The sequence below is a fragment of the Pseudomonas boreofloridensis genome (assembly GCF_030580795.1).
Classification (GTDB): domain Bacteria; phylum Pseudomonadota; class Gammaproteobacteria; order Pseudomonadales; family Pseudomonadaceae; genus Aquipseudomonas; species Aquipseudomonas boreofloridensis.
This window is the reverse complement of the sequence record NZ_JAUQOQ010000004.1, coordinates 167967-283074: the sequence shown is the minus strand read 5'-3', so window position 1 is coordinate 283074 and position 115108 is coordinate 167967. Positions and strand designations below refer to the sequence as shown.

The window sequence follows — 115108 nt, the reverse complement described above, 5'->3', positions numbered from 1 at the left end:
GCTCGAACGTGGTGTGCAGGCGATGGCTGGAGCGCTGGTTGGTCGGGTGCTTTTCGGCGCCCAGGCAAATGCGCGCCATGGCTTGCACGGCTTCGATCGGGTAGGCACCGGCGGCGCTCTCGGCCGACAGCATCACCGCATCGGTGTTGTCCAGCACGGCGTTAGCCACGTCGGACACTTCGGCACGGGTCGGCATCGGGTTCTGGATCATCGACTCCATCATCTGGGTCGCGACGATCACCGCTTTGTTGTTGCGGCGGGCGTGCTGGATGATCTTCTTCTGGATACCGATCAGCTCGGCGTCGCCGATTTCCACGCCCAGGTCGCCACGGGCGACCATCACCGCGTCGGAGGCGGCGATCAGGCCGTCGAGGGTTTCGTCGTTGGCCACGGCTTCGGCGCGTTCGATCTTGGCCACCAGCCAAGCGCTGCCGCCGGATTCATCACGCAGCTTGCGGGCGTATTCCATGTCCTTGGCATCGCGCGGGAAGGACACGGCCAGGTAGTCCAGGTCCATTTCGGCGGCCAGCTTGATGTCGGCCTTGTCTTTCTCGGTCAGCGCCGGAGCGGTCAGGCCGCCACCTTTGCGGTTGATGCCTTTGTGGTCGGACAGCGGACCGCCGACGATCACCACGCAATGCAGGGCATCGGCAGTGGCGGTTTCGACGCGCATGACCACACGGCCGTCGTCGAGCAGCAGCTCGTCACCCACGCCGCAGTCCTTGACCAGGTCAGGGTAGTCGATGCCGACGATGTCCTGGTTGCCTTCGGTGAGCGGGTGAGCGGTGGAGAAGGTGAAGGTGTCACCGATCTTCAGTTCGATGCGCTTGTTGCTGAACTTGGCGATACGGATCTTCGGGCCTTGCAGGTCACCGAGCAGCGCGACATGGCGGCCATTCTTGGCGGCGATGTCACGGATCAGCCGGGCGCGGGCCTTGTGCTCGTCCGGAGTGCCATGGGAAAAGTTCAGACGTGCCACGTCCAGGCCAGCGAGGATCAGTTGTTCGATCACTTCGGGCGAGTTGCTGGCGGGGCCCAGGGTGGCGACGATTTTGGTACGGCGGATGGTCATGCACAGACTCCTATAGTGAAGCGCAGCGAAAGGCTACTCCTGAATTTGGCTGTAGTCACTCAGGAGGCGGGGGTAAAAGCTGCAAGCTACAAGTGGCAAGCTACAAGAAAAAGCGCGGGTGGCGGCGGGGGCTGGTTTTGTTTGCAGCTTGCAGCTTGTCGCTTGCGGCTGAAGAATCCTTGGACGCGGCCGATAGGCTGTGCAGCAAAGGAGATTCCCATGCGAGCCCTGATCGTTTTAGTCATGGCGGCCAGTGTCGTTGGCTGCACCCGTTGGTCCATGGACCACCATCTGAACAATGCCTACCGGGCCTATGACCGCGGCGACTGCCAACGTGTGATGCTGGAGCTGTCGCAGGTCGACCGCACCAGCCGGGCGCGGCCGTTCATTCACCCCGAAGTGGCGATGCTGCGTGGGCAGTGTCTGGAGCGGCAGAAACTCTACGTCGATGCGGCGCAGACCTATCAGTTCCTGATCCAGCGCTACCCGCAGAACGAGTACGCCTATCGCGCCCAGGCGCGTCTGCAGACGTTGCAGCAGCTTGGCCATCTGCGTGGCGAAGCGGCTGTCACACAGGCAGCACCCGCCGCGCCCTGGCGCTGATTGCCTCGACCGATGATTTCAACGTGCCTGCGCCGCAGGCTGAGCTAGGCTCTACAGTACCTTCAACGCGCCGACGGTACCTGCTCATTTGGCAAAGGTACGGAGAATCATGTTCACCGAACGACAGATCGATCGACACCAACTGCCCTACGTGCTCAGAGTGTTCAACCGGTTCACCGATCAGGAGATCGGTTTTCTGGGTAACGCCTCCGAGCATGGCGTCATGGTGATCAGCCAACTGCCCATCATGGTCGGCCCGGATTTCGAGTTGCAACTGCGCGTGCCGCTTGCAGGGGGCGGTCACCAGTTCATCAACCTGACCGCCAGTTGCCTGTGGAGCCGCGAGGATCAGACCCCCGGCTATTACGATGCAGGCTTCATGCTGTTGCAGGCGCCGCGCGAGTACGACGAGTTCGTGCGCTCGTTGCGCGAGTTCTTCAGCTTCAGGCCGCTCAACGAGTCGGCGTGAGGTTGTTCGTCCGGTAGACTCGTCCGCGAACTTTGTACAGGACGACACCGTGAGCTCCAGCATCTTCTGGCACGATTACGAAACCACCGGCATCAACCCGCGCTGCGATCGACCGCTGCAGGTCGCCGGCGTGCGCACCGACTTCGACCTGAACGAGATCGAGGAACCGGTCAACCTGTATTGCCGTCCCTCCGACGACATCCTGCCGCATCCGGCGGCCTGCCTGGTCACGGGCATCACCCCGCGACAGTTGGCCGACAAAGGCCTGTGCGAAGCGGATTTCATGACCCGCGTGCACGCCCAGTTGGCGCGCCCGGGCACCTGTGGTGCCGGTTACAACACCTTGCGCTTCGACGACGAAGTGACGCGTTACAGCCTGTACCGCAATTTCTTCGATCCTTATGCGCGCGAGTGGCAGGGCGGCAACAGCCGCTGGGACCTGATCGACGTGCTGCGCACCGCGTATGCCTTGCGCCCGGAGGGCATCGTCTGGCCACAGCAGGACGGCCGCACCAGCTTGCGCCTGGAGTTGCTCAGCCAGGCCAATGGCATCGAACATGGTCAGGCCCATGAGGCGCTGTCCGATGTGCGGGCTACCATCGCCTTGGCGCGAAGAGTGCGTGAACGACAGCCCAGGCTTTACGACTGGCTGTTCCAGTTGCGTAGCAAGCATAAGGTGATGGAGCAGATTCAACTGCTGCAACCCTTGGTGCATATTTCGGGTCGCTTCTCCAGCGAGCGCAGTTATTTGGGCGTGGTATTACCGTTGGCCTGGCATCCGCGCAACCGTAATGCCCTGATAGTGTGCGACCTGCACATGGAAACCCTGCCTTTGATAGGGGAAAGTGCCGAAGCATTGCGTCGCCGTTTGTACCGGCGTCGCGACGAAATGGCTGACGGAGAACTACCCGTTCCGCTGAAGTTGGTGCACATTAATAAATGCCCAGTGGTGGCACCTTTGAGTGTGTTACGCCCGGTCGATCAACAACGATTAGGCCTGAATATGTCGCACGTGAACGAGCGCGCCGAACGATTGATTCAGCAGCAGGGGGCGTGGCAAGACAAGCTTGTGGAGATCTACGGCGCCGAGGAATTTGCCCCGAGCGAAGATCCCGAACAACAACTGTATGAGGGATTTATTGGCGACCGTGATCGACGCCTGTGCGAGCAAGTTCGACTCAGTGAGCCGCGACACTTGGCCGACGGGCAGTGGATGTTCGACGATCAGCGCCTGCCTGAATTGCTGTTCCGTTATCGGGCGCGCAACTTCAACGAGACACTGAATGCGCAGGAGCAGCAGCGCTGGCAACATTTCTGTCAGCAACGCCTGATGGATCCCGGATTGGGTGCACCCAACACGTTGAAGGCTTTCGAGCAGGCGGCAGGTGCGCACATGGAGGGAGCTGGCGAGGGTGGACGCGCGGTGCTCGAGGCGTGGCTGGTGCATGCGCGGCAATTGCGTTCGGACTACAGCCTGACCGAGTGATAGACAATAAAAAACGCCAGCAATGCGCTGGCGTTTTTTGTACGGGATCAGCAACTGCAGGATCAGTCCAGCAACGTGGACCAACCTTCGACCACATCACCGCCCCATTTGGCTTTCCACTCTTTCAGGGTCTTGTGGTTGCCACCTTTGGTTTCGATGACTTCGCCATTGTGCGGGTTCTTGTACTGCTTGACCTTGCGTGCACGCTTGGTGCCGGTGGTCTTGACCGCGCCGCGTGGGGCTTTGCTCAGTTTGGACTCTGGGTCGAGCAGGGCAATGACGTCACGCAGCGACTTGGAGTATTCGCCCATCAGCGTGCGCAGTTTGCCTTCGAATTCCAGCTCTTTTTTCAGCTTGTCATCTTGCGACAGGTTGGCCAGACGAGCTTGAAGTTCCTTGATGGCTTCTTCAGTGGCGCGGTATTCGTTGATCAGGGACATGGAGTGTTCCTTGGTAAATGTACAGGGAGACAGTGCGCCAATAATAGACAGGCGATACTCGCAAGTAAACAAGTAATAATCAGTGGGCATGTTGAAATGTGTTGAAGCAACAATTAACACGGCGAAGATTAAGAAAATTTAACCGGGTAATGCTGCGCCTTTTTCTATGCGCAGGGTCGCGCGTCGACACTGCATCAAGCGCTACCCCAGCGGCGACCGCCCCGTCGATGACTACTGCGTTTTTCTCGGCAGGTGGCTAGAATATGCGCCTTTGCGAAGTATTCGGAGTTTTCATTGATGCGCACCTATCGCCTGACGATTGCCTGCCCCGACCGTGTCGGCATCGTGGCAAAGGTCAGTAACTTCCTGGCCCTGTACAACGGCTGGATCACCGAAGCCAGCCACCATTCCGACGAGCAGAGCGGCTGGTTCTTCATGCGCCATGAAATCCGCGCCGAATCCTTGCCGTTCGGCCTGGAAGCCTTCCGCGAAGCCTTCGCGCCGATTGCCGACGAATTCTCCATGGCGTGGCACATCACCGATTCGGCGCAGAAGAAGCGCGTGGTGCTGATGGCCAGCCGCGAGTCCCACTGCCTGGCCGATCTGCTGCACCGCTGGCACACCGATGAGCTGGACTGCGACATTCCCTGCGTGATTTCCAACCACGACGACCTGCGCAGCATGGTCGAGTGGCATGGCATTCCATTCCATCACGTGCCGGTCGATCCGAAGGACAAGGCGCCGGCCTTCGCCGAAGTGTCGCGTCTGGTCGCCGAGTACGGTGCCGACGTGGTGGTGCTGGCGCGCTACATGCAGATCCTGCCGCCGCAACTCTGCCAGGACTACGCGCAGCGGGTCATCAACATCCACCACAGCTTCCTGCCATCGTTCGTCGGCGCCAAGCCTTATCATCAGGCGGCCCTGCGCGGGGTCAAGCTGATCGGCGCCACGTGCCACTACGTGACCGAAGAGCTGGACGCCGGTCCCATCATCGAGCAGGACGTGGTGCGGGTGAATCATGCCGACAGCATCGAGGACATGGTTCGCTTCGGCCGTGACGTGGAGAAAATGGTGCTGGCCCGTGGCCTGCGCTACCACCTGGAAGACCGCGTGCTGGTCCATGGCAACAAGACCGTGGTGTTCGACTGACTTAGACAAAAGGGGCGTCGATGGCCGATCCGCGTGACAAAGCCGCTGCCCAGCCCCCGCCAACCCTTGGCGAAGGCTGTCTGGCCCGCTATGACCCCGATGCGCTGAGCGATGAGCTCGGCACGGCGTTCGAGGGCGCCGCCCAGCTCTGGGCGCAGCTCAACCGGCCTGACGACGCCAGCGCTCCAGCAGGGGACGCGCCAGCAAGCAGACGAACACCGGTCCCCCGGCCAGCAGGTAGAAGTAGTAGGTGATGGCGCGCCAGATCAGGATCGCCGCCGCCGCCGTCGAGCTGCCTACCAGCGGTGACAGCAGGGTGGCCGAGGTCAGCTCGGCGGCCCCCGCACCGCCTGGCAGCAGGCTGAATTGACCGGCGCTGAGCGAGAGCATCTGCACCAGAAAGCTTGGAATCCACGCCAGGTCCACACCCAGCCCCTTGAGCACCAGATACAGCACGCTGTAGCGCAGGCTCCAGTGCACGCAGGTGAGCGCGAAGACCAGCGCCAGGACGCGCTTGGGCAAGCGCCAGGTGTCGATCAGCGCGTGGACGAAATGCAACAGCTTGCGCGCCCAGCGCCGCCGCCGCACTGCCGAGACGCCCAGACGCCGCAGCAGACGTCCGTTCCCGCGCATCATCGCGCGCCGATAGCGCGACAGCAGCACGATCACCGCCAACGCCACGCACAGCAACGCCGCACTGCCCAGCAACATGCCTTCCTGGCTACGCCCAAGGCTGTGGAACAGGGCATAGCCGGCGATGGCCAGCATGGCGCAGAAGAAGAACAGCAGGTCGTTCAACTGGTCCATTGCGAACACCGCGCCACTGCGCGCCGCACCGATGCGCTCGCGCGCCAGTAGGGTCATCAAGGTCAGCGGGCCACCGCTGCCGCCGGGGGTGGTGCAGATGGCAAATTCCGTGGCCATCACCACGCCCAGGCTGCGCAGTCGGCCCAGTTGCGCGCCTTGCTGGCCGAGCAGTAGGCGCAGGCGCGCCGCGTTGATGATCCAGCACAGCACGATCATGCCCAGCAAGGTCATCATCAGTCCAGGATCGAATCGCTGCAGACGCGGCAACAGCTCGCCGCCGCCAAGCCAGGCGGGCACCAGCACAGCCACCAGCAACGCCAGGCCTAGCCAGAGCAGGCTGTTCATGCAGACAACCTGCGCTCCAGCCAGGCGGACTTGGTCAAGGGTTGGCGCCCTTGCTCGACCAGCTCGCGCACGGTGCGCAGCCAGTAGTCGCGCGAACTGGCGTGGCGCATGTCCACTGGGTGCAGGCCCAGGCGCAGTGTCTCGGCCTTGTGCCAACGCCGCACCTGCCAGTCGCAAAGCACTCGCGACAGACCCCGGCGCCAGGCACTGCGCGCACTCCAGACCAGGCCCGGTGCTTCGATCGCGGTGAAGTCCGGCAGGCTGTACAGATGCTGCGGGGTACTGGTGTAGCGCAGGGGCAACTGGCGCAGGGCCTGGCGCGTGCCTTCGCTCATCAGCCAGGCCGGGGCGACGAAGCCGGACACCGGCCAGCCCAAGGCCGTGAACAACTCCAGGCCTGCCTCCAGGCGCTGCATCGCCTCTTGCTGCTCCAGCGCATAGAACTCACCTTCATGGGTGTAGATCCTGCGCATAAAGAATTCGCCTGGCCCGCGCGGTGCGGGGCCGTCATCGGCGTGGTAGAAACCGTGCAGCGCCAGCTCGTCACCGCGTGCCAGGCGACGGTCGAGCAAGCGACAGAAGGTCGGTGAGCGGTGCAGGGCATTGCGGTGATGGAAGTCCGGCACCACCAACCAGGTCATGGGCACCTCGCCCAGGGCGTCGATGGCCTCGACGAAGGGCTGGTAGTCCGGCCAGGTTTCCGGGGCGACGTCGTGCAGTACCAGCATGAGGCTGCGCGCAGAGGTGTGGGCGTCACGCATGGGCACGCACCTGGGGTTGGTGACCGAGCACCGCCTGGTAGTGCTGCAACAGGCCATCGACCACGCAGTCCCAGGCATAGTGCTGCTCCACATGGCGCCGGGCCTGCGCGCCCAGGGCGCGCACGTCCCCCTCGAAGATTTCACGCACGGCATCGGCCATGGCGCGGGCATCGTTTGGGCGGCACAGGCGGCCGCACTGGTCGTTGACGATCTCGCCGAACGCACCTGCGCGCACCGCGACCACGGGTATGGCGCTGGCCATGGCCTCGAGAATCACCAGGCCGAAGGTTTCCTGATCGCCGGCATGCACCAGCACGTCGGCGCTGGCGAGCAGGCGCGCGACTTCATCGGCCGGGCAGAAGTGGTCGATCACACTGACATTCTCTGGCACGCTGGCCGGCATGCCCGAGCCCACCAGTAACAGATGATAGGGGCTGCCGAGTTGGCGCATGCACTCGAGCAGCACCGGCAGGTTTTTTTCCCGCGAACCGCGACCCGCGAACACCAGCAAGCGCGTGGTATCGGGCAAGCCCAGTTCGGCGCGAACCTGATCGTCGCGTTTGCTCGGATGGAACATCTGCAGATCGACACCCAGTGGCTGCACATGCACTTCGCGTACGCCAAGACGGCGCAGCTTGTCGGCCATCACCTGACTGGGCGCCAACACCCGATCAAAGTTGCCATACAGCTTGCTGACATAGGCCTCGACGTTGGGGGTGAACCAGTTGCCCATGCGGTTGCTGACCAACAGGGGCAGGTCGGAATGGTAGAAGCCGATCACCGGCACATCCAACTGCCGCCGCGCCTCCAGCGCCGCCCAGGCGGTGAGGTAGGGATCGCCGACTTCGATCAGGTCTGGCTGCAAGCGCCGCAGCACATTGCACCAGGGCGCCAGGCGCACGGGGAAACGGTAGCCCTTGCCGAACGGCAGCGGCGGCGCCGGCACGTGATAGATGCCGTCGGCATGGCGGGCGTGGGCCCCGGGAATGAGGAGGCTGTGACGCACGCCGGCCATGGCATCGAGACGGTGGTGTTTGGCATCAAGATAGGTCCGTACGCCGCCGCTGGCGGGGGCATAGAACATGGTGATGTCAGCGATGTGCACGATCAGCATCCCTCCGGGATCGTCTTCGGGTCTGTCATCCGGCGGTAACAGGCCGGGGGTGACGCGCCTAACGATTGACCTTGGCTGGGACGGGTTCGTTCGATCGGGGTGGGGCACGCTGCGCTGCCTGCGACGGGTGTCGCAGACAGCGCGGCGAGTGGCGGATCAGATGCGGAAGCTGCCGACCAGCTGCTTGAGGCGGACGGTTTGCTGCTCAAGGTCGGAGCAGGCACGCAAGGTCGCCTGCAGGTTTTCCACGCCTTCCTGATTGAGCATGTTGATTTCGCTGATATCCATGTTGATCGACTCCACCACGGAAGTTTGTTCCTCGGTGGCGGTGGCGACCGACTGGTTCATGCCGTCGATCTCGCCGATGCGCTGGGTCACGCTGCCCAGGCGCTCACCGGCCTGGTTGGCGATCTGCATGCTGTCCTGGCTGTGGCGCTGGCTCTGGTCCATGGTCTCCACTGAAGTGCGGGCGCCGACTTGCAGCTCTTCGATCATCGACTGCACCTGCTGCGCCGATTCCTGGGTGCGGTGGGCGAGGTTGCGCACTTCGTCGGCGACCACGGCGAACCCTCGTCCCGCTTCGCCCGCGCGTGCCGCTTCGATCGCGGCGTTCAGTGCCAGCAGGTTGGTCTGCTGGGAGATGCTGGTGATGACTTCGAGGATCTGACCGATGTTCACGGTCTTGTCGTTGAGGGTTTCGATGTTGGCGCTGGAACTGACGATCAGGTCCGACAGGCGATTCATCGCCTGGATGTTGCGCTCCACCACCTGCTGACCTTCTTCGGCCAGCAGCCGCGCCGAGCTGGCATGCTGCGAGGCCTGGGCGGCGTTGCCGGCGATTTCCTGGGCCGCGGCGCCCAGTTCATTGATGGCGGCGGCCACGCTGTTGGTGCGGTTGGCCTGCTCGTCGCTGTTGTGCATCGACGAGTTGGAGGCGCTGATCACCCGCATGGCCACCTCGTTGACCTGCTCTGTGGCCGACGACACTTCGCGGATCGAGCCATGCACGCGTTCGACGAAGCGGTTGAAGGCACTGCCCAGCACGCCGAATTCGTCGTGATTATGGATCGTCAGGCGTTTGGTCAGATCGCCTTCACCCTCGGCGATGTCTTCCATGGCGCGGGTCATGGTCATCAGCGGCTGCATGAGGATGCGGATCAGCAGGCCGAGCAGGGCGATGATGATCACCACCGCCACCACGGTGGCGATCACCGCAGAAGTGCGGAAGGTGCTGAGCATGCTGAAGGCTTTGTCTTTATCCACCGACAGGCCGATGTACCAGTTGGCCGACGGCAGACCCTGGATCGGGGTGAAGGTAATGAGGCGCTGGTGGCCGTCGACCTCGACTTGTGTGAGTTTGCCGGTCAGTTTCGGGGTGTTTTGCGGGAACGCTTCGGTCAGCGGCTTCATCACCAGGGCGTTGTCAGGGTGCACCAGGATCTTGCCCTGGTCGTTGACCAGGAAGGCATAGCCCAGGCCGCCGAAGTTCAGCGAGTTGATGATCTGCACCAGACCATCGAGCGCCAGGTCGCCGCCGACCACGCCGACGCTGGTGGAGACTTTGTCGATCACGCCGATCACCATCTTGCCGGTGGTGGCGTCGATGTAGGGTTCGGTGAGGATCGGGCCGCCGGCATTCATGCCGTCCTTGTACCAGCCGCGCACGCGCGGGTCGTAACCGTCCGGCATCTTGCTGTCGGGGCGCACGCTGAAGCCGCCGTCGACCTTGCCCAGGTAGACCGTGAGGAAGCTGGAGATCAGGGCTTTTTGACCCATCAGGGTTTCCGCGTCGCTGGGGCTCTGGGCAATGTTCTGCGCCAGGTTCTCCACCAAGCGGATACGCCCTTCGAACAAACTGCGGATGTTGGTCGAGGTGGACTGACCCATTTCCGCCAGGTAGTTCTCCAGGTCTTCGCGAATGGCATTACGCTGGAGGTAATCGTTGTACAGAGTGAACAGCGCGAAGGCGAGTATCACGATAAGGGACGCCGCCAAGAGAATCTTGTGGCTGAAACGAAGGCTTTTGTTCATGACGTAATCCGGTCCGCTAAGGTTTATCGGGTCGCTCGCACAACGCACAGCAGCAGAAAGAACAGCGCAACAATTTTGCGGGCCTGGTGGGTTGCTTCCTGCAGTTGGGCCATTAACGCCTCTGGCTATCGGCCGCGTTGGGGCAAAGCTTGAGAAGAGGAAGAAAGAAGATGTCAGATTCTTCGCAAATCGTTGTAGGTGCCGGTCTTGACGGCCTGCCCGTTGGCCAGGCCATGCGTCTGGCCAACCGTCACGGCCTGGTCGCCGGGGCCACCGGCACGGGCAAGACGGTCACGCTGCAGCGCCTGGCCGAGGTGTTCAGCGATGCCGGGGTGGCGGTCTTCGCCGCCGACATCAAAGGTGATCTGTGTGGGCTGGGCGCTGCCGGTGCGCCTGCGGGCAAGGTGGCCGAGCGTATCGCCGACATGCCATGGCTGCAGCACCAACCGCGGGCTTATCCGGTGACGCTGTGGGACATCGCCGGGCAAAGCGGTCATCCACTGCGCACTACCTTGAGCGAAATGGGGCCGTTGCTGCTAGGTAACCTGCTGGAGCTCACCGACAGCCAGCAAGCGGCGCTGTATGCCGCGTTCAAGGTCGCCGATCGAGAAGGCTTGCTGCTGCTCGACCTCAAGGACCTCAAGGCGCTGCTCGCGCACCTGAGGGACAACCCGCAACTGCTTGGCGATGACCGGGCGTTGATGACCACAGGCTCCACCCAGGCGTTGTTGCGGCGCCTGGCAACCCTGGAGCAGCAGGGCGCCGAGGCCTTGTTCGGCGAACCGGCTCTGCAGTTGGAGGACCTATTGCGGGTCGATGCCGACGGTCGCGGGCGCATTCACCTGCTCGACGCCAGTCGCCTGGTGCACGAAGCGCCCAAGGTCTATGCGACGTTTCTTCTCTGGTTGCTGGCGGAACTGTTCGAGCAACTGCCAGAGCGCGGCGACGCGGACAAGCCGGTGCTGGCGCTGTTCTTCGACGAAGCGCACCTGCTGTTCAACGGCACGCCCAAGGCCTTGCAGGACCGGCTTGAGCAAGTGGTGCGGCTGATCCGCTCGAAAGGCGTCGGGGTGTACTTCGTTACCCAGTCACCGAGCGATCTGCCGGATGCGGTGCTCGCCCAGCTGGGCTTGCGTATCCAGCACGGGCTGCGGGCCTTCACCGTCCGCGAGCAGAAGGCGCTGCGCGCCGTGGCCGAGGGTTTTCGCCCGAACCCGGCGTTCGACACCTTGGCGGTGTTGACCGAGTTGGGCATTGGCGAGGCCTTGGTGGGCACGCTGCAGGACAAGGGCACGCCCGAGGTGGTGCAGCGTGTGCGGGTGGCCCCGCCGCAATCGCGCATCGGGCCGCTGACGGCGGCCGAACGCAGCGCGCTGATCGCCGCTTCGCCCTTGGCCGGGCGCTATGACCAGCCGATCGATCGCGAGTCGGCCTATGAACGGCTCACCCAGCGCAAGGGTGAGCCGGTCGAGCCGGCACCACAGCCCCAGGCCGAGCAGGAGAGCTTCGCCGACAAGGCCGGGGAGTTTCTGCAGGGCGCAGCGGGGCAGGCGATCAAATCGGCGGTACGCCAAGCCGCCAACCAGTTGGGTCGGCAGTTGGTGCGGGGGTTGATGGGGTCGTTGCTGGGCGGCAAGAAGCGTTGAGCAGACGATAGGAACGGTCGAGCGCCGTTCCTATCGCAATACGCTTCAGCCGATGGCCTTGGACGCCAGCCAGAACAGGCCGGCGGCCAGTCCCATGGAGGCGGGCAGGGTGAGCACCCAGGCCATCAGGATGGTCTTCACCGTGCTGCTCTGCAGGCCGCTCTTGTTGGCGACCATGGTGCCGGCGACACCCGAGGACAACACATGGGTGGTCGACACCGGCAGGCTGAACACGTTGGCCATGCCGATGGCGCAGGCCGCCGTGATCTGCGCCGACATGCCCTGGGCATAGGTCATGCCTTGCTTGCCGATCTTCTCGCCGACGGTGAGCACCACGCGGCGCCAGCCGACCATGGTGCCCAGGCCCAATGCCAGCGCCACCGCGACGATCACCCAGAACGGCGCGTACTCGGTGGTGGCGGTGAGGTCCTTGCGCAGCTTGTCCAGATCGGACTTCTCGCGGCTGTCCAGGCCCGGCAGCTTGCCGACCTTCTTCGCGGTGTCGTCCAGGCATAGCAGGTAACGGCGCACCTCGACCCGGCGCTCGGCGCTCAGGTCGCGGTAGTCGGTCACGCCTTGCAGCGAAGTCTGCAGCGCCGCGATGGTCGGCTCGGTCTGCTGCGGGTTGCAACTGAATTGCTCCGGCAGATCGGTCGACTTGGCCTTGCCCAACGCCAGGAACTCACCGAGGGTGGCGGCATTGCGCTGGTAGAACTGACTCATGTGCAGGGTCGCGTCGCGGGTGCGTTCGATCTGGTAGGTGGTGCTGTTGAGGTCGAGGACGAACTTGGCCGGCACGATGCCGATCAGTACCAGCATGATCAGGCCGATGCCTTTCTGGCCATCATTCGAGCCGTGCACGAAGCTCACGCCCATGGCCGAGATCACCAGCACCAGGCGATTCCAGAAAGGCGGGTGCTTCTTGTCGTCGAGCTTGCGGCGCTGGTCCGGGGTCTTGTGCATCTTCGACAGCGGGCGCCACCACTTCAGGCCGATCAGCACCAGGGCGGCGATGGCGAAGCCAGCTATCGGCGAAACCACCAGCGACAGGCCGATGTCGATCGCCTTCTGCCAATTGACGCCGTCGCCCAGCGCGATGTCGTTGAGCAGCGCGTTGGCCAGGCCCACACCGAGGATCGAGCCGATCAGGGTATGGGAACTGGAAGCCGGGATACCGAAGTACCAGGTGCCCAGGTTCCAGGTGATGGCGGCTGCGAGCAACGAGAACACCATCGCCAGTCCGTGCCCGGTATTGACGTTGATCAGCAGTTCGACCGGCAGCAGGTGGACGATGGCATAGGCCACCCCGACACCGCCGAGCAAAACGCCGAGGAAGTTGAAGACACCCGAGAAGAACACGGCCAGGTGCGGCGGCATGGCTTTGGTGTAGATGACGGTGGCCACCGCGTTGGCGGTGTCATGAAAGCCATTGATGAACTCGAAGGCAAGCACGAAGGTAAGGGCGAGCACCAGGCTCACGGCTACCCAGGCATCCAGTCCGCTGAATAAATCGATCATGAAGGTTGTCTGGCGGTCGTAGGGGGGGCGGATTATGCCAGAAAACCATGGCAATCGATGCACCCCTGACGCGTTGGCGGAACGATTTCACCCTCGAATCCAGAAAAGCGTTGATGCGTATCAATCCCTGGCGACTGCGCTAAAAAGCGCAAAATCCAGCGAATCGGAGGGTAACGCTCAAGCACCGGAGGGTATCTATCGTTTAAAACGGCCGTATGAAATTTATGTGCTTGTAGTTCTGAGCCATTTGAATTGCCTCACCGGACGTCAGTTTCCGTAAAAAACAGACGTCCGGTGAGCGCAGGATCAACGCTCCGGTTCAACTGGACGCAGTTCCTTTTCCATCTTTTCCAGTTCTTCGGAAAATGCCTGGTCCAGCAAGCTGGCACGTTTGCGCCAAGGTTTGCGTTCCGGTTCCGGTTGGGCAGCATAGGTGGTGACTTCGCCACCATAAACATCCTTGTAACGTTCTGCCTGGCGCTCGAGTTCGGCGCGCAGTTCATCTTTCGTCACAGTATCGACCTGAATTAAGTTGAAATAGCCCGGGGCGAGCGCTGCGGCTGCGAAAGGCTTTGGGTTCCATGTTCAACACCGGGCAGGGCCGGCGCCGCGGAGTATAACCAGTGCTCCACGCCCGCACACGCAGTTCCTGGTGAACTTGCCGGAGGCTGTGAAGTACGTCGAACTAACGCATCGGCCAAGGCACACGTGTGTTGGAAAGTTTGAGGAGGACGTCTTGGAAAAGTTCGAGCGCTGAGTCGCGCAAATAAAAACGGCCTCGCCGTGGGGCAAGGCCGCTGCCTCGAGTCTTCAACGGTGGGTACCTGACCAGTCTCTCCAAAGAAGCCACAAGGGCACTGGAAAGGTATAAGCAAACGTGTCGGCGGTCAATTGCGATTATCGGCCGTTTGTTCGATAATCGCACAAAGCGCCGTTTTTTTGAGGTCTGCCGATGAACGATGAAACCCCGTCTTTTCCGCCCAGCGATCCACTGCGGCCAGTGGCTCCCGCGCTGGCTCCGCCCATCGTGGCGTCCCCGGCGAAACGTATCCAGGCATTCACGGGCGATCCCGACTTCATGACCTCGCTGGCGCGCGGCCTGGCGGTCATCCAGGCGTTTCAGGAGCGCAAGCGCCACCTGACCATCGCGCAGATCAGCCACCGCACAGAAATTCCCCGCGCCGCCGTGCGCCGTTGCCTGCATACCCTGATGAAACTGGGCTACGCCACCTCCGACGGGCGCACGTATTCGCTGCTGCCCAAGGTGCTGACACTTGGCCATGCCTATTTGTCCTCCACGCCCCTGGCCGTTTCTGCCCAACCCTATCTGGACCGCATCAGCGAGCAGCTTCACGAAGCGGCGAACATGGCCACGCTGGAAGGCGACGATATTCTCTATATCGCCCGCTCGGCGACCGTGGAGCGTCTGATATCGGTCGACCTCTCGGTCGGTGGTCGTCTACCGGCCTACTGCACCTCGATGGGTCGTATCCTCCTCGCCGCGTTGGACGACACCAGCCTTCGCGAGTACTTCGAGCGCGCCGACCTCAAGGCCCGTACCACCCGTACGCTGAACGACCCGGAGTCGCTGTTCGCCTGCATCCAGCAGGTCCGCGCCCAAGGCTGGTGCGTGGTCGATCAGGAACTGGAGCAGGGCCTGCGTTCGATCGCCGTGCCCATCTACGACGCGTCCGGGCAGGTGCTGGCGGCGCTGAACGTCAGCACCCATGTCGGCCGGGTTACTCGTAATGAGCTGGAGCAGCGCTTTCTGCCGATCCTGCTGGCGGCCAGTCGCGACCTCTGCCATCAGTTGTTCGGTTGAATGACCAACGCAGCAGTTCCTGTTCGATAAACGCACAATGTCGCTGTGCAGCGATTGCGCCCCCGTCTGGCGCTGATTACTGTTTCTCGCAACGGTCGGCAGCGCCGACCGCACAATAACAACACGAGAGACCTCCATGACCATTGTCCCCTCGCTGCCTGGCGCAGTTGCCCGCCGACCCAGTTGATCGCAACGCCCGTACCCGGTCCCACCAGCCCTGTGCCTTGCCTGGCGCAGCGGTGTACTTGCGCCCCTCTTCTGGATAACCACTATGAACACACCGCAATCCGCCGTCGGCCAGTGCCTCGACGTCCAGTCCTTCATCAATGCCCAGCCGCTGTCGCGTTATCAATGGCGGGTGGTGATCCTGTGTTTCCTCATCGTCTTCCTCGACGGACTGGATACCGCCGCCATGGGCTTCATCGCCCCGGCGTTGTCCCAGGAGTGGGGTATCGACCGGGCCAGTCTGGGTCCGGTGATGAGCGCGGCACTGATCGGTATGGTCTTCGGTGCGCTGGGCTCGGGGCCGCTGGCTGATCGTTTCGGCCGCAAGGGCGTGCTGGTAGGCGCTGTCTTGGTCTTTGGCGGCTTCAGCTTGGCCTCGGCCTACGCCACCAACGTCGACCAGTTGCTGGTGCTGCGCTTTCTCACCGGCTTGGGCCTGGGCGCCGGCATGCCCAATGCCACCACGCTGTTGTCCGAGTACACCCCTGAGCGCCTGAAGTCGTTGCTGGTCACCAGCATGTTCTGCGGCTTCAACCTGGGCATGGCTGGCGGTGGCTTCGTCTCTGCCAAGCTGATCCCGGCCTACGGCTGGCACAGCCTGCTGGTGCTCGGCGGCGTGCTGCCGCTGTTGCTTGCCGTGGTATTGCTGGTGTGGCTGCCGGAGTCGGCGCGCTTTCTGGTGGTGCGCAATCGCGGGACCGACAAGGTGCGCCGCACCCTGGCGCCGATTGCCCCGGCCGTGGTGGCCCAGGCGGCGAGCTTCAGAGTACCGGAGCAAAGGGCCGTGGCCACGCGCAACGTCTTCGCGGTGATTTTCTCCGGCACCTATGGGCTGGGCACGGTGCTGCTGTGGCTGACCTACTTCATGGGCCTGGTGATCGTCTACCTGCTGACCAGTTGGCTGCCGACGCTGATGCGCGACAGCGGCGCGAGCATGGAGCAGGCCGCGTTCATCGGCGCGTTGTTCCAGTTCGGCGGTGTGCTCAGCGCGGTCGCCGTGGGCTGGGCGATGGACCGCTTCAATCCGCACAAGGTGATCGGCTTGTTCTACCTGCTGGCCGGGATCTTCGCCTACGCCGTCGGCCAGAGCCTGGGCAACATCACCCTGCTGGCCGTGCTGGTGCTGGTCGCGGGCATGTGCGTGAACGGAGCACAGTCGGCCATGCCGTCGCTGGCGGCGCGCTTCTATCCGACCCAGGGGCGCGCCACGGGTGTGTCGTGGATGCTGGGTATCGGTCGCTTCGGTGCGATTCTCGGGGCCTGGAGCGGCGCGACCTTGCTGGGGCTGGGCTGGACCTTCGAGCAGGTGCTCACCGCCTTGCTGGTGCCTGCTGCGTTGGCGGCCGTGGGCGTGATCGTGAAAGGACTGGTGAGTCACGCCGACGCGACGTGATCGAGGGCGCCGGCCGAGGGTGAGCGCGCCTTCTCACCCTCGATACGGGCCTGCATCGATAGCACGGACTCACCATTCAAACCGTTCGATAACCGCCCAAAAGGTCGATTATCGGATTGTAGCGCTCCACCAGCCTCCTTACTCTGAACCCATCGCAGCCCCGCTGCACCCGTACTCGACTCAGCCTGACCAGGAGTCTGCAATGGCAGCAATCCTCTCGCTTCACGACGCCGTGAAGCAGTTCGTCAACGACGGCGACTGTGTTGCCCTCGAAGGTTTCACTCACCTGATTCCCACCGCCGCCGGCCACGAGATCATTCGCCAGGGCAAGCGTGACCTGACCCTGGTGCGCATGACCCCAGACCTGATCTACGACCAACTGATCGGCGCTGGCTGCGCCCGCAAGTTGATCTTCTCCTGGGGCGGTAACCCCGGTGTCGGCTCGCTGCACCGCCTGCGCGACGCGGTCGAGAAGCAATGGCCGCACGCCTTGGAAATCGAGGAACACAGCCACGCCGACCTGGCCAATGCCTACGTCGCCGGGGCCTCCGGCCTGCCGTTCGCGGTGCTGCGCGCCTACGCCGGCTCCGACCTGCCGAAGGTCAACCCGCTGATCCAGTCGGTCACCTGCCCGTTCACCGGCGAAGTACTGGCGGCCGTGCCCTCGGTGCGCCCGGACGTCACTGTGATCCATGCGCAAAAGGCCGACCGCAAGGGCAACGTCTTGCTGTGGGGCATCCTCGGCGTGCAGAAGGAAGCCGCGCTGGCGGCCAAGCGCTGCATCGTCACCGTCGAGGAGATTGTCGACGACCTGCAGGCACCGATGAACGCCTGCGTGCTGCCGACCTGGGCCCTGAGCGCAGTGTGCCTGGTGCCGGGCGGTGCGCATCCCTCCTACGCCCACGGCTACTACGAGCGTGACAATCGCTTCTACCAGGCCTGGGATCCGATCGCGCGCGACCGCGAAGCCTTCACCGCCTGGATCGACACCTACATCCGCGGCACCGCCGATTTCACCGAATTCAAGCGCACGCTGGAGGCCGCACAATGAGCTACTCGACCTCGGAAATGATGACCGTGGCTGCCGCCCGACGACTGCGCAACGGCGCGGTCTGCTTCGTCGGCATCGGCCTGCCGTCCAAGGCCGCCAACCTCGCACGGTTGACCTCTTCGCCCGACGTCGTGCTGATCTACGAGTCCGGCCCCATCGGCGCCAAGCCCAGCGTGTTGCCGCTGTCGATCGGCGACGGTGAGTTGGCCGAGACCGCCGACACGGTGGTGCCGACCGGCGAGATCTTCCGTTACTGGCTGCAGGGCGGACGCATCGACGTCGGCTTCCTCGGCGCCGCGCAGGTCGACCGCTTCGGCAACATCAACACCACCGTGGTCGGCGACTACCATGCGCCCAAGACCCGCCTGCCGGGCGCGGGCGGCGCGCCGGAGATCGCCGGTTCCGCCAAGCAGGTCCTGATCATCCTCAAGCAGTCCAAGCGCGCCTTCGTCGACAAGCTCGACTTCATGACGTCGGTCGGCCATGGCGAAGGCGGCGACTCGCGCAAGCGCCTGGGCCTGCCGGGCGAGGGCCCGGTGGGGATCATTACCGACCTGTGCATCATGGAGCCGGAAGCCGGCAGCCATGAGTTCGTGGTGACCTCGATTCATCCAGGCGTGACGCGCGAGCAGATCGTCGCCGCCACTGGCTGGGCCATCCGTTTTGCCGACAGCGTGCAGACCACGCAAGCGCCGAGTGATCACGAACTGACCGCGCTGCGCGACCTGGAAGCGCGCACCGCCGCCGCCCATGGCCAAACCGCAGGAGAAGCCTGATGCGTGAGGTATTCATCTGCGACGCCATCCGCACGCCCATCGGCCGCTTCGGCGGCGCCCTGGCCAGCGTTCGCGCCGACGACCTGGCGGCCGTCCCGCTCAAGGCGCTGATCGAGCGCAATCCACAGGTGCAGTGGGCGCAGGTCGACGAAGTGTTCCTCGGCTGTGCCAATCAGGCCGGCGAAGACAACCGCAACGTCGCACGCATGGCGCTGCTGCTGGCCGGGCTGCCGGAGAACGTTCCCGGGGTCACCCTCAACCGCCTGTGTGCCTCGGGCATGGACGCGGTGGGCACGGCGTTCCGTGCCATCGCCAGTGGTGAGATGGAGCTGGCCATTGCCGGTGGCGTGGAGTCGATGTCGCGCGCGCCGTTCGTCATGGGCAAGGCCGAAAGCGGCTATTCGCGTGCCATGAAGCTGGAAGACACGACCATCGGCTGGCGTTTCGTCAATCCTTTGATGAAAAGCCAGTACGGCGTCGATGCCATGCCCGAGACTGCCGATAACGTGGCCGACGACTATCAGGTGTCGCGCGCCGACCAGGATGCCTTCGCCTTGCGCAGCCAGCAGAAAGCGGTCGCCGCCCAAGCCGCCGGCTTCTTCGCTGAGGAGATCGTGCCAGTGCGCATCGCCCACAAGAAGGGTGAGACCTGGGTCGAGCAGGATGAGCACGTGCGTCCTGACACCACCCTGGAAGCGCTGGCCCGGCTCAAACCGGTCAACGGGCCCGACAAGACCGTCACGGCCGGCAATGCCTCGGGGGTCAACGATGGTGCAGCGGCATTGATTCTGGCCTCCGCCGAGGCGGTGAAAAAACATGGCCTCACCCCGCGCGCCCGGGTACTGGGCATGGCCAGTGCGGGTGTCGCGCCCCGTGTGATGGGCATCGGCCCGGTGCCGGCGGTGCGCAAGCTGTGCGAGCGCCTGGGCATCGCCGTGGCCGACTTCGATGTCATCGAGCTCAACGAAGCGTTCGCCAGCCAAGGACTGGCGGTGCTGCGCGAGCTTGGTGTGGCCGACGATGCGCCGCAGGTCAATCCCAACGGCGGCGCCATCGCCCTGGGTCATCCGCTGGGCATGAGCGGCGCGCGTCTGGTGCTGACGGCGCTGCATCAATTGGAGAAGAGCGACGGGCGCAAGGGCCTGGCGACCATGTGCGTAGGCGTGGGGCAAGGCCTGGCGTTGGCGATCGAGCGGGTCTGATGCGCGTCGGCCTCATCGCGGATTCAACCGTGATGGGGCCGGTCAATACGACGCATGGCCACTGGTCAGACCCGAGGCGGAACGAGACTGTTACCGGGTATGTCTAGACTTCACGGTATCCCTCCAGGAGCAAGCAACCCATGACCTCAGTTCATTACACGGGCGAAGAGCGCAAAAGCCGCATCTTCGCTATCGTCGGTGCCTCCTCGGGCAATCTGGTGGAATGGTTCGACTTCTACGTCTACGCCTTCTGCGCCATCTATTTCGCCCCCGCCTTCTTCCCCTCGGACGATCCCACCGTTCAACTGCTCAACACCGCCGGCGTGTTCGCGGCGGGCTTTCTGATGCGACCGATCGGCGGCTGGATCTTCGGTCGCCTGGCCGACCGTCACGGACGCAAGCATTCGTTGATGATCTCGGTGCTGATGATGTGCGCCGGTTCCCTGCTGATCGCCTGTTTGCCGACCTACGCCAGCATCGGCGCCTGGGCCCCGGCGCTGCTGCTGTTCGCCCGCTTGGTGCAGGGCCTGTCGGTGGGCGGCGAGTACGGCACCACCGCGACCTACATGAGCGAGGTGGCGCTGCGCGGCCAACGCGGCTTCTTCGCCTCGTTCCAGTACGTCACCCTGATCGGCGGCCAATTGCTGGCGGTGCTGGTGGTGGTGATCCTGCAGCAACTGCTCAGCGATGAAGAGCTGCGCGCCTGGGGCTGGCGCATTCCGTTCGTGGTCGGCGCCGTCGCTGCGCTGATTTCGCTGATGCTGCGCCGTTCGCTCAAGGAAACCAGCAGCGCCGAGACCCGTCAGGACAAGGACGCCGGCAGCATCGCCGGGCTGTTCCGCAACCATACCGCCGCGTTCATCACGGTGCTGGGCTACACCGCGGGTGGCTCGCTGATCTTCTACACCTTCACCACCTACATGCAGAAGTACCTGGTCAACACGGCCGGCATGAACGCCAAGAGCGCGAGCTTCGTGATGACCGGCGCGCTGTTTCTGTTCATGATCCTGCAGCCACTGTTCGGCATGCTCTCCGACCGCATCGGTCGACGTAACTCGATGCTGTGGTTCGGTGCGTTGGGTACGCTGTTCACCGTGCCGCTGCTGATGGCGCTCAAAACCGTAAGCAGTCCGTTCATGGCGTTCGTGCTAGTGACCTTGGCACTGTGCATCGTCAGTTTCTACACCTCCATCAGCGGCCTGGTGAAGGCCGAGATGTTCCCGCCGCAGGTGCGTGCCCTTGGCGTCGGCCTGGCCTACGCGGTGGCCAATGCGGTGTTCGGCGGTTCCGCCGAGTACGTGGCCTTGGGTTTGAAGAGCCTGGGCATGGAGAACACCTTCTACTGGTACGTGACGGCAATGATGGCCATCGCCTTCCTGTTCAGCCTGCGCCTGCCCAAGCAGGCGGCGTACCTGCACCACGATCACTGAGGCGTTTCGATGAGTCAGGCGGATAACCAGCTGTTCGATCTTTACTTCACCACCCCGGCGATGCGCGCGATTTTCTCCGACCGTGGCCGGCTACAGGGCATGCTCGATTTCGAGGCGGCCCTGGCCCGCGCCGAGGCGAGTGTCGGGCTGGTACCGCACACGGCGGTGCCGGCCATCGAAGCCGCGTGCAAGGCCGAGCGCTACGATGTCCAGGCCCTGGCCCAGGCCATCGCGGTGGCTGGCAATTCGGCCATTCCGTTGGTCAAGGCGCTGGGCAAAGTGGTCGCCAGCGGTGTGCCCGAGGCCGAGCGTTACGTCCACTTAGGCGCCACCAGCCAGGACGCCATGGACACTGGCCTGGTGCTGCAATTGCGTGACGCGCTGGACCTGATCGAAGTCGAGCTGGCTGGGTTGGCCGAGGCCCTGGCCCGGCAGGCCCTGCAGCATGCCGATACGCCGCTGGTGGGGCGCACCTGGCTGCAGCATGCAACGCCTGTGACCCTGGGCATGAAACTGGCCGGTGTCCTGGGTGCGCTGACGCGTCACCGCCAGCGCCTGCGCGAACTGCGCCCGCGCCTGACTTGCCTGCAGTTTGGTGGCGCCTCCGGCAGCCTGGCCGCGCTGGGCAGCAAGGCGCTGCCGGTGGCCGAAGCGCTGGCCGCGCAACTTCGCCTGAATTTGCCCGAACAGCCTTGGCACACCCAGCGCGATCGGCTGGTGGAGTTCGCCTCGGTGCTGGGCCTGATCGCCGGCAGCCTGGGTAAGTTCGGCCGCGACGTCAGCCTGCTGATGCAGACCGAGGCCGGTGAACTGTTCGAGCCTTCGGCGCCCGGCAAAGGCGGCTCCTCGACCATGCCGCACAAGCGCAATCCAGTAGGCGCGGCGGTGTTGATCGGCGCCGCGACCCGCGTGCCCGGCCTGCTCTCGACGCTGTTCGCCGCCATGCCCCAGGAGCACGAGCGTAGCCTTGGCTTGTGGCATGCCGAGTGGGAAACCCTGCCGGAGATCTGCTGCCTGGTGTCTGGCGCGCTGCAGCAGGCACGGCTGATCGCCGAGGGCATGGAGGTGGACGCCGAGCGCATGGGCCGCAACCTGGAACTGACCCAAGGTCTGGTGCTGGCCGAGGCGGTGAGCATCGTGCTGGCGCAACGCCTGGGGCGCGATACCGCCCACCATCTGCTGGAACAGTGCTGCCAGCGCGCCGTGGCCGAGGGGCGCCCCCTGCGCGCCGTGCTCGGCGATGAGCGCCAGGTGACCGAGCAGCTCAGCGACGAAGAACTCGACCGTTTGCTCGATCCCGCCCACTACCTCGGTCAGGCCCGCGTCTGGGTGGCGCGCGCGGTGGCTGAACATCAACGTTTGACTGTCTGAAGGAGACCGCTGTGGCGCATTTGCAACTGCCCGATGGCGTACTGAACTACCGACTCGACGGCCCCGAGCATGCCCCGGTGCTGGTGTTGTCCAACTCGCTGGGCACCGACCTGCACATGTGGGACACCCAGATGCCGTTGTGGACCCCGCATTTTCGCGTGCTGCGCTACGACACCCGCGGCCACGGCGACTCGCAGGTCACCGAAGGCCCGTACAGCATCGAACAACTGGGCCATGATGTGCTGGCCTTGCTCGATGGCCTGAACATCCAGCGCGCGCACTTCTGCGGCCTGTCGATGGGCGGGTTGATCGGCCAGTGGCTGGGCATTCACGCCGGTGAGCGCCTGCTGCGCCTGGTGGTGTGCAATACGGCGGCGAAGATCGGCTCGCCGGACACCTGGAACCCGCGCATCGAAACGGTGCTACGAGACGGCGCGGTCGCCATGCGTGGCCTGCGCGATGCCTCCATTGAGCGGTGGTTCACGCCGGCGTGGTCGGCGGCCCATGCCGAGCAGGTTTCACGCATCACCGAGATGCTGGCCAGCACCTCGCCGCAAGGGTATGCGGCCAATTGCGCGGCCGTGCGCGATGCCGATTTCCGTGACCAGTTGGGCGCCATCAAGGTGCCGCTGCTGGTGATTTCCGGCGAAGCCGATGCGGTCACGCCACCGTCGGGCGGGCAATTCATCCAGGCGCATGTCGCGGGCGCGCAATACGCTGGCTTCCAGGCCGCGCACCTGTCCAACGTCGAGGTCGGCGAGCCGTTCAGCCGGCGCGTGCTCGACTTTCTGCTGGCCCGCTGAGGAGCGCCCGATGGACGAAAAACAACGCTACGACGCCGGCATGCACGTGCGCCGCGCGGTGCTGGGCGACGCCCACGTGGACCGCAGTCTGGAAAAGCTCAACGACTTCAACGGCGAGTTCCAGGAAATGATCACCCGGCACGCCTGGGGCGACATTTGGACCCGCCCAGGGCTGCCGCGCCACACCCGCAGCCTGATCACCATCGCCATGCTCATCGGCATGAACCGCAATGACGAACTCAAGCTGCACCTGCGCGCGGCCGCCAACAACGGCGTGACCCGTGAGGAAATCAAGGAAGTGCTGATGCAGAGCGCGATCTACTGCGGCATTCCGGCGGCCAATGCCACGTTCCACCTGGCCGAGTCGGTGTGGGACGAGCTGGGCGTCGAATCGCGCGAGTAGGGCGCAACGTCGGCCTTGCGTGCTTGCCAGCCGACGCCATTGAACGGTTACGCCGCTGCGGGTTTGCGGCGTATCGCCACCGGCCCGGCATTGGCCTCCACGGCGCGTTTCAGGTCGGGGCACATCCCGAGCATGAAGGCCAATTCCGCCACCACGAACAGCGGCCCGATGATCAGGCCGCTCAGGTCGTCGACGAAGGCTGGCTTGCGTCCTTCGTAGGCGTGGCCGATGAACTGGATCATCCAGCCCACCACGAACAGGCCCAGGCCAATGCTCAGCCACAGGCCGGTCTGCTGTTGCGCCAGCCATTGCCCTGCCCACAGGCACAGCCCCAGCAACGCGCCCATGAGCAGCCCCCAGCGCAGGTCCAGGCGCAAGTAGAACCACACCGACGCCGCCGCGACCAGCAATGCCGGAGACAACCAGAGGCCCGCCACGCTCCAGCCGGGCCTGGACAACAGGATGCTGACCGCGAGCACGATCAGCGGAATGCCGACGAAGTGGGTGGTGATGTTGCGCGGGTCACGGTGGTAGGCCGCGTACTGACTCAGGTGTTCGACGAGGGTCTTCATGGTTGTGCCTCCATCAGGGCAGGGTCCCTTGTCACCTTTCGGACAAGTGAGTGCTGCCCATCAGAATAGCCTGCTTGCGACTCGCTGTAGCGATTTCACGCCTGTCAGAGCAGGCTCAACGGATAGTTGAGGATCAGACGGTTCTCGTCGAACGAGTTGGTGTTGAAGTCACGGCGCATGCTGGAGTTACGCCAGCGCAGCGAGAGGTCCTTGAAAGTGCCGGACTGGATGACGTAGGCCAGCTCGGTTTCCCGCGCCCATTCCTTGCCATCGGTGACCGTGCCGGTCTGTACGTTGTCGCCTTTGATGTAGCGGTTCATCAGGGTCAGCCCAGGGATCCCGACGGTGGCGAAGTTGAAGTCGTGACGGACCTGCCAGGAGCGCTCCTTGGCATTGTCGAAGCTGGCGTTGTAACTGTCGTTGGCCAGGGTGCCCCCGCTGGTGCCGTTGACCCGCATCCACTCGGTGTCGCCGCTTACCTTCTGCAGGCCGACATAGAACGTGTGGCCCTGGTAGCGCGCCGAGAGCATCGCCGACGCCGTGCGGTTGTCCAGACTGCCGGCGCGAGCGGCGCCGTCGTCCTTGCCGATGAAGTAGCCCAGGTTGGCGCCCAGGGTCCAGTCGCCCAGGGGTTGGCTGTGGATCAGGTTGAGGTACTGCTGCTGGTAGATGTCCTTGAGCTGGGCATGCCACAGCCCGACCTGGGTGCGCTTGTCGTTGAAGCTGTACTCGCCGCCGGCGAAGTTGAAGCGGTCGGAGGTGAAGCCTGGGCGGCTGAACAGCGCCATATCCTCCATGCTGGCATCATTGCGCGGGCTGTTGCCGCGGAACTGGCCGCCGTAGAGGGTCAGGCCGGCGATCTCCTTGGAGGTGATCTGACCGCCGCGGAACGTCTGCGGCAGCGAGCGGCCGTCGTCCGAACGCAGGATCGGCAATACCGGCATCCACTCACCGACTTTGAGTTCGGTTTGCGAAACCCGCGCCTTCAGCGCCACGCCCAGGCGACCGAAGTCATCCGCCGGGCGGCCATCGTCGTGCACGGGCAGCAACTGCGTACCGGCCGTGCCCTTGCCGCCATCGAGTTTGAGCGAGTACAGCCCCAGCACATCGACACCGAAGCCGACGGTTCCTTGGGTGAAGCCCGAGCGGGCATCGAGGATGAAGCTTTGCGTCCATTCCTCGGCCTTGCCCTGAGCTCTGGCCGGATCGACGAAATTGCGGTTGATGTAGAAGTTGCGCAGGTTGAGAGTGGCCTTGGCATCCTCTGCGAAACCGCCGTCGTCAGCGAAGGCGGGCAGGGTGCAGGACAGGGCCAGAAGGCCCGGCAGCAACGGGCGTGCAGGTTGCAGAATGCTCATCTGTCTTGGATCTCTTGTTTTTATTGGGCGAGCCGAGGCCCTACGGGAGTGCCCATAGGTCGACGCTTTTCTTGAGAACTTGTGCAACGTTGCGTAGCCGATGGTGCGTGATGGGCTTGGCGCCAGGCAATTCGTGTCGAGCGGAATGGGGCGGTAATCGAACGTATTGTTGCGCTCCAGCGCGTCAGGGCGTCGACGCGCAGACAGCGCTGCGGCGAACCGCTGTCACAGGCGGCAGGCGGTCGCTGACAACCGGGCAACAAAAAGCCCACCGCAAGGGTGGGCTCTGTGTCGAAGGCTGATCACTCAGCCCTTGGGCGCCTGCATCGAAGCCTGTTGATTGGCCTGACCGGTGCGCTCGTACCAGCCACCGCCCAAGGCCTTGTACAGGTTGACCTCGCTGGTCAACTGCGACAGACGATCGCTGATCAGCGACTGCTGGGCACTGAACAGGTTGCGCTGGGCGTCGAGGAAGGTCAGGTTGCTGTCGATACCGATGCGGTAGCGGCGCTCGGCCAAGCGGTAGTAGTCCTGGTTGGCGGCCACCAGATCGCGCTGGGCCTGCAACTGTTCCTCGAAGGTCTTGCGTGCCGCCAGGCCATCGGAGACTTCCTGGAAGGCCGTCTGAATGGTCTTTTCGTACTTGGCGACGTTGATGTCCTTCTGGATCTTCGAGTAGTCCAGGCTGGCGCGCAGGCTGCCGGCGTTGAAGATTGGCAGGTTGATTTGCGGCTGGAACAGCCAGGTGCCCGAGCCGCCCTTGAACAGGCCGCCCATGTCCGGACTCAGGGTGCCAGCATTGGCGGTCAGGCTGATGCTCGGGAAGAACGCCGCGCGCGCCGCGCCGATGTTGGCGTTGGCGGCCTTGAGCTGGTGCTCGGCTTCCTGGATGTCAGGACGGCGTTGCAACAGGTCCGACGGCAGGCCTGCCGGCACTTGGGCGAGCTGGTCGGCATCGAGCTTGAGTGGAGCCGGCAGATCGCTCGGCACGCCGGTACCCAGCAGCACGGTCAGGCTGTTGAGGTCCTGCGCCACCAGGCGTTGGTACTGCGACAGCTTGACCCGTGCGCCTTCGACGGCGGTGCGCGCCTGGCTCAGGTCGAGCGCTGACGCCACCCCCACCTCGTTGCTGCGACGGGTCAGGTTGAAGCTTTCTTCGTAGTTCTTCAGCGTGTCCTGGGTCAGCACCAGCAGCGCCTTATCGGCCTGCCAGGTGTAGTAGGCATTGGCCACGCTGGCCACCAGGCTGATTTGCGTGGAGCGCCGTGCCTGTTCGCTGGACAGGTAGATTTCCAGGGCCTGCTCGCTGAGGCTGCGTACGCGGCCGAACAGGTCCAGCTCGTAAGCGCTGACCCCGAGGGTCGCCGAGTACTGGCTGTTGATGTTCGAGCTGCCAGTCTGCGACATGTCCGCTGGCACCCGCTGGCGACTGCCGCTGCCGGTGGCCGACACCGCCGGGAACAGGTCGGCGCGCTGGATGCGGTACTGCGCACGGTAGGCGTCGATGTTCAACGCCGCCACGCGCAGGTCGCGGTTGTTGACCAGCGCGGTCTGGATCAGCTTCTGCAGCGCCGGGTCGTTGAAGAACTGGCGCCAGCCCTGCTCGGCGGCGGCCACGTCGGCCGACTCGGTCGGCGAGTAGGCCGGGCCTTGCGGCCATTGCGCGGGCACCGGAGCGTCCGGGGTCTTGTAATCGGGAATCAGCGAGCAGCCGCCGAGAATGAACGCGGTGACTGTCAGGGACAGCAAAGACTTGGTCATTGCCCAGCCTCATTACGTGGAGTTTCAGGGGTGAAGTCGTGTTCCGGCTCTTTGCTGCCGAACAGCGACGACACTGCGACGAAGAATAGCGGTACCCAGAAGATCGCCAGCACGGTTGCGCTGATCATGCCGCCGATCACGCCGGTACCGATGGCATGCTGGCTGCCCGAGCCTGCGCCGCTGGCGATGGTCAACGGTACCACGCCGAGGATGAACGCCAGCGAGGTCATGATGATCGGGCGCAGACGCATGCGGCACGCCTCGATTGCCGCGTCGTACAGGCTCTTGCCCTGTTCGTGCAGCTCCTTGGCGAACTCGACGATCAGGATGGCGTTCTTCGCCGCCAGGCCGATCGTGGTCAGCAGGCCGACCAGGAAGTAGACGTCGTTGGAGAGGCCGCGCAAGCTGGTGGCGATCAGCGCACCGATGATGCCCAGGGGCACGACCAGGACCACGGCGATCGGAATCGACCAGCTTTCGTACAGCGCTGCCAGGCAGAGGAACACGAACAGCAGCGACAGGGCGAACAGCGCGGGCATCTGCGAGCCAGAGAGTTTTTCCTCGTAGGACATGCCGGTCCAGGAGAAGCCCACACCGCTTGGCAGCTCGCCAATGATGCGTTCGACCTCGGCCATCGCCTCACCGGTGCTGTAGCCGGGCGCCGGTGCACCGAGCACCTCGACCGCTTCCACGCCGTTGTAGCGCGAGAGTTTCGGCGAGCCGTAGGTCCATTCACCCTTGGCGAAGGAGGAGAACGGCACCATTTCGCCCTTGCCGTTGCGCACGTACCACTTCTGCAGGTCTTCCGGGCTCATGCGGGCATTGGCTTCACCCTGGATGTACACCTTCTTGACCCGACCGCGATCGATGAAGTCGTTGACGTAGCTGCCGCCGAGGGCGATCGACAGGGTGTTGTTGATGTCGGCGATGGTCACGCCCAAAGCGCTGGCGCGTTCGTCGTCGACGATCAGTTGGTACTGCGGTTCATCGTTCAGGCCATTCGGGCGTACCCCGGCCAGGATCTTGCTCTGCGAGGCCTTGGCGAGGAACTGGTTGCGCGCTTCCATGAGTTTCTCGTGGCCGACACCAGCACGGTCCTGAAGGAAGACGTCGAAGCCGGTTGCGTTACCCAGCTCCAGTACCGCAGGCGGGGCGAAGGCGAATACCATCGCATCGCGGAAGCCGAAGAAGTGCTGCTGCGCACGGGTCGACAGGTTGAAGACGCTGTTCTCCGACGAGCGCTCGCCCCAGGGCTTGAGCATGATGAAGGCCATGCCCGAGCTCTGGCCGCGGCCGGCGAAGTTGAAGCCGGTCACGGTGAACACCGACGACACGGTGTCGGCTTCGTCCTTGAGCAGGTACTCGCGCATCTGGTCGACCACCGCCTGGGTGCGCTCGGCACTGGAGCCGGCCGGCGTCTGCACCTGGGCGAACAGCACGCCCTGGTCTTCTTCGGGCAGGAATGCGGTGGGGATGCGCATGAACAGCCAGATCATGCCCACCACGATCAATACGTAGGCCAGTAGGAACGGGATCTTGTTGCGCAGGATGCCGCCGACGCTGCGTTCATAGCCTTGTACGCTGCGATCGAAGTTGCGGTTGAACCAACCGAAGAATCCACCCTTGGCGGTATGGTGCTCGCCTTTTTTCAGCGGCTTGAGCATGGTTGCGCACAGCGCCGGGGTGAAGACCAGTGCCACCAGCACCGACAGGCCCATGGCCGAGACGATGGTGATGGAGAACTGCCGGTAGATCACCCCGGTGGAACCGCCGAAGAAGGCCATGGGCAGCAGTACCGCCGACAGCACCAGGGCGATACCCACCAGGGCACCCTGGATCTGCTCCATCGAGCGTTTGGTCGCCTCCTTGGGCGGCAACCCTTCCTCGGACATCACCCGCTCGACGTTTTCCACCACGACGATGGCGTCGTCCACCAGCAAGCCGATGGCCAGCACCATGGCGAACATGGTCAGGGTGTTGATGCTGAAACCTGCGGCGGCAAGGATGCCGAAGGTGCCCAGCAGGACCACCGGTACGGTCATCGTGGTGATGATGGTGGCGCGGAAGTTCTGCAGGAACAGGTACATCACCAGGAACACCAGCACCACCGCTTCGATCAGGGTGTGGATCACGCCGCTGATCGATTCGGTGACCACCGGGGTGGTGTCATACGGGAACACCGCCTTGACCCCTGGCGGGAAGAAAGGCTCCAGGTCCTGCACGGTCTTGCGCAGCGCCTTGGCGGTATCCAGGGCATTTGCGCCAGTAGCCAGCTTGACTGCCAGTCCGGAGGCCGGCTTGCCGTTGAACTGGGCGCTGACGGCATAGTTTTCGCCGCCCAGGCCAACCTTGGCCACGTCACCCAGGCGCACCTGCGAACCGTCGTTGTTGACCTTCAGCAGGATCTTCTCGAACTGCTCGGCGGTCTGCAGGCGGGTCTTGCCGATGATGGTCGCGTTGAGCTGGGTGCCAGGCATGGCAGGCAGGCCGCCCAGTTGCCCTGAGGACACCTGGACGTTCTGCGCGGTCACGGCCGTGCGCACGTCCACCGGGGTCAACTGGTATTTGTTGAGCTTGGCCGGGTCGAGCCAGATACGCATGGCGTACTGTGCACCGAACACCTGGAAGTCACCGACACCGGCGGTACGCGAGATCGGGTCCTGCATGTTGGAAACGATGTAGTTGGCAAGGTCGTCCTTGGTCATGCTGCCGTCTTCGGACACCAGGCCGATCACCAGCAGGAAGTTCTTCACCGCCTTGGTGACGCGGATACCTTGCTGTTGTACTTCCTGTGGCAGCAGGGGCGTGGCCAGGTTCAGCTTGTTCTGCACCTGGACCTGCGCCGTGTCGGCGTTGGTGCCTTGCTCGAACGTCGCGGTGATGGTCATGCTGCCGTCGGAGTTGCTCTCCGAGGACACGTAACGCAGGTTGTCGATACCGTTGAGCTGCTGCTCGATGACCTGCACCACGGTGTCCTGCACGGTCTGCGCGGAGGCGCCCGGGTAGGTCACGGCGATGGCGATGGCCGGCGGCGCGATGCTGGGATACTGGTTGATCGGCAGCTTGAGGATTGCCAGGGCCCCGACCAGCATGATCACCAAGGCGATCACCCAGGCGAAGATCGGGCGATCGATAAAGAACTTCGACATGGTTTACTCCGCTTTGGCGTCTGCTTTCGCCGAGTTGGGCTGGTCAGGGCTGCCCGGCTTCTTGACGTTGGTGGCCTCGCTGACCTTGACCTCGGCACCTGGACGCACGTACTGCAGACCTTCGGTGATCAGGCGGTCACCCGCCTTCAGGCCGTCCTCGACCAACCACTCGTTGCCCAAGGTGCGGGTCGCTTTGAGCTGGCGCAGTTCGACCTTGTTGTCCTGGTTCACCACCAACGCGGTGGCCGCGCCCTTGAGGTCGCGGGTCACCCCTTGCTGGGGCGCCAGGATCGCATTGGCGTTGACCCCAGCCTGCAGGCGCGCATGCACGAACATGCCTGGCAGCAGCGTGTGGTCCGGGTTGGGGAAGACGGCGCGCAGGGTCACGGAACCGGTGGACTCGTCGACCGAGACCTCGGAAAACTCCAGGCGACCTTCGCGCGCGAACGTGCTGCCATCTTCGAGAATCAGCTGGACCTTGGCGGCGTTCTCGCCGGCTTTCTGCAACTGCCCGCTCTCCAGGTCGCGGCGCAGCTTGAGCAGTTCGGCGGTGGACTGGGTAACGTCGACGTAGATCGGGTCGAGTTGCTGGATAGTGGCCAGGGCGTTGCTCTGGCCATTGCTCACCAGCGCGCCTTCAGTGACCGCCGAGCGACCGATGCGGCCGCTGATCGGCGCCAGTACCTTGGTGTAGCGCAGGTCGATCTGCGCGCTCTTGAGCGTGGCCTCGGCCTGCAGACGCTTGGCGTTGGCGTCGTCGTACTCCTGCTTGGACACCGCCTGTTCATCGATCAACTGCTTGTAGCGCCCGGCCAGCGAGCGCGTGGCCTGCAGGTTGGCCTGGGCATTGCCCAGGTTGGCTTCGTACACCGCAGGGTCGATCTGGTAGAGCTGCTGCCCTTCCTTGACGTCGCTGCCTTCCTTGAATAGGCGCTTGAGAATGATGCCGTTGACCTGTGGCCGAACTTCGGCCACGCGGTAGGCGCTGGTACGCCCCGGCAGTTCCGATGTCAGGGTAAAGGCTTGGGGCTGCAAGGTGACGACGCCGACCTGAGGCGTCTGCGCGGCAGGCGGGGCCTCTTCTTTCTTGCAGCCACTGAGCAGGGTGGCCAAGGCGACGGCGGATACCAGGGCGGTAACGGCTGGCTTGAAGTGCATGAGGATCCTCGGGTCGCAGGAGCAGGGGGAGCTCAAGAATAGTGGAAGAGTATTGTCAGAAAAAACGCTATTCGGTGGATAAGTAGCTTACTAACGAATATACTTACATTCATGGTTGTTTGTAAATAGCGCGGTGGTGGTATCAGGCTACTACCGCAATACGTAATCAATGCATTCGGGACCCGCCCTGCAGAGGCGCGCCCGGTACAACCCGCGCGCCCATCGCGTGGGGTTCTGATGAGGTTGAGCTGCCATGGTTCGTCGTACCAAAGAGGAAGCACAGGAGACTCGCGCGCAGATCATCGACGCGGCCGAGCGCGCCTTCTACAAGCGTGGCGTCGCTCGTACCACTCTGGCCGATATCGCCGAGATCGCCGGCGTGACCCGCGGTGCGATCTACTGGCACTTCAGCAACAAAGCCGACCTGGTGCAGGCGCTGCTCGACAGCCTGCACGAAACCCATGACCACCTGGCACGCGCTGGCGAGAGCGAGGACGAACCCGACCCGCTCGGCTGCATGCGCAAACTGCTGGTGCAAGTGTTCAGCGAGCTGGTGCTCGACGCCCGGACCCGGCGCATCAATGAGATCTTGCATCACAAGTGCGAGTTCACCGATGAAATGTGTGAAATCCGCCAGCAACGGCAGCAGGCTGTCGCCGAATGCCACGATGGCATCAGCAGAACCTTGGCCAATGCCGCTCGGCGCGGCCAGTTACCCGTCGATCTGGATACCGAGCGGGCGGCCATCGCCATGTTTGCCTACATCGACGGTCTGATCGGGCGCTGGCTGCTACTGCCGGACAGCTTCGAGCTGTTGCGCGATGCGGACAAATGGGTCGATGCAGGGCTGGATATGCTGCGCTTGAGCCCCGCGCTGCGCAAATAAGACTTTGTGAAGGTTTGTGAAGAAGTCTTTCCCCGCAGGATTAACGGGAGATTATCGATCCTGATGCGCTCTCAGTCATGACCGCGCAGCTGTCGATCCGGCAATACCAGCGCCGCGACCAGCCCCAGCACCGCGACCCCTGCACTGGCCAGCAGCAGATAGCTGAATGTCTGCGTCAGGTGCGCCTGATTCGACGCATCGGCCACGCTACCTTGGAGGCTGCCGAGCAAAGGATTACCGACGCTGTGCAATCCGCCGACCTGCAACAGCGCCAGCAACAGGCTGGACATGCAGGCTACGCCCATTGCACCGCCTAACGAGCGGAACAGATTGGTGGTGCTGGTGGCCACGCCGATGTCCTTGATGTCCACCGCGCTCTGCGTGCCCACCAGCGAAGTGGGAAACTGCAATCCGCAGGCGATGCCGGTCAGCAGCATGAACGTTCCGCTCAGCCAGACTGACTGCGGCGCGGTCAGGGCCATGCCGACGATCGCCAGCGGCATCAGTACCGCGCCAGCCAGAATCTGCGGTTTATAGCGCCCGGTGAGGCTGGTCAGGCGGCCGCCGGTGAACGCCCCCATCGGCAGTCCCATGGCCAGAGGCAATAGATGCAGTGCTGCGCCGTCGGCCCCGGCCCCAGTGATGCTCTGCAAGCGCAGCGGCATGAGCATGGTTAAAGAAATCGACTGGAAGCTGGCGAAGAAAATCACGCACCAGCACAACACCGCCACCCGATTGCCGAACAGTTTCAAGGGCAACAGCGGCTCAGGGCAGCGCCGTTCATGGGCGATGAACAGTGACACGCCCAGCGCTGCGCAGCCGAACAGGGCCAGCACCGCCGGTGCGGTCCAGGCTGCGCCCTGGCCGACCAGGGTGATGCCCAGCAGCAGGCTGCCCAGCCCGACGGTCAGCAACAGCGCGCCGAGGTAGTCGACCTGCGCCTGCCGCCGTCTGACCGGCATTCCCTGCAACGCGCGGCGGATCACCCACCAGGCGCACACGCCCAGCGGCAGGTTGATCCAGAACACCCAGCGCCACGACAGATACGCGGTGAGCCAGCCGCCCAGCACCGGGCCAGCCACGCTGGCCAGCGCATACATGCTGCTGAAGTAGCCTTGATAGCGCCCGCGTTCACGTGGCGGCACGAAGTCGCCAATGATCGCCTGGCTCACCGAGACCATGCCGCCTGCGCCGATGCCTTGCAGCACGCGCGCCAGCACCAGTTGCTCCATGTTCTGCGCCAGGGCACAGCCGATCGAGGCCAGGGTGAACACGGCGGTACCGGTGAGGATCATCCGGCGCCGACCATACAGGTCGCCGAGCTTGCCGTAGATGGGCACCGCCACGGTCATGGCCACCATGTAGCCGGAAATCACCCAGGCCAGCAGGCCCACGTCGTTGAACTGCGCGGAAATGGCGGGCAGGGAGACAGCGACGATGGTCTGGTCCAGGGCACCGAGAAGAATCGCCAGCATCAGCGCGCTGAGCACGCTGCGCAAGACGGCGGGGGGCAGGGCGGCGGTCACGGTTCACACCTTCTGGTCGGGTGATGAAGAAAAGCGCGTCGCCAGCCTTCATGAAAAGTGCGGGGCCGTGGCGAGCGTGTCGCAAAGTGTAACCTGAGTTAGGTAGCTTCCTATGTACTACCTGCATCGCCTATGCGCGATCGGCATACCTGCTTTCACCCGGAGTATCAGGGCAGCGTGATATCGTGGGTGATCAAAGCAGCCGAAATACACTGGATTGCACCCATTTGGTGCACATTGCTCCAGGTTTCCGCATCGCCGTATTCCCACGCCGTCTATTCCACTCTCTGCATGGTGCCTGTGATCATTGCCACACCCGGCAACGTGTTTCCCGGCAGGAGTCGGTAGTCAGCCAGTTCGAATTCCATCTTCATGCGGAGTGACCATGCCCAAAGCGTCCCACCAAGATCTGCGTTTTGCCTTTCGCGAACTCCTCGCCTCAGGTTCGTGCTATCACACAGCGTCCGTGTTCGATCCCATGTCTGCGCGCATCGCCGCCGACCTGGGCTTCGAGGTCGGCATCCTCGGTGGTTCCGTCGCCTCGTTGCAGGTACTGGCCGCGCCTGACTTCGCCCTCATCACCCTCAGCGAATTCGTCGAGCAGGCCACCCGCATCGGCCGCGTCGCTCAACTGCCAGTACTGGCCGACGCCGACCACGGCTACGGCAATGCGTTGAATGTGATGCGCACGGTCACTGAACTGGAGCGTGCCGGTGTCGCTGCGCTGACCATCGAGGACACCCTGCTGCCGGCCCAATTCGGTCGCAAGTCCACCGACCTGATTTCCGTGGAAGAGGGCGTTGGCAAGATTCGTGCGGCGCTCGAAGCGCGGGTCGACACCTCGCTGTCGATCATCGCCCGTACCAATGCCGGGGTACTGAGCACCGAAGAAATCATCTTCCGCACCCAGAGCTACCAGAAGGCGGGTGCCGATGGCATCTGCATGGTTGGCGTGAAGGATTTCGAGCAACTGGAGCAGATCAGCCAGCACCTGAGCGTGCCGCTGATGCTGGTCAGCTACGGCAACCCCAATCTGCGCGACGACGAGCGCCTGGCGCGCCTGGGCGTGCGCATCGTGGTGGACGGTCACGCGGCGTACTTCGCTGCCATCAAGGCGACCTACGACTGCCTGCGCCTGCAGCGCGGTCAGCAGAACAAGTCCGAGAACCTCAGCGCCACCGAGCTTTCGCACACCTATACGCAGCCCGAGGATTACATCCGCTGGGCCAAGGAGTACATGAGCGTCGAGGAGTGAGCGGCAACTGCCGCGTTACCTGAGAGCGCTCAAGGTCGCGGTGTGCGGTATGCAGTGTGCGTGGCTGCAACTGGCTGCGCTAGCGGGCTGGCTGCGCAGCCGTTCGACGCGCCAACAGGCCGAGGCGTAAAGCCCGGCCACGGCCACCAGGGCCAGGACGATGACGCAGCGTCTGGATTTGATGCCCATCTTGTCGACCTCCTGCAATGCTTACAGGGATACCTGCAAGCATAGGTCAGATGAGCACTGCCACTCCTGCTGAATGATCCTGTATTCAGCTCAGTCGCAGTCCCATTCCGAGTCGTCGCCGAAGCGTTGCGCAAGGAAGTCCAGCATGCTGCGCAAGGTCGCCGGCATGTGCTTGCGCGAGGTGTACACCGCATGCAGGTTCAGCTCACGTGGACGCGCCTGGGGCAGCACGTTGACCAGTTCGCCGCTGCGTAAGGCCGAGGCGGCCTGATAGGTCGGCAGCATGGCGATGCCCGCACCCGCCTGCGCCGCCCGCTGCAAGGTCAGTGCCTCGTTGGCGCTGATGTTGCCTTGCACGGGCACCGCCACCGACTCCCCGTTCACCTCGAAATGCCACACACCATGGCCGAAGTAGGCATGGGTCAGGCAATTGTGCGCAGCCAGATCCTCGACCTGCTGGGGTACGCCGTGGGCGCTGAGATAGGCGGGGCTGGCGCAGACCACCGAGCGGCAGACGGTCAGGCGTCGTGCGATCAGGTTGGGGTCCAGGTCATTGCTGGTGCGGATGGCCAGGTCGATGCGCTCTTCGATCAGATTGACCGTACGGTCGAGCATCTGCAGTTCCACCTTCACCCCGGGATAGCGCTGCACATAGTCGGCGACTGCGTCGGCCAGTTGCGCGTAGCCGAACGAGGTACTGACGCTGATGCGCAGCTCGCCACGGGGGGCTTCGTCGGGCTGACGCACGGCGCTTTGCAGATCCCCCGCCAACTCCAGCATTTGCCGACAGCGCGGCAGGGTATCCTGGCCCGCCGCCGTCAGGCTCAGCTTGCGCGTGGTGCGTTGCATCAGGCGGGCGCCGACCCAGGTCTCCAGTTCGGCCAGGTAGCGCGAGACGACCGGCCTGGACAGTTGCAAATACTCCGCAGCCGCCGATTGGCTGCCGAGATCGACGACATTGACGAACACCCGCATGGCGGTAAGACGGTCCATGATTCGCTCGATTTCAGAAACAAACTATGTCCAAGCATCGCATTTTTTGTAACGAATTGGGCAACTAAGCTGTGCGCAATCCTTCTCAGTCACAGGATCTTCGCATGTCCGTTCTTTCCTCCCTCCGCGCCCTGCTGTTGGCCTGCGCCGCCTTGACTGGGTACGCCCAGGCCGGACCAGCCCTGCAACTGGACGTCTACAACCCCGGCCACGATGGACTGTTTCCGGTCAGCTCGGTGATCGTCAGCGGTGCACACGACGCGGTGCTGATCGACGCCCAATTCGGCAAGTCGCAGGCCGAGCAGGTGGTGCAGCGACTGCGCGCCAGCGGTAAGCGCCTGACCACCATCTACATCAGCCATGGCGATCCGGACTACTACTTCGGTCTCGACACCCTGACGCGCGCCTTCCCCAAGGCCAAGGTGGTAGCCTCCGCCGCTACCGTTGCGCACATCCGCCAGACCCGAGAAGCCAAGCTCGCTTACTGGGGTCCGCAGATGGGCAACGACAAGCCTGCGAAACTGATCGTGCCGCACGTGCTGCAAGGCGATCGCCTGGAACTGGAAGGTCAGACCTTGCAAGTGATGGGCCTGGATGGGCCGCAGCCGGACCGTAGCTTCGTGTGGATTCCTTCGATCAAAGCGGTGGTCGGCGGTGTGGTGGTGTCCGAGGGCATCCATGTGTGGATGGCCGACACCCAGTCAGCCCAATCCCACACCGACTGGCTGGCGACCTTGGCGCGCATCGAGCACCTGACGCCCCGTACGGTGATCCCTGGCCATTACCTGGGACAGGGCAGTCGCTCGCTGGAGGCCGTGCGCTTCACGGCCGATTACATCCGCGCCTTCGACAGCGAAACCGCCAAGGCTGCCGATGCGGCGGCGCTGATCGCAGCCATGAAGCAGCGCTATCCGAACCTGGCCGATGAAAGCTCGCTCGAGCTCAGCGCCAAGGTCGCGAAAGGTGAAATGAAGTGGTAACCCCTTACAACCTTGATGGAGTGTTTCCCATGAGCAAGATCGCAATCATCGGTGCCACCGGCCGCGCCGGCAGCCAGTTGCTGGAAGAGGCCGTGCGCCGGGGCCATCAGGTGGTCGCCATCGCCCGCGACCCGTCATCGCTGCAAGGACGTCCAGGCGTCACGGTCAAGGCGCTGGACGCCAAAGACGGTGACGCACTGCAAGCGGCCGTCAGCGGCGTCGATGCGGTGTTGAGTGCCGCGCATTTCTCCACCCTCGAACCCCAGGCAATCATCGGCCCGGTCAAGCGCGCCGGGGTCAAGCGCCTGCTGGTGGTCGGCGGTGCCGGTAGTTTGCTGCTGCCGTCCGGGCAACGGGTGATCGACAGCCCTGACTTTCCGGACGCCTACAAGGCCGAAGCGAGTGCCGGGGTACGCTTTCTCGACGCACTGCGCCAAGCGTCGGAGCTGGACTGGACCTTCCTCTCGCCCTCGGCCGAATTCGTCGAAGGCGAGCGCAGCGGGCGCTACACCTTGGGCCTGGACCATCTGCTGATCGGCGCCGACGGCAGGAGCTGGATCACCTTCGCCGACTATGCCATCGCCCTGATCGACGAACTGGAGAAGCCGGCCCATTCGCGTCAGCGTTTCACCGTCGGTTACTGATTCGCCGCTAGCTGGCACCCGAGCGCAAGCGCGCCATGTCGCGGATCGGCGGTGCGCCGTAGAGCCGGCTGTACTCGCGGCTGAACTGCGAAGGGCTTTCATAGCCCACTCGGTAACCTGCCACCGCGGCCTCCAGGCCATCGTTGATCATCAGCCGCCGCGCCTCCTGCAGGCGCAGTTGCTTTTGATACTGCAGCGGGCTCATGGAGGTCACGGCCTTGAACCGATGATGCAAGGTCGAGGTACTCAGGTTCACTTCCCGGGCCAACTCCTCGATGCGCAGCGGTAAGTGAAAATGCTGGTTGAGCCAGGTGATCGCCTGGCTCACCCGGTGCGTCTGGCTGTTGGCCAGGGCGATTTCGTACAGCCGATGCCCCTGCGGGCCGCGCAGCAGACGATAAAGGATCTCGCGGCGAAACAACGGAGCAAGCATCGGGATATCACGCGGGGTGTCGAGCAGGCGCACCAAGCGCAGCAGAGCATCGAGCAGCGACGGGTCGGTGCGCTCCACGTACAGCCCGAGCCCGGACTGCACGTTGGGCACCAGCATCGGGCCGCTTTCGGCGATCAACTGGCTGATCTCGGCGGCGTCCAGGTCAATGCGCAGGCCCAGCACCGGCTGTTGCGGGCTGGCGTCCAGGCGCACCCGACTGATCGGCATGGCCACCGACACCACCATGTAGTGCAGGGGGTCGTAGGCATACTGCTGATCCCCCAGGAACAGGCTCTTGCTGCCCTGGGCCATCACGCACAGCGCGGGCAGCGCCAGTCCGGGCTTGGAGCGGATGTTGTCGGTGTAGCGTGACAGGTACAACTGCTCGATGGCCGAGGGCGGTCCATGAGGATCGCCGGCGTGCCGCAGGATCAGGTCAGCGAGTTCCTGACGCTGGCGCTCCAGGGTCGGATCGAGGGCGGCGAGGGCTGTGGTCATGGTCGAATTCCTTCAGGGACGGGGCCAGCATAGGTTTGGGCAACGCCAAGCGCTAGCCGGATACTGCCGGTCGATTGCCTGATCCTGCACGCTGACAGGATCAGGCAATCGACCGGCAGTTTTGGCCTAACGCCCCGCATCGGGCGGATCCTAATCTTGGCAGCCTGGCTTTCCCGTCTCGCCGGCTTTCAAGGAGATCGATCATGACCCTGCAGCAACCGGTCACCCACTTGGCTTTCATCCGTGCCAGCCGCGGCCGCTCGGCAGAACTCGGCATGCGCCTGCGCGATCTGCTCGAGCCTTCGCAGCGCAGCCCCGGCTGCCTGGCCTTCAGCGTGCAGCGCTCGCAGGCCGATGCCGACCTCTGGCTGCTCACCGGCAGTTGGCAGGACCAGCAGGCCATGAGTCGCTACTTCGCCTCGCCCACACTCACGCTGTTCGGCGACCTGGTGCAGGAGCGGGTGGTGGCAAGCATGGACTTGCATACCTTCGACTGACCACATCGGTCTTGCGCTTGCAGTAGAATCGCGCCCTTCGATCGACTGCTGGAGGGCAGTAATGGCACGCAGAGAATTCCCAGGTTTCGAAGCCGTTTCGGCGATGGTTCCAGCCGAGGGCGGTGGCTATCACCCGGCAATCGCGGTGAAAGCCCTGAACGGCGGCGGTGCACCGCGTTTTCACAAGATCCTCGAGGGTCAGGTACTGGCTTCGGCAGTGGCGACCGATGCGGCCGCCAGCGCTGAACTGGAGCGCCTGCAGGGCGTCGATGACGCGGGTGAACTGATCTGGTGATCAGGCCTGTGGGCGACGCATCTGGAACAGCTTGCCCAGTTCGAAGTAGTCCGCCGGGCCGCCGCCACGCAGGATAGGCTCGGCGGCAGCGGTGTCATAGAGACCGTCCTTGAGCAGGTGCTCGGCGATGTGCACGGCGACCACTTCGCCCAGGATCAACCAGCTGGGCACCAGCGCTTGGTCGGCGCGCTTGAGCTGCACGATCTGCGTGACCTTGCACTCGAAGTTCACCGGGCTTTCGCCCACACGCGGCACGCTCACCACCTTCGAGGCGGCGGGTGTCAGGCCGCTCAGGTCAAACTCATCGACGTCGGCCGCGACCGCTGCACAGCTCTGGTTCATCTGCTCGGCCAAAGGACGGGTGGCCAGGTTCCAGACGAACTCGCCCGTCTGTTCGATGTTGTTCAGGCTGTCTTTGCGACCGACGCTGCAGAAGCCGATGATCGGTGGGATGTAGTTGAAGGCGTTGAAGAAACTGTAAGGCGCCAGGTTCAGGTGGCCGTCGCGATCATGGGAGGAGATCCAGCCGATGGGGCGGGGACCGACGATGGCGTTGAAGGGGTCATGGGGCAGGCCGTGGCCTAGGGCGGGTTCGTAGTAGTACATCGGTACAGGGCCGCGGCCCTTCCTCTGGGATGAACGAAGCGCCTAGTGTGCCAAGCCTTGGCTGGGGTGGGAATGGTCTGAAACGCAGGCCGGAATCGCGAGTGCGACCCCGGCCCCGAGCACTGTCACTCAGTCAGTGGTGATGCGCGAGTGCTGCTTGGTGTCCTTCATGGTCGCGTAGACCAGCAGCGAGCACGCGATGCAGCCGGTGACGTACCAGTAGAAGCCGGTCTCCATGCCGATGCTCTTGAACCACAGCGCCACGTACTCGGCCGTGCCGCCGAAGATCGACACGGTCAGTGCATACGGCAGGCCCACGCCCAGGGCGCGAATCTCGGTGGGGAACAGCTCGGCCTTGACCACCGCGTTGATCGAGGTATAGCCGCTGACGATGATCAGTGCCGCCATGATCAGGAAGAACGCGCCCCACCAGCTCTGGATGGTGTGCAGGGTGCTGAGGATCGGCACGGTGAACAGCGTACCGAGCACGCCGAAGGCGATCAGGATCGGACGTCGACCGATCTTGTCGGACAACCCGCCGATGATCGGTTGCAGGCACATGAACAGGAACAGCGTCGCGGCCGAGATGGTGGTCGAGTCGCTGATGCTCATGCCCACCGTGTTGACCAGGTACTTCTGCATGTAGGTGGTGTAGGTGTAGAAGGCCAGGGTGCCGCCCATGGTCAGGCCGACCACGGTCAGCAGTTCCTTGGGATGGCGCATCAGGGTGCGCATCAGGCTTTCCTTGGATTTCTCCTTCTTGGTGAACGACGCGGTCTCTTCCATGCCGCGGCGCAGGTACAGCGCCACCACTGCACACAGCGCGCCGATCACGAACGGTACGCGCCAGCCCCAGGCGTACAGCTGCTCGGTGGTCAGGGTGTTCTGCAGGATGATCAGCACCGCCAGGGCGATCAACTGGCCGGAAATCAAGGTCACGTACTGGAAGCTGGAGAAGAAGCCGCGACGCTCCTTGCTGGCCATCTCGCTGAGGTAGGTGGCGGAAGTGCCGTATTCGCCGCCGACCGACAACCCCTGCATCAGGCGCGCGATGACCAGCAGCACGGGCGCTGCGACGCCGATGGTTTCATAGCCCGGAGTCAAGGCGATGACCAGCGAGCCGGCGCACATCAGCAGGACCGAGGCCATCAGCGCCGCCTTGCGGCCCTTGCGGTCGGCGTACAGGCCCATCAGCCAACCGCCGATCGGACGCATGAGGAAGCCCACGGCGAAGATGGCGGCGGTATTGAGCAATTGTGCGGTGGTGTCGCCAGCCGGGAAGAAGGCCTTGGCGAAGTACAGCGAGAAGGCGGCGTAGACGTACCAGTCGTACCATTCGACCATGTTGCCGATCGATCCGCTGAAGATCGATTTCAGTCGACTGGCGGTGGTCTTTTCGGCAGCGGGCGCAGTGGCCGCCCCAGTGGGCAGGGTGGTGGCGTTATCCATCAGGGGATACCTTTTTCGTTGTTTTTGTGAGACGCGCAGGGTCGCGCTTGAAAAAGGGATTGCAGAAGCTGTGCCAAATGGGAGCACGCTGCGCCGTTTCAGGGCGCTAAGCCTCGTGGCTGAGGCCTTGGCAGGATTTCCCGCTGCACCTCTACATGGCACGTATGGCCCGTCATGAGCGGATTTCCGCTTATCTAAGCGCGGTCGTGGGCAATAATCCGCTCATTGAGGATCGAGAAAATCCTCACGGGTCAGGCCATGACGCTGCATTTTCTCGTTGAGCGTGCGTCGCGGTAGCTGCAATGCCTCCATCACCGCCTTGATTTCCCCCCCATGCTGACGCAGCGCCGCGCGCAGGCACTGTGCCTCGAAGGCCTCCATTTGCTCGCTGAGCGAGTGCGCGCCCGGCGCAGGTTCGACCGGTGTCGAGTCCAGACCCAGGGCATGGCGTTCGGCGGCATTGGCCAGTTCCCGCACGTTGCCCGGCCACTCGCGTGCCAGCAACTGCGCCAGCATCGCGCCAGACAGCGGCGGGGCACTGCGGCCCAGACGCTCGGCGGCGGTGCGCACGAAGTGCTCGAACAGCAGGGGGATGTCCTCGCGCCGTTCGCGCAAGGGCGCCAGCCGCAGCTCGGCGACGTTCAGGCGATAGGCCAGGTCTTCGCGAAAGCGCCCGGCGCGGGCCTCTTCGAGCAGATCGGGTTTGGTCGCGGCGATGATCCGCAGGTCGACGCGGATGCTCTGATTGCCACCCAGGCGTTCCAGTGTGTGCTCCTGAATCACCCGCAGCAGCTTGGCCTGCTGGGCCAGCGGCATGCTTTCGATTTCATCGAGAAACAGCGTGCCGCCATTGGCATATTCCAGCTTGCCGATGCGCTTGCCCTGGGCGCCGGTGAACGCACCGCTCTCGTGGCCGAACAGTTCGGCTTCGAACAGCGCTTCGGGGATGGCGGCGCAGTTCAGTGCCACGAAGGGTTTTTCTGACCGTGGACCGAAGTCATGCAGGCAGCGCGCCACGCGTTCCTTGCCGCTGCCGGTGTCGCCGCGAATCAGCACGTTGACCGGCAGTGCGGCCAACTCCAGCACCTGGCGGCGCAACTGCTGCAAGCCTTGCGACATACCGAGCAAGGTGCCTTGCAGGCGTTCCTTCAAATCGGCCTGGTGGTGCAATGCGCGGTTGGCCAGCACCAATTGGCGTTTCTCCAGCGCCCGGCGCAAGCTGCCCAGCAGGTGCTGCGGTGTGAAGGGCTTTTCCAGGAAGTCGTAGGCGCCGTTGCGCATGGCGTCCACCGCCATGGGCACGTCGCCGTGGCCGGTGAGCAGGATCACCGGCAGTTCGGCGTCCAGTGCGTGCAAGCGTTCGAGCAACTGCAGGCCATCCATGCCCGGCATGCGCACATCGCTGATGACCACCCCGGGAAAGTGAGGGGGCAGTTGCGCCAGGCACTCTTCGGCTCGGGCGAACAGTTGCACGCTGAAGCCAGACAAGCTCAGCCACTGCTCGACCGCCGTGCGGATGCTCGCTTCGTCGTCGACGACGATCACTGAATTCAACATGCAGGCTCCAGGTCGCGGGGCAGGGTCAGGGTGAAGCGGGCGCCGCCAGGCAGATTGTCGACCTGCAACTGACCGCCCGCCTCATGGACGATGCCATAGGAAATCGCCAGGCCCAAGCCCAGGCCTTCGCCCACGGGCTTGGTGGTGAAGAACGGGTCGAAAACCTTGGCCAGATCGGCCTGGGCGATGCCGCCGCCGGAGTCGAGCACGCTCAGGCGCCACTGCCCGTCGCCGGCTTCGATGCGAATTTCCAGGCGCTTGTAAGGCTTGTCGAGCATGGCGTCGAGGGCGTTGCGCAGCAGGTTGATCAACACCTGCTCCAGACGGATTGCATCGCCGCGCACCCAGGCCGGGCGCGCCAGATACAGCGCCACCTCGACCTGCTCGCTGCGTAGACGCGTGTCCATGAGTTCCAGCGCCTGGTCGACCACACCGGCCAGGTCCAGCCGTTCGCGCAGCCCGCCGGGGCTGTTGCGGGCGAAGGTCTTCAGATGGCCGGTGAGCGCGGCCATGCGTGTGAGCATGTGTTCCAGCGGCTCCAGTGCCTGGCGCGCCTGTTCGATGCGACCGTGGTCGAGCAGCAGGCGCAGGGTCTCCAGTTGCATGCGCTGGGTGGTCAGGGGCTGGTTGATTTCATGGGCCAGGGCCGCCGACATCTGCCCCAGCGCGGCCAGTTTGGCCGACTGCACCAGACCTTCCTGGGCGGTGCGCAGCTCGCGGGTGCGGGCTTCCACCAGACGCGTCAGCTCCTCGCGGCTGCGTTGGCGCAGGCGGGCGATGCGCAGGCGCTGGCTGACGAACAGCACGGCAAAGGCCAGGCTCAACCACACCGCCGCGCCGAGCAAGGCGGCATTGCGGGCGTCCTCGCTCACCTGGGGTTTGCGCAGCAGGTGCAGGGTCCAGCCCTCGGTGGTCAGCGGCAGGCTTTCCCAGAGGTAGTCGGCGCTGCCCTCCGGCCCCTTCACCCGGCGCAGCGTGCTGCGCTCGTCGAAGCGGCTGAGCAACTGATGCTGCAGCGGTATCAGCGGTTGCTTGTCGTATTGGCGGGTCTGCGCCAGTTCGGCGCGGTCGTCGTCGCTCAACGGCAGCAGCTCACGATAGCGCCAGCCATTCTGGTTGGCGATGAAGGTGATCCCGCGCGCGTCGCTGACCAGCAGCACGTCGTCGTTGCCTTGCCGCCATTCGCGTTCCAGTTCGGGAAACTCGAGCTTGACCACCATCGCGCCGAGGAAGCGCCCCTGTTCGTCGGTCACGGCGTTGGAGAGGAAGTAGCCGGGCACGCCACTGGTCACACCAACGGCATAGAAGCTGCCGCGCCCCTGCACGCGGGTCTGCTTGAAGTAGGGGCGAAAGCCGTAGTTGGAGCCGACGTAGGTGGTCGGCAGGCGCCAGTTGCTGGCGGCCACCGCCAGTCCGGTATGGTCCAGCAGCTCCAGGGTGGAGGAATTGGCCGCGCCGTTGATGCGTTCGAGCTTGTGGTTGAGCACGCGCTGCAGGGGTTCGCCGACCGGGCCGCGCAGCGCGTCGATCAACTGTGGGTCGAGCGCCAGCACCGCGGGCAGGGCGCGGTAGCGTTCGATCAGCGTGTGCAGGCCATTGGCGTAGAGCGTCAATTGTTCGCTGGCCCGCCGTGCATCGGCCTGCATCGCCTGGCGCTTGGCGTGCTGCATGGCCCAACTGGCGCTCAGGGCGGTGCCGATCAGGATCAGCAGGACGATCAGGCCCAGACGTAGGGCGCGCAGGGGTGAGGGCATGGGTGGATCCTGGGGAGGCTGTTGGCCGTGTCTAACCTAGGCCGCTCCTGCAGATCCCTCGCAGGAGCGGTACCTGCGCGCTACAGCAGCTCGAAGCTCTGCTGCTGCACCGCTTGCGAGTCCAGGCCGACCTGGACGTTGAACTGTCCCGGCTCGGCGACATGCTGCAACTGGTCGTTGTAGAACTTCAGGTCGTCCTCGCTGATGGCGAAGGTCAGGGTGCGCGCTTCGCCAGCCTTGAGCAGCACCTTCTGGAAGTGCTTCAACTCCTTGACTGGGCGGCTCATGGACGCGCTGACGTCCTGGACATAGAGCTGCACCACGGTCTCGCCGTCGAACGTGCCGGTGTTCTTCACCGTCACCTCCGCCTGCAGGGTGTCGCCGTGCTTGAGGGCCGTCTTGGACAGGGCCAGGTCCGACAGCTCGAACTGGCTGTAGCTCAAACCGTAGCCGAACGGATACAGCGGCCCATTAGGCTCCTCGAAATACTGCGAGGTGTAGTTGCCGGGTTTGCCTGGGGTGTAGGGGCGACCGATGCTCAGGTGGTTGTAGTACATCGGGATCTGCCCGACCGAGCGCGGGAAGGTGATCGCCAGCTTGCCCGACGGGTTGTAGTCGCCGAACAGCACATCGGCGATCGCATTGCCGCCCTCGGTGCCGCTGAACCAGGTCTCCAGGATGGCGTCGGCCTGCTCGCGCTCCCAGGCGATGGACAGCGGACGGCCGTTCATCAGCACCAGCACCAGCGGCTTGCCGGTGGCTTTCAGGGCCTTGATCAGCTCGCGCTGCACGGCCGGGATTTCCAGGGTGGTGCGGCTTGAGGACTCGTGGGACATGCCACGCGACTCGCCGACCACGGCCACCACGACATCGGACTGACGCGCGGCCTTGACCGCTTCGTCGATCAGCACGGCGGCCGGACGCGGGTCGTCGACGATTTCCGGGGCGGCGAAGTTGAGGAAGTTCAGGTAGTCGACGATGGCCTTGTCGCCGCTGATGTTCGAACCGCGGGCATACACCAGCTTGGCCTTGCCCTCGGTGGCACGGCGCAGGCCTTCGCGCACGGTCACCGAGTGTTCGGGCCGGCCGTCGGCGGCCCAACTGCCCATCATGTCGATGGGGGCGTCGGCCAGCGGGCCGACCAGGGCGATGGTACCGGCCTTCTTCAGCGGCAGGGTCTGATCGCGGTTCTCCAGCAGCACCAGGCTGCGTCGAGCCACGTCGCGGGCGGCCTCGCGGTGCAGACGGTCTTCGCCGTAGTAGTCCTTGAGGTCGGTGTCGGGTTTGCCGATGCGCACGTAGGGATCCTTGAACAGACCCATGTCGTACTTGGCGCCGAGCACCTCGCGCACGGCCTGGTCGAGCTCGGCCTGGGTGACTTCGCCGGACTTCAACAGACCCGGCAATTCCTGGCCGTAGAGCGTGTCGTTCATGCTCATGTCGATGCCGGCCTTGATCGCCAGCTTGGCCGCCTCTCGGCCGTCACGGGCCACGCCGTGGCGGATCAATTCCTGGATCGCGCCATGGTCGCTGATGGTCACGCCCTTGAAGCCCCATTGCTTGCGCAGCAGGTCGTTCATCAGCCAAGTGTCGGCAGTGGCCGGCACGCCGTTGATCGAGTTCAGCGCCACCATCACCCCGCCTGCACCGGCGTCGAGGCTGGCGCGGTACGGCGGCAGGTAGTCGTTGTACATTTTCGGCAGGCTCATATCGACCGTATTGTAGTCGCGCCCGCCTTCCACGGCGCCATACAGGGCGAAGTGCTTGACGATGGCCATGATGCTGTCCGGCTCGGCCGGGCTCTTGCCCTGCAGGGCGCGGACCAGGGTCTGACCGATCTTCGAGGTCAGGTAGGTGTCTTCACCGAAGCCTTCGCTGGTGCGGCCCCAGCGCGGATCGCGGGCAATGTCGACCATCGGCGCGAAGGTCATGTCCAGGGCGTCGGCCGACGCTTCGATGGCCGAGGTGCGGCCGACCTTGGCGATGGCGTCCATGTCCCAGGTCGCGGCCAGGCCCAGGCTGATCGGGAAGATCGTGCGTTCGCCGTGAAGGGTGTCGTAGGCGAAGAACATCGGGATCTTCAGCCGGCTGCGCAGCGCCGCGTCCTGCATCGGGCGGTTTTCCGGGGCGGTGCGCGAGTTGAAGGTGCCGCCAATGCGCCCGGCGGCGATTTCCTCGCGGATTTTCTCGCGCGGCATTTCCGGACTGATGCTGATCAGGCGCAACTGGCCGATTTTTTCTTCGACGCTCATCTGGCCGATCAGGTGGTCGATGAAGGCCGCCTTGTCTTCCAGGGGCGGTGCGGAGGGGGCGGCCAGGGCCACGTGACTGACCAGGCCCATGGCCAGGCCCAGCAACGGCAATTTCATCATCAATTCCATCATCCATCGATTCGCTCGCCGCTGTGGCTTCGCGGCGACTGTTGTTGTGGTGCGCTGGCCGTACTGCGCCCTGCGGCTGCGGCGGATTATGCCCTATAAGCGCGTGCCGATGAGATACACTGCCGGCGTCCCGTCGCCGGGACCACGACAATAAGAACGAGCGAGTACTTCCGGGCATGATCCCCATCGACGAATATCAACGCCGCCAGGTGGCCGAAGCCATCGCCCGCGCCGAACAGCGCACCGATGCCGAACTGGTGGCCGTACTGGCCCGTCGCGCCGACGACTATCCTTACCTGCCCCTGCTGTGGGCCGCGCTGTTGGCCGTATTGCTGCCGGCGCTGGTGCAGTGGTTGCTTGGCTGGCCGGGCCTGCGCGGCTTGCTGGTGACCCAAGTGCTGCTGTTCGTCGCCTTCTGCCTGTTGCTGCGCACGCCCTGGCTGGCCGCCCGCCTGGCACCGCGCCTGCTGCGCCGCCGCCGCGCCGCCGCTTTCGCCCAGCAGCAGTTTCACGAGCAGCACCTGCAGCGCACCGCCGGCACCAGTGGCGTGCTGATCTTCGTCTGCGAGGCCGAGCGCTTCGTCACCATCCTCACCGATCAAGGCACCGCCCGACACCTCGACGATGCCGCCCGTGCGGCACTGGTGGCGCGGTTGAGCGAGCGGGTGAACCAAGGCAGCACCCTGCAAGGTTTCGTCGAGTGCATCGATGCCTGTGGCGAACTGCTGGGGCGCACGCTGCCTTCGATCGGGCGGCGTAATCAACTGACCAATCAACTGGTGGTCCTGGACTGAGCCTCGGGCGCCGGCCGGTAAACCCTGTAGAATGCCGGCCATCACGCATTTTCGAGGCTGCTCCTTTCATGTCTTCCGCCACACCTGCGCCGGACGCCCGCGACCAATTTCTCAGCCTGCTGAGCGACGCCCTGCACCGCCAGCACCTGCTCAAACTGGTGCTGGCGCGCCCCGTCGGGGCCGACGGCAGCCTGCAGCGCATCATTGCCAAACCGGTGCAGCTCAAGGGCCAGGCCTGCCTGTCGCTGGTGTATCGCCACCAGACCCGCGACATCACCCGCAATCTGCCCCTGGACGCGGCGCTGACGCTGGTGGCCGAGCTGCTGCCCGAGCAGTTTCGCAATGCTCACCTGTTCACCGCCGAGGGCGAAGTGCAACTGGGCTTCAGCAAGAAAGGCAAGGCGCTGCTGCAGCGCCACGCTGCCCAGGCGCCGAGCCAGCAGGCCAGCAGCGGCCACGACCGGGAGAAGAAACGTTACCTGCAGCTGTCGCGGCCGTTCCTGCGCGACCTGGGCGTGACCGACGGGCAAGGCGCGCTGATTCCGTCGATGTCGCGCAAGTGGAAGCAGATCAACAAGTTCATCGAAGTCTTCGACCATGCCCTGGCCAGTGCGCCGCTGACCCAGACGCAACCGCTGCGGGTGGCCGACTTCGGGTCGGGCAAGGGCTACCTGACCTTCGCCATGCACGACTACCTGTGCGACACCCTGGGCCGCGAAGCGCAGGTGACCGGCGTGGAACTGCGTGCGGACATGGTCGAACTGTGCAACGCCGCCGCGGCGCGTCTGCAGCATCCGGGCCTGGTATTCCAGTGCGGCGACGTGCGCAGCGTGGTGCCCGAGGCCATCGAGGTGATGATCGCCCTGCACGCCTGCGACATCGCCACTGACTACGCGATCCACACCGGCATCCGCTGCGGCGCGTCGATCATCATGTGCTCACCGTGCTGCCACAAGCAGATCCGCCCGCAGTTGCACAGCCCGGGTTTGCTGCAACCGATGCTGCAGTACGGCCTGCACCTGGGCCAGCAAGCCGAGATGCTCACCGATAGCCTGCGTGCGCTGTACCTGGAGGCCTGCGGCTACGAGACCAAGGTGTTCGAGTTCATCTCCCTGGAGCACACCAACAAGAACAAGATGATCCTGGCGGTCAAGCGCCGCCAGGCCGGCGATAACGCAACGCTGCTGGGGAAGATCGCCCAGCTCAAGGCGTTCTACGGCGTGCAGGAGCACTGCCTGGAAACCCTGCTGCGTGCCGACGGCCTGATCCCCGGCTGAGCGTATCGTCACTCAGAAGAACCGCGTCACGCTGACCTTGGCATTGCGCCCCTGCATCAGCGCATTCTCCCCTGACAGCTCAGGCCGGGCCGACTCGTTGAAAAGGTTGTCCACCGTGAGGTTCACCTCGGTGCCCTTGAGGTAGGCCTGCTGCGGTTTCCAGTTGGCGAACAGGCCGTGGATCTGATAGCGACCGTTGGCGTACTGGTCGTAGTAGCGGTCGCCCAGCACACTGCCGGGGCCGCTGTAGTAGCGGTCGCTGGGCAGGCGGTCGGTCTTGCGCACGAACTGCGCGGTCCAGCCGATCCGCGCGTCCCAGGCCGGAATTTTCACGCCCAGGGTGGTGATCCACTTGGGCGCAGGGATGTCCTTGGCCCACACGTCCGGTCCCCAGGGGTTGGTGTAGGCGCCCTGGTGCCGACCCGTGATCCAGGAAAACGACGCCGAGCCGAACAGGTAGGTGGAGTCGTAGAAACTCTCGATCTCGAAGCCCTTGATCACCACATCGCCGATGTTGCGGTAGTTGGACATCAGGCCGCCGCCGCAGGTGTTGGCGATGGAGCCGCCCGTGAGCAACTGCTGTGGGCAGCCGATGCCGGTGGCTTTGAAGATTTCGTCCTCGATATGGTTGCGAAACAGGGTGGTGCGCACCTGGGCGCTGTCGTTGGCCGACAGCAGGTTGTCGAAGTCGAACACGCTGCCCACGCGCAATGCGGTGATGCGTTCAGGATCCAGGTCGCGGCTGGTGGCGGTCCGGCTGCCGCTGCCCTGCACCTCGTACTGCTCGTCGAGCACCGGCGCGCGCCAGGTCTTGCTGTAGTCGGCGAACAGTGCGGCATTGGGCGTCACCTTCCAGAACAGTGCCAGGCGCGGCGACCAGCCGCGGTAGGTCTTGGCGCTGTAGTCGTGGCCGGCGGCGGGGTTGTCGTACAGCGGCGCATCGTTGGGCTTGCCGTCGTTGGTCACTTGGTCGTAGCGCAGCGATGGGGTGAGGGTGACATCTCCCAGGGTGATGGCGTCTTGCAGGTAATAGCCCTGGCTGCGCACCGTGCCGCTGGGCATGAAGTAGGGCTGGTAGTGGCCGTAGTTGTAGCGTGCAGTTTCGTAGAGGCTGCCAGGCATCCACATCTGCGTGTCGCGGTTGTGCCGGCGGATCTGCGCGCCAACCGTCAGCGCGTGCTCCAGCGCTGCCGTCTCGAACAGGCTGGTGTTGGTGAGCGCAAGCATGCGGTCGCGGTACTCGGTATCCATCTTGCGCCCGCCGGTGGCCGGCTGGAAGAACGCGGTCGCAGGTCGCTCGTCGGTCTGCTGAGTGTCGGAGTCGGAGTATTTGACCTCCAGATCGACCCAACGGTTATCCGACGGCTGATACGTGTAGGTGCTCGACCAGGTGGTGTCGGTGGTGGTGCGGTTGGCCAGGAAGCGGGTCAGTGCGGCGGCGTAGCCGTAGCGGCTGATATTGGCGGCGCTCGGCGGTGTCGGATAGGCCGTGGAGGAGAACGGCGCCCAGCGTTCGCTCTGCGAACGCGACCAGGAGAAGCCCAGCCTGTGTTCGTCGCTCAAGTGCAGGTTGCCCTTGAACAGTGCGCCTTCCAGGTCCAGCGCGCTGTTGGGCAGGCGGGTAGGATTGATCGGGTAAGCGCCGTCGGGATCGGGCAGGTTGCTGGCCAGCTTCATGTCGCCGCCGTCACGCTTGGTCAGGTAGGCCAGGCCGTCGATACGGCCGTCGTCGCTGCGCCCGAACAGCGCGGAACTGTACACCTGTTGGTGATCGTTGCTGGCATAGCCGTACTTGAGCATGGCACCGCTGTTGCGGCCGTCCTGAAGCAGATCGCCGGCATCCTTGGTGGTCATGTTGACGCTGCCGCCAAAGCCACCGTTGCCGGTCTTGACCGAGTGCGGACCTTTCTCCACCTCGATGTGCTTGATCAGCTCGGGTTCGATGAATACGGTGCCTTGCTGGTAGCGCTCGAAGCCGCTCTTGGTCGCGCCATCGACGGTCATCGGCACGTCTTCGGCATCGCCCAAGCCCCAGATATTGATGGTCTGACCGCCCGGCTTGGCCGAGCCGCCCATGTTCACGCCGGGCAGGGTGGCGATCACGCTGGGGATGTTGCTGGGCTGGTAGCGGTCGATCTGCTCCTGGTCCAGGGTCGAACGCCCGACGTTCTGCGGGCCGATCTGCTGTCCGTCGCCGACGATGCTCAGGGCGCCGAGCTGAATGCTGTTATCCGCCTGTGCGGCTTCGCCAGGTGCGACAGGCTCGTGCTGACGCACTACGAAAGTCTCGCCCACGCGCACCAGGGCGAAGCGGCTGCCGGCCAGCAAGCGGGCGATGGCGTCCTGTGGCTCGAAGGCGCCGCGCAGGGCCGGAGCACGCGCACCGCTGAGCAGCGCTTCATCGAACAGCAACTGAACCTGCGCCTGCTGCGCCAGTTGGCTCAGCGACTGGGCCAGCGGTTGCGCTGGCAGGTCCAATTGCACAGGCGCGGCCTGGGCGGCCAGGCTCAGGCTCAGGCACAAGGCCAGCAGGGTAGGACGGACGGGCAAGGCTTGCAGCGGACGCAACGCAGACGACATGGATTCCCCCAAACGGCAAATGGCCGGAAAAAAGCCCACCGTTCATCCGGCAGGCGGGGAAGGAGACGCGGTGTTGGGAAAAATCCTCACCTGCGAATGATAAAAATTCTCAAATTAATGCGCGCGGTGCTCGATGCGCAAACGGCCATCGCCCAGGCGCACGGTTTTCACCGGTAGCAAGGCAGGCAGCGCGTTGAGCAGCGCGTCGGGGTCGTGTACGTCGAGATTGCCCGAAACCTTGTAGCGAGCCAGGTTCGGATCGGCCAGCAGCACCGGCTGCTGGCGGTACAGGCTCAGTTCATCGATCAGGCTGGCCAGTTCGCGGTTCCTGAAGCTGACATGACCGTCCCGCCAGTCGGCCACGCGCTGCTCGCCCAGGTTCTGGCGCAGCAGGCTGCCACGAGACGGCTCGTAGGTGACGCGCTGGCCGGCCTCGACCAGCATGGGCGCCTGGTTCTCGCCGGAGGTTTCGAAGGCGACTTGGCCATGGGCGACACTCAGGGTCAACTCGCGTGCGCCACGGCGCAGGTCGAAGCCGGTGCCGACCACGCGCACCAACGCGCTGCCGGCATCGACGAACAGCGGCCGCTCCTTGTCTGGCGCCACGTCGATGTACAACTGGCCCTGTTCCAGCGTGATCAGCCGTCGCTGCGCGGTGAAGTCCAGTTGCACACGGGTGCGGGCATTGACGTACAGCTGGCTGCCGTCGGGCAAGTGCAGGCTGCGCATCGTGGTACCGGCGACCAGGGCCTGGCGTATCGGCGTGCTGCCGCTGCCCAGGTTACCCGCCAGCAGCGCGCACAGCAGCGCCGCCGCCGTGGCGATCAGTGGACGCCAACGCGGCGATCGGTACTGCACCCGCGCGACGGGGTGGTTGACCTGCTTGAGCGCGGCCATGTCTGCCCACAGTTGCTCGAACTGACGGTAGGCGCGGGCGTGCTCGGGATGGCGAATCCACTGGGCGAAGGCCTTGCGTTGCTCGCGCGTTGTCGCGTTGCGGTTACGCGTGAACCAACTGGCGGCTTGGGCGTCGAGCGGGCGTGGATCGGTCTCGTCGGTGAGGCTCATTACGGCTGCTCCCTGCCATCTTCACTGTCCAGCCGTTGCTTGCAGTGCAGCAGGGCCGCAGCGATGTGCTTTTCGACCATGCTTACGGAAATATTCATGCGTTCGGCGATCTGCGCCTGGGTCAGGCCTTCAAAGCGGTGCAGCATAAGGGCTTCTCGTCGCCGCGGCGAGAGCTCGGCGAGTACTTGGCGCAATTGTTCCAAGCGCTGACGGCGCTGGGCGTGATCGAAGGGGTCGTTGGCGCTGGTGGCGGGGTCGATGGTCGTCTCCTCCAGCACGCTCTGACGCACCTGTTGCCGGCGCCAGTGATCGCTCAGCAGGTTGCGTGCCATGCGAAACAGGAAGGCACGCGGTTGTTCGACCTTGGTCCGGTCACGGTAGCCGAGCCATTGGGCGAACACGTCCTGGGTCATGTCTGCGGCATCGCTGGCGTTGTCCATGCGCTTGCGCAGGAAATGCAGGATTTCGGCGTAGAAACTGCGGCAGGTGTCGGCGGTGGCGGGATCGGGCTTGAGGCGCTGCATGCACGCTTTCCGGGCTGGCCTGGAGAAAGGGTGCGGATCTTATCGAGAATTATTTACATTTGCTAGCCAGGCGTGGCGCCTCGTTCAGAGGCGCCGGGCGTGGGTCAGGGGCACGGGCAGGGCCAGTTCGGCGGCGCCGAGCGGATGGCTGCTGGCGTCGAAGAAGTGCAGGGCGCCATCGACCGCACCGGCCAGGCGCTCGGTGAAATGCTGCTTCTGGTTGAGGATCGAGGCGTCGTTCAAAGGGCGGATGGCGATGCACAGGTGTTTGGGCCTGGCCTGGCGAATGGCTAGCAGCAGGTGCTCGTCGCTGCTGTCCAAGTGCTGGCCGAACAGGCACAGGCCACCCTGTTCGTCCGCAAGCTGGGCCAGGCTCCAGGACAGGTAGTCCGACTGGCGGATGGCCCGCAGCTTGTGCTCGCTGCGGTCTTCATTGACGAACAGCGGCACCTCGCCGGGAATGTTCACGGCAACGCCTTCGAGCAGTTCGGCGCCGATAGCGCTGCGCTGGCGTGTGCTGCCGTCGGGCAGCTTGAGCAGGTGCAGGCCGCCATGCAGGTGCAGGACACGGGTGCCGGGGCTGGCGGTGCGGCGCACATCGAAGAAGCCTTCGTCATCGAACAGCCGGGCAAAACCCTGCGGTGCCTGTTCCATCGCCCACGGCAGGATCAGGTCGTAGTTGCTGGTGTAGACGCTGCGGTACTGACGCAGGGCCGCGTTGATCGTGGCCATTGTGGCGCTGGACAACAACGCATGCGGCGGGTGCACGGCGCGCAGGGCGTGGATCAGCGCTTCCTTGATCGAGTAGTAGCGGTTCAGCGGCGCGGTGGAGTTGATCGCCAGGGCGGCATTGGTGCGCACCGTGGTATTGAGCATGCTCAGCACCGGCTCGAACAGCTCGGTACCCAGCGACTTGAACAGCGCCTGGTCGCTGATCGCCAGGCCGCTTTTGCGCCCGGCCTTCTGCGCTTGCTCGTACAGCGAGAAATAGCCGAACGGCTTCCACAACACGCGGCTGGCGCCGTTGCCCAGCAGCAGGGCGGTGCAGGGGTGGCGGGCATCAAGATCGGACCATTGGGCGAGCTGAGAATCGAGAGAGGGCATCGAGCATCCGTGGGGCAGCGGTGAGCGGGGACTTTAGCATGTCATCGAAGCTGTGAGAGGCTTGCCCTTCCAAGGAATCCGCTGCGCCGCGCGTGCGGGGCGCGGCCCGAGAGGATCTGAACATGCGTATACGCGTAGCGCCCCTGCTGGGCTTGCTGTTGTCGACGATGGATGTCCGAGCCGATGACGGTGCGGCCCTGGCCAAGGCCCAGTCCATCCCCTATCCAGCGGTGATCGCTCACCGTGGCGCGTCCTTCGACGCGCCTGAATCCACCGCTGCGGCCTATCTGCTGGCGCGCGAGCTGGGCGCCGATTACCTGGAACTGGACCTGCAACGCAGCCGCGACAATGTGCTGGTGGTGGTGCATGACGATGTGCTGGCGCGCACCAGCGACGTAGCCTCGCGCTTCCCTGGGCGTGCCGGGCGTCCGCTCAGCGACTTCACCCTGGCCGAGTTGAAAGCGCTGGACGCTGGCAGTTGGTTCAACCAGGCCTACCCGCAGCGCGCCAGGGCAAGCTTCGCCGGGCAGCAGATCCTGACCCTCGATGAAGTGATCGACATCGCCGAGGGCAATCCCGAGCGTCAGCCGGGGTTGTACATCGAAACCAAGGTGCCCAAGCAGTTTCCTGGCATCGAGCGCCAGCTCAAGGCGCGGCTCCAGGCCCGTGGCTGGCTCGACAGGCCGGGGCGGGTGATCTTGCAGACCTTCGACCGCGACAGTCTGGCCCTGCTGCACCAGGAGATGCCGCAGGTGCCGAAGATTCTGCTGCTGTGGGTAGGCAAGGGCAGCATCGAACCCAAGTCGGGCCAGGACTTCGCCGACTCGGGCGAGCAGGACAAGGCACGTTTCTATGCGCGTCAGGCGCCCAAGGACCGCAAGGAGCTGCTGCGCTGGCTGGATGCCGCCAAGGCCGGCGGCGCCATCGGCACCGGTCCCTCCGCGCAGCGTAGCCGCCTGGGCGAGCAGAGTTACACCGACCTGATCCAGCCGTGGATGAACCAGGCCAGCCACGCGCGTGGCCTGCTGGTGCATGCCTACACCCTGGACGATCGCGAAGACTTCGCCAAGGCGATGGACGCCGGGGTGGATGGCATTTTCACCAACCGGGCCGGGGCGTTGCTGCGCTTTTACCAGCGACCGGCGGTGGCGGATGAAGGGCAGGTGTTGCAGGGGTTAGGGTTTTGATTGCCTGAATGAATCGCGGGTGCGCGCGATCGTGATCAGCGGTCGCGTCGCTCACGATTGCGCCAAACCCGATACGCCCGAATCCCGGCGCGCACCGAGCCGAACAGCAAGCGGTCCTCCATCTCGCGGGCCATGCCCGAGCGCACCAACATGCGCAGGAAGGTGCCGCGGGCGCGGGCGATGGCGAAGTGCACGCCTTGCGCCTGGAGGGTGTCGCGGACCTCACGCAAGGCGGCAATGCCACTGACGTCGATGCTGGTCACCGCTTCGGCGTCGAACAGTACCGCCTGTGGATCGGGCTCGCGTTGCACGGCTTCGAGCAGGCGCATCTTGAAGTAGTCGGCATTGAAGAACAGCACGGCATCGTCGAAGCGGTACACCACCAAGCCAGGCACAGTGCGGGCCTGCGGGTGCTGGCGCACATCGACCTGACCTTCGATGCCGGGCATCCAGCCCAGCACGGCGTCGGTGGGCTGGTAGATGGTGTAGAGCAGCCGCAGGATGGCCAGGGTCACGGCGAAGACGATGCCCGGCAGTACGCCGAGGCCGAGCACGCCGAGCGTGGTCAGCAGGCACAACCAGAACTCGAAGCGACTCAGGCGTCGGATCTTGCCCAGGGACTTCACGTCGATCAGCCCCCAGCCCGCCATCAGCAGCACCGCGCCGAGTGCCGCCTGAGGAATCCAGGCCATGGGCGCGGTGAACAGCAGCAGGATCAACGCGATGACCAAGGCGGCGATGATGCCCACCAGTTGGCTCTTGCCGCCGACCATGTCGTTGACCGCGGTGCGCGAGTCGGCGCCACTGATGGCAAAGCCCTGGGAGAGCCCCGCCGCCAGGTTGCTCACGCCCAGGGCGACGAATTCGTGATTGGCATTGATCGCATAGCCGTGCCGGGCCGCGAAGCTGCGTGCCGTGAGCATGGCGCTGCAGAAGCTGACCGTCGCGATCCCCAGCGCGTCGCGCAGCAGGCTCTTGGTCTCGGCCAAGGTACTTTGCGGCCAGGCCAGTTCGGGCATGCCGGCCGGCACCGGGCCAAGGATGGCCACGCCGAAGCGGTCCAGCCCGAACAGCCCCGCCAGCAGGGTGAACACGGCGACGGTCACCAGCGCTGCGGGCAGTTTCGGATAGCGGCACGGCAGCCAGATCAGCAGCGCTAGTGCGCCCAGGCCGACGACCAGGGTCAGCCAGTGGATCTCGCCCAGGCGCTCGACGAAATTGATCAGGCTGAGAATGAAGCCGTCACCCTCGATGCTGAAGCCCACCACTTTGGACAGTTGCCCGGCGATCAGGCTGAGGCCGATGCCATTGAGGTAGCCGATCAGGATCGGCCGCGAGAAGAAACTGGCAATGAAGCCGGCGCGGGCCACGCCGGCAGCGATCAGCATCACCCCGACCAGCAGCGTGACGATCACCGACAACTCGGCGATCCGCTGCGGATCGCCCATCGCCAAGGGCGCCACGGCGCCAGCGATCATCGCACAGGTGGCCGCATCGGGGCCGACCATCAGTTGCCGCGAGCTGCCGATCAAGGCGTAGACCATCATCGGCAGCACACAGGCATATAAACCGTACTGCGGCGGCAAACCGACGATCTGGGCATAGGCGATGGCGATCGGGATCTGGATCGCCGCCACCGACAGGCCGGCTTGCAAATCAGCGCGGAACCATTCGCGGCGGTAGTGCAGGAGGTTGGCCAGGCCCGGCAGCCAGCGGGAAAGAAACATGGGCAGTCCTTTGAAGATTTCTGGGTGCACAGTCGCGATATGCACCTGAAGCCGCTTCGCTTGCAAGTGTCATGCAGTGTGTCGTGGGGGCTGCATTCAAGCCGATTGCGGCGAGCAAAGCGATGGGGCAGGTCAACGAAGGGCGTAGAAATGAAAAAAGAGCCGAGGGCTCTTTGGGGGGCTGCAATCAGATGCGCAGGGCGAAGAATGTGGAGCGGGTAGAGGGAATCGAACCCTTATTGGACAGAAACGCCTGAAAGCGTGTAGCCGTGTAGTCTTCAAGTCGTCCGATCCTCGGTATATGCTGAGTATTCTCTGATATCATCATGGTGCACCATGGTGCATGAAGCATTCGTAACTTCTAGCGATGCTCGATGCGGTCTACCCTCGAACCTTGTGCCGTTCAACCATCGGCTAGCGGGGGGGGGGGCATACACCTCTGCCGATTGGGTACGCTCGCCATCAAATAGCCTTCTCCAAAGGCTGGATCTCACATTCGTTGACATGGCTAGGGAGATCCTGCCAAACGCTTGGTAGGTCGGCGATATCAAGCAGGTAGCGCCCTTGTCAGCACGTACTAAATTAGCCTACGGAAACGCCATACGTTTGCCTTGGAGAGTTGCTATCGCGATGCTTTTGCATGTCGAAGTCATCGCAAGGTTAAGGGATTTTTCCTGGCTGAAGATTTGCTCACACGACCCCGGGACAGGTGGACACCAGAGTTTACGCCCTCACTTATCTTCTTGCTGAAATGAAAAATTCCAAAAGGGCGGCTCGTCTCCGAGGCAAACGTTCATTCTGGAGTTCACAAAAATCTTGACACCATGATGGTTTACGCTAAGTGATTTTATCCAGCTTCATGAGCGTGTTGCATGTCTTGGTTAGCTCAAATTCAAAACTACCGGTTCTATGCTGAACGAAGTTCACATTGACGTGTTTATAGTCAGCAGTATTTATTATTTTTTCAACCCTCTTTATAAACTCTAAGTTTGCCTTGATTCCAAAGGTTATCGATTTCAATGCTTCAGCAGGGAATTCATGTCCTCCAGTTCTACTACTAACTAGTCGGTATTCCTCTTCGTACTTCCATTTTTCCGATTTGACAAAAAGATTGGCGTGCATTAACTCTGATAGTTGTTTGGTGTAAAAGCTATCACCTAAATCGTTCTCGTATTGGTTGTCGCTCTCCCAAGGCTTTACAAATTCACCAAGCCTATTTGCTAAGTCCAAAAATAAATCCTGATAGGGTGGAAGTTTTGAATATTTCATATCTTCACGTATAAATATATTTTTGTCTAGTATTAAGCTTGTGTCGAATTCAATAGCTATGCCTGTATGAGATCCTCCGTAATGTGACCATAATAGTGCATCTGTTGGGGTTTTAGATAGTGAGTAAATTCCCAATGTAGACATGTACCACTGCAAGGCCCCATTAAGCCCAATTTCTTTTCCGTGCTTATCCATAAATGAATGCTGGTTCAAAATATGGATCAAAAAAGATTTTCTTAAATATTCTTCGCTATGGTGTGGTGGATACAGGTCTACAACTTTTTGATATTCGGCATCAATATTTATTTGTGAGTCTAAAGGGTCGTTAAGTTGGGCCGCAAGTGGAAAGTATATTGTGCGATTTGAAAGTATCTCCAAGGTTCTGCTAGATGGATCTCTATATTTGTATGCTTTCAAGGCTGGTGTCTCGCTCGTGCTTAGGTTTTGTAAATTTATTTATATATGTGTTTGCTTGCTTGGTCAATATTCTAGTTGATTATCTTGGTCGTTGTCATGGGCGAATCTGCGAGCCCGGCGGCGGTGAATGATTTGCACCAGACAACCTGACGAGATTTGAGTATGTTAGTGGGACAAAGGCATAACTCCTCCGTGTGTAAAATTTGGCTGAAGGGTTCACGAGCTGCCTGATAGCGTGGCAGCGGTCAGCCAACGTTTGGTTGCTCCTAAAACATGGTTGGGGAAGAGGGGGATTAACGTATAGGAGATATTTTGTGATTCGTTTGATCTAGAGCAGCAGATGAATGCGCAGTTGGCGACCGCCAAGAGTCTGAATGGGCTTAGGCAATCAACTCAGGACGAGCGCGCTGTCGCCGAATAGAGTGATCGCGACGTCCAACCGCCTCGGCGCCGCCAGCCGGCTACGCCACTCCAGCCCTGTTCGCAGCTCCATTCATTTGCGTTCCAAGGTCGCCCCCCATCCAATACACCTCCAGTCTCGTGGATCTGCCTCCATATCAGTCGAAATCTCTAAAGCCTCCGTCACAGTACCAATCGCTACCGGCGAGGGCTTGAAACATTGCAGTTTCCCACGAGTTGGCATGCTGGCGACGCTTCCCCTGCGCAGATACCGTTAAGAGATCACGGACGCCATCTACGCCATCACTTTCCCATAGGATGCTCAAAATTTCCCGGAGGCTCGCTAACTCGTTGCTGGATTCCACCGAAAATCTCACGTCCAATCCGTAGCTTTCAAAATGAGTGATAACTCGTTGCTTATCTACTGCAGGCCAGTCATGAGGTGGGATGGCTTTAAACTCCAATACTGGAGGCGTTGTAGGCGAGAGATCCGCAAACAACCATTGCTCACGCTCAAGCTCTTCACGATCAAAGTACGGATGCAGTGTTTGCTTGGATTGTTCGGTAGCAATAGATGCTTGTTTGCCATGATTACAATCTTTGCACGCAGGCACTAGGTTGAGAGGGGTTACCGAAAGCAGAGGGAATTTTGCCTTCGGAAGGTAATGATCCAAGGTGCTTGCCACACCCAGGCCGCAGAAAGGACATCGTCTTCTTGGCGCCGTCGCCATGATCAAATCGTAGACATTTCTTGCAGGTTTCGACTGAGGAGCCATGTGATCTGAGTACGTACTCTTCAGCTCTTTTTTTGTTACTTGTCCAATTACTATGTCTTCATCTTTAACATTGCAAGCTGCTATAGTGTATAAACTTTGTGAATGACCTTGTATGGAGTACTCAATAGCAGCGTTGGTGATGTCAGGTAGTAATGACATTAGCCTGGCGCGTAGATCCATGTTCGATACGCTGTTCACGCAGGTGACAAATAGATCTTCTGCATTGACCGTGGGGGGAGAGATACGTCTCAAATCTGTTCTCCCTTTGCTTTATCCCTGGCGGTTGTCATTGCTCTGAGAAGAGCTCGACCCTCAAGACCTATCTCGCCCCCGTACTCCGCATCAATCTCCTCATAACTTTTTCCACCCTGTACCGATTTTTCCAATAAGTCGTGGAATCCTGACTTAGAGACCTCTAGTCCGAAGACATGGCGCGTCAGCGTCCCTACGTTCTCGGCGAAGGTTTCAATGTCAGGTCTGTCTACCGTTGCAACCAGCCTGCTTCGATTTATGATTGATACACAGGATTTGGGCACTTCTTGGAGTACCACGGGCGAGTGTGTGGCAATTATCGCAACGGCGTTTCGGTTGGTGAGTAGGTCAGACAATGCTCGGGTAAAGGCAGACAGAAGTGGCGGATGGAGGTGGCTTTCAGGCTCGTCGATCAATACCAGAGTTTTTTCCTCAACCGTTTCAATCAGTTGAGTGATTGTGAGCAGTACAATCGCGTGCCCGGAACTCATTCTGTTTAGGAATCTAGAGCTGGTTTCAATGAAACTGGTTTTTTGTTCTGATGGGTCTTTTTCATAATGATCTATCAACTGCGAGAGATTCATTTCTTCAAAATTATGATCTGACTCTAATTTTTTTATCGCAGTTATCCATCGTTCTTTTTTTGCCTGCAGTGAAAGGCATGAGCTCAGGCTGAGGGCTAAATCTTTGCATAGTTTCGGCTTGTCTTTAAGCCCCCAAGCTGGTCGTTCCTCTTCTTCTATACGAGACTTCAATCCGATGTATTTATAGCGCATTCCGGCAGATGAATCGGATTGATCAGGTGGTGGCTCGAAAGGGTCAAACGCGCTAAAAGATACAGAAACTATCCCCGCGAAGTATTGGTCATCTAAGCGTGCTTTTGAACTAAAAATATGGCTTTTGTAGAAATACCCCAGGTCAGGCTGTTTGTTTTCACCAGTAAACAGTGAGTCGACCATGGCGTTGAGTATTGTTGTTTTACCTATCCCATTACGCCCGATTAAAACGTGGAGGTTGGATGAGGGTTTTGAGTCAGGATTAACTATAAACTCAAGTCCGAGTTGTGAGAATGTATCGGATCCCTTTCTTTCAAAGCAAAAATGGTATTCAGTAAGCGGCGCTTCGCCCTTAATGATTTTAGCGTACTGATTGTCTATAGTCGTCCGATTCGTAACGCGAAGTAATGAGGTGCCAAACACTCTCTCTTTCTCAGCTATCTCTCGTTTTACAGAGTCATAAGCAACGTCACCCAGGGCCGTGAGAATTTCTAAGGCGAGCGGGCCGGGGCAGAGGTTTACCAGTTTTTTATAATAATCTGCATCTTGTCCAAGGCTGAAAAAATTGGATTCTAAATGCGTAAATTCCTGAGGTATAGCTTCTTCAGTCCACCCCTCCGTCTGGCCCCGAAAGCCAATTTTTAGATCGCCTATCTTCAGTTCAATTCCCTGGTCGTTGTATAAGATCAAACTGAAGGTGCTCTTGAATCCAAAGTCGTCCCAGTTGTCAGACCGAAGAAGTCCTACGTTGCGGGTTGGGCCGCTATACCCTGAGCGATATTTAATGTTATGAAAGTTCATGGCCATCTAAATTCTTCTGTGTTTAAAGGTTCGATAAGCGAATAAGGCGTTCGCGCAGTCAGGTTTAACCTACTCTGACTGCTCCACCTCCGACTCGGCTTGGAATACCTCAATCAGCTTCTGGTTGTAGTCGTCCAGATAGCTCTGCAGTCCTTCCCGATCAATGAGCCTAACGCCGGCTGTGGTAGCCAGTTCTTTGGCGGATTTGGTGTAGTACGAATTGGTGACGACCATGGCTTCATCGCAGCCATAGAACGCCTTTGCCGAGATCGCCTGCTGGACAGCAGCATTGCCCACCGAGCCCGTGTAGTTCTTGGCCTGGATGACCATTTTCTTGCCGAATCGGCTTACGAAAAGGTCAGCACCTTGGTCGGCGGTCTTCTTGGTCTCTTTCACGTCAAAGCCAATGGTTTGGAAGATCTCAACCAAGAACGCCTCGAACTGAAATCCGTCCATCGCATCCACGAGGTACATGGTGATAAACCGGTTCGGATTGAAGTGCTCAAGCTGGCTCCCGAGACGTTCAACCAATATGTCGAAGTAGATGGCCTCGCACAGGCTGAGCCCACTACGGAATGCTTGCAACGTCATCAGCGCTGTGGCTGCCGACGCATTTGTTTGGGCGTTGAATTGCACACCCGGATAGGAAACGTCGTTCTCCCAGAGGTAGTAGTAGAAGAGAGCCAGGTCAGAGCGGAATGTCGTTCCTGCCTCGTCGATCCACGACCGGAGGGTTTCATTGAGGTCAGCCCTGATGTGTCGGCTGAGCTCCCTTGAGAAGCCCGCATAGGTTGAGCTGAATGCGGTAGTCAGCAGCAGCTTATCAAGCAGCGACGGCAAGCCCTCAAGCTCATCGAAGCCCTTCCTGATCAGTACTTCTCTGAATAGCTCACGCTCCGTGTATGCTCCATCCATCCTAGGGCCAGGCACGCCGACATCAGTAGCTCCAGACGTAGTTTCTCTGGTGGTGTGAATGAAGTTCGTGAAGTAGGGCTGCTTGAGCTGCGCGTACTTTCTCAACACGTTGTTGAGCAGGTCATTCAGCTGTGCCTGCTCTTTTTTCTTGCCCAGAAAATCCATGATGAGCCCTTTAGACTGGTACTGGAAATCCGGGTAGAAGGACGGGTCGAGAGGCGTTAGATGCTGTGCACGTAGCTCTGCTGTCGGGGGAATCTGAGAGCTGTTGCACCACGGGCATGCGGTTTCAAACGTGGTTCTGTTGCATCCGTTGCATTGATAAATCATGGGAGTCCGTTCTATGCAGAATGAGATATGACAACGAAGGGAAGGGCTGCATTCATGCGCTATCGCCAGCCCGTGAACTGCCCAATGCCTACGTCGCGCGATGCAGAACGATAGCTCAGTGCCATGTCGGCGTCCACGCTGTCTCAGCCTTGCAATTACTCATCGAGAAAGCCCTTCTCGACATGTCTTTCGCGGTGCATCTCACGAAGCGCTAAAGCCAGTTTGTACGAGTCCAGTTGATCACTCCCATCGTCGTGCGGGTAGTCTTCCGGACGCATCTCCCTGAGCTGCATGAGCTCATCCCGGTTGGCTTGCGCGCGGCGGATTCATCTAGCTTCGACAGTCTCAGCGAGCTCCCTGAAGCCATCCGACGCTTGACCATTTTCCCAGAACCACTGCTCCAAATCCTGCTACATCTTAAAGTGTCGGATGTCGAATGCCCCTCGCTGGTTATCGATGTCGACGAGTACCTAGAAGCATCGTATTGATGGAGGATGAACTGTTGGAGCAGATGGGCGGTGCCGTACTTGCCTGCGAGTAGGGTCTCGCGCTAGGTAACGTACGGTGACTCGGTCATTCCATCGGTCTGTTTGAAGCCAAAGACCTTAGTCTAGCTAGACGTTGTAGGTGTTGATCCAGCGTTGTAGTCAAAGCAGATCTTCACTGGGCTTACATAAGGCCAGATGCAAAGCAAGCTGCAGGGGGGGCGATCCATTGCCTTTACTCACCATATTTATGGATGTTAGGTCGAGGTCGTGGATGCATGGGAGGCTTGCCGGCTAACGCGGCGGGGGCACAGAAAGGCGAATTATCAAAGGTGCAAAAAAGGCTTCGAGGACAGGGAGTACGAGGCTGTGAGGTGTTTGTGAGATGGAGCGGGTAGAGGGAAGAACCCGTGGCCAGAAATCACGAAAAGCGTGTAGCCTTGTTGTTCACCATTCTCCCCGAACCCAACAGCTACTGGCAATTCCCGCAGAAATCTCGCGGTGCACCATGGTGCACGACCCACTCGGCGCTTTGCCCTTGCTGAACTCGGCCCGGTGCTGATCCCTCCAGTCAGCAGCCCGCTGGTCGGCGTACGGGTTCGGATGCCAAATCTTGTATCGGCATCCCTGTAACCCTCCGAACTCCCAGAAAGTCGTATCCGACTGTCGTCGCTCACTGTAAAGCCGTCCACATGGTAGATCACGCTAGGTCAGTTGCGGTCGTAAACCGCGCGCAGCCCGGCATCTTCTCGTATGAGTGGCACAATGCTAGCATCAGGGGGCGCATTTCTAGGGTGATGTACGCGTCCGGCATTTTCAGGATTTCGGGGTCATTCACTCTTCAAGGGACTTTCAGAGCGAGGGAAAGGGTTTGAGTTTGGACAGCAGCATGTTTGAGATCGCCTATGCCGCCGCTACACAGCGCCTGTGCTTATTCACCGGAACAGGATTCTCTAAGGCGATATCAGATCAAGAAGCGCCGGGATGGCAGGACTTGCTGGAGCAGGTATGCGATGGCCTACCTGATAGTGCTGACCTGAAAGCCACGTTGTTCCCCGCCATGGGTGATAAGCCTCTGAGCCTTGAAGAAGCAGCTCAAGTGATTGAGCTGAGGCTGAGCCGGCATGGCAAAAATATCAACACCGAAATTAAGAGCATCATCGAATCTCTCTGCATCAAGGGCGATGTCGATGAGATAAAGGAATTCTATAAAAAATATGCGTTTCGGGTAGTTACAACGAATTACGATAAGCTTTCTGAATCGTTGGCTGGGAACGACAGGGTTCAAAGCATCGCCCCTGGTAGGCCAATTCCTCGCTCCTCTGCAGCAATAAAAGTTTACCATGTTCACGGATCGATTGATTCTCCGGAAAACATGGTGGTGACGTCCGATGACTATTTTCGTTTCATGGGTAGTGACTCATATTTCTCAAGAAAATTGAGTACTATCTTGCACGAGAACACTGTTGTGATTATTGGCTATTCGCTGGGTGACACCAATCTCAAGCGAATAATCAATGACTATAAGGCTTTCGCAAATAACCATGTTATAGGATCTAATCTATTCTTCGTATCACGAAGAAAGGTTGATCAGATTGTCAAGGATTTCTATTTTCATAGCTTCGGCATCCGGGTCGTTGATGATCTGGGGGTGAAGGAGTTTTTCACCCAACTTAATCGCAGTGCCGAGGAGGCCTCGGCTATTGCTGAGCAATCTTTAAAGTCGATATCGAATGTCGTCGAAGGTGGAAGACGCTTTACCGACACCTATATAAAACTGGAGGATTCTTTCTTCCGTGTTATCGCTTCGTTGCCGGCGAAGGGGTTTAGCCTGAAAGAACCACGTGTGGTGGAAGTCATTGGTGATTTCTTGGAGCGGAAGCGAGAATTCACTTTGGAAGCAGGTGCATGGGAGCAGTATGATCACCTTGCAAGTTGGCTTATTCACTTAGGCAGTGTTTTCGACGTAGGGAATAGCTCAATCAGTGACATCTACTTGGAGGCAGTGAGGCGTTCGATGAAGACTATGAGCAAGGAGAAGAAGCTTGGCTACTCCTGGCAAGCCTACAAACTATGGCTTAGCGGCTGGGCCTCCATTAGCGCGGCTAACCGAGCAATGATCCGAGAGTTCATCACCAGGGAAGCAGTTGGGACTGAAGGTCAGTTGATCGTGGATTCCATCGACTGAGCTGCATAGACCGGGTCATGAGATGGGGATCGTCTGGATGAGGCGATTCCCGTTGGCTTTGTCTGGATTCAGATATCTGTGGTTAGACTACCTCGAAGGTTTCATGAGGTTCTAGGTAAGATCCAGCGTGCACGTGAGGCCATGGCTCGTGAAGGCAAATAGCACATTCGTCGAGAGTAAAAACCTGTGTAGAAAAAGGGAATGGATATTCTTCCCTAGATGGCGGATGAGCCGCAACCTGCCGAATTTCAAATTTACACGCTAAGATTAGAAGCGTAAGAGCGAAATTGTCATCAGATATAGGAAGTCGGATAAGATAGAAATGAAGCTATTAGAATTCTTGAAAAGTGCGTCGCCAGAAGCAAATCGACTGGTGATTTATGCGTCTATCGCCCTAGTGATAAAACAGTTCTTGAATATTATACCGGCACCCTTGTCTGGTATGTATCAGTTTGGGTTGATTGTCGAAGCGATTTTAGCTTCTGTCATTGCTAGCTATTTATTTTACTTGCTTGCAGTTCATGCAAAAGAGATTTCGGATCGAAGCGTAATTCAGCCATACCTGGATGATCATTTTAAAGGAATAGTTAGAGAGTGCGAAAGTACTTTAAATAGCATGTCGCAAAAAACAGGCTTGACGCTAAATTTTGCTACATTGGAACTAGAAGAAATTCTTGCCGCTTTCAGTGTGATCCATAGTTTAGATCAAGCTCCAATAATTTTCGGGGAGCGTAAAGGCACATGGACTCAATATCTTAATCATTATATGGAGCGGACTTCTAATCATACAAAAAGGCTGCTTGTGCAACTACCCCATCTAAGGCCAGATGAAATTAAAGATGTAGTTAGTATTGATGAGTGCAAATATTTTTGGCTGCTAAGCTCAATAATTAATATTGATAAATTTCCGAATTATAGATTAAATCAAGGTCTAGATTTTTTCTCGGAAGAATTCTTTAACTACTGCCAGTGCTGTAGGAATATATCCAAGAGAGTTTAATTTGTCTTTATTTTGGTGGGTTTTATAAGTTGGTATTTGTCTCATAAATTAATATGCAGTTTTTAGTAACGCATCATTTTTGGTTCTTCACGGATTGCCGGGAAAGTCATTCTTGATCTTCATGAAAAAGAATTCGCTGTTCCGGTAGCCGTAAGCCATCCGCTTGATCACCTTGATCCGGTTGTTAATGCCCTCCAGCTGCCCCGTGTGCATGGGCCAGCGCACCCTACTTAGGATGCCGCGCCAGTAGTTCTTCAGGCGTTTAGCGAACTGCTTCAGGGCTGGTATCGCGCATTCATCAGCCAGTCGCAGCCATTGCTTCCAGGCTGATCGCCAGCCCCAGGCGGTGGCGGGTGACCACAACGCTTTGAGTTCTGCTTTCATCAGATAAACCGTCATCAACGATTGATTAGCCGCCAGCAGATCCTTCAGGCGCACCTGCTGATCTTCACGTTTGAGATTCTCCGGGTTACGCAGCAGCAGCCACCGCGCCTGCTTGATCACCTTGCGAGCAGGTTTGTCATCACGCAGGCGGTTGGCCTCGTCGACCCGCACCCGATCAATCACCTCTCGCCCATACTTGGCGACCACATGAAACAGGTCGTACACCACTCTCGCCTGAGGGCAGTGCTGGCGCACTTCCAGGTCGAATGCGGTGTTCATGTCCATTGCCACGGCTTCGATCCTCTCACAGCCCTCCGGCCCCAATTCTTCAAAGAACGGTCTGACCGCGGCTCGGCTGCGACCTTCGCCAATCCAGAGCACTCGACGGGTATCAGCATCCAGCACCACGCTGGCGTAGCGATGGCCTTTGAACAGAGCAAATTCGTCCATTACCAAGCGTCTGGGCTGGGCCTTCGGCAGCTTCTCCAGTGCGGCTTGCAGGGCCCGTCGTTCCAGCAAACGCACGCTGTCCCAATGCAAACCAAACAGCTCAGCGACATGCAGGGTGGGCAGGCGTCGGCAAGCCTGGATTACGGCGTCGGCCAAGCGCTTGGTCATGCGCGAATAGCGGTCAAGCCAGCTGACTGACTCCATTCGCTTACCGCATGCGCTGCACCCAACACGTCGTAGCGCCACATTCAATCGCACCGCGCGGCCAAGAATGGGCAGGTCACGGATTGAGCGCTGGCAGTATTGATGGATGGTGGTGCTGGGCTGATGACAGCCGCTGCAGGTGGGGAATCTGGTGGGCTGCGGAATCAGGTCGATCATCAGGTCGTCGCCGTCAGGCCGGATTGCAGTGACAGAAAAGCCCTCCCAAAAGGGCAGAAACGTATTAATATCGTGCACAAGAACGCCGGTTTGTAGATGTGTTTGCTCGCACGAACATCATCCATCAAACCGGCGTTCTTGTTTCTGTCTTTCCCAGGATTCCGTGAAGAACCTCATTTTTAGGCAGGACGCGGGGTGGTGATAAGGGTGTCTAAGGGTAAATGGCAATGTGTTCAGCCCCAAATTGTCATGATGCATTCTTGACGCCCAAGGAGGAGTTGCGTTCTGGAGGCGCATCCTTGATTTAGCTCGCACGACGCCACGAATTTAAGCCGAACTCCAAGCGTAGAAGGGGTCAATTCGAAAGCCTGCTCCCCGCTACCGAGTGAACCGGAAGACTGTCGCCAAGGTGGCGATCACGAACCACTGCGCAGGACGCCCAGGTGGGGCATGCCACCCCGCGCAGCGCTAATGGTTTGATTCGCTAGAGGTTCGGCAGAGGGAACTCCAGAATGGGAGTTTTGCTAGAGATCGTGAGGGTGTGCCTGGCTCTGGAAATGGCGACGTAGAAAGACTTGGCGGCTGCAGATTTTTGCCTTGTGTAGTGGATCGCGTCGGGAATCAATACGTGGTCGAACTCCAGCCCTTTGAGGAGCAGCGGAGTTGAAATTGTCCTGGCCACCGGTGCTCTTCCTGTCCTGATTAGGCGCTGCCTTACTGCTTCCGACGCAGCGACAAGGCTCTGATGCCTGCCATCCATGATTTCACTTAATGCTCGCCTGGTATCACCGATGAGCTCCCCTCGGAATGTTCTCGATAGGGGGTGGCTCCTTTCCAGCTTCAACACCTCCAGAGCACTTTCAACTGACCCATTAATCGACAGTACCGCCCAGGCTGCGGATATTTCGATATCGAGAATGGCGTCGGATGGATGCCCTGGCGCTGCCGGAGCGCGAGTGATCGCATCATCAATCAGTGACCTCAACCCATCGGCGCGTGCTTGTGGCGCGGACACTGACATATCCCAGATCTCTGCAAAATCCATCAAACGCTTCGCCGCTATTTCTTCAATGGATTGAAAAGCACCTCTGGTGCTCTTGGCTAAGTCATTGCAGGTGTTTCTCCAGCAATTTATCGCTGCAGTCGAACCGGTTCTGGAGTTGAACTCATCAAAGAACAATGACATATCAAATGCGTTGTTGCTCTGGATGTAGTTAATGGGCCCCTCTCGCAGATCGATTGGCTCCCCTGTCATCAGCTTTTGCCGAGTTTCCGCAATCCACTTACCTAGCGCGGTATTTGCTGTGGCCCAGCGGTGGGGTATTTGAAGTTCATAAGCGTGGGTGAAGTAACTTGCGACAGAGTCGCTCCAGCCGATTTTGGTTTCGACGAATTCAAAGATTCCCTGCATGGGATCCCCGAAAATAACGGTCGGAACGATGCAGGATAGCCAGCCAGCAATCCAATGCTGGTACTGCTCGCAGTCTTGATATTCGTCTATCAGCACGCGGTCGTAGGAGGCCTTGATGACCTCCTGGACGACAGGGCTTTGCAGGATTGAAGCCGCACCAAGGTATACGTCATCCCAATTGGGCTTGTTGGGATGAAGTGCAAGCCTTCCTGAGCGACCGGGGAACGCCTGGACATACTGGCGAGCCCACGATGCGATGGTATCTACGACGACCTTGTCGTTGGGCACGTGCATTCGCTGGAGGCGAGCCCGGATTGCGTGAACCCCTGCATGTGTGTGAGTCAGTACCAAGGTTCGCCGCCCTAGTGCGGCCACCTTGGCGATCAGCTCCGTTTTCCCATGGCCTGCTGGAGCCACGACGGCCCGACGGCTGAGCGTGAGAATGGACTCAGGCGTTACCATAAAGCCAGCTCTCTACGGTGCGGAGGCATATGCCTATGGGCGACACATGTGGGTTGTCGATAATTTGCATCACTAGAGCGGATATAGCGCGACCGCGCTCAGCATTTTTGAACCAGCTTTTTTCGGCGGCTAGATCGCTTAGGCGTAGCCGGAGGTCTGGGCTGGAACCAACCAGATCCCAATCACAGAAACAGGCATCGACATCAAGGCCTTTGAAGGTCTTTTCTAAGTGATCCACTAACGTGGGCTCACTGATGAAGCCAACCACCAGGTCGAGCAGGCCGTCAATTTGGGCATCAGTGGCTGATTGGAACACCGCCCGCTCCGTGTTCAGACCACCCCCATACTCGATGACGCGCACGCGTTGAGCTTGTAGTTTGGCAGCAAAGTGGGCGTCCAGTTTTCGATCTGAATCTCTGAACAGACCCACTTCGTATCCGAGCGCCCGGAGCGCCAGCGCCAGGGGGGGGGCCGCTGATCCGCCGCCATCAACAATGGCCGCGCCGAGTTGCTCGATCGGAACACCATCGTGCCTGTCGGGGTAGCGCTCCCTCAATCCAAGCATCATTCCCAGTTCTGTTGCACCTTCACAGAGCAAAATTTTTCGGGCGAATAGAGCCCGTGGAGCCCCCTTCAAAACTCGGGAAACATCTCCGCTTGCCTGGGCATGTTTGATGTCTGCAACTGCTTCGGGCGAGCGGGAAACGATGAACAGGGAAGGTGGAGGCAGCTCAGCCAGGACGACATCGGAATGAGTGGTCATGAGAATTTGGCCTTTAGCCAGATGCGCTTTCTCTGCCTCCTGTTGCCATTTTTTGAGCTGCGCCATTGCGCCAAGGACGCGGTGTGGCTCTAGGCCTTGCTCCAACTCATCAACGAGCACAATGGCGCCTTCGCTGATGGCTGAACGTTGAACAGCCAATGTCGCCAAACGCCTGGTTCCAAGGCCTGCCAATCGCAATGGTACCGAGCCGTCATGCAACGCGATCGAGCTGGAATTGAATCCACCTCGCCCAAGCTCAAGGTCGGGGCAGTAGGCTTGGTTGATGTAGGCGCCGAGTGAGCGGGCAGCCGTTTCGGCAGAGGCGGCAGCTTGGGCTAACTCTGGGATGGAGCCCAGGTTGGCACTTTGACGGGCAGAACGATAAGCATGAGCCAACATCTGCGCGGTCTCATCGTTGGCCTCAGTCATCTTGGAGAGCACTGAGCCTTGGGCCCAGGTCAGATGGCGTGCCTCGTCACCGGCCAGCCGGACAAGGCAGAACATGGCCCTGTCCCTGTTCGAAAGGATTCTTGGAGCTGGATAGCGATCGCAGACCAGAGACCAAACGGGTTCCATGGTCGCATCGACCGAAAGTCTTACTGTCAGGGCTGGGGTGTCGGCGTCCTCGGGTTCATCGTTGAGCTCGCCCGAAGGGGAGAGGCCACGAAGATACAGGCCGAAGCGACCATCTGAGAGCAGGGCGCGGGACAATTCGCCGATAGTGACTTCCACTTCGATGTCTTCAGCGGTGTTCGCGTGGTGGAAGTCGGCCTCGTTGAAGGTCATCCACCGTGGGGATAATACCGCCTCTACCGCGTCCAGCACGGTCGTTTTCGCGCTGTCACCGACGCCGATCAGGCAACAAATGGATTGTCCCATCAGCTTCCATTCGAGATGCTTGATGCCCCTGAAATTCTTTACAGTCAACTGCTCAACGCGCATCCATCACCCGAGAAGTGGCCAATTGCGATCAAGGGTAGCTGAGCTCAAACATAATTCAATGTTTAGCTTGTTACTTTTTCAGATTCGTGTCGGCGCGTTGAAGAACGTTTGGGTTTGAAGGGTCAGGAAAGAGGTACCTGCAGCGCTACCCGAAATATTTTATTTATGTGTCGGGTAGCTATTTTGCATTTTCAAACTGAGATGGTTTCAGCCGAACTGGTGAAGAAGTGTGGTTATCTCTTTCTCTTTTCTTTTGCGCTTCGCATCTTCAATTTTCTGATCTAAGATAAGTTCTATTGCTGTTCTAAGGATCGGGAACTGCTTCATGCATTCCTCTTCAGAGCCTGAATGAATTCCAAGGCTGAGCACGCTATATATCTTTTTATTGTTTACTAGATACTCTGGTAGGTAATCTGATAACGCTTTAATTTTTTCTCCAACCGACGCTCTGCTAAAATCTACACTGTTTGTCTTCTTCCAGGTCTCGGACTGCTGGGCTTCCAAATGTGCTTTTTCCAGCAAATATTCAAGTAGTCGCCTTAAGTAAATCAAGCTTCCGGCGCCCACACCATGTGTGAAAAGCCCGATCGCTTTAACCAGCTCGCGGCATCGATCTTCCCCTAAGATTTTTCGGTAGCGCTTAACACTTGGAGCTGCTACGTCATAAGTGGATGGATATTGACCGATTTTTTGTACGCCTTGATTTTCATCAAATTGAAAGCTGTAGCTTATCGCGTGATTGTTGTCGCGACTGCATTTGAATCTGAATTCGATGAATGGAAAATACTCCCACCATGAGTCTAAGGTTGTGCGGCCTTGATTGTAGCCGTTGTCCTGGCGTTTGAAGGTGCTGTCTTTTGAACAATAAGGACAAAATGAGTCGATGACTGCGTCCCGTTGTGTGAATATTAAGAAGTCGTTGAAGTTTTCCTCGGTAACTTTGTAGAAGGCGTACAGCGGAAGGTCAACGCAGAAGCTTTGGAGTGACGGAAAGGAGGGGGCAGGCGGCGCCGTTTGAATATCAGTCATTCGCATTCCTCAAATACACAGTCCATCTTGAAGATGGGAGTTTGATTTTTTGGTGGTAAGTGAGGGCTGAACGACCTCAGAGTAGATTAGAGGCCAAGACAGGGCCGAAAACAACTAGGCAACGAGGCAGATTTACAGGCGTGAGTCCGCCTTGGACGAAAGGGGGGCAAGCAGGCTAGGCAACACTACCCCCGTGGCATGCCACAGTACAGAGCGGCATGGGTGCGGCTCGCCGCGCTCATGGATACGAGCAGGTCAACTGGATGTGTAGTAGCTTCCTGCAGCGAGCTCAACGAGAGTGACATTGCTAGAGTGCGATGTAGACGATGGTGCGCGGGGTCGTTGCTTGTTTCATCGGATTGGCGTCGAAGACTTCCTGAGTAACCTCGGCATGCAGGGCCTCAATGATTGGAGGGGCTCGCAAGATCCGGATACAGCGAGTTCCCTCTCGCTCTATACCCGGTTCATAATTGATCCTTCAGACCAGCCTCAACGGTGGCTCAGGTGGTGTGAGCATGAAGCGGCTTTCAACCATCTCACGGGTAAGCCCACAGGCCTTGAGAGCCTTTCTCCAGCTAGCGTGATCCAGCAAATCCAGTGCGCGCTGCACCAGTCGAGGTGATTCCATCTCGATCTGATCATCGAGATCTTCCCGCCGTGTGAAGCCCTTGCGATTCAGATAGGTGAAGCCTGACTTGGCCTGTTCTTGGCTGATGAGATCCAGGGCCTGAGCCCGATAGATCAGTGCCTTGAAACTAACCTTCCACCTCAGCTTGAGCTCACCCAAGGCTTGCCAGTTGAGATACCTGCCTCGCATTGCAGGGAATTCTCCTGCAAAGCTGGCCCTGGGCATCAAAAGGGCACTTGCGAATTGGTTGGCCTGATCTTCCGTGTGCCGGCAGCCCGTTTCCACACCTTGGTGCATCACCAGGTGACCGAGCTCATGGGCGATGTCGAAACGTTGTCTGCACGGGTTCTGCTTCGCGGTATTGCGAACAATCAGCGGGCGCTTGTTGTGTAGGGAAAACGCGTCGATGCGGTCATCCGCTTCAGCGATATTGACGACCAGCACTCCAATCTTCTCGACCAGTCTGGTGACGTTCGAGAGAGGCCCAAGCCCCAACGATTGCTCTCTACGAAAACGCTCTGCAATCTGTTCGATAGTATCGACGCTTGTCACTGGTTCATCGTGTGTCCGAAAGCTGATATCCGGGAACGCGACTTCTTTGTCGAGCTCATCGATCAGCAGTTCGAAAAGCTCAACCTGAGCTGCAATCGATTTCTTTACCGTCACCGTTGAGGCGCGCACGCTTCGGAAATGGCATTGCTCAAGTTCAACGGAGCTGCGTCTAGGCGCAAAGAAAAACTCCTGAGTGACGCCCAGAGCCGTGCTCAGCATTTCCAGCTGTACGGCGGAGGGAAATCCATTCACCTCCAGTTTGTGAGCATACTGCCGGGTAACCCCAAGCAGGTCACCGATGTCTGCAAGCGACCAACCGGACGCGCAGCGCGCAAGGCGCAGCTTGTCCGGAGAGAATTCGTCGCCTAATGCCAGTTGCTGTGTTCTATCGTCCATCTACGCTGCCAGGTTCGTCGGGTTTTTTCGTGTCGGCGTCTTTGTTTCTGCGAACCACCAAAGGTTCCTCGATCTCGACTTGAGCAGGGAGATCGCTTGTTCTGACCGGCACGCTGGCCTTGTATTCATGTGCCCAGTGGCAAAGGATATTTTGGTTGATATCGAAGCCCACGATCGTGGCTTTGAACTCAGCGAATTCGAGGTCGTTGTTCCCATCGACAAACAGTCTCCAGGTGGAAACCTCGGGGCTGGCCTCGAAGAGACTCAGTTGGTGCAGCTCGACCAGATTGGCCTTGAGCCGATGCAGTTTCTTAGGAGCATCAGGATCGTCGGTGACGATCTGTAGCAATACACCGTTGATGCTGATCGTGAAGTCCATGGTGCCGTTTCGCAGCTCAAGCCATGGCAGGGTCACATCGGCACCCAACGCCTTACAGAGCCCTTGGAGACGCCCGTAGAGCAGAGTCGCGCGGGTGTATGCGGTATCGTTTGGTGTAGATGCATCAGCCAGCGCCTGATACGCAACTGAGATCACTTCCTGGCAGACCAGATCCAGGTATTCGGGGAGCAACTCGGGTGCGAAATGACTTGGGTGCTGGGTTTCGTGCATCGATACGACCTCGAAAACTGTGCAAATAAGGGATACTGTCAACCGGCATTTTTGTGCAGAAATCTTGGTTTGTCAACTGGATGATCTGCAGGCTCTTCGCACTCAAAAGCGTCTCAGTCAGCGGATACCGAGCCAAAGCGTTTATTGATCGGTCGTGTCTATGCGAGCTCTGTGAGCAGCCGACACAACGCATGGTTGGAGTAATGCTCAGCAGTTCCTGACATCACTCAACCAGCGGCACAATCCGCTGCAAAGTCCCAGGACTCGGAAGCCTCGGAGAGCCCTCAATCTCATACACGCAGTGCTCAATCACTCGAACTCCTTGCGCCTGCAGGTTCCTGACGAAGGCAGCCCCCGACCTTTCCCCACCAGCACCGCCTTGAGCGGAGGTGAACACCAGTACCGGAGGGAGCTCGACCCCCAGTCCTTCGTTCGGGCTCAGTGCAAATCCTGCATCCCATGAGTAACCCGCGAACTCGTCCGCTTTGATCATCCGATACGTCTGTGACTGAGCCACAAAAAGCTCATTCGACCTGACGTTCACAATGCGAATCAGGGCGTCATCCTTACGTCGAAGACCACGTGGAGAGAGCCGAATGAGATCGCCCTTTTTAGGCACTTTCGTAACTGCTGGAACTGAGCTGTACCGCCGGTTCAGCAGGTGGGCAATCTCAGGGCAATCACAGATCACCGCGATGCGCTGAACGTCCTCTGCATCGATCCGTACCTCGATCTCGGAGAGTTTCCGAAGGCATTGCTGTATTGGCAAAGCACCTTGCTGGCGAATGCGGACATCCACGGTGGGGAAGTAGCGAGACATCTGATCAACAGCTGCATTGGCCGGCAGGGTGGCATCGACCAGAGCAACCAAATTCACCACATTCTGCAGCTCTGCCAGCAGCTGAAAAATCTCGAACAAGGGCAACTGATTGAACTGATGTACGACGATTGCTTGGACATGCGCGCCATCTGTAATTTCGTAGAACGGGACAGGGGCATGACCTAACTCATTTTCATAGGCCGCGCATCTGGCCTTTGCGATCGTCACCGAGGTCGGAACGGTATTCGTCAAAAGCTCCGAGACCGCACAGTACTGCTGGGTGAATTCGACGGCTGCTTTGACATCGTCATATCGAACGAGCAGTACGCGTGAATTCAGTGCCAAGGTCACTTCGTCGAGCATGTCGAAAGCGAACATGTCCGGGGTGAACGCGCTCAAGCGGCTGAAGGCGTGTTCAATTTCACGCTCGCTATAGGTTGGGTGAAAGGGCGTGCAGATCCTGGTCAGATGATGGCGTACTGCGCTCTGCAGGATATGGTTCGACTTGAGCTGAACGTGGCCCTCCGTCGCCACAACCCAGCCGTGGCCCTCACACTCGCGAATCGCCTCAAGCACATCATCCGAGCCCGCGATGACGCTGCCGATAACATCACCACCGCCATCTACCTCAACCGCATTTACCCCAACCACGTCAGCCCCACACCCATAAACAGAAGCGACCTCAACAAGGGTGTTCCCCGCCGTTGACTGGGCTTCCAGATGCCTTAGCAGTGCCCAGGCCTTCCTCAATCCAGGCGTCTGATCGAAGCCTGGATGATCCAGAACTGAGTCGTCATTAGTCTCAAGAAACGGCAGTGCCAGCGGGGGATGAATAAGGAGGAAGCAGGCGTTTAGTGGCAGACAAATCACCATCTGCTCCGCACTGGCTTGATCGAATCCTTGAATCATGATTCCAGACACCGACTCCTGGAAGGCCTGGTACTCCTGCCATGCGAGCTGCAACTGGGCCGTCTGAGCATCGCCCAGGTGCATCCCAAGAATGAACCGACTCTCATGGTCAAGCAGCTGCCGCACACTGCGCTGTTCCAGCAAAGCAGCTTGCTCCAAAACGCTCGCGAGACCGGACGGCGGTGAGTATTGGGAGAGCGCTTTCTGTGTACTAACGAAGCCCGCCAGTGCCCTGCATTCGTCGTATTCCACGCAAAGAGCGGGGTACAGGTAGGTAATGACCAGCCCTCTACCGCGCTTAGCTATGGACGCGCGATAGGTCATGCCGGGGAATATGGGTTTCGACACTAGCTCCGGATCGAGCCGCGCCTTGAAGGATGTCCCGGTGGCCAGCGATAGGAGATGGAATTGCCGCTCGCCACCCAGTGTGAGCGTGAATTTCCGGACGAAGTAGTACTTTGCCATTGGCCTGATGCACCGTTGGGTAGAAAGACAGGGGAATGAAGCTGGACGGAATCTGCTGTAGAGCCGCGAAGCGGGGCCTGCCAAGGGCCCAGTCAGAACGTGAGAATCGTCCCTGACCGAATGATCTCTTCCCGGAAAGCCGCACGCTGCAAGCCACGCTCGGCATCTCGCAGCTGGGTTCTGAGCAGCTGGATCTCGGTTCGTAAGCTGGCCAGTGATTTGTCGTAGTGCGAATGGGCCTTGGTGGAGGGTTGAGATCGCACATGCTCCAGCAGCAGCTCAGCAATCTGGGACAGCTCTGGCCCGCCACGCCCCTCGTAGAAGACCTGCCTGGTAAGCCCCACCGTCCCGGCCAGCCATGCAAGGTTTATCTTGCCGGCCCGCATCCGCACGCTCTTACCTGACTCGATGATCTCCAGAGCTACCTGGCGCAGCCTCTTCGCCGACTCCAGTTCCGGTGTCATGGCGCGTAGCACCTCATGCGGCGAACCGCCTCCAGAGGCACCTGGAGAAGCACCTGCACCAGAAGTAGTCCCGGCTGACCTAGCCTCAACTCCCAACCCAGCCTCAGCATTGGAGATACGATCATTCAGTTCACGCACGGGCATTCTTCCATTCGACATAGGGGGCAATGAGTGTTGAGTCGGCTATCGGTTTCGGGATGCCGCTGACATCTGAGAGGTCGGTCAGGGTGTCGTTGATGATCCGAATGGCCCGCTTGTGATCGAGGATCCTGTCCACCAACTGGCAGGTCACTTCATACTCGCGCTGGTACTCAGCCACTCCGCTGGCCTTGGTAGCAACGTCCTGAGACCGGGCAGCCTGCACGGGGCGTTTCGACAGATCGTCCACGATGTTGCGAAGCTTGGCGTTCTCCTCCTCCAACTGGGTGTTTCTAATCATCACCGGATGCAGTGGATCTATGTCCGTGTTGTATGGGGTGGGTGGGGTACTTCCATCGCCAAGGAGCCCTGGGTAAGCGTCGAGGCACTTCCTGTATGACTTTCCACGCTTCAAGAGCAGGCTGCGGTCGACGCCGCAGATACGAGCGACTTCATCCGCCAGCTGGCTGATGTTTTTGAAGGGCTCAGCCTGTTGTTGAAGCACCTGCAACGCCGCATAGATTCGAGCGATCGTTGCCTTGAGTTGTGCTTCACCTCGTCGCTCTTTAGGTGTTCGAGCAGTCGGAGCTTTAGTGGGTGTTCTTTTCATGGTCAGTTTCGCGCAGTCCTGCAAGCTCGCCTGGCCAATTCACCTAAATTGGACATACGAGCTCGCCTGGTCATCTCAATTCGCCTCTGCCATCGTGGCTTGATGGTTGAGGAGGAGGGCAGAGGGCTTGCTCAACGCATACGCGGAGATTTCCTCGAATGAAAGGCCTGTGCCGGCCATGATCGACAAGATCTGCCCGATGTAGATTTCCCTTTCCTCGAATGGTTGGTTGGCAACCTGGAGGAATTCCGGATTACGTGCCAACTCATCAAGAATCAGGGGGTAATGTTCTGAAGCGAAGGCTGGGAACTGTGAAGCATCTATCAGCATCGAAATAACGCGCTGTTTGGGATCTGCCATATCAACACTATGACGAACAGCGTTCGCAAGGTCGCGATGACGAGCGATGTACCCGTTCGGAAATTTTTCTTCTTGCCAATTTTTCTCCAAGATCTGGATGACTTGGCGATAACCAGCCAGCTCCAGGGTGCAAAGCGAAAGTTCGTCGTAAATTATCTCTGTGCTGGAAGATTTTGGTTGGTGTTTAAGAGTTTGCTGAAGTTTTGGTCTGAGTTGCTCCACACGACAGGCATGATCACGGACTTTTGCATTCAGGGCAGGTAGATGATCGATCCCGAATACTGCGTAAGGGCAAATACCACAGGTGCGAGCCTTTCGCGTGAAAGTCATCAGCTTTTTCGGGCAGTCACCATCAAGAGCACAAATGCAACAGTCTAAGAACTTTACGCGCTGAGTTTTAGTGCTGGCAATCAAGTCCAGGCCTGTCTCGTCGGCGTCCAAGATATCAGGGATTACGGAGACGAGATGCTGGTCGCGCACGGTCTCTTTGCGGTTCTGTTCCCAGCCTTTAACCAGCGCCGAATTAGGCGATGATGGGCTGGGAGGACGTCCGGTCAGAGCTGCAAACGCATGCTCTGAGACCGCTCTGTTGGCGGAATCAATCAAGGCCAGAGCTTCTTGATGAGTCGGCACTACATAATGCGCACTTGTATACTTCTGAGCATGACCTACTTGCCCTCCGATAATGGCGTAATCAAGGCTCGCATAGATACGGCGATGGGTAATCCATGTGGCCCGCAGAGCATGTGGGGTATGTACTGCCGACCAATCTCCAGCGGCAGTGCGCTCCACGAACTCATGACGACGCTCTGGAGGTACGAATTCGTTGTATATCTCCTGAAATCCGCGAAGAACCAATGTCCATTTTAGGGTGTAAGAAGTGTCAGAAAACGGAGCGCCGTTATTAAGCCAAGGGCTACGGAAAAGAGGGTGGATCTTGCTGTATTTTTTAGTGCTCTTAGGGTCATTTTGATAATGCACGCCTGTGTATTTTTTTCCGTACTCCCTGGTTTGGAAATGGCGTTCCTGGAGCAGCACATCCATGACTTTATAAGGGAGTGTGATGGGGCGGCTTTTTCCACTTTTGTCCGTATTGACATAGAGGATGCAGCTGCTCAGGCTTCCCCTCATAGAGTGGTCGTAATATTTATCAAAGCTGCGGATATCCAACCATTGGCAATTTTGCAGGCGCAGCCCTGAGAAGAGAGCCGTTGTGAGCATCCTGACCTGTGACAGCCATGGAACGTAAATTTCGCTGCTAGATGATTTGTATTTTTCACTTTTCCACGAGTAAGCATTGATGATTTTTTTGAGCGGTACCTCCAATTCCTGCGAGGTGTCATTCGGGTTCCACAACTTGATGGAATAAGAGATTCCGTATTTTTCGAGGTCGATCCAGCTGCTGTTTTTTAGATCCAAAGTGTCTTGGAAACTATAGATACCTCTGAGGCATTTGTTTTGAAGCTCGACCCCGATAGCGTCGAGTGCGAGCATATAGGCTTCCACCATCAACATTGAGTCGATGGGGAGGGGGATTTTGTCACTTTTACCTGCCGAGCCACTTCCTGTGGAGTCCAAATCTGGATGGATCGGATTTTTATAGAGGCCACTGACTAGAGGTTCACCATTAGGCATTACTACGTTGCCGTTCGCTATCGCGACTTCGAAATATCGCCATATCGAAAAAATGAACCTGGCTTTGGTTTTGATGCTGCGCTTCAGATCGTAAAACTGCATCAGTGTGAGCGGTAAATCGATTTTTGAATTGTCCTTCGGATTGCTTAGATTGCAGTTTTTGGACGTACGATGCCAAAAAATGGAGCGGTGAAAATTCTCAATGTTGGTCGGGATCTCGATGCCGCTGTTGGGGTGTTTGCTAAGCCAAGCAGGCAGATACCTACCTAGGTAATCCATCAGGATATGTATGTATCCAACTTCTTGCTTTCTGCTGTTAATGCTTATGAGTTCTTCAATGTGTTCAAGGTGCAGCTCGCCAGCCTTAATCCAACAGGACAAGTTCTTTTCAATGTCTAGGTTGTCTTGGGTGTTGTAGTAGCCATTCACCCAGTCATAGTTATAAATAGTTGGTCGGCGACGACCAGGCAAAAGAGCATACTCCTCGGGGGGGAGTAAGTCTTGTGCCTCCTTTTTGGTTTCCTCGGCTCGCGTATTTTTTTCTTCGGCTCGTTGTTTGTCCTTGTGTTTTCGGCCATCTATTCCCGAGGCGTAGCGGGCTCTTCTGGATTGGAGATTCTCATTTTTTGAGTAATTTTTACCCATCGAGCCCCAGTGTTTGACGAACTGCGCATAAGATTTCCTGTTCTCGGTGCTCGAAATTTCGAACGTGCTGGTACTTAGGTGAGCATGATAGCCTTCAAGAAGCCGGGCTTGATCCGGGCTTACAATTTTTGGATGCTCTCTGGCAAATAGATGAAGCCATGTTAGGTAGGAAAAGTCAGTGCATTTGCTACCCTTCTTAGACTTGCTTTTTATTTCACGTTGCTTGTCGACTACTACAGGCGCTGCTTCCCACAACTCTTCAAATACAATGTCTTCGGGCCGCTGCCAGTTGACTCGGTATTGAAAATTTCGAGTGCAGCGATGCAGATTCGATGTCTTGACTCCCGCGAGCTTGTGGATAAAGCCCTGCGATCTATCAATCAGCTCCGGATACTTAGCCCATACGCCACTGATGTTGAAGTCATGAGGGAGCGTGGCATTCCCCTTAGTCCACAAGAGAACAAACATTGTTCGAATGGGGATGCGAATGCCGCTAACATCTTTAGGATGCGGGGCAGCCTCGCCAGTGAGTGCCGTATACAAAGGTAGGGCAAGATCGAGCTGTTTGTCGGGAACCAGGCAGAGATTGTAGAGTGTCGTGAGCTCCGGATAGGTCAACGCGCGACCCTTGCGAATCCTCAGGAAGATGGATAACGCCAGCCGGTGCCTGGCTTGCCTATCTGTCAGGAGCTCGGGATTGGCTTTCCCAGACACGCTCTCGGCATCCATGGCTTTCTGAGCCAGTTCTTGCAAGATAGCCGCAGCATTTTTTAGGACATCATTGCCGTGCAGGGTAAGGCTGTCGGTGGTGTTGATCACGCTTCTGGGCCCCGCTCAAGCAGTTCTTCGCTCAAACGCCCGTAGGCCAGGCCACGGTAGTGGTCAATGCTTTCGCCCTTGCCTTGGTGGTACACGAGCTCGTTGGCAGCATCGACGTCCACAAGGGTGTTGATGCCCAGATCTGCGGCATAGATCTCGGTACTCCGGAGATCTGCGTGCCCCATCAGCAACTGAATTTCAGGTAGGTCGAGGCCCGGCCTGGGTCGGCCCGGCACCATTACGTAGTTGCGCGCCCAAACCCCGAAGAGGTGTCGGAAGTCGTGGGACGAGTAGTTTCCCTGGGGAGCGACGAACTTCAGTTTTTTCTGAGTGGCTTGAATGCGGCGGTTGATCGTCTTGTTGACGCTGTTTGAATTGAGTTCGCAGAGAGGTACACCGTAGGTGTCTTCATCAAGCGACAGCAGCAGCCAGCGGCTGTCGGAGCAGGGGCGCACAGCCATGTAATCAGCCAGCTTCTGCCAGAAAATGGATTTGAATGGCTCGAACATCGTCACGACCGCAGTCTTGCGACCTTTGAACCCAAAGCGTTCCTTGTTCGTGGTGTCACGAAGGCCATCAGGATCTTCGACGCGAATGATCCTCTTGTGAACGTCAACGTCCTCCAGGCGAACCCCAACCGCTTCCGAGAGCCTCAGGCTGCCAAGTCCCAAGCTCCAGATCAAACCGTCCAATGGCGTTGGGGCGTTCTCAAGCATGGGTAGGATATGTGGGAGGTCAATGTGCTTGGCCTTCCGGTCTTTCTTGACCTTAGGGGCGCGCAGGCCGCCTCGGGCTTTCTTTGCGCCGGCACCAAGATTGGGTTTGACCTGCAGCGTGTTGGCATGGATCCGAGCCAATTCCTGAGAGCTGCGCACCCTGGGATTGAGTTCCGGCAAAGCGTTGGTTTGAGTCTGGGGAGGCAGCCCGGTCAGGACGGAGGTCAGTTCTGCCTGCTCGAACGAGATCGCGCTGCAGGTGGTCAGTAGAACGTTGGCAGCTGCGATGTACGCGCCGGCTGACTTGGCGGAGACTGTTTTCCGGCCAGTTCGAATGAAGGCTTGGCGCACTATAGGGTCTTTGGCTTCTGCTCCCTCGATCAGATAGGACGAGAAGAGATGCATGGTTTTCGACGCAGTCTCAGGGTCGAGTCGGCCAGAGAGGGCGCCGGTTTCATAGAGGAACTCGATGAAAAACCGTCCACCTCTCTCGATCGCAATAACCGAGTTGCGCGTGTAACTGATGCCGATCTCGCCCCAAAGGTGCTCGGTGAATTCGTTGTAGAAATCTAACGGTGCACCTGTGGCTGTCTCGTAGAGCCTGGGTGGCTCGCATTTGACTCGCGTGAGGCTGTGCATCGCCTCGATGCTATTACCGGCGGTTGGCTGCTTTTTCGGGGCCTTGGGAGGCGGATTCGAGCCCTGTCCGACCAAGGCAATCTTCGATTTACGCATATATTGACAAGCATCCTGCGTTGTGGTGTAATCTATGGAGCAGGATGGTATGTACTGTAAAGTACAATTTGAAATGACAAAAAGTTCTTATTGTGAGGATTTTTATGTCTTTATTTTTGTTTTGGTCGCCTTATTGTGCTAATCGGCACTACCTTGAACCCCTCTCTTATCCTCGCAAAGCCGCGTATTTCAAGGCTTTCAGTCTCATAGCTCCCCGGTAACACGACAAACCCAGGTCGTAGAACAACCAGTGCGCTTCCGCCGTCAATTTCATGATTTTTTGTCCGCTTCCGCGACGCGCCAAGGATGAATCAGCTGCTGCCAACCCGACGAACAGCCTTATCGGGGGTGATGTCACGATGGTCGGCTTCAGCGTTTTGCGGTAATTTGTGCTGGCATGAAGCCATACCCACAGCAGGACGCACCTTCCCGGCAAGGGCTTTGATCCCTGGTCGCTACTGTTCCTGCGCACTTATTTCGTGACAGGAACGACCATGTCAGGCGGCGAAACCGAAAAAATTGCGAGGCTCGCGGAGCTCGTTTCCAACGAGATCTTCAGCTTCTTCCGCTGGAAAAAAGAGGGGCCGGCGAACCTCAACTTCGGCTGTGTGAAGCAGGAAACACACGCGCCCTTGAAGAAGTCTGAGCACACGCATCCCACTGACGTGGTGTTCAAGTACGCAGACCCTTATCTGAACAAAGCCGTCTACCTTCATACCGATTTGAAGAGCTACGCGGTGGGCTCAATCACGCTGGACTCGATCAAGAAGGCCTTGAAATCCCTGGGCAAGACCATCGACTGTGCGCGTGCCTCGACGGAGTGGCAGACGCGCTACCACTTGGCCAAGCGTGAGAGGTATGAGGTTCGTGGGATGCTGTTCGTGTACAACCACGACGACGAGTACGACAAGAATTTCTACGATCACTTCAAGGACTACAAGGGCGAGAACCTGCACATCAAGGATTCTCAGCAGATTCATATCGTCGAGCCTTCACTGATCAATTACCTGAAGACGCTGCAGGTCGATGTGAATGCCCTCAGAGCGGCAGGGACATTTCCGAAGGACAACTACACCTTCTATTACCCTGATCTCGTTTTGCACAAGGCCAGTGGCGAGTACTGGGAGCGTGCAGCCACTGCTGAGCTCATCGCTTCGCCGTACATGATCATCCACCACAAGGAGGTGATCTCGTACTGCGAAAAGGCCATGGAGCTGACTGAAACGTATAGCGAAGGCTACCTGATCTACTATCGCCGCGATGGCAGCAGTGAGATCGAATTCCGGTATCTCTTTGACGCCCTGTCCAGGTTCCAGATCCTCAATGCCAACAAAGACTTGAAGATCCGGATCCGGGTCGCCAATCGTTACCATCACAGCAGCATCCTCAGCAATTTCAACGCTGCCATTAACAGCTACGTCACTGAGTGGGGCGAAGACGAGAATCGCAAGCGGAAACTGCAGGCGATCGAACTGGACATCGTGAATCACGCGATTCCGAACTATAAGCCCGAAGCGATCGGCTGGGAGCGAGACTGACATGAGAATGGGTAGCCTGTACTTCGCGTCCGACAAAGCGATCTATGACGCGCTCACGCAGCGAAGTCTGACGAGTGCTGAGCTCCGGAAGGTCTTCCTGTCTAGGGGAATCGTGATCTCCAACGAGTCAGACAAAAAATTCCTGGCCAATCGGTTCAGTGCTCTGTTCCACGACTACTACGACTATCGGAACCTGTCGCTCCTGGTAGGTGGCCGTGACAGTCGTGAGAAAACCACAAATGTGGTCGTTACCACGGCGGTTACAAAAGATCAGCTGACCGACGCGTTGACCTCCGTCAAAGAGTGGCTTGTGGATGACCAGCACGAGCAGGCTGAAGTAGCCATCCATGGCGATCAGCTCAAGCTCACCGTCAAATACCAGAAGCTTGATCTGAGCCAGGCTGAGTTCCGCCAGGTCGTCGAGAAGACGGCGGAGGTCATCCTTGAGAAGCAGGGCAGCGGCTGGAAAATCACTGGCCCAATGAACGAAAAATTCAAGGACATCACCGATCAGTTGTATTCCCAGATCGAGATTGTCACTGACAATGATGTGTCGACCCGCACCATCTCCCTGGAGGCAATCCCGGACGCCGGCATCAGGACAAATTTCCTTCGCAGCTTGATCCGCAACCTCAAGGACATGGAGGTGGTCGATGTTGTCGACGTCTCCACATTCAACCCTAAAGATCGCGATGATGATGACCTGGATCTCAGTGATGAGGCGTTGGTGATCGAGGATGCAGTTGAATTTGACTTAGACGATGAGGGCGAGGAAGGGGATGGTGGCGATCCGGAAGCTGAGCTGGCCAGGCCGCAGCCCGAAGCCAGGGCTCACAAGATCATCCGCATCGACAAGGCATCTCTGAAGGGCAAGGGAGTCTTGGAGTCCAAGCAGCTTATGGAGCTGGAGGGCCACGGCTTCTACATGTGGAAGATTCGATGGACAGCCCGCGAAAAGCCCTTAGGTTCAGAGATCGTTCAGTTCGAGGCTCAATTTGGCAATCAGGCCAAGTACTGCGATTTTTCCTATATCGTCAAAGGTGTCTACAACTACAACAACGGAAAATACGCCAAGAACCCCGTCCGCGCCGAGCCGGTGCTTGAGCAGAAGCTCAAGATCCGCTTGGAGGAAGCGGCGCAGAAGACACTGGACGACATCGAAAGGAGCTTAATGGCATGAAGTCAAAGCGGCTGAAACTCTGGGTTCTGACCGCTCGTATTGACTTTCAGACCCTCGTTCATGGCCTTCGGCAGCAGCCGTTCAACGACGAGACTCGGCTGGGCGTCGAGATTCTTGAAATCCTGGATGGCAAGGCCACCTTTCGGTATCACGAGCAGCGGGATATCACGCAGTCGTTCACGAACCCTCTTGGTGAGACGGTTGAGTCGAGTTACTCGACGTTCATCAGCTTTGACATGGTATTCGAATCGCTGGGGGCGGATCGTTTTTCGATCTGCATGAGTTCGCCGCCCAAGGATCTGAAGCCGTTCGTTGAGCTTATCCGGGCCGCAGCCGGGCCGACATTCGCCCTGGAGATCGTGAAGCCAGATATTTCGTCGGTCTACCAGCAGTTGAAGGCCGACAAGCGCCTCACGCGGGTCATGGCCAAGCGCATCGTATCCGGCGCGGTCACCTTTGATATCGAAAGCAGCTACCGGGTGGATATCGCTTCGACCGGTAATGCGATGACGAAATTGTTGGAGATCACAGGTGGGCGCCCGGCGCCGATCGACAAGATCAAAATTGTCTACATGTACGACTCAACGCCTGTGCAGATCGAGTTGTCGCGATCGGGGTCGGTTGCGATTTCTCTGGATGATGATGAACACCTTCAACTGCTGACGAGCCTGTTGATTCGCTAACCAGGCTGGGAGCGATTGAGGCGGGGAGGGTGGGCTGGTTCGCCCTTGAAACCTTCCTTGACCGCGCACGTACCCGCCCGGGGCCGGCAAGTCATGTATAACGACTCGGGAGAGTCAGATGATTACTTCGTCAGATTCGTCGATGGCAAGCCGGACTGGGTGAAAAACATGGGGCCCTTGGCTAAGCATGGGCGTCAGGAAGGCTTTGTGCGACGCGAGACGGACTCAGAGGGTAGCCCAGGGTGGGGCATGCACTTCACCAGCGACAAGACCTCCTACGACGGCGATGGTTACGATGTCCCATGGATCCCTGAGCCGATGATTTATTGGTTGACGGTGCTGCGGGACTGGCAGCAAGAATACAATCTCATCACCCGACTGACCCCCTTGGGTGGATTGCAGCAAACGTACAGGTCTCTTCAAAAAGAAGCTTGCGCGGAAGGGCTCCAATACCTTTCTGTTCAGGGCATTCGAGGGTCAACCCCCGACCTTCGCTCCGCCTCTGTTGGTTCAGCAGACCCTCGTCGAGCTAGCTGAGGCACAGGCTGCTCTCAAACAAATTCATCCCCCTGGCAAGGTGATCCGGATTGATGAACGCGCGGGCAGTGCGCCGGACTTCAAGCTCAATTCTCTAGAGCGGCGCGCGCTTGAGTAGCTGCGCTCGAAAGACTTCTTGAATGATTTCAAATTACAGCAAGGTGACCTAGGGGATGTGCTCGATCAGAAGGGTAGGGCTGTCTTCAGGCCTGGAACACTGGATGCCCTTGAAAAGGTGCTGAAGCTTCTCTGAAATCACTCATGAGGGCACCTCCATCAGCATCATTTCGTTCAGATGGTGGGCAATCTTGTCTGCTCGGATGAAATGCAGAAGCCCGTGGCTTTCGTTTGCAAGTGTGACCATGCCAGCGAACTTCCACACGTCGTCGATATCGGCGATGACTACTGAGCCGCTCATGCCATTGAAATCGTCTGGGCGATTACCTACGATTTTTAAGGTTGATAGGCCCCGATTTTTTGGCTCAGAGAGCTCTCCCCTGAGCCAGTGCAAGCGCGCGTCTAAGACTCTCTCTTCATAGTCGTATTCTCGGCCCTCTGTCGGATAGCCAAAGACGTGGAAGGAGTCCGCGCGTCCGAATTCGTCGGTGTCAACATAGCAGGTGGCGTCCAGGCTTGTGAGTCCTGCCGCGTACAATTCGGCATGCTGCTCTTTCACTACTCGGAGGATGGCCAGGTCTGAATCAAGATCGGGGTCAGACTCTTCCGGAAAGACCGCGCGTAGGTCAAACAGGATGGATACGGGGGCATTACGCAGCAGAATCCGCAAATCGTCATGTGTGGCAAGTTGGTTGTTGAGCACGTGCATGGCCGTTATGACGAAGAGTTCGCCCTCGTACTCAAGCACGAAAGCAGTGCCAACACCGCCATGGGAGTAGTAGTTGCCGAGGTGTTCACTGCTGAGGATCACCGGATGAACCTGACCCAGCATCATGTCGGTGAAGGTGTCTTTAGACATGAATGCTTACGAGTCCTGCATGTTGAATCTCCTGGTTATCAAACCTGCGGATATGGGTCGCATTGTTCGTCGGGCTGCCTTTGGGCTGTCCTGACGAATCTGGCCTGCTTTCTTCACTTGGCTTCCTAGGTGCTGGGCGATTTGACTGAAGCGACGATTTCGTTCAGATGCCATTGCGGTATGCCTAGGCCTTACCGTTGTTGCCGGACTTTGGCGACCGACGAAGCATGGAGGATCCTTATGAGCTCCGTCAGCACTGATTCTATCCTCATACAATCGCTAGTGCCCCGTACCGCCTACTAGAGCCGCCCTAGAATGGACTTCCTTTGGCCTATTGGTGGCAAAACTGATAAGGATATTGGCGAGCCAAACGTGTTTGGTTTGATAGCTTTGTGCAAAGAAGTGCAGCCATCCACTGTGAGGCATGAGTCGACATGGTAGAAAGATGCATCGGCACTGCGCTGGAGTCGATATTCAACTGCTGATCGTATTACACCTCACCCGCGAGCACCGGCCTGGGTGGTGGCGTCGCGGACTGTGTGCGTGCGTCGCAAATTTGCTTAATCACGCGCGCAATTTCACCGAAGTTCTCAACGACGTAATGAGCACCTTCGGTCTGCAGGCGATGTCTGGGAACCTGAGAGGCAAATGCGATGACGGTAAGGCCTGCAGCAACTGCAGCCTGGACACCAGGCACGGAATCCTCCACAGCAATGCATTCAGCGGGAGTGAGCCCCAGGTCAGCAACTGCGTTGAGGTAAACGTCGGGTGCTGGTTTTGGCCTGGCCTTGCCGGCGGTCGGCGAGTGGAAGGATGAGAAATGTTCGGTCAATCTGGCTTTCCCCAAGACGAATTCGATATGACCGACGCTCGCGTTCGACACAATGAATTTAGGAAGGGCTATTTGAGGAAGGGTTTCTTCCGCGCCTGGAATAGCCGACAGCTGAGCATCGAGCATGGGGCGAAGCGTTGAGATAATCATCTGGGGTAGGTCGTCTGGCAGCGGGCTGCCGAAATGCAATGCCAAGCGCTCCAGGCAATGGGCGCGAGTAAACCCGAGAAAATCCTCAATCCACATTTCCGGCGTCAGCTCGATCGCGAGCGCATCACGGGCCACTCGTTGAAATGCGTTGAACGCGAGTCGCTCGCTGTCCACCAGGGTACCGTCGCAATCGAAAAGTACGTTCATGGATTAATGAATTCTCGGATAGGGCGGGGTAAACCGGAGCCGGGATCGGGCTGCCGTTTCAACGAAGCGAAAGACCATAAGGTTGGCTGTACTTTTTGTCAATTTCTAGACGAAAAGAATCCTTGCCATCATCTTCATGAGTCTGCCCCGATCTCCCAGGCAGCAGCCCGCCTCGCATTAGGCGCCTTGTTTCTCTGGCCGAAGCCTGAAAAAGCGGGTGACCAACGGCTCCTCTAGCTGTCTTTACAGATAGTCTAGAACTGGATAATGTGTCTGGAATTGTGATGTGATTATCTAGGCGCTACAGAATGTCGAAGATCGAGACGCTCAAAATTTTGGATAGGGACTGCGTAAACGCGTTGGTCTTGCCCGAGCAGATTCTTTTTGCAGTACGTGAGGCTTTTTACCTGCACAGTGCAGGTGAGGGCCAGGTATTCCCTATCGTGAGAGAGGCGCTCAGCACTGGCGGGGTTTTTGGTATCAAATCTGGTGGGATCTCCAACCAGGGCGTGCTGGGATTCAAGGCGGCTGGCTTCTGGCCCAACAACCGTAGCTTGGGTGGTGAGCCTCATCAGGCCACGATTCTCCTGATCGACCCAGTGACTGGCCGGCCTCTCTGCATGATTGATGGCAACACAATCACCACGTTGCGTACAGGCGCAGCCGGGGCGCTGGGGTTGGAGATCCTGGCTCGGCAGGACAGCACCAAGCTGACCGTTTTCGGCACAGGCGTTCAGGCTCGCATTCAAGTGGACTATGCGCTGCGCGTGCTGCCAGGCATCAGGTCGGTGGTCTATCTGACATTTGATGGTCAGCCTAATACCCATTTCGAAACTCAATTTGCTGATCGTTGTGTGGTGAAGCACAGCGAATCGGCAAATGAGGCGGTTTCGAATAGTGATGTCGTGATCACTGCGACTCCTGGTGGGCAGGTGCTGTTTGACCTCCATGCAGTGAAGCCCGGTACGCATATCAACTGCGTGGGAGCAGACACTAAAGGGAAGCGGGAAGCTCCAGCGGGATTGCTGGAGAAATCGAAGGTCATTGTTGATGACCGCGATCAGGCTATGCAGATCGGGGAAACCCAATGGACTCCTTCCATCCCGGTAGTCGAAATCGGAGATTTGCTGACCGGGAAAGCTGGTATTTCGCGAAACACTAACGACATCACGGTCTTCGATATGACGGGCTTGGCACTTCAAGACCTGACCGTTGCCCGTCTGTTGTTCGAGCAAGCGAAGATCGATGGCGTGGGCCACGATATCTCTTGGCCCTGGTAATTAGTTGAGGATTCAAGTCATGCAAATCACCCTGCCAACCTATCGGGATGTCATTGAGGCATCGGAGCGACTCGAAGGGGCCGCTAATATCACGCCGGTTCTGACCTCCCGCACCATCAATGCGGAAGTCGGTGCAGAGGTCTTCTTCAAATGTGAGAACTACCAGAGAACGGGTTCCTTTAAATTCAGGGGCGCCTACAATTCGTTGGCCAAGTTCACTGCTGAGCAGCGGGAATCTGGCGTTGTGGCGTTCTCTTCCGGTAACCACGCGCAGGGGATCGCACTGGCAGCTTCAATCCTGAAGATCCCTGCGACTATCGTCATGCCGACTGACGCACCAGCAGCAAAGGTGGCGGCGACCAAGGGCTACGGTGCCGAGGTCATTTTTTACGATCGTTATACCGAAGACCGCGAAGCGATTGGCCGGTCACTTGCCGCCAAACACGGTATGACCCTGATCCCGTCTTATGATCATCCCGATGTTCTGGCTGGCCAAGGCACAGCTGCCAAGGAGCTTTTCGAAAGCGTTGGCGAGCTGGATGTGCTGTTCGCTGGTTTAGGTGGCGGCGGGATGCTGTCCGGTACCACGCTTTCCACCCGTGCACTTTCACCTAACTGCACACTCATTGGTGTGGAGCCGGAAGCGGGTAATGATGGTCAGCGGTCTTTCAACTCTGGCGAGATCGTACACATCGATACGCCGGACACCATTGCTGACGGCGCTCAGACACAACACTTGGGTAATTACACTTTCCCGATCATCCTGAACGGCGTGAACCGCATCGAAACGGTGACCGATGCAGAGCTGGTCGAGGCCATGAAGTTTTTTGCCCAGCGTATGAAAATGGTAGTTGAGCCAACAGGGTGCTTGGGCTTGGCTGCTGTTCGTAAGTTCAAGGATGAGCTGAAAGGAAAGCGCGTCGGGGTCATCATTACCGGCGGCAATATTGATATCGACAAGTTTGGTCGATTCCTTCAATAAAAATTAGATCCTTCCGTTAAAGCTAGGCCCTTGGGTGTGACTTCATCCAGTGGCGAAGCTTTGCCGAAATATTGATGTTTCAATAATTCCGCCCAAACAAAAATGGCCATGGAAAAACATGGCCTCGATAATAAGAGGTGAATATGAAAAGCCGCTTTATTGTAAAAGCGATTGTGGTCGGTATGGTGCTCGGTGTAGCACTTGGAGGCGTCTTGCACAGCCAGCTGGATGCAGCCGGTGCGAAAGAGATCTCCACCTACCTAAACATGATAACTGACGTCTTCCTTCGTCTGATCAAGATGGTCATCGCTCCACTCGTCCTCGCAACGCTCGTCACGGGCGTGGCCAGCATGTCGGGCAGCGGTTCGATTGGTCGTGTAGGTTTCAAGGCCATTTCCTGGTTTCTAATCGCATCGCTGGTGTCGCTTGGCATCGGTTTGGTGCTCGCCAACCTGTTCCAGCCAGGCACTGGGCTGAACTTGACTGTCGACCCTAACCAAGCGGTGAATACCGGATTGAGCGCAGGTTCTCTGAGCCTTCCAGTCTTCCTGTCCCATGTCTTCCCCCGCAGCATTATCGAGGCGATGGGCAGCAACGAAGTGCTGCAAATTGTTATCTTCTCGTTGTTCTTCGGCAGCGCATTGGCTTTCGTCAAAGGCAAAGGCAAGTCACTGATTGTCGACGTGCTTGAAGAGCTCGCCAACGTCATGTTCAAGGTCACTGACTACGTCATGTACGTAGCACCTTTTGCAGTATTCGCTGCAATTGCTTCCACGGTGACCGTGCATGGTTTAGAGATGGTGATGACCTTCGGAAAAATGGTCGCACAGTTCTTCCTTGGCATTGCGTTGCTGTGGCTGTTGATCTCGCTGGCTGGTTATCTCGCCTTGGGGCAGCGTATGAAGCCGCTGCTGTCGCTTATGCGCGAACCTCTTCTGATCGCGTTCTCGACTGCCAGCAGTGAGGCGGCCTATCCAAAGACTATTGCGGCGCTGGAAAAATTCGGTGCGAACAAGCGTGTGACCAGCTTTGTGTTGCCTCTGGGCTACTCGTTCAACCTTGACGGCTCGATGATGTATCAAGCCTTCATCGTCATGTTCATCGCCCAGGCCTACAACATCGAGATGACGTTCGCCCACCAGGTCGTGGTGCTGCTGACTCTGCTCGTGATCAGTAAGGGAACCGCAGGTGTCGCACGTGGCTCGCTCGTTGTGCTGGCCGCAGGGCTGCCGATGATAGGGCTTCCGGAAGCTGGCTTGCTGCTCATTCTGGCCGTTGATCCAATTTTGGACATGGGGCGTACAGCCACCAACGTCTTCGGCTGCAGTGTTGCTACCGCTGTGATCGGCAGGCACGGCAATGCTGATGAAAAAGATGTCGCTGAGGGGCGCCTCGAAGGGTCAACCCAAGTCGTTTAACTCTACCGCTTACTAACAAAAAAAAGAGAAGCGAAATCATGTCCATCACTATCCAGAGCTCCAGCTTTCGTCAGTTTTTTACCCAGAAGCTGCTCGCCGCAGCAATGGTTTCACTGCTGACCGGTTTCATTGCTGTAGCTCCCGCTTACGCTCAAGAGAAACCCATGAGTACAACTAATCAACAGGCAGCGTTGCCTCGCGTACTTCTCCTAGCCACTGGCGGCACGATCGCTGGCTCAGCAGATAACCGTGGCAGTGGTGCCTACAACTCAGGCGCAATTGGCGCCCAGCAATTAGTCTCATCAGTTGCTGGTCTGGGTGATCTGGCTTCTTTGTCTGCAGAGCAGATTGCTTCCATCGGCTCGCAAGATATGTCCGATGACATCTGGCGAAAACTTGCCAGTCGCATTCAGAAAGCTTTCGACCAGGGAGAGGCTGACGCCGTTGTGATCACCCACGGTACTGACACCATGGAGGAGACAGCATTTTTCCTGAGTTTGGTGCTGAAGACTGATAAACCTGTCGTGCTGGTAGGCTCGATGCGTCCAGCCACGGCTCTCGGTGCCGATGGCCCTGCCAATATCTACGAGGCTGTGCAGGTTGCTGTAGACAAGGAGTCAAAGGGCCGTGGCGTCATGGTCGTGATGAACGACCAGATCGACAGCGCGCGAGGCGTGACCAAGACGCACAGTACGAGTGTACAGACCATGCAGTCCCCGAACCTAGGGTCAGAGGGCTATGTGGATCTTGGGCATGTCAGATTCGTAAAGCCTGCTGCTCAAGGGCAGTTTCTTAAACTTCCGGAAGCGCCGCTGCCTCGGGTAGAAATCATTTACAGCCATAGCAACATGGACGCGCTGCAGATTGAGCACGCCATGGCTGATAAGGCCAAGGGAATTGTTTTGGCTGGCATGGGTGACGGTAACACCTCGAAAGCGGCATTGGCTGCTCTGGAGAAAGCGGCGGCTCAGGGCATCGTCGTGGTGCGCTCAACACGTGTCAGCAAAGGTTACGTCAACCGCAATGTCGAAGTGGATGACTCCAAAAGTGGCTTTATCGCTTCAATGGATTTGAATCCGCAGAAGGCAAGAGTACTTACCCAGTTGCTCATTGCGAACGGCGTCACCGATCCTCAGAAGGTTCAAGAAGCATTCTTGAACGGTCACTAAGTCTCATCGTCAAGCCGGTGCTTCGAGTATCTCGGGGCCCGGCTCACTATTTGGGTTACCCATGAAAATAATTAGCACTGCTGCTGCATCTACTCCTGCCGGCCATTATTCCCAAGGCGTGGTTCACCAAGGCTCTCTTTATATCTCTGGACAGCTGCCGGTAAGCCCCGACGGGACTCACAACATCGAAGCCTCCTTTGCTGAGCAGACTCAGCTGGCTCTGAACAACGTCCTTGCGATTCTGGATGCGGCGGGGTGCAGCACCGCAGACCTAGTCAAGGTGACCGTCTATGTCGCTGGTGTGAAGCACTGGCCAGCGTTCGATCGGATTTACTCCGAGATACTGGGGAGCCATCGCCCGGCCCGCGCAGTTGTTCCGGTGCCCGAGTTGCACCACGGCTACCTGGTCGAAATTGAAGCGGTTGCGCGTACAGCAACAGCCGCTTGAAAAGCTACCCGTACGACCTTTCTGTATGAGTCAGGAGATTGGTGATGCTCAATGTCGCTTCTAACGAAGCGTGGCCTACTGGCTTTCACATAAATGAATCCCCAGCCAGCGTTGGCGAGAAATGGCTGAATGAGTTCAGCCAGATCCCAAGTGCAATCATTAGTGACTGCCTGGGACGTAATGTCGGCGGTTTAGGGCTTCGTCCATATCATGGGCGGGGTCATATGTGCGGTTCTGCGATCACTGTCCGAGTTCGACCTGGCGACAATCTGATGACGCTGAAAGCGATTCAGATGGCTCGTCCGGGTGACATCCTGGTGGTCGATGGCAGTGGCGATCAGACCCGAGCTATCATCGGTGGCATCATGCGAGCGATGGCGTTGAAGACGGGTGTCGCGGGTATCGTGGTCAACGGTGTATTGCGAGATCGTGACGATTGGCTGGATGGGAAAATGCCGATCTTTGCCCTGGGTTGCGTGCATCGTGGCCCGAGTACTGATGGTGCCGGTGAGATCAACGTTCCAGTCTCCTGTGCTGGGCTAGTGGTCAATCCAGGCGACTTGGTCGTTGGTGATTCAGATGGCGTGGTTGCGATCGCTCAGGAACAACTGCCTGTTGTGTTTGAGCGGTGCCGCCAATTGCTGGATCGTGAAGCGATGATCATGAAGGGTATTGAGGATGGTTCGCTTGACCCTGATCGCTTCAACGCTCTGCTCAGGGCCAAGGGGTGTCCAGTCTGACAGCGGACAAACAAGCGGCCCTTATCTGGAGTCGCTGTACACTGTCGCACGAGATACGCCGAGATGAGAGGCTACGGTTTCCATCGCTTTTCTAATCTCAAGCAAGCCGGCCTCTTTCAGCTCTTGAAGCAGAACTCTTCGGTCGGCTGCTTTCAATGCGCGGGGAGTGGTGGCTAAGCGAGCGGCAAATTGGTCAATCTTGGCCCGGATTGTCTCTGCACCACTGCTTTCCAAGGACTCGTGTGGGCGGTCTCCACTGAACGAGCCGAACTGCTCGATCATCCCCTGTAGGCCTCGGAACAGCGTGAGGTCGATATTCATACACAGTGCCGCGACGTAACGACCGGTCGAATCCTTGATTCCTATGGAGGTGCTTTTCACCTGGCGGCCATCTTTGAATTGGTTTGGATAGTTGGCGATGACCTGCGGGTAAGCCGGGTCGGCAATCCTCGCAAGTCCTAGCTCTGTGGCGGGGTGGCCTACCTCACGACCCGACAGGTTATTGTGAATGGCCAGGATCGCGTGTTCAGGGTCACGAAGATCATGCAAAACGACTTCGCAAAAAGGGCTAAAGGTCTGACTCAAGCCTTCGGCGATCTGCTCCATTTGGGAAATGAGAGCTTGTTGTTCGGGGGTAGTTTTCTTCATTTTTTGAAGATATCCAGCCTGTATGAATAGTGTCAATCGCTCGGAGGCGGCCCGCTTCAGATCGAGTCCGGGATTGGGGATTTGAAGGATGCACTTAGAAAACTGCTAAGCATCTGTACCTTTCTCGACCGATTTTTTTGAGTCGGGATGAGAAGAAGAATCGGCGCCGTGTCGAACTGCCAGTCAGGCAGAACACGCATCAGCGTTCCATTTGCCACAGATTCAGCTACATCCCATTGAGATCGTAAAACTAGGCCCAGATCGCTCTCTGCCCATCTACGAGCGACACCACCGTCGTTGGTAGTCATGGCCGGGATGACACGAATTGACTGGGTTTGTGCTTTCTTGTGGAGATGCCAGAACGTTACGTGCTCATCATTTTCGCGAATGCAAATACACCGGTGCGATGCGATGTCGTTTGGTGTGTCGGGCATACCATGCTTCTGCAGATACGTGGGGCTGGCGCATAACCATCGCTCGTTGGAGGCGAGCACCTGTGCAGTCCATGAACTGTCCGATATGGAGCCTATGTGGATTACTGCGTCGCAGTTGTTGCGGTCAGGCCAGGGTGTCTCTTTCAAGTCGAGTTCGATCTTGAGCTTGGGATGAAGCTTGGCAAAACGAGCAAGCATTGGCGCAAGACGCAAGCGGCCAAATCCGAATGGCGCTGCAAGGCGCAAGACGCCCTGGAGTTGCTGGTCATCCCCGATCATGGATTCAGAAAGCTCTTCCAATGATTGCAGCAGGCGTTTGCCTTCTTCCGCTAAGCGCTCGCCATCTTCCGTTAGGGACAATCGTCTGGAGTCTCTGCTGGCGAGTTTGAGACCCAACGCGACCTCCAGCTTACGCAGCCGCATCGAGAGGGCTGCAGTTGTAACCCGCAATTTTCGAGCCGCTTCACTCAGTGAGCCAGAGGCAGAAATTGCGGTGACGAGCTCAAGATCGGCGAACGTTATCATTAAGAATTGCTTAACCTTTGATTAATCTAACGTTAACCAAAAATATATCCATACGGCTAGAGTTGCAACGACAAAACCACATCAGAGATTCGCCATGACCACCTCTATTCACACCTTGGACACACCGGTAGCAGTCGTCGACGTCGCTCGCATGAACAGAAACATTCAACGCATGCAGCAACGGGCCGACAGCCTTGGTGTCAGGTTGCGACCTCACGTGAAAACCACTAAATGTGCTCAAGTGGTGGAAGCGCAGATCCAGGCAGGAGCTCAGGGCGTTACCGTCTCTACCCTCAAGGAAGCCCAAGCTTTCTTCGCTCAAGGGGTCACCGACATTCTGTACGCTGTCGCCATGGCGCCTAACAAGCTTGCTCACGCGTTGGATCTGCGCCGAGCGGGGTGTGCTTTGATCATCGTGACTGACAGCGTTGCCGGCGCTCGGGCCATAGTTGAGTTTGGACGTGCCCACGATGAACGTTTCGAAGTGTTCATCGAGATTGATAGCGATCATCACCGCTCTGGAGTCCGCAGTGATGATCCACTGCTGGTTGACATTGCCAAGGTGATCCATGAGGGGGGCGCCGTACTCAAAGGCGTGATGACTCATGCTGGCGAAAGCTACAAGCTCAACACATTGGAGGCTCTTCAGGAAATCGCTGAGCTCGAACGCTCCGAGTGCGTCAACGCAGCCGAGGCTATTCGGGCTGCTGGCATTCCTTGCCCCGAAGTCAGTGTGGGATCGACCCCGACAGCGCTCTCTGCTGTTCATCTGGAAGGCGTTACCGAACTGCGCGCCGGGGTGTACGTTTTCTTTGACCTGGTGATGCACAACGTAGGTGTGTGTGCTCTAGATGACTTGGCTTTGTCTGTTCTCACCACTGTGATCGGCCACCAGCCCGATAAAGGGTGGATTATCACTGACTCCGGTTGGATGGCCATGAGTCGTGACCGAGGTACTCAAGCTCAGCAATGTGACTTCGGGTACGGCCTGGTATGTGACTCGAACGGAACCCTCATTGACGGGCTGCTGTTGCGTTCTGCCAACCAAGAGCACGGCGTGGCGTCCTTCGAAGAGGGTACGTCTGTGGACATAGAGAAGCTGTATCCAATCGGCACTCAGCTGCGCGTCCTTCCCAATCATGCTTGTGCAACTGGTGCCCAGTACCCGGCCTATGAGGCGCTGCAACCAAACGGTGAAGTGGCCCATTGGTCTCGTGTGAATGGCTGGTAATGGAGCGTCGAGAGGCTAAGGATTGAATGCCTTCTCGTGAACGGCGAGTAAGGTTCGGGAAGGATTCTGATCACCGCCTGGTGCCACGCACGCCAGGCGGTGTTTTCATTCTGATCGCAGCACTACTGCTCTGCGATCTTGGTCAGTACAGGTCTGGCCACGCGCAGGTAGTCGTTGGAATTCAAGATGATCGATCTGTCTAGGCGGCCCGCGTTGAAGGCGATCTCGGAATAGCGCTCGAACAATTCTGGATCCGCCACAAGCTTCAGTTCTTCATTGAAGCTGAAGGGAGGGATGGCCCCGACCACGCATCCCGTCAACTCATTAGCTTTGTCAGCGGAGACCAATCGAATTTTTTTGGCACCCAAGTGTTCGGCAAGCTGGCTTGTCGACAGTTTTCTATCTGCAGCCAGCACCGCCAAAACAAACTGAACCGAACCGTCGGTGTGAGTGCTTGAGCAGATCAGTGCCTTCGCACCTTGTCCCACCTCAGTTCCGCGGGCTAAGGCCACCTCAACCGACTTGCCGGCGGACGGATGTTCCACAAGGCGGAATCTGCACGCATTCGTTTCTAGCGTTTCTAGGAGAAGAGCGTGAGGTGACATCAAGGTTTCCTTGCATGAAGGCGGATTGATGGCGGAAACTAAGGTGCTCTGTACGTTTTGTCAAATTTTGTACAATGTGACTGATTTGTATTGGGGAAGCTACCGATCCAGGTGCGCGGAGATATCTCCTTGCTCAAATTGTCAGCCGAAGCTCGTCATGAAAGCATTCATGACCGCTCCAGGAAAGGCTCGATCAAGCGCACAAGGAAGTAGGGCGACGACGTCCAACGCTCCGGCCATGGTGGATCGGGACAGTCACATTACAGCTACGTCTTTCTGACAGATGTCGCCTGGACGGAGGCGTGGTACAAGATCGCTGAGCGTTCATCTGTTCGTGGCACCTGCGACCACTGGAACTAGCATTTCGGTCGAGGTCGCTTCCAAAAATCACATTGGTCAGCATTGCATGGAGTGCAGGGATGTACTGGTTAGGGCCGTTCGAGTATCCATCTAAGCAAGCACTATTGGAGCGATTGAAACACTTCATTCGAACCGCTGACCTGGGCCGGATCACACAACCAGTGGCCGTTCAAAAGCTCCATCTGCTTTTGGCACTTCATCCAGATGCGGATCGTAAGATCGATACAGGCGTTGATCATTTTCGGTTGGAAAGAAACCCGCTTGCTGGAAGGGGACTGCATCTAGTGCGTTTGGATGGCAGCACCGATAGCTTCTCTTACAAGCGGTGTATCACAGGTATCACCCAGTCCCATCATGGCAAAGTCTGCGAGGCTCTCAGGTTCGTGGTCAGACCACAAATGGACGCATTCCGTGCAGGCCTCGTTTGGCCCTCGAAGTGCGCAATAACGGGCGTCGAGATCCCCCATCCAAATGATTTGCACATCGATCACAAGGTAGCCTTTTGGCGCCTACTCGAAGTTTTCTGCGTCGAGCAGCGGGTCGATCTACCATCGCTTCAGGTAACGGGCAACGGGATGACGCTCGCGTTGGTAGATCGCGAGATCAGCGCTGCATTCGAAGCTTTCCATTTCCGCCATGCGCAACTTCAGCCCACATCAAGGGCGGCCAATGTGTGGAAGGGTGGCAGGGTGCAGATCGATCTGATGGGCGTACCGAAAGTCTAGGTCAGTGGGGGCGATGGGGTCATTTGTGGTCGATACTGGCGGCCAGCTTCGGACAAACGTTCATAAAGCCGACAAAACAGTCAAATATGCGACGACATGCGCACCCCACCCCCTTGAAAATTTTAAAGCGAGACGGAGTTCTATATTTGAGAACAAGAAAATAGCGGCGCTGGCCCAGACACCTCCGTACTCGCAGGATCCCACTGGCTTTTCCATTTGATATTTACGGCTTCCAGGTCATACGGGTTGAAGACTCTAGGTCATTTTGGGCATAAGTTGCCGGGCTGGGGGCGGGGAGGAATCGCCTTGCTTTGCAGCCGTAAGGCTGCTGCTTATGCTTTGATCACAAACAACATCGTTATTTTTTAAAAAATCAATATGTAGTGTTTTTCCTGGATTTAAATCTAATTATGTATATATGTTGTGTTTTTGTGCTGCCCCCGCTGTGTGATGGCCTGTGAACCTAGGGTCTGAACTGGAGGTGCGAGTATGGTTGGCTGCATCGCAAGCTTACGGCGTAAACTTGCGAAGCCTGTTATGCCAGGCATTGGCAGCGGTCAAACGCTGTCCAGGCCTTGATGACCTGACGCGGGTATTTCCAGGCACGGTGGGCTACCAGGCCTTTGAGGTACTTAGCTCTCTGCTCTCTGAAGTGGCTCCAGAGTCGACGCGAGCACCTGATAATTTCATAGAGGTTCGGTACCGGTTGAGGTGGCACCTCGTTCGTTACCTTCAGCGGTGCCTCATTGATGACGGCTACGCGACTCCGGCAATCTGGGATGATTTGCTTGGCACTGATCTTGGCCTTTGAACCTTCCAAGATCAGTGATCAGGGCAGTCAAGCAGCTGTGTAAAATGGTGGTGGAGAGCTACCCAAGCCGCAAGGCGTTTCTCTGTTCGAGTTGCCAAGCATTAACGTCTCCAGGTTACTTTTCAGCGTCATAGGCCCCTTCCGAAAATCTGCAACAGCATGACCATGCGAGCCCACAAATGAGTGAACCCCTCAGCGAAGAAGACATGCGCCAAGCGTTGTTTGGCGGTGCTGACCAACCTCGTAGTGAATCCGAATCCGATGCTTCCAAACTTCATACCAAGCCAGCATTGCCGCCAGCGCCAAGGGCATCATCGAGATCGCTGTCGTCTCGGCTGCGTGTGACGATGCGCGCGGCAAAGGTTTACGAGGGGCCGGAGGAATTGCTCATTCACGACGCCAACACCCTCAGTACGTTGATGGCTGAGGCTGAGGCCAGAGCGGTGGCCAAGAAGAAAAAGTTTCTGTATTTCCACATCGTATCAGTCATGCCAGTCCAGGTCTGAGCCTTGCTTCTATACACGGCTCAGGTGAGGAGCATCTAGTGCTAAGCGCGGGCGAGTAACGACCTGTTTCGATATAGAATCACCGCCGAGAATTGCACGGCGTAACAATTGCCAATCTTGTACAAATGCTCGGCAAACGACTGTCCGGCACACATACTGATCATTAGAGAGCGAACCATGGCTTCCCAGCGTGAACGAATGCCTGACACGGTAGTTTGTGGCAACCTAAAGTGTTCGAGAACGCTTGGCTTTTCGGACTACCGCTACGGGCACGTTGGCGATGACGTCGAACCGCAGAGAGTCCATTGGAGGTCATATCCGCTCCCGGATGGTGACTCGGTGCTATGTACCTGTGGCCATTTCACGGCTTACTTCAACCCAGCGGTTCGTACTCCGCCGGCCCATTGAGGTGGCTCCCAGCTTCTGGAAATCAACCTCATGCCAATCGTAGCGGCAGTATTTGACGCTTTTGGAACTGTTGTCCACATCAAGCGCAAGCATCATCCATTTCGGCGCATGCTCCGCATCGGTGCTCAGCAAGGTCGTAGGCCAAGCGGTGCTGACCTCCATTGCCTGATGACATCCAACTTCGCGCTGGAGGATGCTGCAGAGCACTTCGGTATCACCTTGAGTTTGCGACAGCTGACGTCGTTGCAGCATGATCTTGATGATGAACTGGAGTCGATCTCGATCTACCCCGATGCAGTTGATGCTCTCCAGATGCTCAAGGCCCAGGGAATAGCGACAGGTATCTGTTCGAATCTCGCAGCGCCCTACGGGCCTGTTCTCAGGACGTTACTGTGCGATGTAGAGGCGTTCGCCTTGAGCTATGAGGTCGGAATGATGAAGCCCCAGGAGGGGATTTATCGCAATATCTGCAACCAACTGCAGGTGCGCCTGAACAGAGGCGTGGCCGCCTCTGATGAGCGGGTCGTGATGATCGGTGATTCTCTGCGGTGTGATCAGATTGGCCCCGGAGCCGTCGGGATTTCTGGATACTATCTGGACAGGAAAAGCGCTGGGGCGCTAACCAACCTTGTTCAGTTTGCGCAGCTTGTGCTTGAGGACAAGCGTTAGGGTATATGAGGGCCAACTCCACCTCTATTACCAGGGCTGCTTGTCGCACCGGTTCAGGGAGCTTCTGGCAGCGATCGCTTCCATAGGAAGCTGACGGTCGATTTGCTGATCCCTAGCCGCCTTGCCGTTTCTGCCTGGGTCAGCCCAGTCATCTTGCACTCCTGCACCTTTTGCAGCTTATCCAGATCTGCCGGACGTGCTGGAGGCCGTTTCAGTAAATCGGTGCCCGCAATATGGGCCGCGATTTCATCCTGGCTGACACGCTCCTGGAGCGCTTCCAATTCCTCTGTAGCCAACGCAAGCAAATGGGAGGTGGATTCGCCATTGCGGGTCGCTACCACCAAGGCCATTAACGCCACAGGGCTCAGTTCTAGTACCGTCGCGAGCTCGATGAATTTATCCAGGGTCGGGGTGCTTTGAGCACTTTCGATTTTGGTCAAATAGGTGCGCGAGGTGGCCTGCGCCATCCCTTCCTGAGTCAACCCTAAACTCCCTCGAACTGCTCGTATGACTGCTGCGAGCGCAGGCCTTATCGACGTCAAAGCGAATGTCCTCAAAATTGAGGATGTAGCCACGTCACGATGTACAGTTACACACCATATGGTGTATAAAACTGGTCGATAGGCATTTTGTGCCCGGTTACGCTATGTGCTGCCCGCCGATGAAGGGGCCCTTGCATAGGTTCGTATCAGCATCTGCTGGGTGCAGATCGCCGCCAGCCTCGACAGGCTGGCGAGGAGTTGCTGATCAATTAATCGCTAAACCGTATAGCAACCCTCCGTCGTCAGAGGGGGGCCAGTTCAATGGGGGGCAGGGTTTGAGGGTGCGAATTTATTCTGACCTGCACCGTGAATTTGAAGCGTGGGAAGCACCGGAGTCGTCGAACGTCGACCTGGTGATCTTGGCGGGGGACGTTGACAAAAAGGGGAGAGGGGTCAAATGGGCCAATGAGGCTTTTGACTGCCCAGTCGCCTATATCAGTGGCAATCATGAGTTCTACGACGGCCATGTTGACCGTACGCTGCAGAAGATGAGGGACGCCGCCTCCGGTCATGTGCACATTCTGGAGAACGAGACCCTGGTGCTCGGCAACCTGAGGGTACTCGGCACGACGGGGTGGACTGATTTCACTGTCACTGGTGATCAGGTCGCGGCAAGCAACTTAGCCCGGGAATGGATGGGTGACTTCAAGTACATCCGTGTCGATTCTAACTACAGGCGTCTAAGGCCCGATGACGTCATTGCTAGAAACCACGTCGCCAAGGCTTGGTTGCGTCAGGAGTTGGTCAAAAAGTTCGAAGGCAGCACCATCGTCGTGACCCACCACTGTCCGTCGCCAGTAATGATTGGGGGCCAGCATGAGGGCCACCTGACTGCCGCCTATGCAAATGATTGGCAACATCTCTTTCCTGACGTGGACGTTTGGGTGTTTGGCCACACTCACGAAGTTGTGGACATTGACTTAGCCGGTTGCAGGGTGATTTCCAACCCGAAGGGCTATCCAAATGAAAAAACGGGCTTTAACCCCTATTTCGAGATTCAAGTGTAATGGCTAATTGCGTGAGGAAGCGATCTTTCCAGTTTGAAGTCGAGGCGCTACCCCTTGAGGCTAGCGCTCCATCAGAGGTGATCCAAGCTCAGGCCATCGAGTGGAATGTGAAAGTTGATGCATATTTGTCCGACGCTGCTCGGGTAGGGCTGCGTTATTCCGCTCTTGTCTATTTCGATCGTTCAGGCGTAAGCCAAAACGGTATGACCGTTGCAACCCCGCCGCTTGAGTTTATCGAGTCCAGGGCTGGGTTTAAATTGATGCGCAGCGTGAGTGGTCGAGACCATTACGTGATTGCGAGTGAGCTGAACATCTAAAGGCGACCTGCGAGGGCCTGCGGTTAATCAGGCTCTTAAGACGGTTCAGCCGAGCCAGGAACTTAGCGTTTTCTCCAGTAATGGGTTAGCGCCGCCGAGCGGCTCTGCCGTAACGGTCACAGATTTCTGATGATAAATGTGTGCTTGAGGATGACGTATGTCTGAAATTAAGAAAGTGACAGTTGTTGTCAAGAATTACCATCTGCAAGCCAGTAGTGATCTTGATGCGCTCTATAAAAACGTTCGATGTGAAGATGAGCTGGGTAATACTTTTTACTTTAAAGAAGTCGTTATGCTGAATTATCTTAAGCGCCATGGTGCAATAGTTACTGATGCATCGCGTACTTGGTATTATAAGAGTTTAAGCAAGAAATCGATTGTTCTCATCGCATTTGAGAAGGCTGGCGGGAAAGTTGAATATGATTTGGACAACATCCGAGTCGCTGCTAAGTCCAGCGTCATCAGGGGTGTTATCTATGCGCTGGCGGCTATACCAGCAGGGATTGTCATCGCAACTGCTACGTACGGGTTGGGATTGCTTTTCATTCCAGTCGGTTTCTTTTATGCATACAGAAGCATGTTCAAGATCCCTCGCATGCTGCGTCGAAAGACATTGGTCAATGAGCTAGCTGATCACGGCATCGTCGTACGATAGCGAATGCCGAGGCTAGTGATTGCTGTGCCAGTACCTGGTGGTGGGGATTAGATCATTCAAAACTTCCCGCGACCGGCCCTTCACTTCATATCCACTCACTTCGGTAGCCGTACTCATTCTAAAGTTGTGTGTGGTGAATGCCAAATTCCTGCATATTGCTATTATGAAAACTCGATGAGATGTAATAGCAAGCGTTGCGCCGGCGTGGTTGGCAAAAGCTGACAGGGCAGTGGGGAGGCAAGGATGGGGTCTGCGGAACACGACTTTCAACATTTCGTACGGTGGCTTCATGAGCCTGAAGTGGGGGCATCACCCGACGCACGGCGCATGGGCAACCTGGTGTTGCGTAATTTCGAAGCGGTCAGCGCGACAACGCGTAATCGTAGCCAGCGAGCGATTCGGATCGTTGACCTGGCCCGTGCTCAGTATGCTCAGATGAATGATGGGCTGAGCAAGGCGAAGCGTGGGATACTGCGTTGGATCTGACGTTCGGAGACAACGAGTAACGTATCGCGCGTAACGAGCCTTGGAAGTCACTACCCCAAGGCTCGCCGATTGAAGTGCTCCAAGCTGCTCTATGTGCCCAGGCCTAGCATGCTGTGAGATGTGGGTCGTCCATCATAGTCCTCACGGCCTTCCCGTGTGCCCCTGGGTCTTTCAAGACTCAGAGGCTTTCCCGGTTTACTTGGCGGTCTTCAAGGCCGCATCAACGGCTGTCGTAGAGAGTGAAACGTAGTGTTCGGTCATGGAACTGGAGGAGTGACCCAGCTGATCGGCGATTCGCTTGCCAGGCTGTTGCGGTGGGGTGGACGCTGCTAGCTGTGCCATAGCTGCACGTCTCAAGGTGCTCGGCGTGAGTGTTGAACGTGGGAGTTGAGCTTCTCGTTCCCACGACTGAAAAATCCGAAGCAGTTGCGATGTCGACATGGGTTGCTTTCGGTCATCACTTGGGAAGAGATAGTCATCGGCAGAGAGATTTTCCTCCCTGATGTACTTCTCGACTACTGCTGTGTTCGCAAGAGGTAGTGGTGGTTTCGCTTTCGTGATCTCAATGGATATCTCTTTGCTCGAAGGCATTTGGGTTTCCAAGCTGACAACCTGGGAAACCTTGGCACCAAGGATGACGTGCCCCCGAACCCCTGTCTCCAGCAATGCAAAAAGGCTCCGGTCGCGAAGGCTTCCTGAGTTTTCGACGATCCGCTTGATCGCATCACTGTGAGTGAAGACATCCAGCCCCAACGCAATGGCCTGGAGCTTCGATGGCTTGTGCGTTATAGGTGGACACGTGTAGCGCGGGACTTCTGACTTTGGGGCGGTGGTGTGCACAGGACAGATTTCAGTCTGGTCTAAATCAGGCATTGTGCTCTTGGTCACTTCCACGCCTTGTGAGGCAGCCCCCTTGAACGTGCTAAGCACTTTCAACGGGAGCATCTCGACAAAAGGGTCAAGCGCGCTGCGCGGTACTGAGGTGTCGTTGGCTAAAGCCAATACCGAAAAAATCTCAGCCGCGAGCTGGGTGTGCGTGGTACTCAGGGCAGGCGTTTTTGCATCCCGAGGCCAGATGACGGACTTTTTCATGAGATCGTGGTAATTGGCATACCCTAGTCCCTTGGACAGGGTCTCTCGGGCAAAAGAGAGCTGGACGGGTGATTGGCCTGGCCATCGTTTCTGGATGAGTTTGGCGAGTCTTTTGAAGGCGGCTTTGGGGAGCAGATCTTCGGGATAGACCGGAACGCGCATGGCAATTCTCCAATGTCACGGTGTCGGCTGCCCGCTGACAATTGTCGAAGTGCGTGCGAAAGAAGGGGAGAAACACCTGAGGCGCAAAGGCTTTGCATGCCGACCGCTCGATCCAGGAAGACCGTGGTCGATACGGTAGCATCGCTTCTGTTGCTGATCAACACTCAGGGACTTGCCGGTTGGACAGGCTTGCCGGCTTGCTAGGCTTGACCATGAGGGAGATTTTTTCGGCTGCCCTGATGGAAGTCATCGCACAGGTGGCAACGGGGAAACTGTCTTGGGTAGCGAGCTATGCTTCACAGGACGGGTACTGCTGATATTGATTGCGCAATTTTATTCTTATTGGCTTTAGCACCCTATTGCCTGAGCCGGTTCGCTTACATGGGTTGGCGGATTAAAGGTATCAGCGTCGCAGGTTGAAGACTCTTAACGAACAAGGAATGATCCATGTGGGAACAGCATCCTGATACTTGTGCAGTGGTTTTTGACTCAGCAAGCGAGAAGATATATGAGTTTCGTAGGTCAGTGCTCATTAATCAGATAACTCGCGACGCTGATAGAATTGCTAAAAGTTTTGATGCGCTACACAGTGCTGACCTTGAAAAAATGAGTGCACTTTTTGCCCATTGCTCCGCTATCTGGGCTTCGGGGATGTTCAGGGCCGAACGCAACGAAGATAAGCTTCGCATGGCGTGTGCAGAACTCCTCTCCAATGCCCTGAATTCCATGGTTGGCGCGGCCTACATGCTTCGGGGTGGCTTCGTTTTGCAGCCTGGGCCGGTCGTGCGATCAGCCATTGAAACCATGGCCGTAGCCCTGCATCTCATGCAATTTCCGGAAGACTTTCAAAAGTACCAAGAGCACAAATTTGAATCTCCGCGCGCCGTTTCCAGTGCCAAGCGCGTATTCCCTCCATTCGGCCACATCTACGGCTTGCTGAGTCGAGAGTTTACGCATATTGGAACTTTGCATAAGCAGTTCACACCCATTCGTGAATGCACCGGCACTGAGAAATCGTTGCAGTTAAATATTCAGTTCCTGACTGGAGGGATATGGATGTGCTATGTGTCCTGCGAACTGGTATTTCTGGATAGTGTGGCTGAATCACGATATTGGCGTGAACTGCCTGAGCAAGTTGAGGGTAAGACTGCTTATTCTTACGAGCCCAGTGACGAGGAGCGAACTTGGATGGCGGATTTCCTGGGCTTGAATAACCCGGTCTTCGGGGGAGGTGACTGAAGTTCATCAGGTGCCCTTCTTCTACGCGTTCGGATACGGTGCAGGAGGGGGCTCTCGTCATCTGGTTGCAGCAGGTCAGGGGAGGCGGTCGATCGCGGCGCCGTAGTCAAAGTTCACGGTCGATCCGGACACGAGGACTGCTTCGAGCTGATGCTTGGATGCGTTTTTGACGATGCGAAATTCGCTGACTTCCCCTGCCTGGCGGGTGAGTTTCCAGATCAACCTGAGCTTCTCGGTGGCCATGCCCAGCTGTATCGCACCTTGGGCAGACTTGGCCAGGAACGCATTAAGCTTGTTCTTCAGCTCAAACCTGGAGTCGTATGGGTAGGGGCCGAGGGTGAAGGGGCCGTCCCCGATAATTCGATCAAACTCGATTCTGGGCTTGATGTGTAATGCCTGGATTTGGCGATGCTCCCTCGTGCGGTTCCAAACCGTGATACCCCTGGCGGTACAGCGCTCGATCCAGCGTGTCTCTGCCTCCAATGAGGCCTCTTCAGATTCGCAGGTTTCCACAACTTTGAATGCTGGGGTCATCCCGTCATCGAGTATCTGGGCGATCTCGGCTGCCGCGCGCTTGCAGTCGTGGTTGGCTTTCCCGAGATGGCCTCGCTGCCGGCCTTCGAAGTCGCCTGTCTGCCCCACGTAGAATGGCTCCTCCGTTACGGGATCAATGATCAGATAGACGACATAGTCCTTGGCAACCACGCCGTCTAGGGTTGGTTGTTCAGGGGTGGCCGTCGGCTGTTTCCCTGAGGCTTGTGTGCTGAAGTGAAGAACCGGTGAGTGGTTCGAGCCTGGCGTGGGGGTGTTCTGGCGGTACCACTCCTCAGCGAGTTCAAGCGTTGCGAACGACTGATGTTTCGCTTCCGGAAAACGGTCAATCGACAAGCGAGCCCCACCTTCCCAGCTATTGAAAATCCCGAGTTTCCGTCCGTGGACAACAGCGTAGAACTTCGGTTTCTTGGCCATCCTGTGCAACCTCCCTGAATCACTTAATCGGCCTGCGGGGTGATCTGCAAACCTCGCAATGCTTTCAGGCACCGAACCCATGCTCGATGCGCGCAAGAAGTTTCAAGGCATCGTCGATGTGGACATCCATCGGGCGTTTTGCTCCCAACGCTCGTAAGGGTTTCGATAGCCAGTCCCCCGCGCTTTTCTTGTCGCCGAAGATTGCCATGGCTGCATCAAGCAACCGTGGGTCAATCGTTTCCGACGACTCCGGGCTTTCCTCCCTTGGACTCATCGCGTCATTGATGGCCTCTGCCAGCGTTTCCAAGGCCTCTCTGAGGCGAGCATTTTCTCGGAAATCATCAGAGCTTGGCTGGTGCTCTCTGCAATGGTGCAACAGCGCCTGCGCGTCATTATGGTTCAGGTCGAGCTCGATCAGCATGGCGACTCCTTGGGTGGGCTCAGTATCCGGACTATGGCAGCGTCCGGATCGGATTTGTCTTTGCTTCGCACTTTCCCCCGAGCTTTCCCATGCGTTCTGCTGCAGGCGAAGTACGACGCAGATGATCAGACCCTGGCGGTTCCCCTGTAGTTATTGAGTGGCCTTCTACCTGTAGCCATTGAGTGATCTTCTACCTGGAGTCAGACCTATGTGGGCTGTGTGGTCTGGGCGGGCTAAGTGGCTTGGTTTCAGCAGGGAGGCTCTCGGTAGGGGCTCAGGGGCATCAGGGCTGTAATCTCAGGGAGTGAAGCGGCCTGTGGTGCAGTTGTGCGGCTGGTTGCAGGCCTTTCGCTTTCAGTGCCGGAGCGATCGCAGGAAAGCGTCCACGGTGCGCTCCACGATCTGCTCGATCTCCTCGCGGGCTAGGGGCTCGCTGTTGGCTCTAACCTGTTTCCAGAGAACTCGACCATCGAGTGTCTCCATGAAGTCCCGGGCGGCGGTTTCAGGCTCTTGAACTGCCAAGACACCTCTGCGTGCCAGCTCGGTCAAGTAGTCGCTAATGACGGTCATTGCCGGCGCCTGGATAACCTCGTCAAATCGGTCGGCCAGCACAGGGAATCGTCGGCCTTCCATGATGACCATGCGTAGGAAGTCGGCGGCGGTCGGGCCAGACCAGAAGCATGCGAACTCGGTGCCGATCTGCATTAGGCCCTTCCTCGGGTCAGCCAGCGCGCGCTCATCCGTTGCCACGTTCATGACGGAGAAGGCTTTCCACATCCGCTCTGCCACCGCCACGAAGAGCGACTCCTTGCCTTCAGGGAAGCGGTTGTACAGTGTCTGGCGGGTCACCGCTGCAGCCTTGGCAATTTCCTCCATGCTGGCCCCTTCGTACCCGTGCTCGATGAACATCCTGCCCGCAGCGGCCAAAATCCGGACTGGACGAGAGGCGCTCTCGCCTGGGTTGAGCAATTCGTCGACTGGGGAGGAAGTGGCTACGTTCATTTCGGTTACCTGTGCAGAGTAGGTTAAGTGTTACTGAAAGAGATGTGATTCGCCACCCATGTTTGTGTGATTGGCTTTACTGGGATGTAAAGTAAAGCTGATTGGTTTGCGGGGCTTGGTGAGTGGGATTAGTTGTTACCGGATTATTTGGACAGGGGCGCTGCTTGATTATCTGCCGCTTCGCTTCTGGTTTTGGTTTTGGTTTTGGTTTCGGCTTGATGGTTGGGCTTATGCTCTGCTCGGGTTGAATGGTGGATGGTGGATGGTGATGGTTCGCGTAGAGGGTACCCGTAACGGAGAGATTTTTTTTCGGATAGGTACCGACACCTCACGGCTGAGACTTTATCATCGGCTTATCAATCAATTGAGGTTTTTAAAATGGATGTTAAAGGTCGTTCTGCTGCAATCGATGCGTGTGAGAAAATTTTGCGTGAGGACTTCAAATACAACGAGGAGCACGGTATCTGGCGCAGTATCAATCGGATCATTGAGGGTCTGCTGGGACGCTCCCCAGAGCTTGCTGATGTCTACGTGGAGCTGCATGCCGCGTTGGCTGAACAGCCTAGGGCGCTGACATCATTCTTCGACGTTTTCACAACTGCGGTGTACTCCTGGAATCCTGGAAAGATCAATGAGGCTCGCGAGGATCGGGATAAGCTCACTGAGTTGAATGTGCGAATTTCAAAAGTTTCAGAGTTGCTCTCGGAACTGCTCTCGCAGCGCACTCAGGTTAAAGAGATGTCTAGTTTTAGTAGTGATACTTACTACCATATTATGGATGTTGTTGAAGATGCTTCCGAGGATAATGGGCTTTTCAGGTCTCACCTGAAGAAGTTAGATGGCTTGACCTATCAGTATGATCTCAAGTATTGGCCTTCCATAAGTAAGGTGGTGGCGCAGATTGGCATCAATGCGGCTAATGCAGTAACAGTTGCTGATGACTGCGCTGCAAATGCAGCAACGGAAGCTCGTCGCCCTGGACTGGCTGACTTCTTGAAAGCGTTTGAAGCAGAACTTGATAGGAACAGAGTGGAGAATATCGGCTTCATCCCCGATGACTTTTCATTGACCGATAGTTCGATGGCGTCGCTGGTTAACTGTGGTCTTGAACTGCGCGTCGAGGACTTGATTGATGCCAGCTTCGTGAAGCGTTATCGCCAGCGTGAGCGTGAGCGTGAGCGTGATCGTGATCGTGATCGTGATCGTGGCTAGGAGCGCTATCGTGATTATGTTCAGGAGCGCGATCGGAAGGTGGGGAGCGACTGAACATTGGAATGAATGCTGGTGGTCGTTTGGAGCCCTGTCGACGTCGAGGTGATTTTCGAGGGGGAGGGCTGGCGGCTCTGCTCACTCCCTTTCGGGAATTCTGGGTCATCTTCTGAGACGGCATTCTGGGCGACACTCTGGAGCGTTACTCCGGTGCGGCATTCCGGAGCGCCATTCTGGGACGCACGATGATGAGCTGGTTGGCGATCCAGGCTTGGTACGAAAATGAGATTTTGGGGGTTTATTGGGTGGCCCGAGGAGGGCAATGGTCTGTCGGTTCGTGATTCTGGACGGCGCCGACGGTGCACCAAATTTTGGTGACTCTAGGGGAGGGCTGGGAGCTTGAATCTAGGGACTGCTATCAGGCTTTCCGAGGCTTCCTGATTGAGGGGGAATCCCCTGGAAGGCCCGGAAAAACTGGCTGGAAGGTGGAGCGGGTAGAGGGAATCGAACCCTCACCGATTGCTTGGGAAGCAATAGTTGTACCATTCAACTATACCCGCTTTTCTTGCCTCGACGGTGCACTAAAGCGGCGTGTCCAATAAGAACCCTCAACTAAAGCTTGGGAAGCTTTCGTTTTGCCACTAAACTATACCCGCTTCGCAGCCCGACTTTTTACCAGAATCCTGGTGTCCTGGAAAGTCCAAGCAGCAAAAAAGCCTTGCAGCAGCGCTTGTCTACGACTGGCAGGCCCCACCCCACGCTGCACTCACCCCGCCAACGCCTGCTGACCCGCCTCATAGCCATAGCGCTGCCGAGGTGTACGGGCCGGTTGCAGAAAACCCAGCATTGCGCTGCGGGTGTCTTCGCAGGCTGCCTTGTGCTCCATGTCCAGGAAGTGCCCGGCGCCGCGAATCACGCTGAACGCGCTCCTGTCCACATGCCGGGCGAACTGCCTGGCGTCCTCGACCGTGGTGTATTCGTCACGCTCGCCGTTGATGAACAACACCGGAATGTCGATGTTGCGCGCCCCGTTCAATGCCCGCTGCAGGTCATGATCCAACACTTGGTGGATATGGAAGTGCATCTGCGCGTACTCGTGGCTGTCCAGGCTGCTGACGTGGCGATAGTTGAAACGCTTGAACAGCGAGGGCAGGTGCTTGCCGATGGTGTCGTTGACCAGATTGCCCACTCTAGGGCGGTCGCAGGCCGACAGGTATTGGCTGCCCCGCTCCAGGTAGTCGCGCATGGGGCCGTTGATCACCGGCGAGAACGAACTGATGATCGCCTTGTTCACCCGTTGCGGCTGGTGCGCCAGAGCCAGCAGGGTGCAAGCGCCGCCCCAGGAAAAGGACATGACGTGGTCGGCCCGGAAGTGCTCGACCAACTCCAGCAGGATATGCGCTTCGGTCTCCTTGCTCAGCAGCCGCTCATGGCGGTTGTGCGGCTTGGACTTGCCGGCGTAGGGCTGGTCGTACAGCACGACGTTGAAGTGCGGATGCAGGCTGCGCACGGTCTGGGCGAAGGAGGCGGTGGTGGCCAGCGAGCCATTGACCAGAACGATGGTCCGCTCTGCGGTCTGCGCGCGATAGAACTCCGTGTACACCCGGTACTGACCTTGGATATCAAGTACAGCGATTTCTGGCCTCATGTCATCGACTCCTGGCGCAAAAAGGGCACTCGCGTCATGTAGCGGCGGTCGGCTCGAACGCGCGAACACGCTGCACAGAGCCCTAGGATGCAGGTCGCATATGACAGGTAGGCATTCGCCTGGAAAGGAAGTGGGCGTGCGCGGTCAATCGTGTGCGGTCAGCCTCAGCGCCAGTCGGCCGGGCGGTGACTGGCGGTGTTTCGCGGGCAGGGCGCCCGCAAAGGGGATGCGGGGAAGCTCAGAGCGCGCCGAAGACCTTCTTGGCCAGGCTGGTGGCCGCTTGCGCAGGGTTCTGGCGGATGCTCTGCTCCTGCTTGCCGATCATCTCGAACAGACCGTCCAAGGCTTTTTCGGTCACGTAGTTCTCGATGTTGGCGTCGTCCTTGATCAGGCCCAGGCCTTTGGCCTGGCCGGCGAAGCTGTTGTACTGCTGGGCCAGGCCGACCTTGTCGGTGGCCTGCTTGACGATCGGCAGGAACTTGGCGCGGATCTGCTCGCGGCTGCTCTTGTCCAGATACTTCGTCGCCGCTTCGTCGCCGCCGCTGAGGATACCCTTGGCATCGGTCACGCTCATCTTCTTCACCGCGTCCACCAGAATCGCCTGGGCCTGCGGCACAGCGGCTTCGGCCGCCTTGTTCATGCTGGTTTCCAGAGCCTGGACCTGGTCGCCCTTGCCGAACATTTTCATGGCCTGAGCCGCCTTGCCGAGCTTGCCGGGCAACTCGATGCGCACATCGGGATTGTCACTGAAACCGCCGGGCGTGCTCAGTTGCTTGACGGCGATCTGCGCGCCTTGGGTCAGGGCGTCCTTGAGGCCGCCGGCCGCATCTTGCTGGGACAGGTTGCCCAGCGACAGGGCGAGGGCGCTGGCCGACAGCAGCAGACCGGCGCACAGGGTGGTCAAGCGCAGGGAGGAACGAATCATGAAGGCGTCCTTGAGGGCAGAAAGTGAATCGAACTCGGTGCAGCGGATCGGCTCCGATCCGCGCACCGATGGGCATCAGACCTGCACCCTATCACGCGACGGGGGTATCGTCCCGATGCAGCGCCACCTGGCGGATCGACAGGCGCAGCTCCGCCGACAGCACGCGCTTGGCCACCCCTTCGGACAGTTCGCCGAGCTTGTCGTGGTAGCCCAGCTTGCCGCTGTCGTCCGGTTGCAGTACGCCTTCGCTGACCAGGGTCTGGATGAAGTGACGGAACAGGGTTTTGTCGAAGAACTCCGGCGCATTGAGGCCGTGCAGGA

At 58.9% G+C, this 115108-nt stretch carries 99 protein-coding genes, 1 tRNA gene and 1 pseudogene (2 of these 101 only partly in view); 44 read left to right on the top strand and 57 right to left on the bottom strand.

Annotated features, from left to right (window positions below):
- Window positions 1-1072: the 5' portion of a pyruvate kinase gene (gene pyk, locus Q6A47_RS07210; protein ID WP_039579708.1), read on the bottom strand. 383 nt of this gene lie to the left of the window's left edge; the window shows 1072 of its 1455 coding nt (coding positions 1-1072); its start codon is at window positions 1070-1072; its stop codon lies beyond the left edge, outside the window.
- A gap of 219 nt (window positions 1073-1291) precedes the next feature.
- Between pyk and Q6A47_RS07205 the strand changes: the two genes are divergently transcribed.
- The 3 genes from Q6A47_RS07205 (at window position 1292) to sbcB (ending at window position 3630) form a co-directional block, all read left to right on the top strand.
- Window positions 1292-1675 carry a tol-pal system YbgF family protein gene (locus Q6A47_RS07205; RefSeq protein WP_029613777.1) on the top strand — a complete coding sequence of 128 codons (384 nt, stop codon included), beginning with the start codon at window positions 1292-1294 and terminating at the stop codon, window positions 1673-1675.
- A gap of 109 nt (window positions 1676-1784) precedes the next feature.
- Window positions 1785-2144: a PilZ domain-containing protein gene (locus Q6A47_RS07200; protein WP_029613776.1), complete on the top strand. Its 360-nt coding sequence runs from the start codon at window positions 1785-1787 to the stop codon at window positions 2142-2144.
- Between the two features lie 49 nt (window positions 2145-2193).
- Window positions 2194-3630: an exodeoxyribonuclease I gene (gene sbcB, locus Q6A47_RS07195; protein WP_304483720.1), complete on the top strand. Its 1437-nt coding sequence runs from the start codon at window positions 2194-2196 to the stop codon at window positions 3628-3630.
- 62 nt (window positions 3631-3692) lie between these two features.
- On the opposite strand, the gene mvaT is transcribed toward sbcB, so the two are convergent.
- Window positions 3693-4070 carry a histone-like nucleoid-structuring protein MvaT gene (gene mvaT, locus Q6A47_RS07190; RefSeq protein ID WP_029613774.1) on the bottom strand — a complete coding sequence of 126 codons (378 nt, stop codon included), beginning with the start codon at window positions 4068-4070 and terminating at the stop codon, window positions 3693-3695.
- A gap of 297 nt (window positions 4071-4367) precedes the next feature.
- On the opposite strand from mvaT, the gene purU reads away from it, so the two are divergent.
- Window positions 4368-5219 (top strand): formyltetrahydrofolate deformylase, encoded by an 852-nt coding sequence (gene purU / locus Q6A47_RS07185; RefSeq protein WP_039579703.1) that lies wholly within the window; start codon window positions 4368-4370, stop codon window positions 5217-5219.
- Between the two features lie 159 nt (window positions 5220-5378).
- On the opposite strand, the gene gpgF is transcribed toward purU, so the two are convergent.
- From gpgF to Q6A47_RS22950, 5 genes and pseudogenes are all read right to left on the bottom strand, one after another.
- Entirely contained in the window at window positions 5379-6371 is a 993-nt protein-coding gene (gene gpgF, locus Q6A47_RS07175; protein ID WP_304483717.1) for a glucosaminyl phosphatidylglycerol flippase, read from the bottom strand.
- Window positions 6368-7132, bottom strand: coding sequence for an N-acetylglucosaminyl phosphatidylglycerol deacetylase (gene gpgD / locus Q6A47_RS07170; protein WP_029613773.1), 765 nt, complete (start codon window positions 7130-7132; stop codon window positions 6368-6370). Before gpgD ends, gpgF begins: the two co-directional genes overlap by 4 nt.
- Window positions 7125-8246 carry an N-acetylglucosaminyl phosphatidylglycerol synthase gene (gene gpgS, locus Q6A47_RS07165; protein WP_029613772.1) on the bottom strand — a complete coding sequence of 374 codons (1122 nt, stop codon included), beginning with the start codon at window positions 8244-8246 and terminating at the stop codon, window positions 7125-7127. The genes gpgD and gpgS overlap by 8 nt, the downstream gene beginning before the upstream one ends.
- A gap of 156 nt (window positions 8247-8402) precedes the next feature.
- Window positions 8403-9167, bottom strand: a complete 765-nt coding sequence (locus Q6A47_RS22955; RefSeq protein WP_369811432.1) for a methyl-accepting chemotaxis protein — start codon at window positions 9165-9167, stop codon at window positions 8403-8405.
- 93 nt (window positions 9168-9260) lie between these two features.
- Window positions 9261-10133, bottom strand: a pseudogene (locus Q6A47_RS22950) (HAMP domain-containing protein); the annotation flags it as partial.
- A gap of 314 nt (window positions 10134-10447) precedes the next feature.
- Between Q6A47_RS22950 and Q6A47_RS07155 the strand changes: the two are divergent.
- Window positions 10448-11923 carry a helicase HerA-like domain-containing protein gene (locus tag Q6A47_RS07155; RefSeq protein ID WP_039579694.1) on the top strand — a complete coding sequence of 492 codons (1476 nt, stop codon included), beginning with the start codon at window positions 10448-10450 and terminating at the stop codon, window positions 11921-11923.
- A 45-nt stretch (window positions 11924-11968) separates the two neighbouring features.
- Here Q6A47_RS07155 and Q6A47_RS07150 read toward each other — a convergent pair whose 3' ends face one another.
- Both Q6A47_RS07150 and Q6A47_RS07145 read right to left on the bottom strand, forming a co-directional pair.
- Complete coding sequence (locus Q6A47_RS07150) at window positions 11969-13441, bottom strand: inorganic phosphate transporter (RefSeq protein WP_029613953.1); 1473 nt, start codon at window positions 13439-13441, stop codon at window positions 11969-11971.
- A 306-nt stretch (window positions 13442-13747) separates the two neighbouring features.
- Window positions 13748-13954: a hypothetical protein gene (locus tag Q6A47_RS07145; protein WP_029613952.1), complete on the bottom strand. Its 207-nt coding sequence runs from the start codon at window positions 13952-13954 to the stop codon at window positions 13748-13750.
- Between the two features lie 439 nt (window positions 13955-14393).
- Here Q6A47_RS07145 and pcaR point away from each other — a divergent pair, with 439 nt between their 5' ends.
- The 9 genes from pcaR to pcaC all read left to right on the top strand — a co-directional run bounded on the left by pcaR (window position 14394) and on the right by pcaC (window position 23917).
- Window positions 14394-15263, top strand: a complete 870-nt coding sequence (pcaR, locus tag Q6A47_RS07140) for a pca regulon transcriptional regulator PcaR (RefSeq protein ID WP_029613951.1) — start codon at window positions 14394-14396, stop codon at window positions 15261-15263.
- Between the two features lie 271 nt (window positions 15264-15534).
- Window positions 15535-16881: a 4-hydroxybenzoate transporter PcaK gene (gene pcaK, locus Q6A47_RS07135; RefSeq protein WP_304483711.1), complete on the top strand. Its 1347-nt coding sequence runs from the start codon at window positions 15535-15537 to the stop codon at window positions 16879-16881.
- Window positions 16882-17083: 202 nt separating this feature from the next.
- A complete protein-coding gene (locus Q6A47_RS07130) occupies window positions 17084-17932 on the top strand; it encodes a CoA transferase subunit A (RefSeq protein WP_039579687.1) in 849 nt (282 codons plus the stop codon).
- Complete coding sequence (locus tag Q6A47_RS07125) at window positions 17929-18708, top strand: CoA-transferase subunit beta (RefSeq protein WP_039579685.1); 780 nt, start codon at window positions 17929-17931, stop codon at window positions 18706-18708. Before Q6A47_RS07130 ends, Q6A47_RS07125 begins: the two co-directional genes overlap by 4 nt.
- Window positions 18705-19910, top strand: a complete 1206-nt coding sequence (gene pcaF / locus Q6A47_RS07120; protein ID WP_304483782.1) for a 3-oxoadipyl-CoA thiolase — start codon at window positions 18705-18707, stop codon at window positions 19908-19910. The genes Q6A47_RS07125 and pcaF overlap by 4 nt, the downstream gene beginning before the upstream one ends.
- Before the next feature lie 140 nt (window positions 19911-20050).
- Window positions 20051-21340 (top strand): MFS family transporter, encoded by a 1290-nt coding sequence (locus tag Q6A47_RS07115; RefSeq protein ID WP_039579681.1) that lies wholly within the window; start codon window positions 20051-20053, stop codon window positions 21338-21340.
- A 9-nt stretch (window positions 21341-21349) separates the two neighbouring features.
- The gene (locus Q6A47_RS07110; protein WP_304483707.1) at window positions 21350-22711 is read left to right on the top strand and encodes a 3-carboxy-cis,cis-muconate cycloisomerase; all 1362 of its coding nucleotides are present in this window, start codon (window positions 21350-21352) and stop codon (window positions 22709-22711) included.
- A gap of 11 nt (window positions 22712-22722) precedes the next feature.
- On the top strand, window positions 22723-23514 hold the full coding sequence (gene pcaD / locus Q6A47_RS07105; RefSeq protein ID WP_304483705.1) for a 3-oxoadipate enol-lactonase: 792 nt from the start codon (window positions 22723-22725) through the stop codon (window positions 23512-23514).
- Between the two features lie 10 nt (window positions 23515-23524).
- A complete protein-coding gene (gene pcaC / locus Q6A47_RS07100; protein WP_116888925.1) occupies window positions 23525-23917 on the top strand; it encodes a 4-carboxymuconolactone decarboxylase in 393 nt (130 codons plus the stop codon).
- A 47-nt stretch (window positions 23918-23964) separates the two neighbouring features.
- Here the strand turns inward: pcaC and Q6A47_RS07095 are convergent, their stop codons facing one another.
- The 5 genes from Q6A47_RS07095 to Q6A47_RS07075 form a co-directional block, all read right to left on the bottom strand.
- Complete coding sequence (locus Q6A47_RS07095; protein ID WP_304483703.1) at window positions 23965-24489, bottom strand: Mpo1 family 2-hydroxy fatty acid dioxygenase; 525 nt, start codon at window positions 24487-24489, stop codon at window positions 23965-23967.
- Window positions 24490-24593: 104 nt separating this feature from the next.
- On the bottom strand, window positions 24594-25847 hold the full coding sequence (locus Q6A47_RS07090) for an OprD family porin (protein ID WP_304483702.1): 1254 nt from the start codon (window positions 25845-25847) through the stop codon (window positions 24594-24596).
- Between the two features lie 306 nt (window positions 25848-26153).
- On the bottom strand, window positions 26154-27608 hold the full coding sequence (locus tag Q6A47_RS07085; RefSeq protein WP_039579666.1) for an AdeC/AdeK/OprM family multidrug efflux complex outer membrane factor: 1455 nt from the start codon (window positions 27606-27608) through the stop codon (window positions 26154-26156).
- The gene (gene ttgB / locus Q6A47_RS07080) at window positions 27605-30757 is read right to left on the bottom strand and encodes a multidrug efflux RND transporter permease subunit TtgB (protein WP_304483701.1); all 3153 of its coding nucleotides are present in this window, start codon (window positions 30755-30757) and stop codon (window positions 27605-27607) included. The genes Q6A47_RS07085 and ttgB overlap by 4 nt, the downstream gene beginning before the upstream one ends.
- Window positions 30758-30760: 3 nt before the next feature.
- Window positions 30761-31915 carry an efflux RND transporter periplasmic adaptor subunit gene (locus tag Q6A47_RS07075; RefSeq protein WP_039579661.1) on the bottom strand — a complete coding sequence of 385 codons (1155 nt, stop codon included), beginning with the start codon at window positions 31913-31915 and terminating at the stop codon, window positions 30761-30763.
- Window positions 31916-32168: 253 nt separating this feature from the next.
- Here Q6A47_RS07075 and Q6A47_RS07070 point away from each other — a divergent pair, with 253 nt between their 5' ends.
- Complete coding sequence (locus Q6A47_RS07070) at window positions 32169-32801, top strand: TetR family transcriptional regulator (RefSeq protein WP_029612890.1); 633 nt, start codon at window positions 32169-32171, stop codon at window positions 32799-32801.
- 71 nt (window positions 32802-32872) lie between these two features.
- Here the strand turns inward: Q6A47_RS07070 and Q6A47_RS07065 are convergent, their stop codons facing one another.
- A complete protein-coding gene (locus Q6A47_RS07065; protein ID WP_304483700.1) occupies window positions 32873-34327 on the bottom strand; it encodes an MDR family MFS transporter in 1455 nt (484 codons plus the stop codon).
- 385 nt (window positions 34328-34712) lie between these two features.
- Here Q6A47_RS07065 and Q6A47_RS07060 point away from each other — a divergent pair, with 385 nt between their 5' ends.
- Entirely contained in the window at window positions 34713-35582 is an 870-nt protein-coding gene (locus Q6A47_RS07060; RefSeq protein WP_039579656.1) for an isocitrate lyase/PEP mutase family protein, read from the top strand.
- 15 nt (window positions 35583-35597) lie between these two features.
- On the opposite strand, the gene Q6A47_RS07055 is transcribed toward Q6A47_RS07060, so the two are convergent.
- Together Q6A47_RS07055 and Q6A47_RS07050 are read right to left on the bottom strand one after the other, a co-directional pair.
- Window positions 35598-35771, bottom strand: coding sequence for a hypothetical protein (locus tag Q6A47_RS07055; protein WP_304483699.1), 174 nt, complete (start codon window positions 35769-35771; stop codon window positions 35598-35600).
- Window positions 35772-35861: 90 nt separating this feature from the next.
- Window positions 35862-36764 carry a LysR family transcriptional regulator gene (locus Q6A47_RS07050; protein WP_304483698.1) on the bottom strand — a complete coding sequence of 301 codons (903 nt, stop codon included), beginning with the start codon at window positions 36762-36764 and terminating at the stop codon, window positions 35862-35864.
- Window positions 36765-36868: 104 nt separating this feature from the next.
- Between Q6A47_RS07050 and Q6A47_RS07045 the strand changes: the two genes are divergently transcribed.
- Together Q6A47_RS07045 and Q6A47_RS07040 are read left to right on the top strand one after the other, a co-directional pair.
- The gene (locus tag Q6A47_RS07045) at window positions 36869-37744 is read left to right on the top strand and encodes an MBL fold metallo-hydrolase (protein ID WP_304483697.1); all 876 of its coding nucleotides are present in this window, start codon (window positions 36869-36871) and stop codon (window positions 37742-37744) included.
- Window positions 37745-37773: 29 nt separating this feature from the next.
- Window positions 37774-38388 carry an NAD(P)-dependent oxidoreductase gene (locus Q6A47_RS07040; protein ID WP_029612883.1) on the top strand — a complete coding sequence of 205 codons (615 nt, stop codon included), beginning with the start codon at window positions 37774-37776 and terminating at the stop codon, window positions 38386-38388.
- A gap of 7 nt (window positions 38389-38395) precedes the next feature.
- On the opposite strand, the gene Q6A47_RS07035 is transcribed toward Q6A47_RS07040, so the two are convergent.
- Window positions 38396-39319 (bottom strand): AraC family transcriptional regulator, encoded by a 924-nt coding sequence (locus Q6A47_RS07035; RefSeq protein ID WP_039579648.1) that lies wholly within the window; start codon window positions 39317-39319, stop codon window positions 38396-38398.
- Window positions 39320-39522: 203 nt separating this feature from the next.
- On the opposite strand from Q6A47_RS07035, the gene Q6A47_RS07030 reads away from it, so the two are divergent.
- Window positions 39523-39816, top strand: coding sequence for a putative quinol monooxygenase (locus Q6A47_RS07030; protein WP_029615039.1), 294 nt, complete (start codon window positions 39523-39525; stop codon window positions 39814-39816).
- A 61-nt stretch (window positions 39817-39877) separates the two neighbouring features.
- A complete protein-coding gene (locus Q6A47_RS07025) occupies window positions 39878-40111 on the top strand; it encodes a hypothetical protein (protein ID WP_039579645.1) in 234 nt (77 codons plus the stop codon).
- Here Q6A47_RS07025 and Q6A47_RS07020 read toward each other — a convergent pair whose 3' ends face one another.
- From Q6A47_RS07020 to bglX, 5 genes are all read right to left on the bottom strand, one after another.
- Entirely contained in the window at window positions 40112-40717 is a 606-nt protein-coding gene (locus tag Q6A47_RS07020; protein ID WP_304483696.1) for a flavin reductase family protein, read from the bottom strand.
- A 129-nt stretch (window positions 40718-40846) separates the two neighbouring features.
- On the bottom strand, window positions 40847-42166 hold the full coding sequence (locus tag Q6A47_RS07015) for an MFS transporter (RefSeq protein WP_039579642.1): 1320 nt from the start codon (window positions 42164-42166) through the stop codon (window positions 40847-40849).
- A gap of 222 nt (window positions 42167-42388) precedes the next feature.
- Entirely contained in the window at window positions 42389-43723 is a 1335-nt protein-coding gene (mifR, locus tag Q6A47_RS07010; protein WP_295485670.1) for a sigma-54-dependent transcriptional regulator, read from the bottom strand.
- Window positions 43717-45477 carry a sensor histidine kinase gene (locus Q6A47_RS07005; RefSeq protein ID WP_304483695.1) on the bottom strand — a complete coding sequence of 587 codons (1761 nt, stop codon included), beginning with the start codon at window positions 45475-45477 and terminating at the stop codon, window positions 43717-43719. The genes mifR and Q6A47_RS07005 overlap by 7 nt, the downstream gene beginning before the upstream one ends.
- A gap of 80 nt (window positions 45478-45557) precedes the next feature.
- Window positions 45558-47849, bottom strand: a complete 2292-nt coding sequence (bglX, locus tag Q6A47_RS07000; RefSeq protein WP_304483694.1) for a beta-glucosidase BglX — start codon at window positions 47847-47849, stop codon at window positions 45558-45560.
- 185 nt (window positions 47850-48034) lie between these two features.
- Here bglX and Q6A47_RS06995 point away from each other — a divergent pair, with 185 nt between their 5' ends.
- The gene (locus Q6A47_RS06995) at window positions 48035-48652 is read left to right on the top strand and encodes a TPM domain-containing protein (protein WP_304483693.1); all 618 of its coding nucleotides are present in this window, start codon (window positions 48035-48037) and stop codon (window positions 48650-48652) included.
- A gap of 68 nt (window positions 48653-48720) precedes the next feature.
- Window positions 48721-49929 carry a class I SAM-dependent methyltransferase gene (locus tag Q6A47_RS06990; protein ID WP_304483692.1) on the top strand — a complete coding sequence of 403 codons (1209 nt, stop codon included), beginning with the start codon at window positions 48721-48723 and terminating at the stop codon, window positions 49927-49929.
- 12 nt (window positions 49930-49941) lie between these two features.
- Here the strand turns inward: Q6A47_RS06990 and Q6A47_RS06985 are convergent, their stop codons facing one another.
- The 4 genes from Q6A47_RS06985 to Q6A47_RS06970 form a co-directional block, all read right to left on the bottom strand.
- Window positions 49942-52509, bottom strand: a complete 2568-nt coding sequence (locus Q6A47_RS06985) for a TonB-dependent receptor (RefSeq protein ID WP_304483691.1) — start codon at window positions 52507-52509, stop codon at window positions 49942-49944.
- Window positions 52510-52623: 114 nt separating this feature from the next.
- Entirely contained in the window at window positions 52624-53577 is a 954-nt protein-coding gene (locus Q6A47_RS06980; protein ID WP_039579633.1) for a FecR family protein, read from the bottom strand.
- Window positions 53577-54101 carry an RNA polymerase sigma factor gene (locus Q6A47_RS06975; protein ID WP_029614926.1) on the bottom strand — a complete coding sequence of 175 codons (525 nt, stop codon included), beginning with the start codon at window positions 54099-54101 and terminating at the stop codon, window positions 53577-53579. Before Q6A47_RS06975 ends, Q6A47_RS06980 begins: the two co-directional genes overlap by 1 nt.
- Before the next feature lie 84 nt (window positions 54102-54185).
- Complete coding sequence (locus tag Q6A47_RS06970) at window positions 54186-55205, bottom strand: DUF4917 family protein (protein ID WP_304483690.1); 1020 nt, start codon at window positions 55203-55205, stop codon at window positions 54186-54188.
- A gap of 122 nt (window positions 55206-55327) precedes the next feature.
- Here Q6A47_RS06970 and Q6A47_RS06965 point away from each other — a divergent pair, with 122 nt between their 5' ends.
- The gene (locus Q6A47_RS06965; RefSeq protein WP_304483689.1) at window positions 55328-56392 is read left to right on the top strand and encodes a glycerophosphodiester phosphodiesterase family protein; all 1065 of its coding nucleotides are present in this window, start codon (window positions 55328-55330) and stop codon (window positions 56390-56392) included.
- A 35-nt stretch (window positions 56393-56427) separates the two neighbouring features.
- On the opposite strand, the gene Q6A47_RS06960 is transcribed toward Q6A47_RS06965, so the two are convergent.
- From Q6A47_RS06960 to Q6A47_RS06940, 5 genes are all read right to left on the bottom strand, one after another.
- The gene (locus Q6A47_RS06960; protein WP_116888893.1) at window positions 56428-58119 is read right to left on the bottom strand and encodes a SulP family inorganic anion transporter; all 1692 of its coding nucleotides are present in this window, start codon (window positions 58117-58119) and stop codon (window positions 56428-56430) included.
- An 837-nt stretch (window positions 58120-58956) separates the two neighbouring features.
- Window positions 58957-59805 carry a DUF2971 domain-containing protein gene (locus tag Q6A47_RS06955; protein WP_224536930.1) on the bottom strand — a complete coding sequence of 283 codons (849 nt, stop codon included), beginning with the start codon at window positions 59803-59805 and terminating at the stop codon, window positions 58957-58959.
- 557 nt (window positions 59806-60362) lie between these two features.
- Entirely contained in the window at window positions 60363-61232 is an 870-nt protein-coding gene (locus Q6A47_RS06950; RefSeq protein ID WP_224536927.1) for an HNH endonuclease, read from the bottom strand.
- Window positions 61229-62815, bottom strand: a complete 1587-nt coding sequence (locus Q6A47_RS06945; protein ID WP_224536925.1) for an AAA family ATPase — start codon at window positions 62813-62815, stop codon at window positions 61229-61231. Before Q6A47_RS06945 ends, Q6A47_RS06950 begins: the two co-directional genes overlap by 4 nt.
- Window positions 62816-62878: 63 nt before the next feature.
- Window positions 62879-64054, bottom strand: a complete 1176-nt coding sequence (locus Q6A47_RS06940; RefSeq protein WP_224536922.1) for a restriction endonuclease — start codon at window positions 64052-64054, stop codon at window positions 62879-62881.
- A gap of 1374 nt (window positions 64055-65428) precedes the next feature.
- Between Q6A47_RS06940 and Q6A47_RS06935 the strand changes: the two genes are divergently transcribed.
- Window positions 65429-66727 (top strand): SIR2 family NAD-dependent protein deacylase, encoded by a 1299-nt coding sequence (locus Q6A47_RS06935; protein WP_224536921.1) that lies wholly within the window; start codon window positions 65429-65431, stop codon window positions 66725-66727.
- Window positions 66728-67049: 322 nt separating this feature from the next.
- Entirely contained in the window at window positions 67050-67727 is a 678-nt protein-coding gene (locus tag Q6A47_RS06930; protein ID WP_304483688.1) for a hypothetical protein, read from the top strand.
- A gap of 87 nt (window positions 67728-67814) precedes the next feature.
- Here the strand turns inward: Q6A47_RS06930 and Q6A47_RS06925 are convergent, their stop codons facing one another.
- The 11 genes from Q6A47_RS06925 to Q6A47_RS06875 form a co-directional block, all read right to left on the bottom strand.
- On the bottom strand, window positions 67815-69020 hold the full coding sequence (locus Q6A47_RS06925; protein ID WP_369811428.1) for an ISL3 family transposase: 1206 nt from the start codon (window positions 69018-69020) through the stop codon (window positions 67815-67817).
- 406 nt (window positions 69021-69426) lie between these two features.
- On the bottom strand, window positions 69427-70647 hold the full coding sequence (locus Q6A47_RS06920) for a UvrD-helicase domain-containing protein (protein ID WP_369811427.1): 1221 nt from the start codon (window positions 70645-70647) through the stop codon (window positions 69427-69429).
- Between the two features lie 154 nt (window positions 70648-70801).
- A complete protein-coding gene (locus tag Q6A47_RS06915) occupies window positions 70802-72520 on the bottom strand; it encodes an ATP-dependent nuclease (RefSeq protein ID WP_304483686.1) in 1719 nt (572 codons plus the stop codon).
- A gap of 207 nt (window positions 72521-72727) precedes the next feature.
- Complete coding sequence (locus tag Q6A47_RS06910; RefSeq protein WP_224536915.1) at window positions 72728-73549, bottom strand: hypothetical protein; 822 nt, start codon at window positions 73547-73549, stop codon at window positions 72728-72730.
- Window positions 73550-74027: 478 nt separating this feature from the next.
- Window positions 74028-75125, bottom strand: a complete 1098-nt coding sequence (locus Q6A47_RS06905; protein WP_156310234.1) for an ImmA/IrrE family metallo-endopeptidase — start codon at window positions 75123-75125, stop codon at window positions 74028-74030.
- On the bottom strand, window positions 75115-75735 hold the full coding sequence (locus Q6A47_RS06900) for a hypothetical protein (RefSeq protein WP_224536913.1): 621 nt from the start codon (window positions 75733-75735) through the stop codon (window positions 75115-75117). The genes Q6A47_RS06905 and Q6A47_RS06900 overlap by 11 nt, the downstream gene beginning before the upstream one ends.
- A gap of 223 nt (window positions 75736-75958) precedes the next feature.
- Window positions 75959-77929 carry a hypothetical protein gene (locus Q6A47_RS06895; RefSeq protein WP_304483685.1) on the bottom strand — a complete coding sequence of 657 codons (1971 nt, stop codon included), beginning with the start codon at window positions 77927-77929 and terminating at the stop codon, window positions 75959-75961.
- 92 nt (window positions 77930-78021) lie between these two features.
- On the bottom strand, window positions 78022-78393 hold the full coding sequence (locus Q6A47_RS06890; protein WP_304483684.1) for a hypothetical protein: 372 nt from the start codon (window positions 78391-78393) through the stop codon (window positions 78022-78024).
- Between the two features lie 130 nt (window positions 78394-78523).
- On the bottom strand, window positions 78524-79141 hold the full coding sequence (locus tag Q6A47_RS06885) for a hypothetical protein (RefSeq protein WP_304483683.1): 618 nt from the start codon (window positions 79139-79141) through the stop codon (window positions 78524-78526).
- A gap of 75 nt (window positions 79142-79216) precedes the next feature.
- Window positions 79217-82600 carry a site-specific integrase gene (locus Q6A47_RS06880; RefSeq protein ID WP_304483682.1) on the bottom strand — a complete coding sequence of 1128 codons (3384 nt, stop codon included), beginning with the start codon at window positions 82598-82600 and terminating at the stop codon, window positions 79217-79219.
- Window positions 82597-84051, bottom strand: coding sequence for a tyrosine-type recombinase/integrase (locus Q6A47_RS06875; RefSeq protein WP_304483681.1), 1455 nt, complete (start codon window positions 84049-84051; stop codon window positions 82597-82599). The genes Q6A47_RS06880 and Q6A47_RS06875 overlap by 4 nt, the downstream gene beginning before the upstream one ends.
- 494 nt (window positions 84052-84545) lie before the next feature.
- On the opposite strand from Q6A47_RS06875, the gene Q6A47_RS06870 reads away from it, so the two are divergent.
- The 4 genes from Q6A47_RS06870 to Q6A47_RS06855 all read left to right on the top strand — a co-directional run bounded on the left by Q6A47_RS06870 (window position 84546) and on the right by Q6A47_RS06855 (window position 87989).
- Window positions 84546-85589 (top strand): PD-(D/E)XK nuclease domain-containing protein, encoded by a 1044-nt coding sequence (locus Q6A47_RS06870; RefSeq protein ID WP_304483680.1) that lies wholly within the window; start codon window positions 84546-84548, stop codon window positions 85587-85589.
- A 7-nt stretch (window positions 85590-85596) separates the two neighbouring features.
- On the top strand, window positions 85597-86769 hold the full coding sequence (locus Q6A47_RS06865; protein ID WP_304483679.1) for a hypothetical protein: 1173 nt from the start codon (window positions 85597-85599) through the stop codon (window positions 86767-86769).
- Window positions 86766-87452, top strand: a complete 687-nt coding sequence (locus Q6A47_RS06860) for a hypothetical protein (RefSeq protein WP_304483678.1) — start codon at window positions 86766-86768, stop codon at window positions 87450-87452. Before Q6A47_RS06865 ends, Q6A47_RS06860 begins: the two co-directional genes overlap by 4 nt.
- A gap of 93 nt (window positions 87453-87545) precedes the next feature.
- Window positions 87546-87989, top strand: a complete 444-nt coding sequence (locus tag Q6A47_RS06855; RefSeq protein ID WP_304483677.1) for a VPA1269 family protein — start codon at window positions 87546-87548, stop codon at window positions 87987-87989.
- Window positions 87990-88248: 259 nt separating this feature from the next.
- On the opposite strand, the gene Q6A47_RS06850 is transcribed toward Q6A47_RS06855, so the two are convergent.
- The gene (locus tag Q6A47_RS06850) at window positions 88249-88965 is read right to left on the bottom strand and encodes a hypothetical protein (RefSeq protein ID WP_304483676.1); all 717 of its coding nucleotides are present in this window, start codon (window positions 88963-88965) and stop codon (window positions 88249-88251) included.
- A gap of 490 nt (window positions 88966-89455) precedes the next feature.
- Window positions 89456-90154 (bottom strand): HAD family hydrolase, encoded by a 699-nt coding sequence (locus tag Q6A47_RS06845; protein ID WP_304483675.1) that lies wholly within the window; start codon window positions 90152-90154, stop codon window positions 89456-89458.
- Window positions 90155-90462: 308 nt separating this feature from the next.
- Between Q6A47_RS06845 and Q6A47_RS06840 the strand changes: the two genes are divergently transcribed.
- From Q6A47_RS06840 to Q6A47_RS06815, 6 genes are all read left to right on the top strand, one after another.
- Window positions 90463-91434, top strand: a complete 972-nt coding sequence (locus Q6A47_RS06840; protein ID WP_304483674.1) for an ornithine cyclodeaminase family protein — start codon at window positions 90463-90465, stop codon at window positions 91432-91434.
- 19 nt (window positions 91435-91453) lie between these two features.
- A complete protein-coding gene (locus Q6A47_RS06835; protein ID WP_304483673.1) occupies window positions 91454-92416 on the top strand; it encodes a threo-3-hydroxy-L-aspartate ammonia-lyase in 963 nt (320 codons plus the stop codon).
- A gap of 143 nt (window positions 92417-92559) precedes the next feature.
- Window positions 92560-93834 (top strand): dicarboxylate/amino acid:cation symporter, encoded by a 1275-nt coding sequence (locus Q6A47_RS06830; protein ID WP_209965749.1) that lies wholly within the window; start codon window positions 92560-92562, stop codon window positions 93832-93834.
- Window positions 93835-93872: 38 nt separating this feature from the next.
- A complete protein-coding gene (locus Q6A47_RS06825) occupies window positions 93873-95003 on the top strand; it encodes an asparaginase (RefSeq protein ID WP_304483672.1) in 1131 nt (376 codons plus the stop codon).
- Between the two features lie 61 nt (window positions 95004-95064).
- Window positions 95065-95451, top strand: coding sequence for a RidA family protein (locus tag Q6A47_RS06820; RefSeq protein WP_304483671.1), 387 nt, complete (start codon window positions 95065-95067; stop codon window positions 95449-95451).
- Window positions 95452-95495: 44 nt separating this feature from the next.
- Window positions 95496-96191, top strand: a complete 696-nt coding sequence (locus Q6A47_RS06815) for an RraA family protein (RefSeq protein WP_304483670.1) — start codon at window positions 95496-95498, stop codon at window positions 96189-96191.
- 21 nt (window positions 96192-96212) lie between these two features.
- Here Q6A47_RS06815 and Q6A47_RS06810 read toward each other — a convergent pair whose 3' ends face one another.
- Window positions 96213-96839 carry a helix-turn-helix transcriptional regulator gene (locus tag Q6A47_RS06810; RefSeq protein ID WP_209965756.1) on the bottom strand — a complete coding sequence of 209 codons (627 nt, stop codon included), beginning with the start codon at window positions 96837-96839 and terminating at the stop codon, window positions 96213-96215.
- Window positions 96840-96895: 56 nt separating this feature from the next.
- A complete protein-coding gene (locus Q6A47_RS06805) occupies window positions 96896-97798 on the bottom strand; it encodes a LysR family transcriptional regulator (protein WP_304483669.1) in 903 nt (300 codons plus the stop codon).
- A gap of 94 nt (window positions 97799-97892) precedes the next feature.
- On the opposite strand from Q6A47_RS06805, the gene Q6A47_RS06800 reads away from it, so the two are divergent.
- On the top strand, window positions 97893-99029 hold the full coding sequence (locus tag Q6A47_RS06800; RefSeq protein WP_304483668.1) for a DSD1 family PLP-dependent enzyme: 1137 nt from the start codon (window positions 97893-97895) through the stop codon (window positions 99027-99029).
- Window positions 99030-99151: 122 nt separating this feature from the next.
- On the opposite strand, the gene Q6A47_RS06795 is transcribed toward Q6A47_RS06800, so the two are convergent.
- Complete coding sequence (locus Q6A47_RS06795; RefSeq protein WP_304483667.1) at window positions 99152-99634, bottom strand: YbaK/EbsC family protein; 483 nt, start codon at window positions 99632-99634, stop codon at window positions 99152-99154.
- 419 nt (window positions 99635-100053) lie between these two features.
- Between Q6A47_RS06795 and Q6A47_RS06790 the strand changes: the two genes are divergently transcribed.
- From Q6A47_RS06790 to Q6A47_RS06780, 3 genes are all read left to right on the top strand, one after another.
- Window positions 100054-100719, top strand: coding sequence for a DCL family protein (locus Q6A47_RS06790; protein ID WP_304483665.1), 666 nt, complete (start codon window positions 100054-100056; stop codon window positions 100717-100719).
- 990 nt (window positions 100720-101709) lie between these two features.
- Window positions 101710-102036, top strand: coding sequence for a hypothetical protein (locus Q6A47_RS06785; protein ID WP_304483664.1), 327 nt, complete (start codon window positions 101710-101712; stop codon window positions 102034-102036).
- A gap of 438 nt (window positions 102037-102474) precedes the next feature.
- Window positions 102475-103113, top strand: coding sequence for an HAD family hydrolase (locus tag Q6A47_RS06780; protein WP_304483663.1), 639 nt, complete (start codon window positions 102475-102477; stop codon window positions 103111-103113).
- Window positions 103114-103166: 53 nt separating this feature from the next.
- Here the strand turns inward: Q6A47_RS06780 and Q6A47_RS06775 are convergent, their stop codons facing one another.
- Window positions 103167-103688: a helix-turn-helix domain-containing protein gene (locus Q6A47_RS06775; RefSeq protein WP_304483661.1), complete on the bottom strand. Its 522-nt coding sequence runs from the start codon at window positions 103686-103688 to the stop codon at window positions 103167-103169.
- A gap of 242 nt (window positions 103689-103930) precedes the next feature.
- On the opposite strand from Q6A47_RS06775, the gene Q6A47_RS06770 reads away from it, so the two are divergent.
- The 3 genes from Q6A47_RS06770 to Q6A47_RS06760 all read left to right on the top strand — a co-directional run bounded on the left by Q6A47_RS06770 (window position 103931) and on the right by Q6A47_RS06760 (window position 105634).
- Window positions 103931-104662, top strand: coding sequence for a metallophosphoesterase (locus Q6A47_RS06770; protein ID WP_304483660.1), 732 nt, complete (start codon window positions 103931-103933; stop codon window positions 104660-104662).
- The gene (locus Q6A47_RS06765) at window positions 104662-104979 is read left to right on the top strand and encodes a hypothetical protein (protein ID WP_304483659.1); all 318 of its coding nucleotides are present in this window, start codon (window positions 104662-104664) and stop codon (window positions 104977-104979) included. The genes Q6A47_RS06770 and Q6A47_RS06765 overlap by 1 nt, the downstream gene beginning before the upstream one ends.
- 157 nt (window positions 104980-105136) lie before the next feature.
- Window positions 105137-105634, top strand: coding sequence for a hypothetical protein (locus Q6A47_RS06760; RefSeq protein WP_304483657.1), 498 nt, complete (start codon window positions 105137-105139; stop codon window positions 105632-105634).
- A 681-nt stretch (window positions 105635-106315) separates the two neighbouring features.
- Here the strand turns inward: Q6A47_RS06760 and Q6A47_RS06755 are convergent.
- Window positions 106316-107374 (bottom strand): tyrosine-type recombinase/integrase, encoded by a 1059-nt coding sequence (locus Q6A47_RS06755; protein WP_304483656.1) that lies wholly within the window; start codon window positions 107372-107374, stop codon window positions 106316-106318.
- Between the two features lie 447 nt (window positions 107375-107821).
- Here Q6A47_RS06755 and Q6A47_RS06750 point away from each other — a divergent pair, with 447 nt between their 5' ends.
- Entirely contained in the window at window positions 107822-108613 is a 792-nt protein-coding gene (locus tag Q6A47_RS06750; protein ID WP_304483655.1) for a hypothetical protein, read from the top strand.
- Between the two features lie 75 nt (window positions 108614-108688).
- Here Q6A47_RS06750 and Q6A47_RS06745 read toward each other — a convergent pair whose 3' ends face one another.
- From Q6A47_RS06745 to Q6A47_RS06735, 3 genes are all read right to left on the bottom strand, one after another.
- On the bottom strand, window positions 108689-109582 hold the full coding sequence (locus Q6A47_RS06745; protein ID WP_304483654.1) for a ribonuclease H1 domain-containing protein: 894 nt from the start codon (window positions 109580-109582) through the stop codon (window positions 108689-108691).
- A gap of 64 nt (window positions 109583-109646) precedes the next feature.
- Window positions 109647-110003 (bottom strand): MbcA/ParS/Xre antitoxin family protein, encoded by a 357-nt coding sequence (locus tag Q6A47_RS06740; protein ID WP_304483652.1) that lies wholly within the window; start codon window positions 110001-110003, stop codon window positions 109647-109649.
- A gap of 354 nt (window positions 110004-110357) precedes the next feature.
- On the bottom strand, window positions 110358-111005 hold the full coding sequence (locus Q6A47_RS06735) for a TetR/AcrR family transcriptional regulator (protein WP_304483651.1): 648 nt from the start codon (window positions 111003-111005) through the stop codon (window positions 110358-110360).
- 378 nt (window positions 111006-111383) lie between these two features.
- On the opposite strand from Q6A47_RS06735, the gene Q6A47_RS06730 reads away from it, so the two are divergent.
- Window positions 111384-112217 (top strand): hypothetical protein, encoded by an 834-nt coding sequence (locus tag Q6A47_RS06730; protein ID WP_304483650.1) that lies wholly within the window; start codon window positions 111384-111386, stop codon window positions 112215-112217.
- 483 nt (window positions 112218-112700) lie between these two features.
- Here the strand turns inward: Q6A47_RS06730 and Q6A47_RS06725 are convergent.
- The 4 genes from Q6A47_RS06725 to plsB form a co-directional block, all read right to left on the bottom strand.
- A tRNA-Gly gene (locus tag Q6A47_RS06725) sits at window positions 112701-112774 on the bottom strand.
- A gap of 206 nt (window positions 112775-112980) precedes the next feature.
- On the bottom strand, window positions 112981-113862 hold the full coding sequence (locus Q6A47_RS06720; protein WP_304483649.1) for an alpha/beta fold hydrolase: 882 nt from the start codon (window positions 113860-113862) through the stop codon (window positions 112981-112983).
- A 238-nt stretch (window positions 113863-114100) separates the two neighbouring features.
- Window positions 114101-114787, bottom strand: a complete 687-nt coding sequence (locus tag Q6A47_RS06715) for a DUF4197 domain-containing protein (RefSeq protein WP_029614929.1) — start codon at window positions 114785-114787, stop codon at window positions 114101-114103.
- A 91-nt stretch (window positions 114788-114878) separates the two neighbouring features.
- A protein-coding gene (gene plsB, locus Q6A47_RS06710) for a glycerol-3-phosphate 1-O-acyltransferase PlsB (RefSeq protein ID WP_304483648.1) crosses the window boundary here: on the bottom strand, window positions 114879-115108 show its final stretch. Its footprint extends 2248 nt past the window's final position; the window shows 230 of its 2478 coding nt (coding positions 2249-2478); its start codon lies off the right edge, out of view; its stop codon occupies window positions 114879-114881.

Coding starts and splice junctions, on each gene's coding strand:
- Q6A47_RS07205 (WP_029613777.1), top strand. CDS start 1,292: ATGCGAGCCCTGATCGTTTTAGTCATGGCGGCCAGTGTCGTTGGCTGC.
- Q6A47_RS07200 (WP_029613776.1), top strand. CDS start 1,785: ATGTTCACCGAACGACAGATCGATCGACACCAACTGCCCTACGTGCTC.
- mvaT (WP_029613774.1), bottom strand. CDS start 4,070: ATGTCCCTGATCAACGAATACCGCGCCACTGAAGAAGCCATCAAGGAA.
- purU (WP_039579703.1), top strand. CDS start 4,368: ATGCGCACCTATCGCCTGACGATTGCCTGCCCCGACCGTGTCGGCATC.
- gpgF (WP_304483717.1), bottom strand. CDS start 6,371: ATGAACAGCCTGCTCTGGCTAGGCCTGGCGTTGCTGGTGGCTGTGCTG.
- gpgD (WP_029613773.1), bottom strand. CDS start 7,132: ATGCGTGACGCCCACACCTCTGCGCGCAGCCTCATGCTGGTACTGCAC.
- gpgS (WP_029613772.1), bottom strand. CDS start 8,246: ATGCTGATCGTGCACATCGCTGACATCACCATGTTCTATGCCCCCGCC.
- Q6A47_RS22955 (WP_369811432.1), bottom strand. CDS start 9,167: ATGCACAACAGCGACGAGCAGGCCAACCGCACCAACAGCGTGGCCGCC.
- Q6A47_RS07155 (WP_039579694.1), top strand. CDS start 10,448: ATGTCAGATTCTTCGCAAATCGTTGTAGGTGCCGGTCTTGACGGCCTG.
- Q6A47_RS07150 (WP_029613953.1), bottom strand. CDS start 13,441: ATGATCGATTTATTCAGCGGACTGGATGCCTGGGTAGCCGTGAGCCTG.
- pcaR (WP_029613951.1), top strand. CDS start 14,394: ATGAACGATGAAACCCCGTCTTTTCCGCCCAGCGATCCACTGCGGCCA.
- pcaK (WP_304483711.1), top strand. CDS start 15,535: ATGAACACACCGCAATCCGCCGTCGGCCAGTGCCTCGACGTCCAGTCC.
- Q6A47_RS07130 (WP_039579687.1), top strand. CDS start 17,084: ATGGCAGCAATCCTCTCGCTTCACGACGCCGTGAAGCAGTTCGTCAAC.
- Q6A47_RS07125 (WP_039579685.1), top strand. CDS start 17,929: ATGAGCTACTCGACCTCGGAAATGATGACCGTGGCTGCCGCCCGACGA.
- Q6A47_RS07115 (WP_039579681.1), top strand. CDS start 20,051: ATGACCTCAGTTCATTACACGGGCGAAGAGCGCAAAAGCCGCATCTTC.
- Q6A47_RS07110 (WP_304483707.1), top strand. CDS start 21,350: ATGAGTCAGGCGGATAACCAGCTGTTCGATCTTTACTTCACCACCCCG.
- pcaC (WP_116888925.1), top strand. CDS start 23,525: ATGGACGAAAAACAACGCTACGACGCCGGCATGCACGTGCGCCGCGCG.
- Q6A47_RS07095 (WP_304483703.1), bottom strand. CDS start 24,489: ATGAAGACCCTCGTCGAACACCTGAGTCAGTACGCGGCCTACCACCGT.
- Q6A47_RS07090 (WP_304483702.1), bottom strand. CDS start 25,847: ATGAGCATTCTGCAACCTGCACGCCCGTTGCTGCCGGGCCTTCTGGCC.
- Q6A47_RS07085 (WP_039579666.1), bottom strand. CDS start 27,608: ATGACCAAGTCTTTGCTGTCCCTGACAGTCACCGCGTTCATTCTCGGC.
- ttgB (WP_304483701.1), bottom strand. CDS start 30,757: ATGTCGAAGTTCTTTATCGATCGCCCGATCTTCGCCTGGGTGATCGCC.
- Q6A47_RS07075 (WP_039579661.1), bottom strand. CDS start 31,915: ATGCACTTCAAGCCAGCCGTTACCGCCCTGGTATCCGCCGTCGCCTTG.
- Q6A47_RS07070 (WP_029612890.1), top strand. CDS start 32,169: ATGGTTCGTCGTACCAAAGAGGAAGCACAGGAGACTCGCGCGCAGATC.
- Q6A47_RS07060 (WP_039579656.1), top strand. CDS start 34,713: ATGCCCAAAGCGTCCCACCAAGATCTGCGTTTTGCCTTTCGCGAACTC.
- Q6A47_RS07055 (WP_304483699.1), bottom strand. CDS start 35,771: ATGGGCATCAAATCCAGACGCTGCGTCATCGTCCTGGCCCTGGTGGCC.
- Q6A47_RS07050 (WP_304483698.1), bottom strand. CDS start 36,764: ATGGACCGTCTTACCGCCATGCGGGTGTTCGTCAATGTCGTCGATCTC.
- Q6A47_RS07045 (WP_304483697.1), top strand. CDS start 36,869: ATGTCCGTTCTTTCCTCCCTCCGCGCCCTGCTGTTGGCCTGCGCCGCC.
- Q6A47_RS07040 (WP_029612883.1), top strand. CDS start 37,774: ATGAGCAAGATCGCAATCATCGGTGCCACCGGCCGCGCCGGCAGCCAG.
- Q6A47_RS07035 (WP_039579648.1), bottom strand. CDS start 39,319: ATGACCACAGCCCTCGCCGCCCTCGATCCGACCCTGGAGCGCCAGCGT.
- Q6A47_RS07030 (WP_029615039.1), top strand. CDS start 39,523: ATGACCCTGCAGCAACCGGTCACCCACTTGGCTTTCATCCGTGCCAGC.
- Q6A47_RS07025 (WP_039579645.1), top strand. CDS start 39,878: ATGGCACGCAGAGAATTCCCAGGTTTCGAAGCCGTTTCGGCGATGGTT.
- Q6A47_RS07020 (WP_304483696.1), bottom strand. CDS start 40,717: ATGTACTACTACGAACCCGCCCTAGGCCACGGCCTGCCCCATGACCCC.
- Q6A47_RS07015 (WP_039579642.1), bottom strand. CDS start 42,166: ATGGATAACGCCACCACCCTGCCCACTGGGGCGGCCACTGCGCCCGCT.
- mifR (WP_295485670.1), bottom strand. CDS start 43,723: ATGTTGAATTCAGTGATCGTCGTCGACGACGAAGCGAGCATCCGCACG.
- Q6A47_RS07005 (WP_304483695.1), bottom strand. CDS start 45,477: ATGCCCTCACCCCTGCGCGCCCTACGTCTGGGCCTGATCGTCCTGCTG.
- bglX (WP_304483694.1), bottom strand. CDS start 47,849: ATGATGAAATTGCCGTTGCTGGGCCTGGCCATGGGCCTGGTCAGTCAC.
- Q6A47_RS06995 (WP_304483693.1), top strand. CDS start 48,035: ATGATCCCCATCGACGAATATCAACGCCGCCAGGTGGCCGAAGCCATC.
- Q6A47_RS06990 (WP_304483692.1), top strand. CDS start 48,721: ATGTCTTCCGCCACACCTGCGCCGGACGCCCGCGACCAATTTCTCAGC.
- Q6A47_RS06985 (WP_304483691.1), bottom strand. CDS start 52,509: ATGTCGTCTGCGTTGCGTCCGCTGCAAGCCTTGCCCGTCCGTCCTACC.
- Q6A47_RS06980 (WP_039579633.1), bottom strand. CDS start 53,577: ATGAGCCTCACCGACGAGACCGATCCACGCCCGCTCGACGCCCAAGCC.
- Q6A47_RS06975 (WP_029614926.1), bottom strand. CDS start 54,101: ATGCAGCGCCTCAAGCCCGATCCCGCCACCGCCGACACCTGCCGCAGT.
- Q6A47_RS06970 (WP_304483690.1), bottom strand. CDS start 55,205: ATGCCCTCTCTCGATTCTCAGCTCGCCCAATGGTCCGATCTTGATGCC.
- Q6A47_RS06965 (WP_304483689.1), top strand. CDS start 55,328: ATGCGTATACGCGTAGCGCCCCTGCTGGGCTTGCTGTTGTCGACGATG.
- Q6A47_RS06960 (WP_116888893.1), bottom strand. CDS start 58,119: ATGTTTCTTTCCCGCTGGCTGCCGGGCCTGGCCAACCTCCTGCACTAC.
- Q6A47_RS06945 (WP_224536925.1), bottom strand. CDS start 62,815: ATGGCCATGAACTTTCATAACATTAAATATCGCTCAGGGTATAGCGGC.
- Q6A47_RS06940 (WP_224536922.1), bottom strand. CDS start 64,054: ATGATTTATCAATGCAACGGATGCAACAGAACCACGTTTGAAACCGCA.
- Q6A47_RS06935 (WP_224536921.1), top strand. CDS start 65,429: ATGTTTGAGATCGCCTATGCCGCCGCTACACAGCGCCTGTGCTTATTC.
- Q6A47_RS06930 (WP_304483688.1), top strand. CDS start 67,050: ATGAAGCTATTAGAATTCTTGAAAAGTGCGTCGCCAGAAGCAAATCGA.
- Q6A47_RS06920 (WP_369811427.1), bottom strand. CDS start 70,647: ATGCACGTGCCCAACGACAAGGTCGTCGTAGATACCATCGCATCGTGG.
- Q6A47_RS06915 (WP_304483686.1), bottom strand. CDS start 72,520: ATGCGCGTTGAGCAGTTGACTGTAAAGAATTTCAGGGGCATCAAGCAT.
- Q6A47_RS06910 (WP_224536915.1), bottom strand. CDS start 73,549: ATGACTGATATTCAAACGGCGCCGCCTGCCCCCTCCTTTCCGTCACTC.
- Q6A47_RS06905 (WP_156310234.1), bottom strand. CDS start 75,125: ATGGACGATAGAACACAGCAACTGGCATTAGGCGACGAATTCTCTCCG.
- Q6A47_RS06900 (WP_224536913.1), bottom strand. CDS start 75,735: ATGCACGAAACCCAGCACCCAAGTCATTTCGCACCCGAGTTGCTCCCC.
- Q6A47_RS06895 (WP_304483685.1), bottom strand. CDS start 77,929: ATGGCAAAGTACTACTTCGTCCGGAAATTCACGCTCACACTGGGTGGC.
- Q6A47_RS06890 (WP_304483684.1), bottom strand. CDS start 78,393: ATGACACCGGAACTGGAGTCGGCGAAGAGGCTGCGCCAGGTAGCTCTG.
- Q6A47_RS06885 (WP_304483683.1), bottom strand. CDS start 79,141: ATGAAAAGAACACCCACTAAAGCTCCGACTGCTCGAACACCTAAAGAG.
- Q6A47_RS06875 (WP_304483681.1), bottom strand. CDS start 84,051: ATGCGTAAATCGAAGATTGCCTTGGTCGGACAGGGCTCGAATCCGCCT.
- Q6A47_RS06870 (WP_304483680.1), top strand. CDS start 84,546: ATGTCAGGCGGCGAAACCGAAAAAATTGCGAGGCTCGCGGAGCTCGTT.
- Q6A47_RS06865 (WP_304483679.1), top strand. CDS start 85,597: ATGGGTAGCCTGTACTTCGCGTCCGACAAAGCGATCTATGACGCGCTC.
- Q6A47_RS06860 (WP_304483678.1), top strand. CDS start 86,766: ATGAAGTCAAAGCGGCTGAAACTCTGGGTTCTGACCGCTCGTATTGAC.
- Q6A47_RS06855 (WP_304483677.1), top strand. CDS start 87,546: ATGTATAACGACTCGGGAGAGTCAGATGATTACTTCGTCAGATTCGTC.
- Q6A47_RS06850 (WP_304483676.1), bottom strand. CDS start 88,965: ATGTCTAAAGACACCTTCACCGACATGATGCTGGGTCAGGTTCATCCG.
- Q6A47_RS06845 (WP_304483675.1), bottom strand. CDS start 90,154: ATGAACGTACTTTTCGATTGCGACGGTACCCTGGTGGACAGCGAGCGA.
- Q6A47_RS06840 (WP_304483674.1), top strand. CDS start 90,463: ATGTCGAAGATCGAGACGCTCAAAATTTTGGATAGGGACTGCGTAAAC.
- Q6A47_RS06835 (WP_304483673.1), top strand. CDS start 91,454: ATGCAAATCACCCTGCCAACCTATCGGGATGTCATTGAGGCATCGGAG.
- Q6A47_RS06830 (WP_209965749.1), top strand. CDS start 92,560: ATGAAAAGCCGCTTTATTGTAAAAGCGATTGTGGTCGGTATGGTGCTC.
- Q6A47_RS06825 (WP_304483672.1), top strand. CDS start 93,873: ATGTCCATCACTATCCAGAGCTCCAGCTTTCGTCAGTTTTTTACCCAG.
- Q6A47_RS06820 (WP_304483671.1), top strand. CDS start 95,065: ATGAAAATAATTAGCACTGCTGCTGCATCTACTCCTGCCGGCCATTAT.
- Q6A47_RS06815 (WP_304483670.1), top strand. CDS start 95,496: ATGCTCAATGTCGCTTCTAACGAAGCGTGGCCTACTGGCTTTCACATA.
- Q6A47_RS06810 (WP_209965756.1), bottom strand. CDS start 96,839: ATGAAGAAAACTACCCCCGAACAACAAGCTCTCATTTCCCAAATGGAG.
- Q6A47_RS06805 (WP_304483669.1), bottom strand. CDS start 97,798: ATGATAACGTTCGCCGATCTTGAGCTCGTCACCGCAATTTCTGCCTCT.
- Q6A47_RS06800 (WP_304483668.1), top strand. CDS start 97,893: ATGACCACCTCTATTCACACCTTGGACACACCGGTAGCAGTCGTCGAC.
- Q6A47_RS06795 (WP_304483667.1), bottom strand. CDS start 99,634: ATGTCACCTCACGCTCTTCTCCTAGAAACGCTAGAAACGAATGCGTGC.
- Q6A47_RS06790 (WP_304483665.1), top strand. CDS start 100,054: ATGTACTGGTTAGGGCCGTTCGAGTATCCATCTAAGCAAGCACTATTG.
- Q6A47_RS06785 (WP_304483664.1), top strand. CDS start 101,710: ATGAGTGAACCCCTCAGCGAAGAAGACATGCGCCAAGCGTTGTTTGGC.
- Q6A47_RS06780 (WP_304483663.1), top strand. CDS start 102,475: ATGCCAATCGTAGCGGCAGTATTTGACGCTTTTGGAACTGTTGTCCAC.
- Q6A47_RS06765 (WP_304483659.1), top strand. CDS start 104,662: ATGGCTAATTGCGTGAGGAAGCGATCTTTCCAGTTTGAAGTCGAGGCG.
- Q6A47_RS06760 (WP_304483657.1), top strand. CDS start 105,137: ATGTCTGAAATTAAGAAAGTGACAGTTGTTGTCAAGAATTACCATCTG.
- Q6A47_RS06755 (WP_304483656.1), bottom strand. CDS start 107,374: ATGCGCGTTCCGGTCTATCCCGAAGATCTGCTCCCCAAAGCCGCCTTC.
- Q6A47_RS06750 (WP_304483655.1), top strand. CDS start 107,822: ATGTGGGAACAGCATCCTGATACTTGTGCAGTGGTTTTTGACTCAGCA.
- Q6A47_RS06745 (WP_304483654.1), bottom strand. CDS start 109,582: ATGGCCAAGAAACCGAAGTTCTACGCTGTTGTCCACGGACGGAAACTC.
- Q6A47_RS06740 (WP_304483652.1), bottom strand. CDS start 110,003: ATGCTGATCGAGCTCGACCTGAACCATAATGACGCGCAGGCGCTGTTG.
- Q6A47_RS06735 (WP_304483651.1), bottom strand. CDS start 111,005: ATGAACGTAGCCACTTCCTCCCCAGTCGACGAATTGCTCAACCCAGGC.
- Q6A47_RS06730 (WP_304483650.1), top strand. CDS start 111,384: ATGGATGTTAAAGGTCGTTCTGCTGCAATCGATGCGTGTGAGAAAATT.
- Q6A47_RS06720 (WP_304483649.1), bottom strand. CDS start 113,862: ATGAGGCCAGAAATCGCTGTACTTGATATCCAAGGTCAGTACCGGGTG.
- Q6A47_RS06715 (WP_029614929.1), bottom strand. CDS start 114,787: ATGATTCGTTCCTCCCTGCGCTTGACCACCCTGTGCGCCGGTCTGCTG.